Consider the following 111,663-nt stretch of genomic DNA (forward strand, 5'->3'; position numbering starts at 1 on the left):
CAAGTTCCTGAAGGACAGCGAGGCGCGGTACTGGTTCGGCTTCGAGGACCTTGGCCGCCGGTCGATGCACCGCCTTGTCGATCTGATCAAGGTCTTGCCGACATTCGTGAAGATGCGGGCGGACCGGTCGGTCTATGCCCATGCGGCGGGGCGTGTGAAGGACGAGCGGTTGCGCTTTGCGCTGTCGTTCCATCCGCTGTTCATCGGCGGCGATCCGTTCAACGTGACCTCGATGTATATCCTTGTCAGCCATCTCGAAAAGGCTTTCGGCGTGCATTACGCCATGGGTGGCGTGCAGGCGATTGCCGCCGCCATGGCGCGGGTGGTCGAGGCGCAGGGCGGCGAGGTGCTGCAAGGCGTCGAGGTGGACGAGATATTGACCGAGGGGGGCCGTGCGTCCGGCGTGCGGCTGGCATCGGGCGAGGTGCTGCGGGCGGCGGTCGTGGTCAGCAATGCCGATGCGGGCCATACCTATACGCGGCTTTTGCGGAACATGCCGAGGAAGCGCTGGACCGATGCCAAGGTGAAGCGGCAGCGCTGGTCGATGGGGCTTTACGTCTGGTATTTCGGCACGCAGGGCACAAAAGACATGTGGCGCGACGTGGGGCACCATTCCATCGTGGTGGGGCCGCGCTACCGCGACCATATCAAGGACATCTTCATCCGCGGCAAACTGGCCGACGACATGAGCCTTTATGTCCACCGCCCCAGCGTCACCGACCCTTCGGTGGCGCCAGAGGGCGGGGATACGTTCTATGCGCTGTCGCCCGTGCCGCATCTGGGCTTTGGCGGGGTGGACTGGGCCGAGGAAGAGCCGCGTTACCGCGAAAAAATGGCGCGGATGCTGGACGAGCGGCTGATCCCCGGCTTTCGCGACCACATCACCGAATCGCTGGTCTTCACGCCCGAGACGTTCCGCGACCGCTATCTCTCGCCCAACGGATCGGGCTTTTCGATCGAGCCGCGTATCCTCCAATCGGCCTATTTCCGGCCGCATAATGTGAGCGAGGAATTGCCGGGGCTTTATCTTTGCGGGGCTGGCACCCATCCGGGCGCTGGATTGCCGGGCGTGGTGGGCACGGCCGAGGTGCTGGGCACGCTGGTGCAGGATGCGCCGCTGCGCCGGGCAGAACCTTTGCCCGATCTGCCGATGGCTGCGGAATGACGATCTCGATGGATCATTTCACGCCCGATCTGCGGGGCGATGCCTTGGCCGTGCAGGACATGGCGGCTTGTCGCGAGGCGATCAGGACGGGGTCTTTGTCGTTTCATGCGGCATCAAGGCTGTTGCCCGCCAAGGTGCGCGATCCGTCGCTGGCGCTTTATGCCTTTTGCCGCTTGGCAGACGATGCGGTAGACGAAGGCGACGACAAGGTGGGGGCGGTCTTGCAGTTGCGCGACCGGCTGGACCTTGTCTATCGCGGACGGCCACGCGATGCGGCGGCCGACCGTGCCTTTGCGCGGGTGGTCGAGACCTTCGAGATGCCGCGCGCGCTGCCCGAGGCCTTGCTTGAAGGCTTTGCATGGGATGCTGTCGGGCGGCGTTACGACACGCTGTCGGGGGTCTTGGATTATTCCGCGCGGGTCGCTGCGGCAGTCGGTGCCATGATGTGCGTGCTGATGCGCGTGCGCGAGGCCGATGCGCTGGCGCGGGCCTGCGATCTGGGGCTGGCGATGCAACTGACCAACATCGCCCGCGATGTGGGCGAGGATGCGCTCGCGGGGCGGATTTACCTGCCCTTGGACTGGCTGGCCGAGGAGGGTGTGGATGTGGCGGCGTTTCTTGCTGCGCCCGCGCCTTGTGACGGGGTCAGGCGGGTGACGCGGCGGTTGCTGGACCATGCCGACCGGCTGTATCGGCGGTCCGAAGCGGGGGTGCCGAAGCTGCCGCTGGCCTGCCGTCCGGCGATTCTGGCGGCGCGGCATGTCTATGCGGGCATTGGTGGGCGGGTCAGGGCGGCGGGCTACGATTCGGTCACGCAGCGGGCGCGCACGGGGCGGGGGGCCAAGCTGGGCTGGCTGGCGCTGTCGGTGCTGCGGGCGGGGACCATGTCGGTCGGGCCGGTGCCATCGGTGCTGCATGCGGGCCCTGCGACCGAGGTGGAATTTCTGGTTCAGGCGGCGCGGGGCGCGGCCCGAAAGGGGCGGTCCGAGGCGCTTTTGTCGGTTCTGGCGCAGCTTGAGGCGCGGGATCGCGGGCTGGCCTGACCCTTGCGGGCGGCAAATTGCGCGCTTGGACGGAACCCTGATCGGGGCTATGTCGCTGGGTCTGACCAGAACGGAGCGGCCCGATGGACTATGTGCTTTTCTTCACCTTTCTTGCCGCCTGCGGGGCTGCCGCCACGACGGGGGCGCTGTTTTCGCCGGGGCCGTGGTATCGCGCGCTTCGCAAACCGGTCTGGACGCCGCCCGACTGGCTGTTTCCAGTGGCATGGACCACGCTTTACCTGTGCATGAGTGCGGCAGGCGCGCGGGTCGCCAATCTGCCGGACTCGGGGCAGGCGCTGGCGCTGTGGTCGGTGCAGATCGGCTTCAACGCGCTTTGGACGCCGGTGTTCTTTGGGCTGAAGCGCATGGGGGCGGGGCTGGCCGTGGTGCTTTTGCTCTGGGTCTCGGTCGCGCTGACGATGCTGGCGCTGTGGCAGCTCGACACGGTCGCGGGGCTTTTGTTCGCGCCCTATCTGGTTTGGGTCACGGTGGCTTCGGCCTTGAACTTTACCGTTTGGCGGATGAACCCCGAGGCACGGGTGGCATCGCCGGCGGAGTGAAGGTTTGACTGGCGGAGCGGGGGCCAGCCCCCGCACCCCCGGGATATTTGAGGGCAGAAAATGCGGGTCAGGCGTTGGTCTTGAAGGACCATGCGCTGCGGCGCGGGACGCGGACGGCCAGCATCGATTTAACGATGGGCGAGCGGAAGCGGCCAAGGTCGAGGGCTTCGTGGACGCCTGTCGTGGGTTCGCCGTTCAACCGTGTGGTGACGAGGCTGCGCGAATAGAAGGGGGCGTCGAGCAGGTTCATCGCCTGTTTCGGCGTGGTCCCCGCATCGGCGCGGGTGTCGCGGGCCACCTGCCAGAGCGAGCGTTTGAAGCGGGTCAGCGGCGGCGGGGTGATTTCGCGCACTGCCCCCCTGCGGTCGATTTCCAGACCCAAGGCGAGGGTCGTGCCGTCGCGGCGGGTGGCATCGTAAAAGCACTGCGCGCCGGTGGCGGTGGGGTAGCGGCCCCATGTCCAGAAGTCGAAATCGGCCTCGAGCGCCGCCGTTCCGAAATTGGCGTCGAAATAGCCATGGCCTTGCCAGCGGTGGCCTTGGGTCAGGTTCACCTCAATACGGGCGATGGGCGCGAAGGGGCGCCAGACGTGATTGGGGTGGAGTGCGACCTCGACTGCGGTGACGGCCTGGGGCGTCAGGATGATCTGGCCCTTGACCGGCGTGACGAGGGGGAGGGAGCCGATTTCATCGATGTCGATGATAAGCTGGCTTCCGGTCCAGTGCATGCGGCTGGGGCCGATGGTCAGCGTGTCGGATGATTGGCGAAGCGCGCTGCGGCCACGGTCGGTCATGGTGAAGCGCCCGCCGGGGCCGTAGGTGGCGACGTTGAGGCAGACGTGGTTCTGCGGGTCGCGGCGGCCGGATGCGGCATACCACGGCGAGAAGACCGAGCCGATGAACCCTATGACCGAGACCGCGCGCGTCCCGTCGTCGGAGACGCCGTCGACATACCACCACGCGTAGCCGTCGGGGGCGACGTGGAGGCTGAAATCCGGTCCTGCATGATCGCCGCGACCGCGTGCCGGGCCGAGAGGGCTGCCATCGGCACCCCCGCCCCCGGATGGGTGCCGCCCCCCGCCAGATACAGCCCCGCCAGCGCCGTCCGCGCCGTGGGGCGGGTAAAGGTCGCCATCGTTCCCTCGGGTGTCGCGCCGTAAAGCGCCCCCTGCGACGCCGGAAAGGCCGTCGCGAAATCGCTCGGGGTGGTCAGGCTTGACAGCGGGGGAAGCGCATCGAAGGTCAGGCCCATCGCTTGCAACTGCTGAAAGGTGCGTGTCCGGCATAGGTCTTTGTCCTCGGTCGATTGGCGCAGGGCGGGGGATGTCAGCGCGGGGGCGTTCAGGATGATCTCGAACCGCTCGGGTCCGGTTCCCCGCGCGGGGGTCAGCCGGTCTTCGGCACAGATGTAGAGGGTTTGCGCCTTTGGCGTCTCGCCCCGCCCTATGGGGCCGAATTCGGTGGCGGGGTCGGCGGTGAAGAACAGGTTGTGGTGCAAAAGCGCATCGGCGGCAGGGCCGCCGGGCGTGGCGGCAAAGGCCCAGACCTGTGCGGAGAGGCTGGGTTTGGCGGGGGCCACGCGGGGCAGGGCGTCGCCCAGAAGGCCGGTGGTCAGTGCCGCGGGGTCGCCGTTGAAGATGCAGACCGCACAGGGCAGGCTGCGTCCGGTATCGGTTTGCACGGCGCTGACGCGGTCGTTCTGGCGCAGGATGCGCCGGGCGGCGGTGGCGTAATGGAAGGTCACGCCCATGCGTTCGCCAAGGGCCGCGAGGGCGGCGGCGAGGCTGTGCATGCCGCCCTGCACCCCCCAGACGCCCTGCGCTTCGGCCCGCCAGACCAGTGACAGGACGGCGGGGGAATGGGCGGGGCGACCGCCGACATAGGTGGCGTAGCGGCCGAAAAGCTGGATCAGGCGCGGGTCGCGGAAGTAAAAGCGGAGCAGGCGGTCGAGGCTAACCCCGGGCAAAAGCGCCGGCCAGAGGCGCGGTTGGCGCAGTGCGGCGCGGGCGATGGCGGCAAGGTCGGGGCGTGGCGACTGGATGACGGGGCCGCGGAACGCTTCGTAAAGCGATTGCGCGAGTGTGTCGAAGCGCAGGAAGGCGGCGGCTTCGCGCGGGCCTGAGAGGGCGCGGATCGCTTCGGTGTTCGTGTCGCGGTCGGGCGTCAGGTCAAGCGTGCTGCCGTCGGGCCAGAAATGGCGGGCGAGGACGGGTTGGGGAACGAGCGTCACGTGGTCATCGAGCCTTTCGCCGTTCAGGGCGAAGAGATCGTCGAATACGGCGCGCAGGGTCAGGACCGTGGGGCCAGCATCGACTGGGCCAGCATCGACTGGGCCAGCATCGACTGGGCCAGCATCGATTGGGCCTCCAGCCGTGGGAAAGGCGCGGGCCTTGCCGCCGGGGGCTGCGCCGCGTTCCAGCACGGTGACCCCGTAGCCTGCGGCGGCAAGGCGGATGGCCGAGGCAAGCCCGCCCATTCCTGCGCCGATCACGATGGCCTTGGTCTTGCCGCTGTCGCTGTCCATCCGGCGAGATTAGCCCGCCGCGAAGGATTGTCCAAGTTAGATTACAGTATGGTGTAAGATTTAGTTTACACCTTGGGCTGCCGGTGCGATGCTGGCCACAGGCTGGCGCGAAGGGAGCGATCATGGCTTTGGACGGGCGGATCGAACAGGCGGTGGTGGGGGCTTTGGCCCTGACGCGTTCGGGCGAAGGCCCGCCGCGGCTGACGGCGGCGCTGGACCATGCGGTCTTTCCGGGCGGGGCGCGGATCAGGCCGACGATTCTTCTGTCGGTCGCGATGGCTTGTGGCGATGACCGGCCGGGGCTTTCGGATGCGGCGGCGTCAGCGCTGGAGTTGATCCATTGCGCGTCGCTCGTGCATGACGACCTGCCCTGTTTCGATGATGCCGACATGCGGCGCGGCAAGGCTTCGGTGCATCGCGCTTACGGCGAGCCTTTGGCGGTTCTGGCGGGCGATTCGCTGATCGTGCTGGCCTTCGAGGTGCTGGCGCGGGCTGCGGCGGACCATCCGGCGCGGGCGGTGGAACTGATAAAGCTGCTGGCGCAGCGCACGGGGGCACCCGGCGGGATTTGCGCGGGGCAGGGCTGGGAAAGCGAGCCGGTGATCAACCTTGCGGCCTATCATCGGGCAAAGACCGGGGCCTTGTTCATGGCGGCAACGCAGATGGGCGCGGCGGCGGCGGGGCAGGATCCCGAGCCGTGGGAAGAACTGGGCGCACGGATCGGGGCAGCGTTCCAGGTTGCCGACGATCTGAAGGACGCGCTGCTGACGCCGGAACAGACCGGCAAGCCTGCGGGGCAGGATGCGGCGCACCAGCGCCCGTCGGCGGTGACCGAAATGGGCGTTGCGGGTGCTGCGCGCTATCTCAAGGACATTCTGGGCGGGGCGATCGCCTCGATCCCGTCTTGCCCGGGCGAGGCGAAATTGGCGGCACTGGTGCGTGCCTATGCTGAAAAGATGACGCCGGTTCATTTGTCGCCTTCGGCTGCAAGCGCCGTGCGCGGGTGATGCTGAAGGCTTCCGGACATATGCCGTCACGGCTGGGATTTGCGGCGCGGCTGGGACTGTCGCCGCGGTTTCATGCGTTTTGCGCGCGGGTGCTTGGGCTGAAGCATATCGCGCGGGCCGAGGGTCGGGCTCTGTTCGACGTGGTGTCGGGCTTTGTGCAATCGCAGGCGCTTTTGGCGCTGGTCGAATTTCGGGTGATGCACCGGCTGACGGACGGGCCTTTGTCATTGGGCGACATCGCGGCTTTCGCCCGCGTTCCGGCCGAGCGTATGGCCGTTCTGCTGCAGGCGGGCGCTGCGTTGCGGCTGATCAGGCGGCGGGGCGGGTTGTGGCATCTGACGACGCGGGGGGCCGCGTTCCTGACCGTGCCGGGACTCGAGGCGATGGTGCGGCACCATCCGGTGCTGTACCGCGACCTGTCGGACCCCGTGGCCTTTTTCCGGGGCGAGACGCAGCCGGAGTTGGCGGGGTTCTGGCCCTATGTATTCGGTGCGGGGGGGGCTGCCGATCCGGCGCTTGCGGCGCGCTATTCGGAGTTGATGGCGGACAGTCAGGGTCTGGTGGCCGCCGATACGCTGGGGCTTGCCGATCTGTCCAAGGCGCGGCGCTTGATGGATGTGGGCGGCGGGACTGGCGCCTTTCTGGCGGCGGTCGGCGCGGCGCATCCGGCGGCAGAGCTGGTGTTGTTCGACCTGCCGGCGGTGGTTCCGGCGGCCAATGCGCGATTCGCGGCGGCGGGGCTGGCCGGGCGGGTAAAGATCGTTCCGGGATCGTTCCGGGACGGGGCGCTGCCTGCGGGGGCGGATACGATCACCCTTGTGCGCGTGCTTTACGACCATGCCGACAGCACCGTCGCGGCCTTGCTGCGTTCGGTATTCGAGGCCTTGCCCATAGGCGGGCGGGTGGTGGTTTCCGAGCCTATGTCGGGGGGCGACAGGCCTGATCCGGCCACGGACGTGTACTTTTCGGTTTACACCCTTGCCATGCAGACGGGGCGGACAAGGTCGGCTGCCGAGATCACGGCGATGCTGGCAGCTGCGGGCTTTGTAAACATGACGTTTTGCCACGGTTTCCGGCCCTATGTCACATCGGTCGTGACGGCTGAACGCCTGAAATAATGGCACGTGACGTAAATTACTGTCTATTTAGTTTGACAGTCTGGTGTGTAAGTTTAAACTGACACATATAGCCGAAAGCCCGATCGGGGCAAAGGCAACGCCGCCGTCCCTTCTGGGCGCGGCAGGGGGAGTGAAGAAGTGCAGACCACCGCAGTCATCTTGTCCGGACCGAGAGAGCTTTCGCTTTCGACGCTCGGCATCACGCCCCCGAGGGCGGATGATCTGGTGGTCGAAATCGCACATTCGGGCATTTCGACGGGCACGGAAAAGCTGTTCTGGTCAGGCACGATGCCGCCCTTTCCGGGCATGGGCTATCCGCTTGTGCCGGGCTACGAGGCTGCGGGTGAGGTGGTCGAGGCCGGTCCGGAAAGCGGATTTGCGGTCGGGGATCATGTCTTCGTGCCCGGTGCCAATTGCTTTGAGGGCGATGTGCGCGGGTTATTCGGCGGTGCATCACGGCACCTGACCACATCGGCGGCGCGTGTGGCGCGGATCGACCGTGGCATGGGGGCGACCGGTGCGCTTCTGGCGCTGGCGGCGACGGCGCGGCATGCGGTTGCGGGGTTCAACACCGCCCTTCCCGATCTGATCGTCGGTCACGGAACTTTGGGTCGTTTGCTGGCCCGCCTGACGGTGGCTGCGGGTGCACCCGCGCCGACGGTCTGGGAAACGAATCCCGCGCGGCGGGGCGGGGCGGTCGGCTATGACTGCATCGATCCCGAAACCGATGCGCGGCGCGATTATCGCGCGATCTATGATGCTTCCGGCGCTTCGGGCATGCTCGACAAGCTGGTGATGCGTCTGGCCAAGGGCGGCGAGATCGTGTTGGCGGGGTTCTATACCGAGCCCGTCGCCTTTGCCTTTCCGCCCGCTTTCATGAAGGAAGCGCGGTTCCGCATCGCGTCGGAATGGACGCCGGACGATCTGACCGCGACGCGGGCGCTGATCGAATCGGGCGCACTTTCACTTGACGGGCTGATCACGCATCGCCGTCCCGCGACCGATGCCACGGCGGCCTACGAGACTGCCTTTACCGACCCTGACTGCCTGAAAATGATCCTCGATTGGAGCGGAAACGCATGACGCTGGATATTCCGAACCTCAAGGATTTCGACACCCGCCTGCGCGACGAGGCGCATGAGGAGCCGACGCTCGAAGTGCCCTCGGCACCCCCAACGAAAAAGACGCAGATCATCGCGATCTATGGCAAGGGCGGGATCGGCAAGTCCTTCACGCTGGCCAACCTGAGCCACATGATGGCCGAAAACGGCAAGCGCGTGCTGCTTATCGGCTGCGATCCGAAATCGGATACCACAAGCTTGCTGTTCGGCGGCAAGGCCTGCCCCACGATCATCGAAACCTCGACCCGCAAGAAACTGGCGGGGGAAGAGGTCAAGATCGGTGACGTATGCTTCAAGCGCGGCGGCGTCTTTGCGATGGAGCTGGGCGGGCCAGAAGTCGGCCGTGGTTGCGGCGGGCGCGGGATCATCCACGGGTTCGAGTTGCTGGAGAAACTCGGGTTCCACGACTGGGACTTCGACTATGTGCTCCTGGATTTCCTTGGTGACGTGGTCTGCGGCGGCTTCGGTCTGCCGATTGCCCGCGACATGGCGCAAAAGGTCATCGTGGTTGCCAGCAACGACCTGCAATCGCTTTATGTGGCGAACAACGTCTGCTCGGCGGTGGAGTACTTCCGCAAGCTGGGCGGCAATGTCGGTGTGGCCGGCATGGTCATCAACAAGGATGACGGCACCGGCGAAGCTGCGGCTTTCGCCAAGGTGGTGGGGATTCCGGTTCTGGCAAGCATTCCTGCCGATGACGACCTGCGCCGCAAGTCGGCCAATTACCAGATCGTCGGCACCCATGCGACGCAATGGGGCGGGCTGTTCACCGAACTGGCCGAGAATGTCGCCGATGCGCCGCCGCTGCGGCCCAAGCCTTTGACGCAAGACGGTCTTTTGGGCCTGTTCGATGCCGAAACCACGGGGGCGGATTTCGTGCTGGTCCCCGCGACAGACACCGACATGCGCGGCAAGTTCGCCGGCGTCGTGAAATCGCTGGAAGTGGTCTATGACAATGTTTGACCTTGGCGCACTGGAAAAACTCGAAGCGGCGCTGCGCGCCCTTGCCGGCAAAGGGGCCAAGGCATGACCGGCGAAACCCGCTATGATCTGGCCGACCAGACCCCTGTCACCCAAGGGGTGACCGAGGCTGCGCCCGATCTGGCGGGGCAGACGGTTGAAGGCCAAACGGTCGACGGCATGGGTTGCCATTCCGGTGCGACGATGAAGGAAGCGGCGCGGGCTGCGGGCAATTCGGAAATGCTCGACCAGTTCGCCGCCGACTATCCGCAAGGGCCGCATGACAAGCCGCAATCGATGTGTCCGGCCTTCGGCTCGCTTCGGGTGGGCCTGCGGATGCGGCGGGTAGCGACGGTGCTTTCGGGTTCTGCCTGCTGCGTTTACGGGCTGACCTTCGTGTCGCATTTCTACGGCGCGCGGCGGTCGGTGGGTTACGTTCCGTTCAATTCGGAAACGCTGGTGACGGGCAAGCTGTTCGAGGATATCCGCGACGCGGTGCATGAATTGGCCGATCCTGAACGCTATGATGCGGTGGTGATCACCAACCTTTGCGTGCCGACGGCTTCGGGTGTGCCGCTCAAGCTGTTGCCCAAGGAAATCAACGGTGTGCGGATCGTGGGCATCGACGTGCCGGGGTTCGGTGTGCCGACCCATGCCGAGGCCAAGGACGTGCTGGCCGGTGCGATGCTGAATTATGCCCGCCGCGAGATCGAGGCTGGTCCCGTGCAGGCGCCCGAACGCGGGCGGTCCGACCGTCCGACCGTGGCGCTGCTGGGCGAGATGTTCCCCGCCGATCCTATGATGATCGGCGCAATGCTGGCACCGCTGGGTCTGGCGGCCGGTCCGGTCGTGCCCTGCCGCGAATGGCGCGAGCTTTATGCCGCCCTCGATTGCGGTGTGGTGGCGGCGATCCACCCGTTTTACACCGCCTCGATCCGCGAGTTTCAGGCGGCAGGTCGCAAGATCGTTGGCTCTGCCCCCGTCGGCCATGATGGCACGATGGATTGGCTTGCCGCGATTGGTGACGCATACGGCGTGGCCGCCGACCGCGTGGCCGCAGCGCAGAACGGCTTTGGCGAGGCGATCAAACAGGCCTTGGCCGACAATCCCGTCAAGGGGCGGATCACGCTGTCGGGCTATGAAGGGTCCGAACTGCTGGTCGCGCGTCTGCTGATCGAAAGCGGGGCGGATGTGGCCTATGTCGGCACCGCCTGCGCCAGGAACGAATGGTCCGAACCAGACCGCGCATGGCTGGAAGCCAAGGGCGTGGCGGTGAAATACCGCGCGTCGCTGGAAGACGATTGCGCCGCGATGGAGGCGTTCCGGCCTGATCTGGCGATCGGGACGACTCCGGTCGTGCAAAAGGCGAAAGAGCTCGCGATTCCGGGGCTTTACTTCACCAACCTCATCTCGGCGCGGCCCCTGATGGGTCCGGCGGGGGCGGGGTCTTTGGCACAGGTCGTCAATGCGGCGATTGCCAACAAGGCCCGTATGGACGGGATGAAGGATTTCTTCGAAGGTGTCGGCACCGGCGATACCAGCGGTATCTGGGAAGGCGCGCCGAACCTGCGGCCCGACTTCCGCGTGGCGCATCAGAAAAAGCTCGACAAGATGGCGAAAGCCGCCAAAGCCGAGGAGATGATCTGATGCTTGTGCAGGATCATGATCGCGCGGGCGGCTACTGGGGTGCGGTTTACGCCTTTTGTGCCGTCAAGGGTTTGCAGGTGGTGATCGACGGCCCCGTGGGCTGCGAGAACCTGCCGGTTACATCCGTGTTGCATTACACCGACGGCTTGCCTCCGCATGAATTGCCCATCGTGGTGACGGGCTTGGGCGAGGACGAGATGACCTCGGGCACCGAGGCTTCGATGGCGCGGGCGTGGAAAACGCTCGATCCGGCGCTGCCTGCCGTGGTGGTGACGGGGTCGATTTCCGAAATGATCGGCGGCGGGGTCACGCCGCAAGGGACGAATATCCAGCGGTTCCTGCCGCGCACAATCGATGAAGACCAATGGCAGGCCGCCGACCGTGCGATGACGTGGATCTTTACCGAGTTCGGCCAGACCAAGGGCCGCATGCCGGTGGAAAAGAAGCGCGAGCCGGGCGACAAGCCGCGGGTCAATATCCTTGGTCCGATGTATGGCGTGTTCAACATGGCCTCGGACCTGCACGAAATCCGCCGTCTGGTCGAAGGGATCGGGGCCGAGGTCAACATGGTGCTGCCTTTGGGCGCGCATCTGGCCGAGATGCGGAATCTGGTGAATTCCGATGTGAATATCGTGATGTATCGCGAATTCGGCCGCGGATTGGCGCAGGTGTTGGGCAAGCCCTATCTGCAAGCGCCCATGGGGCTGGATTCGACGACCAAGTTCCTGCGGAAACTGGGCGAGTTGCTGGGGTTGGACCCCGAGCCGTTCATCGCGCAGGAAAAGCATTCGACGCTGAAGCCGGTGTGGGATCTGTGGCGGTCGGTGACGCAGGATTTCTTTGGCACGGCCAGCTTTGCCGTGGTGGCCAACGAGACCTATGCGCGTGGCATCCGGCATTATCTGGAAACCGATCTGGGTCTGCCTTGCGCCTTTGCGGTCGCCCGCATGCCGGGGCAGAAGACCAACAACGAACAGGTGCGTTCGATGCTGCGCCAGCACCGCCCGCTGGTGGTGATGGGGTCGATCAACGAGAAGATGTATCTGGCCGAGATGAAGGCCGGGCACGGGCCTGCGCCGCATTTCATCGCGGCGTCTTTCCCCGGTGCCGCCATCCGCCGCCATACCGGCACGCCCTTCATGGGCTACGCCGGATGCGTCTGGATGCTGCAAGAGGTGTGCAACGGCCTGTTCGAGGCGCTGTTCCACATCCTGCCGCTTGGCACCGACATGGACAGTGCGGCGGCCACGCCCACTACCTTGCGGCGCGACTTCCCCTGGGATGTCGACGCGCAGGCAGAGCTTGACCGGATCGTTTCCGAACATCCGATCCTGACCCGGATTTCCGCCGCCCGCACCTTGCGCGACGCGGCAGAGAAGGCGGCACTGGACCAAGGCGCGGAACGCGTCGTCCGGGAGACCGTCGAGGCCCTTCGCGGGCCGAAAGCAACAACCAAGGGAGCACCAGCATGAGCGACTACACCTCCGGGAGCGGGCACCATGCCCACCGCGCTCCGCGTGCCGAGTTCTATGTGTATTTCGCCTTGATCTTCCTTGTGGCGATCCCCTTCGCCCTTGCAGCCTGGGTCGTCCAGGTCGCGGTCAACCGGGCCTTGCCCGTGCATGGTCCGCTGGCCCGCGCCTGGCGCGAGGCGGGGACGATCACGCCCAACATATTCCGGCCGTAACCGGCCCGAACGACTTTTCTGAGGGTTGCGCCCAACCCGTCAAACCATTCGCCGCCCCCCAGACCAACGGGGGACGGTGGAAACTCGGAACGGCACTCAGCCCGACCGTGAACCCCGCCGCAGGGAATGCGGCGTCAGTCTGTCCATCCGGAGGATAGTTATGGCTGATAAATCCGACCTGAGCTTCACAGGTCTTACCGACGAGCAGGCGCAGGAACTGCACTCGGTGTACATGAGCGGTCTCTGGCTCTTCACGGCTATTGCCGTTGTAGCCCACATCGCCACGTACATCTGGCGCCCTTGGTTCTGAGGAGGATCAAACATGTCGAAATTCTATAAAATCTGGCTGATCTTCGATCCCCGCCGCGTCTTCGTGGCACAGGGCGTGTTCCTGTTCCTGCTGGCCGCAATGATCCACCTCGTGGTTCTGAGCAACGGCATCAACTGGTTCCAGACCGCTGCTGCCGCTGGCGGCGCTGTCGTGGCGACCCAGTAACTACTGCCGCAAGGCACTTGCTGCGGGCGGGGGCTGGTCCCCCGGCCGTGGCGACCCCCACGGGCGCAACTCGACGGCTATCGGACAACCTGACCGCCGGTCGCAACAAGCGGAGAGGGAAGCATGGCACTGCTCAGCTTCGAACGAAAATACCGCGTGCCGGGTGGCACGCTGATCGGGGGAACCTGTTCGACTTCTGGGTCGGGCCGTTCTTCGTCGGTTTCTTTGGCGTCACGACATTCTTCTTTGCGGCGCTCGGCACCATCCTCATCTTTTACGGAACGGCGATGCAGGGGGTGTGGAACCCCTGGCTGATCTCGATCGATCCGCCGGCAATCGAAAACGGTCTTGCCTTTGCGCCGCTGATGCAGGGCGGGCTTTGGCAGCTTATCACCATCTGCGCCATCGGGGCCTTCGTGTCCTGGGCGCTGCGCGAGGTCGAGATCTGCCGCAAGCTGGGCATGGGGTATCACGTGCCCTTCGCCTTTGGCGTCGCGATCTTCGCCTATGTCACGCTGGTCGTGATCCGGCCGATCCTGATGGGAAGCTGGGGCTATGCCTTTCCTTACGGCATCTTCAGCCACCTCGATTGGGTGTCGAACACCGGCTACACCTATGGCAACTTTCACTACAATCCGGCGCATATGATCGCGGTGAGCTTCTTTTTCACCACCGCGCTTGCGCTGTCCCTGCACGGAGCCCTGATCCTGTCGGCAGCCAACCCTGAAAAGGGCAAGGAAATGCGGACGCCCGATCATGAAGACACCTATTTCCGCGACCTGATCGGCTATTCGGTCGGCACGCTTGGCATCCACCGCGTGGGCCTGTTGCTCGCGCTGAATGCCGGGTTCTGGAGTGCCGTCTGTATCGTCATCTCGGGCACCATCTGGTTCGACCAGTGGGTCGTCTGGTGGGATTGGTGGCTGCAACTTCCGTGGTGGGTCGATATCGCAGGAGGCGTAAATGGCTGAGTATCAGAACATCTTTACCCAGGTGCAGGTTCGCGCTGCACCCGAGATGGGAATGGTCGAAGGCGTCGAATTGTCCAACCGCGGAAGCGGCGCAGGCTTCTCGACGCTGGCGGGCTGGCTTGGCAACGCGCAACTCGGGCCGATCTACCTTGGCGCGATGGGTGTCTTGTCGCTGATGTCGGGCGCGGTCTGGTTCATGCTGTGCGGTGCATGGTTCTGGTATCAGGCCGGGTTCAACCCCGCGGTCTTCATGCGTGACCTGTTCTGGTTCTCGCTCGAGCCGCCCTCGTCGGAGTATGGCCTCGGCTTCGCGCCGATCGCCGAAGGGGGGCTGTGGCTGATCGCCTCGTTCTTCCTGTTGATCTCGGTCTGTGCGTGGTGGGTGCGAACCTACCTGCGGGCGCAGGCCCTGGGCATGGGCAAGCATGTGAGCTGGGCTTTCGCCTCTGCCATCTGGTTGTTCCTTGTGCTTGGCCTGATCCGGCCGGTGCTGATGGGGTCCTGGTCGGAAGCGGTGCCTTACGGTATCTTCAGCCACCTCGACTGGACCAACAACTTCTCGCTGTCCTACGGCAACCTGTTCTACAACCCGTTCCACGCGCTGAGCATCGCCTTCCTTTACGGATCGGCCCTGCTGTTTGCGATGCACGGGGCGACCATCCTTGCGGTTTCGCGCTTCGGCGGCGACCGCGAGCTGGAGCAGATCGCCGACCGTGGCACGGCTTCGGAACGGGCTGCCCTGTTCTGGCGCTGGACCATGGGGTTCAACGCCACGATGGAAGGTATCCACCGTTGGGCCTGGTGGTTTGCGGTGCTGGTGACGCTTACGGGCGGTATCGGTATCCTTCTGACCGGCACAGTGGTCGACAACTGGTTCGTCTGGGCACAAGACCACGGCTACGCGCCGCTTAACTGAGGGATGAAAGCCAATGTCTGACGGATATTTCAACGAAAAGCCGGGTCGCGCGCTGCGGTCCTGGGCACTCTACCAGATGCTTGCCGGAGCGGGTTGGGGGCTGGTCTTCACGGTCGCCATCGCAGCCTTCGGGCTGGCGCTGTGGGGGGTAAGCCTGCTTCTGCCGGAAGAAAGCAAGCAGGCACCGTCGCCCTACAACTCGTCCATCGAGATCGTGCAACACGTCGCTACGGTCTGACCTTCGGGCGGGGCGGCCTGTGTCGCCCCGCCTTTCATAATTCGGGCCAGGATGCCGGCCCGGATCCGGGGCGCAACCACAGCCCGGTTCCCTTCCTGTTGGCGACAGGGACCTGGTGCCGTGTGGTCCGTCCGCACGGCACTTTTTTATCTCGAAAGGCCAAGCCATGACTCCGATCCTTGACCGCGTATCCGGCCCTGCCGACCTCAAGGCCTTGACCGATGGCGAGTTGGGCCGATTGGCGGGCGAGGTCAGGAACGAGGTGATACAGGTCGTGTCCGAAACCGGCGGGCATCTTGGGTCGTCGCTGGGGGTGGTCGAGTTGACCGTGGCGATCCATGCGGTCTTCGACACGCCGCGCGACAAGCTGATCTGGGATGTGGGCCACCAGTGCTATCCGCACAAGATATTGACCGGACGGCGCGAACGGATGCGGTCCTTGCGCCAGTCGGGCGGGGTTTCGGGCTTTACCAAGCGGGCCGAGTCGGAGTTCGACCCGTTCGGCGCGGCGCATAGCTCGACCTCGATTTCCGCGGCCCTGGGCTTTGCGATGGGGCGCGAGATGGGGCAACCCGTGGGCGATACCATTGCGGTGATCGGCGACGGCGCGATCACGGCAGGCATGGCCTATGAGGCGATGAACCACGCAGGCCATCTGGGCAAGCGGCTGTTTGTTATCCTGAACGACAACGACATGTCGATTGCGCCGCCCGTGGGTGCCTTGTCGAAATACCTCAACGAGATTGCGGCCAAGGGGCCGTTGTCTCTGCTGAAAGCGGCGGCCGAGGAATTCGAGACGCGCCTGCCCGGACCCATGCGCGACGGTGCGCGGCGGGCGCGGGCGCTGGTGACCGGCATGCCCGGCGGCGGCACACTGTTCGAGGAGCTTGGGTTTTCATATATCGGGCCGATCGACGGGCATGATATGGGGCAGGTGCTGGCCACGCTGCGGGCGGCGCGGGCGCGGGCGACGGGGCCGGTCTTGATCCATGCCGTGACGGTCAAGGGCAAGGGCTTTGCGCCTGCCGAAAGCGCTGCGGACAAATACCACGGCGTGTCCAGGTTCAACCCGCTGACGGGCGAGCAGGCCAAGTCGAAGTCGAATGCGCCGGCCTATACCACGGTCTTCGGCAATGCGCTGAGGGATGAAGCCGCGCGCGATCCGCGCGTGGTGGCGATCACGGCGGCGATGCCTTCGGGAACAGGGCTGGACATCATGGCGCGGCGCTTTGCGGCGCGGGTGTTCGACGTGGGGATTGCGGAACAACATGGCGTTACATTCGCCGCCGGAATGGCTGCGGCGGGGCTGAAGCCGTTCTGCGCGATCTATTCGACCTTCCTGCAGCGTGGCTATGACCAGATCGTGCATGACGTGGCGCTGCAAGGTCTGCCTGTGCGCTTTGCCATCGACCGCGCGGGGCTGGTGGGCCAAGACGGGGCGACCCATGCGGGGGCTTTCGACATCGGCTTTCTGGCCAACCTGCCCGGCTTTACCGTGATGGCGGCAGGAGACGAGGCAGATCTTGTCCACATGGTTGCCACCGCCGTGGCGCATGACGGCGGGCCTATCGCATTCCGCTATCCGCGGGGCGAGGGGATGGGGCTTGACCTGCCCGAGCGCGGTGTTGCTTTGCCGCTGGGCAAGGGGCGTGTGCTGCGCGAGGGGACGGACGCGGCGATCCTGTCGTACGGGGCGCATCTATCCGAGGCGCTGGCCGCGGCCGAGGCGCTGGCGGGCGAGGGGATTTCGGTGACCGTGGCCGATGCGCGTTTCGCCAAGCCGCTGGATACCGCGCTGATCGACCAGTTGATCGCGCATCACGGGGCTTTGGTGACGTTGGAAACAGGGGCCACTGGGGGATTCGGGGCGCTGGTGCTGCACCACCTCGCCAACTCCGGCGGGCTGGAGCGGGGCCGCGCGATCCGCACGATGACGCTGCCCGACCGCTTCATCGACCAGGCGTCACCGGCGCAGATGTATGACTGGGCGGGGCTTTCGGCCAAGGATATTGTTCGGGTGGTGCGGCAGGCGCTGGGGCGTGAGGCGGCTAAATCGGGCTTGCGGGTCGTGTGAGCCGCCAACGATTTTTCTGCGAAAAATCAGTCGGTGGAGCGGTCCCTGAATTTTCGCGAGAAAATTCGTTGGGACCGCTGTGCCGTCAGGCGCGGCCGACAGTCTGGCGCTGCTCGCCCAGACCTTCGATACCCAGACGCATGACCTCGCCGCCCTTCAGGTAGATCGGGTCTGGCTTTTGGCCCATGCCCACGCCGGGGGGCGTGCCGGTCGAGATCACGTCGCCGGGGTTGAGCGACATGAACTGGCTGACGTAATGCACCAGATGCCGGACGCCGAAGACCATCGTTTTCGTGCTGCCGTTCTGGTAGCGCTTGCCGTCGACTTCCAGCCACATCGACAGGGCCTGCGGATCGGGCACTTCATCCGCCGTGACCAGCCAGGGGCCGATCGGGCCAAAGGTGTCGCAGCCCTTGCCCTTGTCCCAGGTGCCGCCGCGTTCGATCTGGAATTCGCGTTCGGACACATCGTTGATCACGCAATAGCCGGCCACATGTTCCATCGCCTCGGCTTCCGACACGTAAGAGGCGCGTTTGCCGATGACCACGCCAAGCTCGACCTCCCAGTCGGTCTTGACCGAGTTGCGCGGTATCAGCACGTCGTCATTCGGGCCGACGATGGCCGAATTGGCCTTCAGGAAGATCACCGGTTCTTTCGGCACCGGCAGGTTCGATTCCGCGGCGTGGTCGGCATAGTTCAGGCCGATGCAGATGAATTTGCCGACCGACCCGACACAGGGCCCGATGCGTGAAGGGGCAAGTTCGGGCAAGCTCGACGGATCGATGCCGCGCAGTTTGGCAAGGCCCTCGGGGGCCAGCACAGAACCAGCGATATCGGGGACGATGCCGGCAAGGCTGCGGATCTTGCCCGAGGCGTCCATCATCGCCGGCACTTCGGCCCCGCCTCGCCCACACGCATGAGTTTCATCCGGTCGTCTCCCTTATTGCCGCATAAATCCGTGGCAGGGGAACAGCGAACGGCGGGCTTTGGCAAGGGCTAACATGTTAGTGGCGCCAAGTTTCGCCGCGAGCGTAGGCAAGCGACAGGAAAGCGCAGGCGCAGCGGGCCGTATGACCTTATCTTGCGTTGCCGAGGCGCGTCTTATGTGGCAAGACATTCTAAGGATATCTAAACTGATGAGTTCAGGCATGAGCGACTTTTCGACCCGCCGCGTGATGATGGTCGACACGCAGGTTCGTCCGTCGGACGTCACCAAGTTTCCGATCATCGAGGCGATGCTGGCGATCCCGCGCGAGGTCTATGTTCCCGACGCGATGCGCGAGGCGGCCTATATGGGCGAGAACGTCGAAATCGCCCAAGGCCGTGTCGTGCTCGAAGCGCGCACCTTTGCCAAGATGCTCGACGCGCTCGACATCCAGCCGGGCGAGCTGGTGCTCGATCTGGGCTGCGGGCTTGGCTATTCGACCGCCGTCATCGCGCGTCTGGCCGATGCGGTGGTCGCGGTCGAGGAGAACGAGGCGCTGGCGTCCGAGGCGCAGCGCACGCTGTCTGCCGAAGGGGTGGACAATGCCGCCGTCGTCGTGGGCACCTTGTGCGAGGGCGATGCCAAGCACGCGCCCTATGACGTGATCACCATCCAGGGCGGGGTCGAAGCCGTGCCAGCCGGGTTGCTGGCCCAACTGCGCGAAGGCGGGCGGATCGGTGCGATCTTCATCGAGGGTGCCTTGGGCATTGCCCGCGTCGGCTACAAGATCGACGGCGCCGTGACATGGCGTTACGCCTTTAACGCCGCTGCCCCTTTGCTGTCCGGCTTTGCGGCCAAGCGCGCCTTCACGTTGTGATATTGCCGGCCCGTCGACCGGGGGGCTTCGGGATGCTTTTTGATTGGCACAGGGCGGACAGGCCGGTGCGAAATGGACAGGGGCGATGATGCGGGCTTTTTTCAAAGCGGCGGCTGTTTCGGTATTCGCGCTTGCGGCGGCGCTTCCTGCGGGGGCCGAAAGCCTCGCCGATGCGTTGGTTGCTGCTTACAAGACGTCCAAGGTTCTTGACCAGAACGAGGCGCTATTGCGCGCCGCCGACGAGGATGTTGCCGGATCGGTCGCGGCGCTGCGGCCTGTGATTTCCTTTGTTGCACGCTCGCAATACAACGACCCGCAGGTATCCACCGCAGGCAACCTGCAGCGCAGCTATTCGCTGGTGGCGCAATGGACGCTGCTCGATTTCGGACGGCGCAAGCTGGGCGTCGAGATCGCCAAGGAAACCGTGCTTGCCACGCGTGAGGCGTTGCGCGGGCTGGAAAGCCGCGTGTTGCTGCAAGCGGTCGATGCCTATGTCAACGTGCGGCTCCAGTCCGAGATCGTGGCGCTGCGGCAGTCGAACGTGCGGCTGATCGGCGAAGAGTTGAAAGCCGCCAAGGACCGTTTCGATGTGGGCGAGGTGACGCGGACCGATGTGGCGCTGGCCGAGGCGCGGCTGGCTTCGGCCCAATCGGGGCTGGTTGCGGCGCAGGGTGACCTGACCACCGCGCGCGAACGCTACAAGGCGATGACCGGGGCCTATCCGGGCCGTTTGTCGACCCTGCCAAAGCTGCCGGCCACCGCCAGAACGCTGGATGCGGCACGCACGCAGGCCTTGGCCAGCCATCCGCAGATCGCACAGGCGCAGCGGCAGGTGACGGTGGCCGACCTTGGGCTGCAGATCGCCCGTGCCAGCCGTATGCCCACCCTGACCGCCGAAGCCGGCCTGTCGCGGACCGCTAACGCCGACGATACCGGCAAGTCGCTGTCGCTGACGCTGAACCAGCCGCTTTACACCGGCGGGGCGATTGCATCGGGCGAGCGGGCGGCGCTGGCCAACAAGGAAGCGGCGCAGGCGGCGCTGGCGCAAGTCGGGATCGATGTGGCCGAGAATGTCGGCAATGCGTGGTCTGCCGTCGATGTCGCCTCGGCGTCGATCACGGCGGGGTCGCAGCAGGTGGCAGCCGCACAGGCCGCTTTCGACGGGGTGCGGGAAGAGGCCGATCTTGGCGCGCGCACCACGCTCGATGTGCTCGATGCCGAGCAGGAATTGCTCGACGCCCGCGCGCAGAAGCTGACCGCCGAGGCGCAACGCTATGTGGGCGTCTATAACCTGCTGTCGGCGATGGGTCTTTTGTCGGTCGAGCATCTGGGGCTGGATGTGCCGGTTTATGACCCGGCGGCCTATTACAACGCGGTCAAATCGGCCCCGATCAGCGCGCAGGGCAAGGCTCTGGACCGGATCATGGGACGGACCGGCAACTGACACCAAGATTGACCGCGATGGTCACGCCATTTTCTTGAAGTGGCCGCGGTTGTGCGGCTATCATGCTGCACAACGTCTGTCAAACAAGGACCGTGGCGCATGTCCGAACCCATGAGCAATGTCGAGATCGAGGATGTGCTTTCGTCCATCCGCCGTCTCGTTTCGGATGACCTGCGCCCGCAGGCGCGGGCGACGCGGGTCGAACCGGCATCATGGCCTGTGTCTGACAAGCTGGTGCTGACGCCTGCGCTGCGGATCGTGCCCGAGCCGGCACCGGAGCCTGAGCCTGCGCCCGAGGCCAAGGTTGAACCTGATGCCGGACCGGATGCCGGGCCTGTGTTCCATACCGTACGGGGCAGCGTTGCCGAAGAAGCCGGTTTCATCGCCATCGATGACGAGGAGCCGGAAGCCGTGCTGGCGCGCGACATGCCCGCCGTCGAGGCCTATGATGACGATGGCGCCGCCGCACCTGTCGATATGCCGGTGTCGATCCCCGAGGCGGTTTTCGCTGCGCAAGAAGCCGAAGTGGCCCCTTCTGCTGCGGCGGACCAATGGGCGCATCCGGCGTCCGGGACCGCCGATGATGGCTGGGCGGAAGCCGCCGAAGCCGCCGTCCGAGCCGAACTGGAGCAAGATGTCGGGCAATCGGCCTTTGCCCGTTTCGTGGACGAGGACGAAGACCCTGCCTTTGACGAGGCCGCGATGCGCGATCTGGTGCGCGATATCATCCGCGAGGAATTGCAGGGCACCTTGGGCGAGCGCATCACGCGCAACGTCCGCAAACTGGTGCGGGCCGAAGTCGCGCGCGCGCTGGCTGTGCGGGATTTCGAATAAACCGATCCTGATCGCCAAAATGGAAAACGCGCCCCTGCGGGCGCGTTTTTCAGTGCAGGCCGAGAGCGTTCAGGCGGCTTCTGCCTGATCGGCTTCGAGTGCATGGCGGCGTTCGGATTCTTCGCGCGACAGCGCGACCGAGGTGCGGATGCCCTTGGCCACGAAATCCATCAGACCCTTTACGACACGCTCGTTCGGGTCGATCCCCGCGCAGGACAGCACTTCGCGTCCATCGCGAGACCGCGCCCAGCGGGCGATCTGTTCGGGGCCATTGCCATATTTTTTGTCGTCGGCAATTGCATCGTCAAGTGCCGCCAATACGACGGCCGCGAAGAGCTTGCGGGCGCGTTGCCCCTGCTCGTAGTTGAAGGCGGTACCGTCAACGAAATCGACCATCTCGTCGTTCCTTATTCTTGCTCTTGTCTTTTCTGGCGTCGGGCGAATATGACGATTTAGTCACGATTCGGTATTGCGTTCTTGGAATGATAGCTATGCAATTGGCGCATGGCTATCACAGTTGCGCTACCGTATCTAGTCGTCTTGTCCGCCGGGGATGGACGAGATATAGGCAGCGCCACTTCGTCTTCAACCTCTCGACAAGGTTTTGTCATCATGGCCAAGATCAACGGCAACGAAATCAAGCCCGGCATGGTGCTGGAACATGACGGCGGGCTTTGGGCCGCGGTCAAGGTCAACCATGTCAAACCCGGCAAGGGCGGGGCTTTCGCTCAGGCCGAGCTGAAAAACCTGCGCGACGGGCGCAAGCTGAACGAACGTTTCCGGTCGGAAGACAAGGTCGACGAGGTCCGGCTGGAGAACAAGGACCAGCAGTTCCTGTATGAAACCGACGGGCGTCTGGTGTTCATGGATTCGGAAACCTACGAGCAGATCGAACTTGATGCCGAATTGCTGGGCGACCGCCGCCCCTTCCTGCAAGACGGCATGACCGCCACGATCCGCTATTACGGCGATGAGGCGCTGGCGGTGACGCTGCCGCAAAAGGTCAAGTGCCGCATCGTCGAGACCGAGCCGGTGCAAAAGGGCCAGACGGCGGCCAACAGCTTCAAGCCCGCGATCCTCGACAATGGCGTTCGGATCATGATCCCGCCGTTCATCGGACCGGATGAAGATATCATCGTGCATACCGAACTGATGGAATATTCCGAACGCGCCTGAGGCTTGCCAAGTGGCCCCGGCCTGCCGCAAGCTGGCGGCAGGCGCGGGGGTGCGATTTGGATGTGGATGTTTGCCTGACGACGATTTCGGGACGCATCGGGCAGGTGCATCTGGTGATCGGGTCGATACTGGCCCAGAACCCGCCGCCTGCGCGGGTTTTTCTTTATCTGTCGCATGCGCCGTGGCTGCTTGATCGTGGCGTGCGAGACATGCCCGAGGCGCTGCGCGATCTGGCGGCGGCGGATGGCAGGCTGCACATCGGCTTTGTCGAAAACACCGGACCTTACCGCAAGATACTGCCCTGGCTTGCCGAACACGGGCAGAGCGGGCGGATGGTGGTGACGGCGGATGACGATACGGTCTATCCGCAGGGCTGGCTGGAGGGGCTGCTGGCGGCGTGGAAGCCGGGTCTGGCAGTGGCCCATAGCGCGCATCCGGTGGTCGTGCGGAACGGGCGGGTGGCGCCCTACCGTCAATGGCTGAAGGCCTCGTTTGTGTCGCCCGCGCTGCTGGCTTTGCCCATCGGCAAGGATGGGGTGCTGTATCGGGCTGCCGATTTCCCGCCCGAGGTGCTGGAGGTTGCCGAGGCGCTGCGGATCGCGCCCACGGGGGATGATCTGTGGCTGCGCTGGCATCTTGCGCGGGTCGGCATCACGGTGGCGGTTTCCGGACAAGCCAAGCTGCGCGACGCGGGACAAAGCGACAGCCTGTGGCAAAGCTATAACCGTGGCGGCGGCAATGATGCGATGGTCGCGGCGCTGGAAACGTGGTCGAGCGGGCGTTTCGGCTTTACGATGGCGGCGCTTGGGGCTGGTCCGGATCAAGCGTGACACGGGCCGCCCCAGCGGCCAGTGGCCCATCGGCGCGGTCAAGCCTCAGGTAAGCGATGGCGCGGTCGCCCGAACGGGTGAACAGCGTGCCGGCTGGCTTGCCCTCGGCGGTGGTGATCTCGGGCGATGTGGCCTCGCCCTCGACCCGAACGCGGACCAGACCCTTTTTCAGCTCGGTCTTGTGCTTCATGCGGGCGGTGACTTCCTGCCCGACATAGCAGCCCTTGCGGAAATCGACGCCGTGCAGGCGTTCGAACCCGTGTTCGAGCAGATAGCTGTCATCGGGGATCAGCTCGATCCCGCTTTCGGGAATGGCATGGGCGACGCGGATCGCGGCCCAGTCGATTGCGGGGGCGCTGCCTGCCGTGGCGGTATAGGCGCGCCAGCCAAGCGCGGGGTGGCGCGGGTCGGGCAGGGCGTTTGCCGGAGTGTCGCCAAGCCCGCGCTGAACATGAAGCGGCGAGGGGGCGATCTGAACGTCGGCCCGCAAGCGATACATCGTCAGCCGCCGCAGTGTGGCGGGGGCGAGCGGTTCGGCAATGTCGATCAGCAACGGGCCATCGGGGAGCTTGACCACGAAGAAATCGGCCAGATATTTGCCCTGCGGTGTGAGCAGCGCCGCCCAGACGATGCCCGGCGCCTTGGCCAGCGGCAACAGGTCGTTCGATACCATGCCTTGCAGAAAGGTCAGCGCATCTGCCCCCGTTACCGTCCAGACCACGCGCCCTTGTGTTGCTTCGCCTTGCATCAGTCTTCCTTGAATTGCAGCCGGTAAAGGCTGGCGTAAAGCCCGCCCTGTGCCAGAAGATCGTCATGCTTGCCCTGTTCGACAACCCTGCCGCGGTTCATCACCACGATCTTGTCGGCATCGCGCACGGTCGACAGGCGGTGCGCGATCACCAGCGTGGTGCGCCCCGTGGCAAGCGTGGCGAGTGCTTCCGCCACCACCGCTTCGGATTGGGCATCGAGCGCACTCGTCGCCTCATCCAGCAGCAGGACAGGCGCATCGGCCACAAGGGCGCGGGCGATGGCGACGCGCTGGCGCTGCCCTCCCGACAGGCCCGATCCGCGCGGCCCTGCCGGCGTGTCGAGTCCGAGCGGCAGGCCGGCGACGAAATCGGCCAGATGGGCAGCGCCGAGGATGCTGCCAAGGCGGTTGGACGTGACATCGTCGCGCCCCATCAGGATATTCTCGCGCAGGGTCTCGTCGAACAGGGCGGTGTCCTGGCTGACCGAGGCGAAAAGCCCGCGCTGGTCGGGCAGGCTGAAGCCGCCGATCTCTTGCCCGCCGATCCGGATGCTGCCGCTGTCGGGTTCGGCAAGGGCAGTCAGCATGTGAAAGACCGTGGTCTTGCCCGCGCCCGAAGGGCCGACGATCGCGGTCATCTTGCCCGCTTCGGCGGCGAAGGTCAGCCCGTCCAGAACCGGCACTCCGGGGTAGGAAAAGCGCACGTCGCGGAATTCGACGCCGGGGATGCCCACCGGCAAAGGGGCGGTGCTGGTGACGGGGCGGGTCATCGCAGGTTCGACATCGAACAGCCGGAAGATCCGCTCGAGGCTGGCAGCCGCGACTTGCCATGATCCGAACAATTCGCCCAGGCGGCGGATCGGCTGGAAGGTCAGCGCCATTGCGGTGAAGAACGACATGAATTCGCCCACGGTGCGGGTGCCTTGCGCGACCTCGCGCCCGCCAAGCAGCAGGACGGCAAAGAACCCGATGCCGGTCACCACGTCGATCATCGCGGGCATGACCGACTGTGCCACGGTCGCCTTGGTCTGGGCGCGGTTCAGCTTGGCGATGATCGCCCCGAACCGGCCGGTCTGGTAGCTTTCCTGACGGTTCAGCTTGATCGCCTGGATGCCGTGGAAAATCTCGTCCAGACGGGTCGAGCGTTGGCCTGCCTCGGCGCGCAATTGCTTGGACTTGCGGCGCAGGTAGCGTTGCAAAATCGCGGTCGGCAGGATCAGGAGCGGCGCGCCGATCAGTGCGGCCAGCGTCCAGCGCAGATCGATGCCCACGGCCACGACCATAAGCCCCGTCAGCGCCACGGTATCGCGGCCAGCCGCTACGATCACCGTCATCCAGATCGACTGCACGGCGGCGGTGTCGCCCTGCACCCTCTCCATCAGCGTGCCGGGCGGGTTGGTCTGGAAAAAGGTGCCGTCCTGCCGCAGGATATGGCCCAGAAGGTCAAGCTGCATCGCCGCCGCCGTCCGCAGCGACACGGTGGTGAGAAGCACACGCGACAGGATCGAGGTCACCGCGCGGATCAGGAACAGCGACAGGATGCCGGTTCCGACCAGCAAAAGCGATGTGGTACCGCCGCTTGTGAAGACCTGGTCGAACAACGGCTTGAGCGAATAGCTGAGCAGGCCGAGCGTGCTGCCCTCGACCGTCATGACCACGAAGGCCAGCGCCATCAGCCAGCGGTGCGGGCGCAGATAGCCGTGCCAGAGCCGTCCGAACAACGCTCCCGACGCATAGCGCGGGTCTTTGTCGTCGATGTGGTCAGGGTCTGGATGCGACACGAGATGCCTTTGGCTTGGCAATGGGCCCAGGGGGGTTGCGGGAGGCCTGTCGCACGGCTCTAGCCCGAAAGCCGCATCAGGGCAAGGCGGGGGCCAAGGCGGAGGATGCCCGCGGTTGACCATTCCCCCGCGCTCCCCTAGCCATGTCGCACGAGCATTGGAGAGCCAGATGAGCCTTGCCCACGGACGCCCCTATCTTGCCATTCCCGGCCCTTCGGTCATGCCCGACAGGGTGCTGGCGGCGATGCATCGTGCGGCGCCGAACATCTATGAAGGCAAGCTGCCCGACATGGTCGAGACGCTGTGGCCCGACTTGCGGCGCGTGGCAGGCACGACCCAGAACGTGGCGCTTTACATCGCCAACGGGCATGGCGTCTGGGAAGCGGCCAACATGAACCTTTTCTCGCGCGGCGACCGTGCGCTGGTGCTGGCGACGGGGCGTTTCGGTCTGTCATGGGCCGAAAGCGTGCGCGCCTTGGGCGTGACGGTCGATGTGCTCGATTTCGGCAAATCCTCGCCGGTCGATTTCGACAGGGTGGAAACGGCGCTGCGGGCCGATGGCGGGGCCTACAAGGCGGTCTTGTGCACCCATGTCGATACGGCAAGCACGGTGCGGACCGATGTTCCGCGCCTGCGGGAGGTGATGGATGCCGTGGGGCATCCGGCGCTGCTGGCGGTGGATTGCATCGCGTCGATGGCCTGCGACGAATTCCACATGGATGCATGGGGCGTCGATGTGGTGGTCGCCGCCAGCCAGAAGGGGCTGATGGTGCCGCCGGGCATCGGCTTCGTGTGGTTTTCGCAAAAAGCGCGCGAGCGGTGCCGCACGTCTGACCTTCGCACGCCCTATTGGGACTGGGCGCCCCGCGCCGATGCGACCGAGTTCTGGCAATACTGGAACGGCACCGCCCCCACGCATCACCTGTTCGGCCTGCGCGAAAGCCTCGACATGCTGGCCGAAGAGGGGATGCCCGCAGTCTGGAAGCGGCACGAGGTGCTGGCACGCACAGTCTGGGCGGCCTTTGACGCATGGGGTGCGGGCAGTCCCGACATCGCGCTGAACGTGGCCGATCCGGCGCATCGCGGGCGGTCGGTCACGGCGGCCCGCATGGGTGCCCCGCACGCCACCCGCCTGCGCGAATGGACCGAGCACAAGGGCGGCGTGACGCTGGGCATCGGGCTTGGCATGGCCGCCCCGTCCGAGCCCGCCTATCACGGGTTCCTGCGGGTGGCGCATATGGGCCATGTGAACGCCCATATGACGCTGGGCGCGCTGGCGGTGATGGAGGCGGGGATGGTCAGCCTGAACATCCCGCACGGGCAGGGGGCACTTGCCGCCGCTGCCCGCGTGGTCGGTTCGGCTGTCTGAGCCTTACTGACCGTTCTTTGCCAGCCAGTCGCGCATGAAGGCGATCTCGCTTTCCTGCGCGGCGACGATTCCTTCGGCGAGTTTCCTGATCTCGGGGTCGGACCCGTGTTCCAGTACGATCCTGGCCATGTCGATGGCGCCTTGGTGATGGGCGATCATGCCGGTGACGAAATCGATATCCGCATCGCCGGTGTATTCGATGTCCATGCCCTGATGCATGGCCATATTGGCATCGCGGTAGGCCTGCGTGGCCGCATCTCCCGCCATCATGTGGCCGGAATGGTCGGTCGAATGGGTCATCGTCTCGGCCCGGGCGGCAGGTGCGGCGAGCATCAGCGTGGCGACAAGAAGAGCGGTCTTTTTCATGGGTCAGCCTGTTCGTGGGTGAGTCTCCCTTTCTTTTGCGCCCTTCCAGTGGCTGGAACGCAAGTCGCAACTGCGTGACCATGCAGCGCACTTCTCCGCCTCCTTCGGGGCTGCTGCATAAAGAGCGGGCAGGTCGTGCGGTGCTGCACAGCGAAGTGAAGGGTTTTCCCTTCACGACAGCGCAGGTTCTGCCTATTCTTTGCGTAACAGGTGGATGAACGCGCCATGACCAGCCCAAGCCCTTGCCGCAGCCATGACCGCAGACCGGTCGTCGGCATCATTGGCAACATGAGCCTTCTGAATTCGGAATATGCCGTGCATGCAGGCGGCGTGATGAATTCCGAAGCGGTCGCGCAGGTCTCGGGCTGCCTGCCGCTGATCATCCCGTCTGACCCGCGCTTCGTGTCGGTCGCCGAACTCCTCGACCTTTGCGACGGCTTTTTGCTGACGGGGGGGCGCCCGAACGTGCACCCCAGCGAATACGGCGAGGAAGAGACCCCCGCGCATGGCTGCTTTGACCGCTGCCGCGATGCGGTCACCCTGCCGCTGATCCGCGCCTGCGTCGAACGGGGCCAGCCCTTTCTCGGCATTTGCCGCGGCTTTCAAGAGGTGAACGTGGCCCTTGGCGGCACGCTGCACCCCGAAATCCGCGATCTGCCGGGACGGATGAACCACCGCATGCCACCCGATGGCACGATCGAGGAAAAGTTCGCCCTGCGTCACCCCGTGCGCTTCGTCGAAGGCGGGGTCTTCCACCGCCTGATGGGCGCGCCCGAGGTGATGACCAACACACTGCACGGCCAAGGCATAGCCCGTCCGGGGGGGCGCATCGTGATCGATGGCCACGCGCCCGACGGCACGCCCGAAGCGATCTATGTCAAGGATGCGCCGGGGTTCACGCTTTCGGTGCAGTGGCACCCCGAATGGAACGCGATCGGAGATCCGGTGTCACGCCCGCTCTTCACGGCCTTCGGCGCGGCTGTCGCGGCTTGGGCGCAGGGCGTCCGGCCCGTGGTGCCTGCCATTCCGGTCTCTGCCTGACTGCCCCTTTCACGCTGGTGCAAATATCCTCGGGATGGGTCCGGGAAGGGCAGACGGCCCTTTCCGGGGTCACGGCACAGAGCGCCTTGTCGAGGCTTGCGAAAACGTTTTACCATACGCCAAAGACCGGCTTGGGAGGCCCTGAATGAAACGCTCGCGCATCAATGACATCATGGCGGCGGCGGACGAGATGATCCGCCACTACGGCTTCGTGCTGCCGCCCTTTGCCTATTGGACGCCGGACGAGTTCAAGGCCAAGGCAGCACAGGCGGGGCGGATCATCGATGCCCGCATGGGCTGGGACATCACCGATTTCGGGGCCGAGAAGTTCGACGAGATGGGGCTGTTCCTCTTCACCCTGCGCAATGGCCAATTGGCTGATCTCAAGCGCGGCGGGGGCATGTGCTATGCCGAAAAGCTGCTGATCTCGCGGCAGGACCAATTGTCGCCCACGCACACGCACTTTCTAAAGGCCGAAGATATCATCAACCGGGGCGGGGCCACGCTGGTGATCGAGCTTTACGGATCGGACGACAAAGGCAATTTCGCGCCGGATCGTGGCGGCATGGTGCGCTGTGACGGGCTCGATGTGCCCTATACGCCGGGGATGAAGCTGAAACTCGCGCCGGGCGAAAGCGTCACGCTGATGCCCGGCGACTGGCACGCCTTTTGGGGCGAGGGCGGCGATGTGCTGATCGGCGAGGTCTCGACCGTGAACGACGACCTGATCGACAATATCTATGTCCAGCCCATCGGCCGCTTCGCCGAGATCGAGGAAGACGTGGCGCCGACGCATCTGCTCGTCAGCGATTACGACAGCTGGCTGCCCCGCTGACCGGTTTTTCTGCGAAAAATCGTGGGGAGCTTTCCGCCCCCCCCCACGGCGTTGCGCGCCTTCCCCCCGAGGATATTTGAGAGGGGGCGATGTCCATTGTCCGATCAGTTGGTGGTTGCGGGCGGCGGCACGATCAGGGCCGGTGGCACGCCGGTCAGACCCGGTTTAAAGGCGGGCATGGCGGCGGGGACAGGGGCCGGTGTCGCGGCAGGCTTGGGCTTTTTCGGCGCTGGCGGCGGCAGGGTCAGCTTGGTCGGGATCGAGCCGTCGCGGTTGAGCACGATCACCTTGGCGCCGTCCTGCACGCGGGCGTAAAGGTCGATCACGTCCTGGTTGATCATGCGGATGCAGCCGGACGAGGCATTGCGCCCGATCGAGAACCATTCCGGCGTGCCGTGGATGCGGTAGCCATAGTCGATCCCGTTCGTCGTCAGGTACAGTGCCCGCGCGCCCAGCGGGTTTTCCAGACCGCCGGGTTGGCCGTCCTTCCACTTTTCAAGCTCGGGCTTGCGGTCGATCATTTCCGGCGGCGGCGTCCAGGTCGGCCATTCCTTGCGGTTGGTGATCAGCGCCTCGCCGGACCATTCGAAACCGGCCTTGCCGACCGATATGCCATAGCGCAACGCCATGTTCTTGCCGGTCACCAGATAGAGGTGCCGCGCAGCGGTGTCGATGATGATCGTGCCGGGGGCCTGATCGGTCGGGTAATAGACGGTCTGGCGCTGGAATTCGGGCGGAACCTTCTCGACCGGAACGGCGGGCAGGGTAAAGCGGCCATCCATCGACGAGACATAGACGCCCTGTTCGATCTTTGGCTCGGGCGGTTTGGCAAGCCCTGCATCGATCATCGCCTGATCGGGCACGCAGCCGCTCAGGAACAGGGCGGCGAGGGCCGCCGTCGCAAGACGAAAGGAAGGGCGCATGGGTCTTATCCTGCCATTTCCGGTTTTGCGCCGCGCAAAATGGCACGACGTTCTCTTTGTGCGAATCCTAGCCTTCCTCCCCGGCGCCGTCAAAGCCCTAAAGGCGGGTTCTGACCTCCCAAAGTTCGGGGAAAAGCCGCACCTCGAGCATCCGGCGCAGATATGCCACCCCCGAGGTGCCACCGGTGCCGCGTTTGAACCCAATCACCCGCTCGACCGTGGTGACGTGGTTGAAACGCCAGCGGCGGAAGTAATCCTCCAGATCGACCAACTTTTCGGCCAATTCATAGGCTTCCCAATGCGCGGCCGGATCACGGTAGACGGTTTCCCAGATTTCGCGCAGGCCTTCGTGCATCTGCCACGGGGCCGAAAGGTCACGGCTTAGCAGGTCTTGCGGCACGGGCAGGCCCGCGCGGGCAAGATGGCGCAGCGCCTCGTCGTAAAGCGAGGGGCGGGCGAGTTCTGCTTGCAGCTTTGCCATCAGGTCGGGGCGGTGGGCGTGGGGGCCAGCATCGCCGTGTTGCGGTTTCCCAGCGCATATTCGATCAGCCGGTATTGCCACGACTGGAAGCCCGACGACTGGCCGAGATCGTCGCGAAAGCGCGTGTAATCGGCGGGGGTCATGGTGCGAAGCACGTCCCATGCGTTGTTGAGCTGCTCGAAGATGCGACTGACGCGCGCCAGCATCTTGAACGCCTCGCGCACGCGGTCGGCGGCGATCATCGCGCGTGCGGCGTCAAGTTCGTGCAGTGCAAGGCGCATCCAAAGCTCCGAGGTCTGGTGCTGGATGATGAACAGCATCTCGTCATGCGCGGGCGTCAGGCAATGTTGCGCGGTCAGGATGCGGTCGATCTGCAGATAGTCGCCATAGGACATCCGGGCGTCGAAATCGGTTTGCGCCCCGTCATCGGCGGGGTTGAACGGGCAGCCTGTGGCAGTATCGGTCGGTTCGGTGGTCATTCGCGTTTTCTCCTGAAAGGGATGGGGTCAGAGAAAAGCAACTCCCTTGCAGTCGAGCACGCAGAGCGCGCCGATGCGCCGCCACTGGGCGATCCAGCCCGCGGGGCGGCACAGCGGCGGCAAGGGGCGCCGCGGCGGGGGGGTGGGCGTGATTTTTCGCAGAAAAATCGTGCGCCTGCGGGTCATCAGGTCACCTTGGCTCGTGCCTTGAATTCGGGCCGGTCCCAAAGGCGGTTCTGCATGATGTCGGACAGGATGGTTACCGCTGCCTGAACCTCGGCCTCGCCGATGTAAAGCGGGGTGAAGCCGAAGCGCAAAATGTCGGGGGCGCGGAAGTCGCCGATCACGCCGCGCGAGATCAGGGCCTGCATGATGGCGTAGCCTTCGGCGTGGCGGAAGCTGACCTGTGATCCGCGCATGTCATGGGCGCGGGGCGTGGCAAGCGTCAGGTCGGGGCATGCGGCCTCGACCCCTGCGATGAACAGATCGCCGAGTTCCAGCGAGCGGGCGCGCAAGTCGCTCATGTCGACATGGTCCCAGACATCGAGCGCAGCCTCCAATGCGGCCAGTTGGAGCACCGGTGGAGTACCCACGCGCATCCGTTCCGACCCGCGACCGGGGCGGTAGCCAAGGTCGAAGGCGAAAGGAGATTCGTGGCCCAACCAGCCCGAAAGCGCAGGGCGGGCGGTTTCGGCGTGGCGCGGGGCGACGTAGATGAAGGCCGGGCCGCCGGGGCCCGAGTTGAGGTATTTGTAGCTGCATCCGACCGCGAAATCGGCACCGACCCGCGCCAGATGCACGGGCAGCGCGCCTGCGGAATGTGCAAGGTCCCAGATCGTCAGCGCGCCCATGGCATGGGCCTTGGCGGTGATCGCCGCCATGTCATGCTTGCGGCCGGTGCGGTAATCGACCTCGGTTATCAGGGTGACTGCGACGGTTTCGTCGATCGCGTCCATCACCTCGTCGGGCGTGACGGTCTTGAGCGCATAGCCATTGCCCAAGGTCCGCACGAGGCCATCGGCCATGTAAAGATCGGAGGGGAAGTTGCCGGTATCAGACAGGATCACGCGGCGGGTGGGGTTCATTTCAAGCGCCGAGGCGAGGGCTTGGTAGACCTTGATCGACAGCGTGTCGCCCATCACCACCGTGCCGGATTCCGCCCCGATCAGTTTCGCGATCCTGTCACCGACCCGCGCGGGTTGGTCCATCCATCCGGCCTTGTTCCAGCCGGTGATCAGCATCTGGCCCCATTCCGCCTGCACCGTCTGCGCGACCCGTGCCGCCGCCGCGACCGGCAGCGGCCCGAGCGAATTGCCGTCGAGGTAAATGATCCCCTGCGGCAGGTCGAACATGGCACGGGTGGCGGTAAAGTCGGTGGTCATTGCAGGCTCCAGATCGTCACAGATCGTTATTTGCCGCGCAGGGTGCCCGTTCGCGGCAGCGGGCACAACGGGCAGATTGCGGCGCAAATGGCGAAAATGTCGTGCGATATGTCGGATTCTCGCGGGAAGGTCTTGCCAATCGCCGCGTTGGGCTGAACAAGAAACACCCGCGCGAAGCGGGACGCAGCACAGAGATGCCATGCAAGGGGGACGCAAAGCTATGATGACGCTCGACTTGCCGCCGGTTTGGCTCGGGCTGTTTCTGGGCGTCGTCTGGCTGATGGCGCAGGCGCTGTCGGTCACGGTGTTCGGTGCGCTGGGCGATGCGCTGGCGGCGGGCTTGCTGGTCTTTGGTCTTGGTCTTATGGGCCTTGCACTGCGCGAGATGGCGCGGGCGCGGACCACGGTTCTTCCACATCGGGCAGCATCGGCGCTGGTGGTCACGGGTGTCTTCCGCCTGTCGCGCAATCCGATCTATCTGGGCGATGTGGCGGTTTTGCTTGCGGCGATCCTGTGGTGGGATGTTCCGCTGGCGTTGCCGCTTGTGCCGGTGTTCATGGTGGTGATCCGCGAGCGGTTCATCCGGGCCGAAGAGGCCGGTCTGCGGCTTGCGTTCAATGGTGCGTTCGACGAATGGTCTACTCGGGTGCGGCGGTGGTTGTGAGCTGTGACTGAAAGTCTTTGAAATATTGTTGCGCGATGCTAAGTCGCGTCTGGCAGAATCTTACGGGGGAGACAGCGTGAAGATCGGGGCACCGAAAGAGATATTCGAGGGCGAGAACCGCGTCGCGATGACGCCGGATTCAGCCGTTGCGCTGGCCAAGCTGGGGCACACTTGCGTCATTGAAAGCGGCGCGGGGCTGAAGGCGGGCTTTTCCGACGCAACCTATGAGGCGGCAGGGGTCGAGGTGGTGAAAACCGCTGCGGCGCTGTTCAAGGCTGCCGATGTGGTGGTCAAGGTGCGCGGACCCGAGCCCAAGGAAGCCAAGATGCTTCGTCAGGGCCAGACGCTTATCAGCTTTTTCTGGCCTGCCCAGAATGCCGAACTGCTGGAAACCTGCAAGGCGCAGGGGGCCACCGTCATCGCCATGGACATGGTGCCGCGCATTTCCCGCGCCCAGAAGATGGACGCGCTGTCCTCGATGGCCAATATCGCCGGCTACCGCGCCGTGATCGAGGCGGGGTCCAACTTTGGCCGCTTCTTTACCGGTCAGGTGACGGCGGCGGGCAAGGTGCCGCCTGCCAAGGTGCTGATCGTCGGTGCCGGCGTGGCCGGTCTGGCTGCTATCGGCACGTCGGTGTCCTTGGGTGCGATCGTGCACGCCTTCGACGTGCGGCCCGAAGTGGCCGAGCAGATCGAATCGATGGGCGCTTCCTTCGTCTATCTCGAATTCGACGCCAGCGAATTGCCCGATGGCGCGGCGACGGGTGGCTATGCCGCCCCGTCCAGCCCCGCTTTCGCGGCAAAGCAATTGGCCAAGTTCCGCGAGCTTGCGCCCGATATGGACATCGTGATCACCACCGCTCTGATCCCCGGCCGGCCCGCGCCGAAGCTGTGGACTGCCGACATGGTGGCGATGATGAAGCCCGGCTCGGTCGTGGTCGATTTGGCCGCCGAGCGGGGCGGCAACTGCGACCTGACGGTGGCAGACCAGAAGATCGTCAGCGACAATGGCGTGACCATCGTCGGCTACACCGATTTCCCCAGCCGGATGGCAGCACAGGCCAGCACGCTCTATTCCACCAACATCCGCCACATGCTGACCGACCTTACGCCCAAGAAGGACGGCGTGATCTTCCATAACATGGAGGATGACGTGATCCGCGGCGCCACCGTCACCCATGACGGCGCGGTCACCTTCCCGCCACCGCCGCCGAAGATCGCGGCGATTGCGGCTGCCAAGCCCAAGGAAAAGGTCAAGGAACTGACGCCCGAGGAAAAGCGGGCCAAGGAAACCGCCGCCTTCAAGGCACAGACCCGCAATCAGGTGGGGATGCTGCTGGGCGGCGGCGCGCTGATCCTGCTGGCGGGGCTTTACGCTCCGGCATCGTTCATGAGCCACTTCATCGTCTTCGTCCTGTCTGTCTATGTCGGCGTTCAGGTGATCTGGAACGTGTCGCACAGCCTGCACACGCCGCTGATGGCGGTGACCAACGCGATCTCGTCGATCATCATCCTTGGTGCGCTGATGCAGATCGGGTCGGGCAACTGGCTTGTGGTGATCCTTGCCGCCTTGTCGGTCTTCATGGCCGGCATCAACATTTTCGGTGGCTTCATGGTGACGCGTCGCATGCTCGCCATGTTCCAGAAGTCTTAAGGGGCGCGGAATGGAATACGGATTTACAACCGCTGCCTATGTCGTTGCGGCAGTTCTTTTCATCCAGTCGCTGGGCGGCCTTTCGGGGCAGGAAAGCGCCAAGCGGGCCGTCTGGTACGGCATCGTGGGCATGGCGCTGGCCGTTGCCGCCACGGTTTACGGACCCGGTGCGGGCAACTGGCTGATCTCTCTCGTCATGATCGCCGCGGGCGGTGTGATCGGCTGGTATGTGGCGCAAAAGGTCCAGATGACCGAGATGCCGCAACTTGTGGCGGCGATGCACAGCCTTGTGGGCCTTGCAGCTGTGTTCATCGGCTACAATACGCATATCGAACTCGCTGTCGTCCAAGGCATGGACGCGGCGGCGCAAGCGGCGGCGACGGGCTTTGCCGCGACGCTGGTGCACAAGCTGCATGACCCGATGGCGGGCGCACTGGTCTCGATCCTGCGTGTGGAAACCTTCCTTGGCGTGTTCATCGGGGCTGTCACCTTTACCGGATCGGTCATTGCCTTCGGCAAGCTGGCGGGCAAGGTCGACGGCAAAGCGAAAAAGCTGCCGGGCGGGCATGTGCTGAACGCGGGTGCTGCGATCGTTTCGCTGGTGCTGCTGTTCGTCTATCTCTCGACCGGCTCGACACTGGCGCTTGTGGTCATGACGCTGGCCGCTCTGTTCATCGGCTATCATCTGATCATGGGCATCGGTGGTGCCGACATGCCCGTGGTCGTGTCGATGCTGAACAGCTATTCCGGCTGGGCAGCGGCGGCGATCGGCTTTTCGCTGTCGAACGATTTGCTGATCGTGGTGGGCGCGCTGGTCGGGTCTTCCGGTGCGATCCTGTCTTACATCATGTGCAAGGCGATGAACCGGTCCTTCGTTTCGGTCATCCTTGGCGGTTTCGGTGGCACCACCGGCCCTGCGATGGAAGTGACCGGCGAACAGATCGCCATCGACGCCGAAGGTGTAGCGGCCGCGCTGAACGATGCGGATTCGATCATCATCATTCCGGGCTACGGCATGGCGGTGGCACAGGCGCAGCAATCGGTGTCGGAACTGACGCGCAAGCTGCGCGCCAAGGGCAAGACCGTGCGTTTCGCCATCCACCCCGTTGCAGGGCGCTTGCCGGGGCACATGAACGTGCTGCTGGCCGAGGCGAAGGTGCCCTACGACATCGTGCTGGAAATGGACGAGATCAACGACGATTTCCCCACGACCGATGTGGCGATCGTCATCGGCTCGAACGACATCGTGAACCCCGCCGCACAGGAAGACCCCAACAGCCCCATTGCCGGCATGCCGGTTCTGGAATGCTGGAAGGCCAAGCAGGTCTTCGTGTCGAAGCGCGGGCAGGGCACCGGCTATTCGGGCATCGAGAACCCGCTGTTCTTCAAGGAGAACACGCGCATGTTCTACGGCGACGCGAAAAAGTCGCTCGACGCGCTGTTGCCGATGATCGACTGAGAAATGACGGGCGGCCCCTAGGGCCGCCCCGAACTGTTCCGTTTCCTTGGTGCCCGATGTTTAAATGGTTTGTCCGGATCGCGGTGGCTTGCGCAGCGTTGGTGGCAGCCTTGCTGGGTCTTGTCGCGCTGATCGACACCCGCGTGGGTGATATCCCGTCCGAAGCGCCCGCTTACCGCGTAACCCACATCGCTGCCGCGCATCGACCAGACGGTTTGGACCTGCACCTGTGGTATCCGGCCTCCGCAGGGCAGATTACTCTGATCGGACAGAACGCCCTGTTCTATGGCTTCCACGCAAGACGTGACGCAGTCGGCGATGGCATTTCCCATCCACTCGTCCTTTTGTCCCATGGTTCCGGTGGCAACGCCGAGCGTCTTGGCTGGATCGGTTCCGCCCTCGCGTCAAAGGGCATCATCGTCGCCGCAGTCAATCATCCCGGAACGACATCGGGGGATAGCCAGCCAAGCAGGACGGTCATGCCTTGGGAGCGGACCGAGGACTTGTCGACCATTCTTGATTATCTTCAAGCGGATGCACCCCAAGGCATGGTGCCCGATATGAACCGTGTCGGAGCATTGGGCTTTTCTTTGGGTGGCGCATCGGTCCTTTTGTCCGCGGGCGCGCGACTGTCAAAGGATGATTTCATCCAGTATTGCGCTGCGAATGCCGGCCAAGACGATTGCGGATGGTTGGCCGAAGGCGGTGTCGATTTCAGCCAGATAGACGCGCCGAAGTATGAAAGAGACAATCGCGATCAAAGGATCAAAGCTGTCGTGGCGATCGATCCCGCGTTGACCCGTGCCATGCGCAAACACAGCCTGACCCGCCTTCCGCCGTCCCTCGTCATCAACCTGGGTTCGGATGGGGAAATACCGCTCGCGATGCAAGCCGACGGACTCGCTGCCGTAAATCCGGCTATCGAATACCGGACGGTTCCGGGGGCGCGCCACTTCAGTTTTCTCGCGCGGTGCAGTCTGCTTGGTGTCGTGATGATTGCCCTGGCAGGCGATGATAACATCTGCTCGGACCGTGGGCTCCGCGACCGGGGCGAGATACAGGCCGAACTTGTGCAGATGATCGGAACGTTTCTGACGGACAGGTTGTAGGCGCGGGCAAACCGGAAAACTGCAAAAGCAATGTGCATCGGGCCTTTCCGTACGGCGGGGCCTTTGCTTTTCTGCAACAACCCCATTGCATACCCGCGTATTCCTGCAATTTCATGGAGATGAAGCGCAGCCCGCCCTATCTGACAGGAAACGCCACAGGACCTCCATGCCAAGCATTTCAGATCACCCGCTGCGCTACGCCCTTGTGAACGAGTTGCACGCGCGGCCTTTCCCGTCGCTCGAAGCGCCGTGCCATGCGGTCTATGTTGCGATCAAGGAACCGGTTGCTGCCGCGAACCGTGACCGTGGTCTAGACCGCGCCCATCTTCTGGCGCTTCTGGACCGCAACGGATCGGCCCATCCGCAGCCCGATGCCACGCATTTTTCGGGCAGCATCGGGCGGGCCGAACTGAAGTGGGAAAGCCACACCGAATTCGTGACCTATTCCGCCTTTGTCAAAGGCGTCTCCGACCGCCCCTTTGCCCCCGCGGAAGCCGAGGTGTTCCCCGAAGACTGGCTTGCCGCAGCGCCCGGAAAGCGCGTCTGTTCGGTGCTGATCCGGGTCGAGAACCTGCCCGATGACGAAGCGGGCATCATGAACAAGCTCGAGGACTGGTTCGTTCCCGAAAGCCTTGCGGTCAGCCGCGTGGTCGATGGCGCGGCAATCGTCGCGGGTGATTTCCGCATCGATCCGGCGGGGCACATGCGTTTCGCGGTCTTTGTGCGCCCGGGCACGGGTGAGCGCCGCATCGGGCGCATCGTGCAGCGCCTGTGCGAGATCGAGACTTACCGTTCGGTGTCGATGCTGGGGCTGATGCGGGCGCGGCAGCTGACCACGCGGCTCAATGCGCTTGATCCGCAGCTTTCGGGGCTGGTCTCGGCGCTCGATACGACCGAGCGGTCACCCGAAGCGGCGCTGCACGAGTTGTTGACCATCTCGTCGGAACTCGAAAGCCTTGCGGTCAACTACACCTTCCGCTTTGGCGCGACCGCCGCCTATGAAGCCATCGTGACCCAACGCATCAGCGCCCTGCGCGAAGAGCGGATTCAAGGCCGCCAGACCTTTGGCGAATTCATGATGCGCCGCTATGATCCTGCCATGCGGACCGTGAAATCGGCCGAGGCGCGGCTTCGCAGCATGGCGGAACGGGCGCAGCGCGCTGCCGAATTGCTTCGGACGCGGGTCGATGTCGAACGCTCGGCGCAGAACCAGAAACTGCTGGAAAGCATGGATCGCCGCGCCGACCTGCAACTGCGCCTGCAGCGCACGGTCGAGGGGTTGTCCACCGTGGCGATCAGCTATTATGCGGTGAACCTTGCCGCCTATGCGCTGGAACCCTTGGCGCACCCGTTCCACATCAGCCACGGCGTGCTGATGGCGATGCTGACGCCGCTCGTGCTTTTGGGCGTCTGGCTGATGGTGCGTCGCATCCGCAACCACTTCGACTGATGTCACGCTGGAAAAATATCCTCGGGGGGTGAGCCCCGCAGGGGCGAGGGGGCGGAAAGCCCCCCTCGATTTTTCGCAGAAAAATCGTTACCGCCCGCGGATGCGGGGGTCCAAAGCGTCGCGCAGGCCGTCGCCGATGTAGTTCACCGACAGCACCGTCAGCGAGATGGCAAGTCCCGGCCAGACCACCCGCTCGGGCGAGGTGCGGATATCGGCGATGCCGTCGAACAGCAGCCTGCCCCATGTCGGAAAATCCGGCGGAAAGCCGAGGCCTAGAAACGACAGCACGCTTTCGGTGATGATCGCGGCGGCAATGCCCAAGGTTGCCGCGACCAGCACGGGCGAGAGCACATTGGGCAGGATATGGCGCGTGATGATGCGGCGGTCGGGTGTGCCGATGGACCGCGCAGCGAGCACGAATTCGCGCTCTTTCAGCGCCAGCACCTCGCCCCGCACCACGCGGGCGGCCTGCATCCAGCTTGTCACCCCGATGGCGACCACGATCAGCAGGAACGTCCCCAGCCGCGGCCCGAGGATGCCCGCGATCGAGTCGCGGAACAGGAAGATCATCACCAAGAGCAGGGGCAGCAGCGGAAGCGCCAGAAACAGGTCGGTCAGGCGCATCAGCCAGCCGTCCAGCTTGCGGAAGTAGCCCGCCAGAACCCCGACGGTCGTGCCGATGAATATGGCGACCAGCATGGCCACCAGCCCTACCGCAAGCGAGATGCGCCCGCCGAACATCAGCCGCGCCAGCATGTCGCGGCCAAGTTGGTCAGTTCCGAGCGGGTGGCCAAGGCTGGGGGCAAGGTTGCGGAGTTTCAGCATCTTGACCGCGTCCTTCTCGATGAAGTTCGGGTCGATCCGCCACAAGAACGGTCCGATGAAGACAAAGCCCGCAAGCAGGCCCATCAGCACCAGTGCCGCCATCGCACCCCGATGCCTGCGGAACTGTGACCAGACGGCGGCCCATGGCCCGCGCGCGCGTTGCACCATGGTGGCCTCAGTCATAGCGGATCCTCGGATCGAGAATACCATACAGGATGTCCGCAATCAGGTTGAAGGCGACGATCAGCACGGCGAAGATAAAGGTGATGGTCTGCACGGTCGGCAGATCACTGACATGGATGGCCCCGATCAGCGCGGCGCCTATGCCGTTGATCTTGAAGATCTGCTCGGTGACGATTGCCCCGCCAAAGACCGTGGGCAGGCCGAGGGCGATGACGGTAACGACCGGGATCAGCGAATTCCGCAGTACGTGGCGCAGCAGCACCGGCGCTTCGCGCACCCCCTTGGCCCGCGCCGTGCGCACATAATCCTGCCCGAGGTTTTCCAGCACCGATGACCGGGTGTAGCGGCTGATCTCGGCGGCATTGAACAGGGCCAGAACCGTGACGGGCAGCGCCATTTGCATGACCATCTTGTAAAAGCTTTCCCAGTCGGTCACGGCAAGGTTGGTGTCGAAGATGGTGGGAAACCAGCCCAGCTTGACCGAGAAGATCAGGATCAGCACGTTGCCGGTAAAGAAGGTCGGCACCGAAAAACCGACCATGGCAAAGAAGGTGCCCGCCTGATCGAACCACGAATACTGCCGGTAGGCCGAATAGATGCCGATGGGCAGGGCAATCAGCACGCCGATCACATAGGCCGACCCCACGACCGTCAGGGTCTGGGGCAGGCGCTCGCCGATGATCTGGAACACCGGGACCTTCGACTGCCACGAGATGATGCGCTGCGCCCCCCCCGCGAAATCGGTGCCGAAAATCCCGTCGAGCAGATACATCGGCTCGATCCAGAAGAACTGTTTCAGCCACAGGACATAGCGCACAAAGACCGGTTGGTCGGCCCCCATCGCCTTGATCATCTTGGCGCGCACCTCTGGCGGGACAGTCAGCGGGATTTCCGACAAGGGGCTGCCGGGGGCCAGATCGACCAAAAGGAAGATCACGAGGCTGATCATCAGAAGCGTCGGGATCGCGGTCAGCAATCGCCTGAGCGTATAGGCAAACATGCGCGGGTTTCCGATCCACTGAACCTGTCGGGCCGCTGCCCGATGACTGGAAGAAAGGCGCGGCGGTGCTTGCTTCACCGCCGCGCCCCATCGAGATTACTTCACGCGGAACCAGTCTTGCGCGTTCCACAGTTCGGCGTCCCACGCGTTCATGACGAAACCGCCAAGCGTGTTGGACTGTGCCGAAAAGCGCCCGCGGTCGACGAGCGGGATGATCGCGTTGCTTTCCTTGGTCAGCATGTCGTTCATCTTCTTGACCAGATCGCCGCGCTTGGTCGGATCGCCGGTCGTGGACAGTTCCTTGAGCATGGCGTCATAGGCCGGATCGCAGAAACGGTTGATGTTTTCGCCCTGCCATTGGGTGTCCGGTCCGGGTATCTTGTCGCAGAGATATTGCGCCATGTAGGGCTCGGGGTCGGTGCCGTCGAAGTTGTTGGCGTACATCTCGACGTCGGCGTAGAACTTCTGGAACGTGTCGGGGGATGCCGCGTCACCGCCGAAGAAGACGCCCGGGTCGATGGATTTCAGCTCGACTTCGATGCCGGCCTCGTTCCACCAGCCCTTGATCAGCGCCTGGAAATCCTGACGCACGGGGTTTACGGTCGATTGGTAGACGATGGACAGTTTCTTGCCGTCCTTTTCACGGACGCCGTCACCGTCGGTGTCGACCCAGCCCGCCGCTTCGAGCAGGGCCTTTGCGCCTTCCATGTCCTGCGTCAGACAGCCGGTGTTGTCCGAGGCATAGGCGGCAGGGGCGGGAACGAGGTTGCAGGTCGGGCGACCCGCGCCGCCGTAGCCGACATCGACCAGAGTCTGGCGGTCGATGGCCATCGACAGGGCCTTGCGAACATTGGCGTCCGAGAAGATCGGGTGCGGGTGCTTGACGGTCGAACGCTCGCCTTCTGGCAGGTCGGCCGAGGGATCGGTCAGGTTGACTTCGATGCGTTCGACGAGGGTGCCGAAGGCGTTGACGAATTTACCCTTGCCGCCGGCCTCCATCTGGGCCTGCTGGTCGGGGTTGATCTGGGTGTTCCAGGCGTAGTCGAATTCGCCGGTTTCCATGACTGCCGAGGCTGCAGCCAGCGCGTCGCCGCCGCCTTTCAGGGTGACCTTGGCGAAGGCGGGTTTCGCCGGATCGCGGTAGTTCGGGTTCGCTTCCAGCGTCACCACGTCATTGACCTTGAAGTCGGTGACAATGAAGGGGCCGGTGCCGATGGGTTTCGAATTCTGCTCGGTGCAGCTGGCCGCAGCCGCGCCAAGGCAGGCTTCGAACTGCGCCTTTTGCAGGATCGGCGCCGTACCGCCGGTAAAGGGCTGATAGGGATAGGGTTTGGGTGCTTCGAAGGTGATCACGACCGTCTTCGCGTCGGGCGTGTCGATCGCCTTGACGCCTTCGTATTTGGCAGCCTGAGCGCAGCCGCCATCGGGGTTGGTGCAGTATTCCCACGTGAATTTGACGTCGGCCGAGGTAAGCGGCGTTCCGTCTGACCACAGGATTCCGTCTTTCAGTTTCCATGTGATCTGGGTCTGGTCGGCCGAAATACCGCCGTTTTCGGCGGTCGGGATGTCATCGACCAGACGGGGGTAAAGGTTGCCGTCCTGATCGAAGCCGGCAAGCGGTTCGAGAACCAGCGAACCGGCTTCCACGTCCTTGGTGCCCGCCGAGAGATAGGCGTTCAGGACCGAAACGGCCTGATAGTAAAAGATTTTCACTTCGCCGTCGCTTCCGCGTTCGGCATGTGCAGCCGGTGCCAGCGCAAACGCGGCCACCGCGCCCAGAAGGGCGGTCTTGAGTTTCATGTTACCTCTCCTTGTTGTTCGTGCTCGGCTCTCTCTTGCCTTGCCGCCTCGGCGCCTGCGGGTCGTTGCCCGCCGGTCATTCTGTCGGTCACAAGATGGCAGGCGACAAAGCGCCCCGGTTCCACCTCGGTCAGGACGGGTTCGTCCACGCGGCACCGGTCAAAGACCTTGGGGCAGCGGGTGCAAAAGTTACATCCCTGCGGCGGATTGGCGGGCGAGGGCACATCGCCTTGCAGGATGATGCGCCGCCGCGTCGCCTCGCGCGCGGGGTCGGCCTCGGGGACGGCGGACAGCAGGGCCTGGGCATAGGGGTGCAGGGGGCGGGCATAAAGCGCATCACGCGGCGAAAGCTCGGCGATCTGGCCCAGATACATCACCGCAACACGGTCGGCGATATGGCGCACCATCGACAGGTCGTGGCTGATGAACAGGTAGGTCAGGCCAAGCCGCTCTTGCAAATCCTCGAGCAGATTGACCACCTGCGCTTGGATCGACACGTCGAGTGCGGCGATGGGTTCGTCGCAGACGATGAATTTGGGGTTCAGTGCCAAAGCCCGCGCGATCCCTATGCGCTGGCGCTGCCCGCCGGAAAATTCGTGCGGGTAGCGGTTGGCAAAGGCGCGGTTCAGCCCGACCTGATCCATCAATTCATGCACGCGCGCCAGTTTTTCGGCGCTGGACAGGCTGGTGTGTTCTTCAAGCGGCTCGCCGATGATGGCGGCCAGCGTCATGCGCGGGTTCAGGCTGGCTTGGGGGTCCTGAAACACCATTTGCATGCTCGGGCGCTTCTTTCGCAGCGCCTCGGGCGTAAGCGTTGCGACATCCTCGCCGTCGATCACCACCGACCCTGCCGTGGGCGCGTAAAGCCGCAAGAGAGCGCGGCCCACGGTAGACTTTCCGCAGCCGGATTCGCCGACCAATCCGAGGGTCTCGCCCGGCATGATGTCGAAGCTGATGCCGTCAACTGCCTTTACCTCGCCGGAACGGCGGCGCAGCAGGCCCGCGTAGATCGGGAAATGCATCTTCAGATCACGCACCTGCACAAGGGGCTGGGGGCCTTCGTCACGCATCCGCAGTCTCCGGCGTCCAGTGACAGGCCACGTCATGGCCATGGCCCACCGCGCGGCCATCGACAGCGCGGCGGGCCGGGTTTTCGGCGTCGCAGCGGTCGAAGCGGTGCGCGCAACGGGCACGGAACGGGCAGGCCACAGGGTCGGCAGTCATGATCGGGGGCTGGCCTTCGATCACCTGCAACCGTGCGCCCCGTTCGCCTGAAAGCGAAGGGATCGTCTTTAGAAGCGCACGCGTATAGGGGTGGCGCGGGTTGGCGAACAGCTCGGCCACCGGGGCCTGTTCCACCACCTGGCCGCCATACATCACCATCACACGGTCGGCTATCCCCGCGATCACGCCAAGGTCATGCGTGATCCAGATGATGGCCATGCCGAGCTTCTGGCGCAGGTCTTTCACCAGTTCGATGATCTGCGCCTGAATCGTCACGTCCAAAGCGGTCGTGGGTTCGTCGGCAATCAGCACATCGGGGTCGCAGGCCAGCGCGATCGCAATCATCACGCGCTGTCGCATCCCGCCGGAAAACTGGTGCGGATAGGCCCTGAGCCGCTTTTTCGCATCGGGGATGCCGACAAGCGCCAGAAGTTCGGCCGCCCGCACCTCGGCTTGCGCGCGGGTCATGCCCATGTGCCGCATCAAGGGCTCCATGATCTGGCTGCCCACGTTGAACACGGGGTTCAGGCTGGTCATCGGGTCCTGGAACACGAAGCCCACCTTGGCCCCCCGCACATCCTGCAATTCGCGCGGCGCGATCTTGAGAAGGTCACGATCGCCAAGCAAAACCTGACCCGCCCGCACTTCGGCCGGAGGCGAGGGCAAAAGCCCGATCAGCGACATCATGGTCACAGATTTTCCAGACCCGCTTTCGCCCACCACGCCCAAAAGCTCGCCCGGTTTCAGCGTGAAGCTGACCGAGTTTACGGCATGGATCTCTCCGCTACGGGTGCGGAAAACGGTCTTCAGCCCCCGTACATCAAGTACGGGCATGGCCCCATCGGGCATGGATCGGACCCCCCAGGTCTTTATTCTTATTCATTAATGGCGCAGTCCCTTTGCAGTCCGGGCTGGCCTTGCTGCAGACTGTCACGAAAAAACCGTTGCCGCAACAGTCTTGTCACGCATGACCTAACGTCACTCTGGCCGGACTTGACGCTGCCCGATGCTGCGGCGAACCTGCCCGCAGACTGCACAGGACAAGAACATGACCCCGCCCGAGACTTTGTCACCGCGCCAGATACTTGACCATCTCGTCACCTTTCCTACCGTCAGCCAAGACACCAACCTGCCGCTTGTCGATTGGGTCGAGGGCTATCTGCACAGCCACGGGATCACGGCGCACAGGCAGTACCATCCCGACGGCACAAAGGCTGCGATCTTTGCCCATGTCGGGCCATGGCAAGAGGGGGCGGTGGTGCTGTCGGGCCATACCGATGTCGTGCCGGTTGCAGGGCAGGCCTGGACATCGGACCCGTGGAGGGTGACAGAGCGCGACGGCCGGCTTTACGGGCGCGGCACCTGCGACATGAAGGGGTTTGATGCGCTGGCGATCTGGGCCTTGGTCGAGGCGCACAGACGCGGCGTCAAGCGCCCCCTGCAACTGGCGCTGTCATACGACGAGGAGGTCGGCTGTACCGGCGCGCCGCCGATGATAGAGGCGATGCGCGCGGTCTTGCCCAAGGGCGCTGTTGCCGTGATCGGCGAGCCGTCGCGCATGAAGCTGATCGAAGGGCACAAGGGGGGCACCGGATTTCACGTGCATGTGCGGGGCCATGAAGTGCATTCCTCGCTTCTGCCCTACGGTGTGTCGGCCATCATGGAAGGCGCGCGGCTGATCGCTTGGGTCAATGACCGCAATGCCGAGACGATGGCGCGCGAACGCAGCGCCTTGGCAGCCGTTTTCGATCCTCCCTTCACCACGCTCCATGTCGGCATGATCTCGGGCGGCACCGCGCATAACATCACGGCAGGCGACTGCCGCTTTGCGGTCGAGATGCGTGTCGTGCCAGGCGAGGCGATGGAAGACTGGGCCGATGCTTTCGAGTCCGAGGCGTTGCGGCTGGATGCGGCGATCAAGGCCGTGCATCCTGACGCGGGCGTTCACGTCGAACGCTTTTTCGGTGTTCCCCCTTTGCAGCCGGAAGCGCAGGGCGAGGCTGCGGCGCTGGTGCGGCGGCTGACCGGAGACAACGCTTCTGGCGTGGTGTCCTATGGCACCGAGGCGGGGCAGTTCAAGGAGGCGGGCTATTCCGCCGTGGTTTGCGGCCCCGGTGACATCGCGCAGGCGCATCAGGCCGACGAATATATCGAACTGTCCGAATTCGCGGCAGGACAGGCCTTTATGGAGCGGCTTCTGGCCGAGGTGGCGTGATGCGGTTCCCGATCAACGAAACAGCACCCGTGCGGTTTTCCGGTCCGATGCCTGCGGCTTGCGATGTGGTAATCATCGGCGGCGGTGTCATGGGGGTGATGACCGCATGGTTTCTGGCCGAACAGGGTCTGCGGGTTACCCTGTGCGAAAAGGGGCGCGTGGCGGGCGAACAGTCCAGCCGCAACTGGGGCTGGATCCGGCAGCAGGGTCGCGACTTTGCCGAATTGCCGATCATGATGGAAAGCCTTCGCCTCTGGAAATCGCTGGCGCAGGAATTCGGCGACGGCTTGGGGTTCCGGCAGGAAGGGGTGCTCTACCTTGCCAAGACCGAAGCCGAGGTGGCGGGCTTCGAGGCATGGCGCAAGACCGCGACCGCGATGGGGCTGGAGTTGGACATGCTGGGTGCCGATGCGGTGGCGGGCAAACTGCAAGGGTCGGTCAAGCCGTGGCGGGCGGGGCTGTTCACCCCGTCCGATGCGCGGGCCGAGCCTTGGGTCGCGGTGCCGATGCTGGCCGAAGGGGCCGTCCGGCGCGGGGCGGTGATCATCGAGAATTGTGCGGTCAGGACGCTCGATCTGGCGGCGGGTCGTGTGGCGGGGGTGGTGACCGAACAGGGCCGCATCGCCTGTGACCGCGTGGTCGTGGCGGCGGGGGCGTGGTCTTCGGTGTTTTTGCGTGCATCGGGTGTGCATATCCCGCAACTCGCCGTGCTGGCCTCGGTCGCGGCGACAGAACCGATGGCCGAGGTCTTTGCGGGCAATGCCTGCGACGACGATTTCGCCTTTCGGCGCCGCGCCGATGGCGGCTATTCGATTGCTCCGGGCAGCGGGCATGACTTCTTCATCGGCCCCGATGCGTTCCGTAACCTGTTGGATTACCTGCCTGTCTCGCGAAAGGATTTTCGGTCGACCCGCTTTCGCCCCGCCGCGCCGCGCGGATTTCCGGACGCATGGACAACCCGCCGGCGCTGGTCCGCCGATGAAGTCACACCCTTCGAGCAGACCCGCATCCTAAACCCCGCCCCGAACATGGAAACGATCGGCGCCGTCCAACGTCATTTCGCCCAAGCCTTCCCCACCCTCGGCAGGCCATTGTTACGCAAGGCATGGGCAGGAATGATCGACACCATGCCAGATGTTGTGCCGGTGATCGACCATGCCGCAACCATTCCGGGCCTGACCATCGCCACAGGGCTGTCTGGCCACGGCTTCGGCATAGGCCCCGGCATGGGCCGCGTGGTCGCCGATCTGGTCGCGGGGCGCGATCCCGGCCATGACCTTTCGCGGCTCCGTCTGTCGCGCTTTTCCGACGGAACGAAACTTGCGCCCGGTCCGTCGCTGTAACTTGCATATGGGGGGCTATCCGCTCCTCCTCGGACGTGCGGCCTTGGTTTCTTTCCCGGGTTTACAGCAGGCGTGGCGCAGGTTAGGTCGCGCCCTTTGCTAGCAGGGGTGCCGCATGGCTGGGGTGTTCGCCGGACTGGATTTTGGCACGTCGAATTCGACCGTGGGTCTGGCCGATGCGAACGGCGCACGGCTGGTCGCACTTGAGGATCAGCATGTAACCCTGCCGTCCGCCGTGTTTTTCGAAGCTGACGGGGCGCCTGCGTCCTTTGGTCGGGCCGCGATGGCGGCCTATCTGGGCGGGGATGAGGGACGGTTGATGCGGGGGCTGAAAAGCACGCTCGGGTCTGCGCTTTTGGGTGAGCGGACGGTGGTGGGGAACCGTGCGGTGACATTCCGCGATGTGCTGCAACGGTTTATCGGCCATTTGCGGTTGCGGCTGGATCAGGCGCATCCGGGTCTGCGGCAAGCGGTATTCGGGCGGCCGGTGCATTTCGTCGACGACGATCCGGCAGGGGATATGGCGGCACAGGAGTCGCTTGCGCTGATCGCCAAGGCTTGCGGGTTCGACGAGGTAGAGTTCCAGTATGAACCTGTCGCCGCCGCGCTGCATTACGAGCAGGGGTTGACGGCCGAGGAGGTGGTGCTGGTCTTCGACATCGGGGGTGGCACGTCGGACATCTCGATTTTGCGCCTGTCGCCCCAGCGGGCGCGGGCCGCCCACCGGATGGGCGATATCCTTGCCAATGGGGGCATCAGGGTGGGCGGGACGGATTTCGACCGCCTGCTATCTCTGGCCGAGGCGATGCCGCATCTGGGGTATCTGTCGCCCACCAAAGGCGGTTCGGGGACCATGCCGCGGCACTACTACCTCGATCTTGCCACGTGGCACCGCATCAACGCGCTTTACACGGCGCGCACGGAAAGCGACCTCAAGGCGCTGCGGCATGAGGCCGACCGGCCCGAGTTGATCGACCGGATGATGCGGGTGATCGCGGGGCGGCATGGCCATGCGGTCGCGATGGAGGTCGAGCGGGTCAAGATCGAGTTGTCAGAGGCTGACGCCTCGCGCCTGATGCTGGCGCCGATGTCGGGCGGGCCGAACCCTGTGGCGCGGCGCGACCGTTTCGAGGCGGCGGTCGAGGCTCCGGTCGCGCGGATCGCAGGGCTGATCCACGAGACGGTGGCCGATGCGGGGCTGACGGCGGACCAGATCGCCACAGTGTTCCTGACCGGCGGGTCATCGCAACTGCCCATTCTGCGGGCAACCGTTGCCGCTGCCTTGCCGCAGGCGCGGATGGCGACGGGTGATATGCTGGGGTCGGTCGGGACGGGCCTTGCGCTCGATGCCCGCCGGCGGTTTGGCTGAGGGCTTGAAGGCAGGGCGACTTTGACGCAGCATCGGGCGGTCAAGGAGAGCGACCATGCCCGTCAAGAACCGTTTCGCCGAACTGCTGCCCGAAATCACCGCATGGCGGCGCGATTTCCACGAGCATCCCGAACTGCTGTTCGACGTGCATCGCACCGCGGGGCGGGTGGCCGAACTGCTGCGCTCGTTCGGCTGCGACGAGGTGGTGACGGGCATCGGGCGCACCGGTGTGGTGGGAGTGATCAAAGGGCGGACCGACAGTGCAGGGCGCGTGGTGGGTTTGCGGGCCGATATGGACGCCTTGCCGATCCGCGAACAGACGGGGGTGCCCTATGCCAGCAAGGTCGAGGGCAAAATGCACGCCTGCGGGCATGACGGGCATACGGCGATGCTGCTGGGGGCTGCGAAGTATCTGGCCGAGACGCGGAATTTCGACGGGACCACGGTGGTGATCTTCCAGCCCGCCGAGGAGGGCGGCGGGGGAGGGCGCGAGATGGTGGCCGACGGCATGATGGAGCGTTGGCGCATCCACGAGGTTTACGGGATGCATAACATGCCCGGCATCCCGGTGGGCCATTTCGCGATCCGCCCCGGGGCGCTGATGGCAGCGGCCGACCAGATCGAGATCACGGTCACAGGCAAGGGCGGGCATGCCGCCAAGCCGCATGACTGCATCGACACGACGCTGGTCGCGGCGCAGATCATCGTGGCGCTGCAGTCGATAGCCAGCCGGAATGTCGACCCCTTGAAGCAGGTGGTGGTATCGGTTTGCACGGTGGCTACGGATTCCACCGCGCATAACGTGATCCCGCAGGTGGTGAAGATGAAGGGCACGGTCCGCACCATGGACCACAGCGTGCAGGATTTCGTCGAACGGCGTATTTCGGAACTGGTGGCGGGGGTTGCGATGGCATTCGGCGCAACCGCGCATGTCGATTATGCGCGGGGCTACCCGGTCACGCTGAACGCGCCCGAGAACACCGGTTATGCGGTCGAGGTGGCGCGGGCGGTTTCGGGGAATGTGGACCCCGATACGGCCCCGCTGATGGGGGCCGAGGATTTCAGCTTCATGCTGAACGAACGGCCCGGCGCCTATATCTTTGTCGGCAATGGCGACACCGCGATGGTGCATCATCCGGCTTATGATTTCGACGACGACGTGATCCCGTTCGGTGCGAGCTGGTATGCGGGGATGGTCGAGGCACGCATGCCGACCGCCTAGTCGTAAGACAGCCGGGTCGCCTTGCCGCGGAAGATGAAGTAGGACAGCACGGTATAGCCAAGGATCACCGGCAACACGAAAAGCGTGCCGACAAGGATGATCGACAGGCTTTCGGTGCTGGACGCCGCTTCCCAGATCGTCAGCTTTTCCGGCACGATATAGGGGTAGAAGCTATAGGCCATGCCGAAGAAGCCGAGGACCATCAGCACCACGGCACCGGCAAAGGGAAACCATGCAAAGCTGTCGTCGCGGGTCGGCAGGCGGCGCAGCGACAGCCAGAGCAACACGACCAGCAGGCCCGACATCAGCGGCAAAGGGGCAAGGGTGACGATTTCGGGAAACCGGAACCATTTGTCGAAGATGCGCGGCGACACGAGCGGGGTGGCCATCGATACCGCCCCCATGCCCAGCACCACGCCCCAGATGCCGCCCCGCGCCCAAGACACGGCCTTGCGTTGCAAATCTCCGTCTGTCTTGAGGATGGTCCAGGCCGCGCCGATGAAGCTATAGGCGACCGCGAGGGCGCCTGCCGTGAGGGTGGCGAAGGCGACCTCGGCCCAGCCCCAGCGCAGGCCCATGACATACATGCCCAGCATGAAACCCTGTGACAGGGCGGTCATAAGGCTTCCGGCCCAGAAAGCCACATCCCACGGGCGCTTGTGGGCGACCGGCGCCTTGGCGCGGAATTCGAAGGCGACGCCGCGCAGGATCAGCCCGATCAGCATGACGGCGACGGGCAGGTAAAGCGCGGTCAGGATCGTGCCATGCGCGGCGGGAAAGGCCACGAGCAGGATGCCGATGGCCAGCACCAGCCATGTTTCGTTGGCATCCCAGAAGGGGCCGATCGAGGCGACCATGCGGTCGCGTTCATCGACATCGGCAAAGGGAAAAAGCAATCCGACGCCAAGGTCGAACCCGTCGAGCACGACATAGAGCAGGATAGACAGGCCCATCAGCGCGGCAAAGATCAGGGGCAGGGCTTCGGCGGTGAACATTGGCCTACTCCGCCGGTTGCAGCGCGGGGGTGACTGCGGGCTGGAAGCCCGACCCTTTGCGCGCCAAGTGGAAGATCGCGCCGATATAGGCGGCCAGAAGCGCCACGTAGATCGCCATATAGGCAAGGAGCGACGACAGCACCATGCCGCTTGCGATGTCGCCCACCGCGGCCTTGGTGGTCAGCACGCCCTGCACCAGCCACGGCTGGCGGCCGATTTCGGTCGTATACCAGCCCGCGAGAGTGGCGAGCCATCCGGCGAAGGTCATCGCGGTGAGCAGCATCAGATAGGGCCGGGGCAGCGCATCCGCACCGCGCCGCCAGATCAGCGCGACGCCAAGCCACGACGCGGCGAGCATGGCAACACCAGTGCCGATCATCACGCGGAAGGACCAGAAGACGGGGGCGACCGGCGGATGCAGCGCCGTGCCGTCGGCGGCGACGAAATCGTTCAGGCCGGGGACGACACCTGCCGGATCGTGCTTGAGGATTACGGATGCCATCGAGGGGATCGAGATTTCATACCGGTTCTCGCGCAGGGTCTGATCCGGCAGGGCGAAGAGGACGAGCGGCACGTTACCGCGGGTTTCCCAGTTGGCCTCCATCGCTGCGACCTTTTGCGGCTGGTGTTCCAGCGTGTTCAGCCCGTGCATGTCGCCTGCGATGATCTGCACGGGCATCAGCAGCGCGCCGAGGATCAGACCAAAGCGCAGGCCGCTGGCGACCGATGCATCACGCTCGCCCTTGAGGTGACGATAGGCCGAGACGCCCGCGATCAGGAAGGCCACCGTCAGGCCGCTGGCGAGCAGCATATGGACAAGGCGATAGGGCATCGACGGGTTGAAGATGATGGCCCACCAGTCGGTTGCAAAGACGATGCCATCGCGCAGTTCATAGCCTGCGGGGGTGTGCATCCATGAATTCAGCACGATGATCCAGAACGCGCTCATCGTGGTGCCGAAGGCGACGAGGAAAGTGGCGAGCGTATGCACCCAGACCGGTACGCGGCTGGCCCCGAAGAGCATGATGCCAAGGAATACGGCTTCGAGGAAGAAGGCGGTCAGCACCTCGTAGGCCAGAAGCGGGCCTGCGACATTGCCCACGGTTTCCATGAAACCGGGCCAGTTGGTGCCGAACTGGAAGGACATGGTGATGCCCGAGACGACGCCGAGTGCAAAGGACAGGGCGAAGACCTTTACCCAGAACATGTAAAGGTCCATCCACTTGCGATCACGCGTGATCTGGAAGCGGAGTTTGAAGAAGAGCAGCACCCAGCCGAGGGCGATGGTTATGGTCGGGAACAGGATGTGGAACGAGATGTTCGCGCCGAACTGGATGCGCGAGAGCAAAAGAGTATCCATGGTGCACCTTTCCTGACCGTTGAAGCGCATATAGGCCGGTGCGCTTGGGTTGAAAGGTGCCTGCGACAGGCTGCCCTAGGGGCGCAAGCTAGGGGCGCAAGCCAGCCCGCGTAGCTGTGGTTCGGCGTTCCGCGGGGCAGGTTGGGGGAGCGGTAGGATAAGGTCTTGTCCCTATACCGTGCCGTAGCCCCCTCCCCCTGGAGGGGGAGGAGCAGCCTATAAAGGCGTGGTTGCTCAGCCGCCCGTATGGCTCATGTGGCGGGTCATCTGGCCGGTGACGGATTGGCGCGAATAGTCGAAGTCGTGGCCTTTGGGCTTGCGGCTGATCGCGTTGCGTATGGCCTGTTCGATCACGGCATCGTCGGGGCTGACGCGAAGCGGCGCGCGCAGGTCAGCCATGTCTTCCTGACCGAGGCACATGTAAAGTTCGCCCGTGCAGGTCAGGCGGACGCGATTGCAGGATTCGCAGAAGTTGTGGGTCAGCGGCGTGATGAAACCGACCTTTTGCCCGGTTTCGTCGATGCGGACATAGCGCGCGGGGCCGCCGGTACGGTCGTCAAGGTCGGTGAGGGCGAAGCGGTCGGCGATGCGGGCACGCAGGTCTTTGAGCGACCAGTATTGGTCGAGCCGGTCTTCGTTGCCGAGATCGCCCATCGGCATGACCTCGATGAAGGTCAGGTCGTGGCCTTCGCGGGCGCACCAGTCGAGCAGGGGGAAAAGCTCGTCCTCGTTGAAGCCTTTGAGCGCCACGGTGTTGATCTTGACACGCAGGCCTGCGGCCTTGGCGGCCTCGATCCCGTCGAGTACCTGACCAAGCCGCCCCCAGCGCGTGATGTCGGCGAATTTCTGCGCGTCGAGCGTGTCGAGCGAGACGTTGATGCGTTTGACCCCGCAGTCGGCCAGTTCGGCGGCATATTTGCGAAGCTGCGAGCCATTGGTGGTGACGGTCAGTTCGCGCAAGGCCCCGCTTTCCAGATGTCGCGACATGGCGCGGAAGAAGGTCATGATGCCCTTGCGGACAAGGGGTTCGCCACCCGTGATCCGCAGTTTTTCGACGCCGAGGTTGACAAATGCCGAACAGAGCCGGTCGAGTTCCTCCAAGGTCAGCAGGTCGGCCTTGGGCAGGAAGGTCATGTTCTCGGACATGCAATAGACGCAGCGGAAATCGCAGCGGTCGGTGACCGAGACCCGCAGATAGGAAATCGGGCGGGCGAAAGGGTCGATCAGCGGTGCAGGGGTATGGGCCATGCATCATAGTTAGGAACTTGCCGATGGAACGGCAAGCGCGGAAGCGGCAGTTGAAGGCAAGGGGGCGTCAGACTATGGTCGGGGTATGAAAAACCTTATCCTTTTCCCGCTGCTGTTTGCCCTTTCCGCCTGCGCGGTCGTTGACCGTGTCAGGGGGCGTCCTGCAGAAATTGCACCTGCCGTCACGGGTCGCCCTGGTCCAGCGCTTGCACAAAGTGCCGAGGCGATGGACCGGACCAGCGCGGCAGACAAGGCTGCTGCACTGGCTGCGGGGGACGAGGGCGGGGCGAAGCTGGGCAGTTTCGTCGTATCGCTTGGCGATCCGACGGAGCAAGGTTTCTGGCTGCGGTCGTCATTGGTGACCGCCCCGGCAAGGGGGCGGGTGGTCACCGACGAGGGCGCGTCGATTGCGGTTGATCTTTTGCCCGGATCGGGGGCGGCGCAGCTTTCGCTTCCCGCCTTCCGCGCGCTGGGCCTGCCCTTGACGGGCCTGCCCGAGGTGACGGTCTATTCCGGCTAACGCGCCATCAGGCCAGAAACCGCGACGCTTCCTTGCGGGCGAAGGATTTGAGGCCTTCGCCATGCGCGTCGAGGAAGGCGCGGGCGCGTGGGGCATTGTGTTTGGACAGGTCGCGCACCCACCATGCGATGGCTTTCTGGATGAACCAGTCACGGTCGGTCACGTAAGCCGCCGCCCAGCCGAGCGCGGTTTCGCGGATCGCGAGGTCGGCGTCCTTGGGGAAGTTCATCTTGGCATAGGGCAGGGTGATGACCAATGCTGCGCGGCGGGTCCACATGTTCGGGCTTTGCGTCCATGTGGCGACCGTGTCGATGCGGGACGGAACGGCCACGAGGCGTTTCTGGCCTGACGTGGTGGCTTGGTCGGCGGTGGCCCAGCCGTTGAAGCCAAGGGTCCAGTCGCAGATCAGCGCCCATGCGGCATCGTCAGGGCGCATGCGGGCCTGGGCCAGCAGTTTGGCGGCAGCGACCATGGCTTCGTGCACGTCCGATTGCCACAGGCCCGCGGCCAGCGATATGCGGTCATCAAGCGTCAGGTCCGCGCGCCACTCGGCCACCAGGTCCTCGATCTGCGGGACGGGAACGCCGAGGTAGCGGCGTTTGACCTTGTGGTATTCGGCGGCCTCTTGCGCTTTGGCGGAGTCTGCGAAGGCTTCGATCCGGTCAAGCGCGGCTTGCGCTTCGGGGGTCAGGATTACCGGTGCGGGCAGGGGTTCGGATACGGTTTCGCCCGCTTCGGTTTGCGCGAGTTCGGGCGTATCGCCGTTTTCGAGTGCGTCCCTGTCGTCGGGTTCGTCCATCGGTTCGTCGATCCAGGTTCCGTTCATTCTACAGTCACCGATTTTGCAAGGTTGCGGGGTTGGTCGACATCGGTGCCTTTGGCGATGGCGGTATGATAGGCGAGGAGTTGTGCGGGCAGCGCATAGAGGATCGGCGCAAAGACTGGCGGCATGTCGGGCAGGGTCAGGGTGCGCCACGCGCCCGCCCCCGCCTCGGCCACGCCTTGCGCGTCGGAGATGAGAAGAACCTTGCCATGACGGGCCATGACTTCTTGCATGTTCGACACGGTCTTTTCGAAAAGCGCGTCACGCGGGGCCATGACGATCACGGGAACGGCGGCGTCGATCAGGGCGATGGGCCCGTGTTTCAACTCGCCCGACGCGTAACCTTCGGCGTGGATATAGCTGATTTCTTTCAGCTTCAGCGCGCCTTCCAGTGCCAGCGGAAACATCGCGCCGCGCCCGAGGAAAAGGATGTCTTGCGCTTTTGCAAGGTCGTCGGCGATGGCGGCGATGGGGGTCGAAAGCGACAGGGCGTGATTCATAAGCCCCGGCAGGTTGCGTAGGGATTGGAGGTGTCCGGCAAGCGTGGCTGCATCGATGCGGCCGCGGTCGAGGGCGGCTTTCAGCGCGAGAAGGGCTAGCACGGTGAGCTGGCAGGTGAAGGCCTTGGTCGAGGCCACGCCGATTTCGACGCCCGCAAGGATGGGCAGCGACAGGTCGCTTTCGCGGGCAATCGAGGAGGTGGGCACGTTCACGACCGACACGACCCGCGCGACCTTGCCGCTGGCATAGCGCAGGGCTGCGAGCGTGTCGGCGGTTTCGCCCGACTGGCTGACGAAAAGTGCCCATGATTGCGGCGAGAGCGGCGGTTCGCGGTAGCGGAATTCGGAGGCCACGTCGATTTCGGCAGGCAGGCCCGCGATCTGTTCGAACCAGTATTTCGCGACATGGCAGGCGTAGGATGCCGTGCCGCAGGCGACCATGGTGATGCGGTCGACGTTTGCGAAATCGACGCCTTCGGGCAGGCGCAGCGTGCCTTCGGCAGTGGTATAATGCTTCAGCGCATCTGCGATCACCACGGGCTGTTCGGCGATTTCCTTGGCCATGAAATGCTTGTAACCGGCCTTTTCGACGCGGTTCGCCGCAATCTGGATGCGGGTTTCGGGGCGGGGGGCGGGGCGGTCGGCTTGGTCGAAGATTTCCGCGCCCTTGCGGGTAATGACGGCCCAGTCGCCCTCTTCCAGATAGGTGATGCGGTCGGTCATGGGGGCGAGTGCTATGGCATCGGAGCCGACGAACATCTCGCCCGCGCCGTGGCCTATGGCAAGCGGGCTGCCCTTGCGGGCGGCGATCATCAGGTCGTCGTAACCGTCGAACAGGAAGCAAAGCGCAAAGGCGCCGTGCAGGCGGTGCAGGGTGGCACGGGCGGCCTCGATTGGCGTCATGCCGCTGTCGATAAAGCGTTGGGCGAGGAGGGCGATGGTTTCGGTGTCGGTCTGGGATTCCTGCGCGTAGCCACTGGCGGCGAGGTCTGCGCGCAAATCGCGGAAATTCTCGATGATGCCGTTATGGACCACTGCCACAGGGCCTGCCTTGTGCGGATGGGCGTTGGTGACGGTGGCTGCACCATGGGTGGCCCAGCGGGTATGGCCGATGCCCGATTTGCCTGCCAGCGGGTTGTGGACCAGAAGGTCGGACAGGTTCACCAGCTTGCCCACCGCGCGGCGACGGTCGAGTTTGCCTGCGTTGACGGTGGCGATGCCTGCGCTGTCATAGCCTCGGTATTCAAGCCGCTTGAGCGCCTCGACCAGCAGGGGGGCGGCTTCGTGATTGCCCAGAACGCCAACGATTCCACACATTTACTTTACGTCCTTCTTGGCGGCTTTGAGGGCGCGCAGGCGGTCGAAGAGCTTGGTCGCAAGGCCCGGTTTGTTGACCTGCCTGGCGCGGCCGAGAGCTATGGCTTCGGCGGGCACGTCTTCGGTGATGACCGAACCGCTGCCCGTCATCGCGCCATCGCCGATGCTGACGGGGGCCACAAGCATGGTGTCCGACCCGATGAAGGCGCGCTTGCCGATGCGGGTGCGGTGTTTCAGCACCCCGTCATAGTTGCAGGTCACGGTGCCTGCGCCGATGTTGGTGAACTCGCCGACGTCGGCATCGCCGATGTAGGACAGGTGGCCGACCTTGACGCCTTCGTCGAGGATGGCGTTCTTGATCTCGACGAAATTGCCGACATGGACGCCTTCGGCCAATTCGGCACCGGGGCGCAGGCGGGCAAAGGGGCCGACATCGGCGCCACGGCTGATGTGGCAGCCTTCGAGGTGGCAGAAGGCCTTGATTTCGGCGTCGGATTCGATGGTGACGCGGGGGCCGAAGACCACGTTGGGGCCGATGATCGTGTCGCGGCCGATTGTGGTGTCGAGCGCGAAGAACACGGTTTCGGGGGCGGTCAGGGTGACGCCGTTTTCCATCGCCTCGGCGCGGGCGCGGGTCTGGAACAGCCTTTCAGCGGCAGCGAGTTCGGTGCGGGTGTTGACGCCAAGCGTTTCGGCTTCGTCGCAGAGCACGAGGCCTGCGGAAAGCCCCTGCGCCCGAGCGAGGGCTATGATGTCGGTCAGGTAGTATTCGCCTGCCGCGTTGGCATTGCCGACCGCGTGGCACAGCTTGAACAGGGTTTCAGACTCGGCGCAGATTACGCCGGAATTGCAAAGCGTTATGGCGCGTTCTTCGGGCGAGGCGTCCTTGAATTCGACAATTCGTTCGAGCGCTTCGCCTTGGGCGATCAGGCGGCCATAACGGCCCGGATCGGCGGCGTGGAAGCCGAGCACGACAACCGCGTGCCGCTCGCGGGCGTCGAGCATGGCTTGCAGGGTTTCGGGGCGGATGAAGGGGGTGTCGCCGTATAGCACGATGGCATGGCCGCTGGCCCCCGCCATCGCCGCTTCGGCCTGCAAGACCGCGTGTGCGGTGCCGAGTTGTTCGGCCTGATGCACGGTGAGGGCGGAGTCGTCGAATGCGCGGGCGGCTTTTGCAACTGCCTCGCCGCCGTGGCCGGTGACGACGACGATGCGTTCGGGGTCGAGCGATTGGCCCGCCGACATCGCGTGATGCAACAGCGGTGCTGCGCCCAAACGGTGCAGCACCTTGGGCAGGTCGGAATTCATCCGTGTTCCTTGCCCTGCGGCGAGAATGATCAGCGAAACCTGCATGCTGCCCCTTTCTTTCTTGTTGCGCCCGTTTTACGCCCAAAGGACGGGTCCGCAAGGGGCGGCCTTTCACACGAGGTTACGGGGTGTTGCAAGCGAAACGGACGGTTGTTTTCGATCTCGACGGCACTTTGGCAGATACTTCGGCGGATCTGCTGGCTGCCGCCAATGCGTGTTTTCGCGGGATGGGGCATGGTGACATGCTGACCGCTGCCGATACGCTGACCGCGTTTCATGGCGGGCGGGCCATGCTGAAGCTTGGCTTTTCGCGGCTGGACGGTTGGGACGAGGCGATGATCGACGCGCAGTATCCGGTGCTGCTGGAGGCCTATGCAGGGGCGATCGACACCCACACGCGGCTTTATCCGGGGGCGCTGGCGGCGTTGGAGGTTTTGCGAGGGCAGGGTTACGTGCTGTCGGTCTGCACGAACAAGCCTGCGGGGCTGGCGGAAACATTGCTGCGCAAGCTTGGTATCCGAGACATGTTCGGGGCCATGATCGGGGCTGATACATTGCCGACGCGCAAACCGGATGCCGCACCCTACGTGGCTGCGGTCACGCAAGCGGGGGGCGTGGTGGCGCGTTCCATTTTGATCGGTGATACGGAGACCGACCGGAAAACAGGCCTTTCGGCGGGGGTTCCTGTGGCGCTTGTGACATTCGGTCCCGAGGGGCATGCCATCGCGCGGCTTGAACCCGAGGCGTTGTTGCATCATTTCGATGATCTGCCTGACCTTGCCGAAAGGATGCTTCAGTGATCGACGGCCCAGAGCGGTTTAACGGCAGTTTCACCCAGCAGGAACCTATCCCCGAGGAAGGGATCGAGGCGGCAGTTGCCGTGCTGCGGCACGGGCGGTTGCACCGCTATAACACCGCGCCGGGCGAGGTGGCCGAGACGGCGCTGCTCGAGGAGGAATTCGCGGGTTTGGTGGGGGCAAAGTATTGTCTGGCGGTGGCGTCCGGGGGTTATGCGCTGGGCTGTGCGTTGCGGGCGGTGGGAGTGGCCGCGGGCGATGCGGTGCTGACCAATGCCTTTACGCTGGCCCCCGTGCCCGGATCGATTGCGGCTGTGGGTGCGTGGCCGGTCTTTGTAGAGGTGACAGAAGAGCTTACGATCGATCTGGCGCATCTCGAGGTGATGGCGCGCGAAAGCGGGGCGCGGGTCTTGATGCTGTCGCATATGCGGGGGCATCTGTGTGATATGGATGCGCTGATGGCGCTGTGCGGGCGGCTTGGGGTGACGGTGATCGAGGATTGCGCCCATACGATGGGGGCAAGCTGGCGCGGGGTGCCTTCGGGTCGGCACGGGCTGGTGGGGTGCTATTCGATGCAGACCTACAAGCATGTCAATTCGGGCGAGGGCGGGTTGCTGGTTTCGGACGATCCGCAGGTGATGGCGCGGGCGGTTCTGCTGTCGGGGTCTTACATGCTTTACGGACGCCACCGTGCGGCGCCGCCGGTCGAGGCCTTCGAGGCGATCCGGCTGGATGTGCCTAACGTGTCGGGGCGTATGGACAATTTGCGCGCGGCAATCCTGCGGCCGCAGCTGCGGATGCTTGACGAGCGGCGGGAACGCTGGGGTGTTTTGTACCGGACGATGGAGGCCGGACTGCGCGACACCGCCGGGTTGCGGCTGGTCGAACGGCCGGAGGAAGAGGTCTATGTGGCCTCGTCTTTCCAGTTCCTGTTGCCCGATTGGGCCGAGGGGCGGGTCAGGGCGCTTCTGGCGAGGTGTGCGGCGCGGGGGGTCGAGTTGAAGTGGTTCGGCGCGGCGGAGCCTGTGGCCTTTACATCGCGCTATGAACATTGGGCCTATGCGAGGCCGGTGCCATTGCCGAAGACCGACAAGGTGTTGGCCGGACTGATGGATATGCGGTTGCCGCTGACCTTTTCGCCCGCCGATGTGGCAATGATCGCGCGGATCATCCGGGCCGAGGTGCTGGCGGTGCAGCAGTCCGGAGAAGAGGCCGTGGTGGCGCCTGTTGTGGGAGATTAGCGTTTTCTGACGCAGAAAACGCTGCGGAATTTGACGCAAATTCCGCACGGCCCCCACGGTCGGGCCCCGTTTCCTGCGTCAGGAAACGGCGCGAAATCTGCGTCAGATTTCGCCTAAGGCGCGGGTGTGCCTGCCTGCCAGAGCGGGACGGTCGAGATCGACATCTTGGCCGACCCTTCGGTGATCTGGGCTGCGTGGGCGAGATAGACCAAGCTGTTGTTCGCCTTGTCATAAATCCGCGTGACGCGCAGGGATTTGAAGATCAGCGAGCGGCTGGCGGAAAAGATCTCCTCGCCTTCCGGACCGGTCGGGATGTCGCCCAGAATGATCGGGCCGGTCTGGCGGCAGGCGATGGAACTGTTGGACGGATCTTCGAACCAGTTGCCCTGAACCAGACGGTCGAGGGTGGAGCGTTCGAAGTAGGCGACGTGGCAGGTGACGCCCTGAACCTTGGGGTCGGCCAAGGCCTCGACGATGATGTCGTTGCCGATCATGTCGACGCCGACCTTGCCGATTTCCTCGGCTTGGGCGGGCAGTGTGGACAGGGCAAGGGCAAGGAAAGCGCGTTTCATCGGGCGACTCGGGGTTCGGGGTGCCGGACCAGAAGACCGCATAAGCGCTGCGCTTGAAAGCGGTTTGCGGGATGCACAAGCGATGCACAGCCGATGCACGCTTTTCTGCGCGCCGCTTACTTTTCCTAAAGAAGTCGAGAAGGCGGTGTGCGGCTGCATACAATTGGCGGAATCCCTTGTCGCAGCCATGTCTTTTCGGATGGCCTTTGGTTGACCCCGCGCGGGGGGCAGAGTAAACGGTGCGGCAAGAGAACAAGTGGCCCGTCAGTGGTTGCATCTCGCCAGTCGCCAGCCGAAGGAGCACCCCGTGGACACTCTTCTCCGCGAGTATCTTCCGATCATCATCCTGCTTGCTTTGGCCATCGGGCTTGGTCTTGTCCTGATGCTTTCGGCGGCGGTTCTCGCCGTCCGAAACCCCGACCCTGAAAAGGTGTCGGCCTATGAATGCGGGTTCAACGCTTTTGACGACGCGCGGATGAAGTTCGATGTGCGGTTCTACCTTGTGTCGATCCTGTTCATCATCTTCGACCTCGAAGTCGCCTTCCTGTTTCCCTGGGCCGTGGCGTTCGGCGATCTGTCGATGACGGGGTTCTGGTCGATGATGGTGTTTCTGGCCGTGCTGACCATCGGCTTTGCCTATGAATGGAAAAAAGGAGCGCTGGAATGGGAGTGAGTACTTCCGTCAACACTGCGGGAGGCGACCCCGAGGTCGCCACGCAGGCGCTGAACCGCGAGTTGCAGGACAAGGGTTTCATCCTGACCTCGACCGAGGATATCATCAACTGGGCGCGCATCGGGTCGTTGCACTGGATGACATTCGGTCTGGCCTGTTGTGCCGTCGAGATGATGCACACCAGCATGCCGCGCTATGACCTTGAACGCTTTGGCGTGGCGCCGCGCGCATCGCCGCGCCAATCGGACCTGATGATCGTGGCAGGGACGCTGACGAACAAGATGGCCCCGGCGCTGCGCAAGGTTTACGACCAGATGCCGGAACCGCGCTATGTGATCAGCATGGGGTCCTGCGCCAATGGCGGCGGCTATTACCACTACAGCTATTCGGTGGTGCGGGGCTGCGACCGGATCGTTCCGGTGGATATCTACGTGCCCGGCTGCCCGCCGACAGCCGAGGCGCTGCTTTACGGCATCTTGCAGTTGCAGCGGAAAATCCGCCGCACCGGCACCATCACCCGCTGAGGAAAGAACATGTCCGAAGCCTTGCAAGAACTCGCCGCGCATCTGACGCAGAAGCACCCCGATGCGGTGCTGGCAAGCGTCGTGGCCTTTGGCGAATTGACGGTCGACGTGCTGCCTTCGCGGCTTGTCGCCTTTGTCGAATTCCTTCGCAGCGACAGCGCGTGCCGGTTTTCGTCTTTGGTCGATATCACGGCGGTGGATTACCCCGAGCGCGAGAAGCGGTTCGATGTGGTTTACCATTTCCTGTCGATGTACCAGAACCACCGCATCCGTCTGCGGCTGGCCATCGGCGAGGCTGATATGGTGCCGTCGCTGATCGAGGTGCATCCCAGCGCCAACTGGTTCGAGCGCGAAGTGTTCGACATGTTCGGCATCCTGTTTTCGGGCCATCCCGACCTGCGCCGCATTCTGACCGATTACGGTTTCCGCGGTTTTCCGCTGCGGAAGGATTTCCCGACCACCGGCTATACCGAAGTGCGCTACGACGAGGCGCAGAAGCGTGTGGTCTACGAGCCGGTCAAGCTGGTGCAGGAATACCGTCAGTTCGATTTCATGAGCCCGTGGGAAGGGGCCGAATACATCCTTCCCGGCGACGAGAAGAAGGCCTGAGCGGTGACTGCGGAACCGACATTCCTGTTTTGCGTAGGGGCGACGAAGGCGGGCACGTCCTGGCTTTACCGTTACCTTGCGCGGCATCCGGAGTGTCATTTGCGGAGCATCAAGGAATTGCATTACTTCGACATGCTCGAAAGCGGCAATTACGCGCGGCATCGTGACCGCGAGGCGCGGCGTCTGGCCGCGTTGCGCGACGAGGCGGCATCTGGCGCGCCGATGGGGCCGTTTCGGGCGCGGATGCTGCGCGACACCGAAGAGTGGTGTTCGGTGATCGGGCATGAGGGCGAGAACCTGGACGCCTACCGCACCTATCTGGCCGGGGAGCGCGGGGTGCGGCATCTGGTGGGCGACATTACGCCGGCCTATGCGCTGTTGCCTGTTGCGCGGCTGGCGCAGATGGCGCGGATGGCGGGCGATGTGCGCTTTGTCTATCTGCTGCGCGATCCGGTGTCGCGGCTTTGGTCGCAGGCGCGGATGGTGGCTTACCGCAAGGCGCGGTCGCTGGCCGAGTTTCCGGCCCGTGCCGCCGAGGTGATGGGTGCGATGATCGACGGGGTGCGCGAAGGGCGTAACGACCGCGAGGATTATATCGGAGCGATTGGCCGCCTGCGCGAGTCGGTGGCCGCGTCGCGGTTGTTCGTGCAGTTGCAGGACGAGATGATGGGCGTGCCCGGTCTGGCGCGGCTGTGCGGGTTTCTGGGCATCGCGGCGGTGCCTGCCGATTTCGACAAGCGGGTGCATGAAGGTACGCCGCTTGCTTTGGACGAAGGGTTGCGGGCCCGCGCGCAGGCAGCACTTCGTCCGCAATACGACTTTGTCGCCACGCTGTTTCCGGAGCTTCCGGACAGCTGGCGCAGGAACATGATCGGGGTTCACGGATGATGGATGGTAGCTTCGACGACGCGTTGACGGGCGAGCAGAAGATCCGCAACTTCAACATCAACTTCGGCCCGCAGCACCCTGCGGCGCACGGGGTTTTGCGTCTGGTGCTGGAGCTGGACGGCGAGATCGTGGAACGCTGCGATCCGCATATCGGCCTGCTGCATCGCGGGACCGAAAAGCTGATGGAAAGCCGGACCTACCTGCAGAACCTGCCCTATTTCGACCGGCTGGATTATGTCGCGCCGATGAATCAGGAACATGCCTGGTGTCTGGCGATCGAAAAGCTGACCAACACCGCCGTGCCCCGTCGGGCGAGCCTGATCCGTGTGCTTTATTCGGAAATCAGCCGCATCCTGAACCATTTGCTTAACGTGACGACGCAGGCGATGGACGTGGGCGCCTTGACGCCTCCGCTTTGGGGGTTCGAGGAACGCGAGAAGCTGATGGTGTTTTATGAGCGGGCTTCCGGGTCGCGGCTGCATGCAGCCTATTTCCGGCCCGGTGGCGTGCATCAGGACCTGACCGCATCGCTGATCGACGATATCGACGCATGGGCGGACCATTTCCCCAAGGTGTTGGACGATATCGACACGCTGTTGACCGAAAACCGCATCTTCAAGCAGCGCAATGCCGATATCGGTGTGGTGACGGAAGATGACATCCAGAAATGGGGGTTTTCGGGCGTGATGGTGCGCGGGTCGGGCTTTGCCTGGGATCTGCGGCGCAGCCAGCCTTATGAATGTTACGACGAGTTCGATTTCAAGATTCCGGTCGGCAAGAACGGCGATTGCTATGATCGCTACCTGTGCCGCATGGCCGAAATGCGCGAGTCGACGCGGATCGTGCAGCAGGCGATTGCCAAGCTGCGCGTGGAAAAGGGCGACGTACTGGCGCGCGGCAAGATCACGCCGCCCAAGCGCGGCGAGATGAAGACATCGATGGAAGCGCTGATCCATCACTTCAAGCTTTATACCGAGGGCTTCCACGTTCCGGCAGGCGAGGTTTACGCCTCGGTCGAAGCGCCCAAGGGCGAGTTCGGCGTGTATCTGGTGGCGGACGGGTCGAACAAACCCTACCGCGCCAAGATCCGCGCGCCGGGTTTCCTGCATCTGCAAGCCATGGATTACATCTGCAAGGGGCATCAGCTTGCTGACGTCTCTGCCATCATCGGCACGATGGATGTCGTGTTCGGGGAGATCGACCGCTAATGCTACGCCGCCTTCATCCCGTCCAGCCGGACAGCTTTGCCTTTACCGCTGCCAACCTTGCGTGGGCGCAGGGCCAGATTTCGAAATACCCCGAGGGGCGTCAGGCATCGGCCATCATTCCGCTTTTGTGGCGGGCGCAAGAGCAAGAGGGCTGGCTGTCGCGCAAGGCGATTGAAACCGTGGCCGATATGCTTGGCATGGCCTATATCCGGGCGCTGGAAGTGGCGACCTTCTACTTCATGTTCCAGCTGCAACCCGTGGGTTCGGTGGCGCATGTCCAGATTTGCGGGACCACGTCTTGCATGATCTGCGGCGCGGAAGAGCTGATCGCTGTGTGTAAGGAGATGATTGCCAAGACGCCGCATACGCTGTCGCTTGACGGCAAGTTTTCGTGGGAAGAGGTCGAATGTCTGGGGGCCTGCGCCAATGCGCCGATGGCCCAGATCGGCAAGGATTATTACGAGGACCTGACCGCCGAGAAGCTGCGCGACATGATCGCGCGGTTTTCCAAGGGCGAGGTGCCGACCCCCGGCCCGCAAAACGGGCGCTATGCGGCGGAACCTTTGTCGGGGCTGACGACGCTGAAGGATTTCGAGAGCGGGCGGCAGCAGTATAACGCTTCGGCCCAGCGGGCGGTTGACCTGCGCGATACGGTCAAGCGCATCGACGGGACGGAAGTGCCGATCCTGACGCCGTGGCTGGGCAAGGCGGCCAAGACGGCGGCGAAGGTTGCGGTTGGCGCGGCGGTGGCGGCGGTTGCCGTGGCGGCGGTGGATGCCGTGACCAAGCCCAAGCGCACGGCGAAGAAGGCCGATGCGGCGGACGGAACAGAGGCCGTGGCCAAGGCGCCGCGGGCGACGAAGAAGAAGACGGAAGGCGACGCTTGAGTAACTGAGTGAACGGGCCAAGGCCCCCGATTTGAGGGACATCGCATGAAACGAGCTGAAAATCTGAACGCACCTTCGCTGAACGGCTGGCTTCTGGCCGCCGGTTTCGGCATCGCCGCGTTCCTTGTGGCGAAAGTGGTCGGAGGGTTCGATTACACGCCTTCGGCATTCTTCGGCATTGTGGTGATGTTCGGCGCGGGCATGTTTACGGGCATGTCCTGGGGCGGTTCGGTCGATGCGCCCGCTGCGGATGCGGGCCATGGCGCGGTTTCGGCGGTTGCGGCTCCGGCTCCGGTTGCGGCTGCGGCGGTGGTTGCTCCGGCTGCTGCTCCGGCGGCGGCAGTTTCCAAGGCCGATGCTTCGGCCCCTGTGGCTGCGGTTGCGCCGGTCGCCGCGGTGGCGGGCGAGGGGACGAAACCTGCGGCGCTTGCTGCGGCGCGGGGCGGGGTTGCGGACGATCTGAAAAAGATCGAAGGCATCGGGCCTGCGCTCGAGAAGCTGTGCAACGAGATGGGCATCTTCCATTTCGACCAGATCGCAAGCTGGGGCGCGAATGAAATCGCGTGGATGGATGGCAACCTGAAAGGGTTCAAGGGCCGCGTGACCCGTGACAAGTGGGTGGCGCAGGCGAAACTGATCGGCTCGGTCGGCATGGAGGAATTCCAGCGCCGCGCCAAGACGAACGACTACTGAGGCGGGGTGATGGCGTCCCCGCAGGATATGACACTGGCACGGCAGGCGCGGATGATCGCGCTTGTTCTGGTCGGGACCGTGGTTCTGTGGATGGGGGCGCAATTCCTTGGCGGGAAGATGGGATGGGACGTGCGTTACGTCTTTCTCTTCGACCTTGCTGCGATGGCCGCGTTCTTCTGGACGCTGGTTGTGACGTACAGGCTCTGGCGCAAGCGCCGGAACAATTGAGGGGCTAGGGATGCTCAAGGATCAGGACCGTATCTTCACCAACCTGTACGGGATGCACGACCGCTCTCTTGCGGGCGCGAAGAAGCGCGGGCATTGGAACGGCACGGCCGAAATCATCCAGCGCGGGCGCGATACGATCATCGAGCAGGTCAAGGCGAGTGGCTTGCGCGGGCGCGGCGGGGCGGGCTTTCCGACCGGTCTGAAGTGGTCGTTCATGCCCAAGCAGTCGGATGGCCGTCCGTCTTATCTGGTGATCAACGCCGACGAGTCCGAACCGGGCACGTGCAAGGACCGCGAGATCATGCGGCACGATCCGCATACGCTGATCGAGGGGGCGCTGATTGCGTCTTTCGCGATGAATGCGAATGCCTGCTACATATACATCCGCGGCGAATATATCCGCGAGCGCGAGGCTTTGCAGGCCGCGATCGACGAATGTTATGATGCTGGCCTGTTGGGCAAGAACGCTGCCAAGTCGGGTTGGGATTTCGATCTGTACCTGCATCACGGCGCGGGGGCCTACATCTGCGGCGAGGAAACGGCGCTTCTGGAAAGCCTTGAGGGCAAGAAGGGGATGCCGCGGATGAAGCCGCCGTTCCCGGCGGGGTCGGGGCTTTATGGCTGCCCGACGACGGTGAACAATGTGGAATCGATTGCGGTTGTGCCGACGATTTTGCGGCGCGGGTCGGATTGGTTCGCGTCGTTCGGGCGTCCGAACAATGCGGGCACCAAGCTGTTCGGGATTTCGGGGCATGTGGTGCATCCTTGTGTCGTCGAAGAGGCGATGTCGATTTCGCTGAAGGAATTGCTCGACCGGCATTGCGGTGGTGTGCGCGGCGGCTGGAAGAACCTGAAGGCGGTCATTCCGGGCGGGTCTTCGGTGCCGATGCTGAACGCAAGCCAGTGCGAGGATGCGATCATGGATTTCGACTGGCTGCGCGAGCAGCGGTCGGGTCTGGGCACGGCGGCGGTGATCGTGATGGATCAGTCTACGGACGTGATCAAGGCGATCTGGCGCTTGTCGAAGTTCTACAAGCACGAAAGCTGTGGCCAGTGCACGCCTTGCCGCGAAGGTACGGGCTGGATGATGCGGGTGATGGACCGTCTGGTTCGGGGCGAGGCGGAGGTCGAGGAGATCGACATGCTGCTGAGTGTGACCAAGCAGGTGGAAGGCCACACGATCTGCGCGCTTGGCGATGCGGCGGCCTGGCCGATCCAGGGCTTGATCCGGCAGTTCCGCGACGAGATCGAGGACCGGATCAAGGCCAAGAAGACCGGCCGCATTTCGGCGGTGGCTGCGGAATGACGACGCGGGTCTTCCTTGGGCTGGTGGCGGGGATGGTCGGGCTGTGCCTGACCGCGCCCGTCATGGCGCAGGACAAGGTGCCTTTGGCCGAGAACGCGCATATCCGCGACAGTCTGGTTGCGGGGCGGGTGGCCGATGTGTTGCGGACCGAATGCGGGTCGCTTCATGCGCGGATGCTGCTGGCGCTGAGCAAGCTGGACGATCTGAAGGATTATGCCATCGCCGAGGGATACACCGAGGCCGAGGTGAAGGCTTTCCTGAAGGACAAGGCGCAGAAAGACGCGATGAAGGCGGTTGCCGCCGATTATCTGGCCAAGGCCGGAGCGGTTGCCGGCGACGAGGAAAGCTATTGCCGCGTCGGCAAGGACGAGATCGCCAAGGGCACCTTGGCGGGCAGTTTGTTGTGGTCATGGTAGGGACGGGCGATGTGCTACGGTAACCTTGATCCGAAATACGCGATGCGCGACACCGAGGCGCGCGTGAAACACCTGTCTTTTGCACAGGACGAGACGAAACAGGCCGCCCCTGCGGCGTTTGGCGGGCTGATGGCCCGCTTGCGCGATGCGGTGACGGGGTGGCTGCGGAAGGACCGGGCTCATGTCTAACCTGAAAAAGATCAATATCGACGGTATCGAGGTCGAGGTTGATGGCGCGATGACGATCATACAGGCGGCCGAGGTCGCCGGGGTCGAGATTCCGCGCTTTTGCTACCACGAACGGCTGACGATTGCCGGGAACTGCCGGATGTGTCTGGTCGAGGTCGTTGGTGGCCCGCCGAAGCCTGCGGCGTCTTGCGCGATGCAGGTCAAGGATTTGCGGCCCGGCCCGAATGGCGAGGCGCCGGTGGTCAAGACCAAGTCGCCGATGGTCAAGAAGGCCCGCGAGGGGGTCATGGAATTCCTGCTGATCAACCACCCGCTGGATTGCCCGATCTGCGATCAGGGTGGCGAGTGTGACTTGCAGGATCAGGCCATGGCGTATGGCGTAGATTTCAGCCGCTACCGTGAACCGAAGCGGGCGTCGGATGACCTGAACCTTGGCCCCTTGGTTGCGACCAAGATGACGCGCTGCATTTCCTGCACGCGCTGTGTGCGCTTTACGTCGGAAGTGGCTGGCATCAACCAGATGGGCCAGACCGGGCGGGGCGAGGATAGCGAGATCACGTCCTATCTGGGCATGACGCTGGATAGCAATTTGCAGGGCAATATCATCGACTTGTGCCCCGTGGGGGCGCTGACGAGCAAGCCCTATGCCTTTACCGCGCGGCCTTGGGAATTGACCAAGACCGAGAGCATCGACGTGATGGATGCGCTGGGATCGAACATCCGGATCGACGCCAAGGGGCGCGAGGTGATGCGGATCCTGCCGCGGAACCATGACGGCGTGAACGAGGAATGGATTTCCGACAAGACGCGTTTCGTCTGGGACGGGTTGCGCCGTCAGCGGCTGGACACGCCTTATATCCGTGAAAATGGCAAGCTGCGCCGTGCCGGATGGGGCGAGGCGCTGGCTGCGGCTGCGGCTGCGATGAAGGGCAAGCGGGTTGCGGGCATCATCGGCGATCTGGTGCCGGTCGAGGCGGCTTACAGCTTGAAGACGCTGATCGAAGGGCTGGGCGGCAAGGTCGAGGCGCGGGTTGACGGGGCAAAGCTGCCTGCGGGGAACCGGTCGGCCTATGTCGGCAACGCGCTGATCGAGGATATCGACGGGGCCAAGGGCATCTGGATCGTGGGATCGAACCCGCGTCTGGAAGCGCCTGTGCTGAATGCGCGTATCCGCAAGGCGTGGCAGTTGGGAGCGCAGGTTTCGGTGATCGGGGTCGGGGCAGACCTGACCTATGATTACAAGCATCTGGGCACGGATCGTGCGGCGCTGGTCAAGGCGGTCGATGGTGCGGAAGCTTACGGTAAGCCTACCGTGGTGATCGTGGGGCAAGGTGCGCTGAACGAGGCGGATGGCGAGGCGGTTCTGGGTCAGGCCATGGCGCTGGCCGAAAAGCTGGGTGCCAAGTTGCTGGTTCTGCACACCGCTGCGGCCCGTGTGGGTGCGCTGGATGTGGGCGCTGTTACCGAAGGCGGGCTTTCGGCTGCGCTGGACGGGGCCGAGGTGGTCTATAACCTTGGCGCGGACGAGGTGGAAATCGCCGCCGGTGCTTTCGTGATCTATCAGGGCAGCCATGGCGACCGTGGCGCGCATCGGGCGGATATCGTTCTGCCGGGGGCGGCTTATACGGAAGAGAACGGGCTGTTCGTGAACACCGAAGGTCGGCCGCAACTGGCGATGCGGGCAGGGTTTGCGCCCGGCGAGGCCAAGGAGAACTGGGCGATCCTGCGGGCTTTGTCGGCGGAACTGGGCGTGACGCTGCCGTGGGATTCGCTGGCGGTGTTGCGGTCGCGACTGGTCGCGGCGCATCCGCATCTGGGGCGTATCGACGAGGTGGCCGACAATGCTTGGACTGCCCTGCCGGTGAAGGCGCCGGGCAAGGCGGATTTCCGCAATGCGGTGAAGGATTTCTACCTGACCAACCCGATTGCGCGGGCATCCGCGCTGATGGGCGAATTGTCGGCTTTGGCTGTTGCCCGTGCGCGGGTTGCGGTCGCGGCGGAATAAGGGGATATGCGCGTGGCAACGGCAGTAGCAGCGGGATGGATGGCGGCGACAGCCGGTCTGTCGGCCTGCGCGCCTGTGCCGGTTGACGAAAGCGCGCCCTTCGCGCCGACCTACAAGGGGATCGAGACGATCCTCCTGGACGGCGATCTGGTGAATTTCCGTGTGGCCATGACGGGCGCGCGGGGGGATGGGGATGTTGATGCCTATGCACGCTGTGCGGCGGCGCAATATGCCCTGATCCGGGGTTTCGGTTTTGCCCGCCATGTGCGGACGACCGTGGCCAAGACAGGCGAAATCTGGCGCGGGGATGCGGTTTACACCATATCCGCCGCGCTTCCTCGCGGGTTGAAGACGATCGACGCCGAAGTGACGGTGCGTGATTGCGGCGCGCAGGGCATACCGACGGTTTAGGGAAACAGGCAGATGGACTTCTTTTCGACTACCTTGGGGATCGGTGTGCTGGTGGCGGCACAGTGCCTGCTTGTCGTCGGCTTCGTGATGATCTCGATGCTGTTTCTGGTCTACGGCGACCGCAAGATCTGGGCGGCGGTGCAGATGCGGCGCGGGCCGAACGTGGTGGGGCCCTGGGGCCTTTTGCAGACGGTGGCCGACGCGCTGAAATATGTGCTGAAAGAAATCGTCATTCCGGCGGGGGCGGACCGTCCGGTCTATTTCCTTGCGCCGATGTTGTCCTTTGTTTTGGCGATGATGGCCTGGGCGGTCATTCCGTTCAATTCGGGCTGGGTGTTGGCCAATATCAACGTGGCGATCCTGTTCGTCTTTGCGATGTCTTCGCTTGAGGTTTACGGGGTCATCATGGGGGGATGGGCGTCGAACTCGAAATACCCGTTCCTCGGGTCGCTGCGGTCGGCGGCACAGATGATTTCCTATGAGGTGTCGCTGGGGCTGATCATCATCGGGATCATCATCTCGACGGGATCGATGAACTTTACCGCGATCGTGGAAGCGCAGCGGGGCGATTTCGGGCTGTTCAACTGGTATTGGCTGCCGCATCTGCCGATGGTGGCGCTGTTCTTCATCTCGGCCCTTGCGGAAACCAACCGCCCGCCGTTCGACCTGCCGGAAGCGGAATCGGAACTGGTGGCCGGGTTCATGGTGGAATACTCGTCCACGCCGTTCCTTTTGTTCATGGCCGGTGAGTATATCGCCATCTTCCTGATGTGCGCGCTGATGAGCCTGTTGTTCTTCGGCGGTTGGCTGTCGCCGATTCCGGGCCTGCCGGACGGGGCGCTTTGGATGATTGCCAAGATGGCGTTCTTCTTCTTCCTGTTCGCGATGGTGAAGGCCATCGTGCCGCGCTACCGCTATGACCAGTTGATGCGGATCGGCTGGAAGGTGTTCCTGCCGCTGTCCTTGGGCTGGGTTGTCGTGGTGGCGTTTCTTGCGAAATTCGAGGTGCTTGGCGGCTTTTGGGCCCGCTGGGCGATTGGGGGCTGAGCGGTGTCAGGCGAACTTGCCTCTCGGTTTTTTCTGACGACCCTTGGTCGCGATCTGGAGTTGTATCCGGTCGACGCCGAGCGGTTTCGGGTGTTTATCGACGGCGAGATCGTGGGCGTCTTTACGGGGTATGGCGCAGCGCACCGGACTGCGGTGAAGGCGGCAAACGAGGACAATACGTTTTCGGAAGAACAGCGTCGGCAGATCGCAAACCTGTCTGACTGGACGGTTGAGACGGTCGATACGTTCGATCCGGAGGAGAAGTGAGACATGGCGAACATCGACTGGAACCGCGCGACCAAGTATTTCTTCCTGCAGGACTTTTTCAAAGGGTTCGCGCTGGGGATGAAGTATTTCTTCGCGCCCAAGACCACGCTGAACTATCCGCATGAAAAGGGGCCGCTTAGCCCCCGTTTCCGTGGGGAACATGCGTTGCGCCGTTACCCGAACGGCGAGGAGCGGTGCATCGCCTGCAAGCTGTGCGAGGCGGTTTGCCCCGCGCAGGCGATCACCATCGATGCCGAACCTCGCGAGGACGGCAGCCGCCGCACCACGCGCTACGACATCGACATGACGAAGTGTATCTATTGTGGGTTCTGTCAGGAGGCCTGCCCGGTCGACGCCATCGTCGAGGGGCCGAACTTCGAGTTTTCAACCGAAACCCGCGAAGAGCTTTACTACAACAAGGAAAAGCTGCTCGAGAACGGTGCCCGTTGGGAAGCCGAGATCGCGCGCAACCTTGAGCTTGACGCGCCCTACCGGTGAACCAGCAATGACCGACGCCTTTACCAAGATGATGAGCCAGATGATGGAGCAGGGGCAGGAAATGGTCCGCGCCTTCAATCCGGCGCTGGAAAATATGCAGGTGAAGGGGTTCGACCAGATGTTTCCGACCATGTCGAAGGACATGATGGAGATGTGGTTCGGCAAGACCTTCAACCGCGAGGGGCTGGACGCCAAGACGCGGCTGCTGGTGACGCTGGCCGCGCTGACGGTGCTGGGCGCGCAGGCCGAGCCGCAGTTGAAAATGACGGTGCGCCATGCCTTGCAGGCGGGGGCCACGGAACGCGAGATCGCGGAAGTGATCTGGCAGATGAGTATGTTCGGCGGCTTGCCCGCCATGCAAAGGGCGCTCGAGACCGCGCAAGCCGTCTTTGCCGAAGTTAAGGAGAAAGACGCATGAGCGTTGCAGATTACGCCTTTTACGCATTCGCCAGCGTCATGGTGGTGGCGGCGGTGCTGGTGACGGTAAGCCGCAACCCCGTGCATTCGGTGCTGTGGCTGATCCTTGCCTTCCTGTCGGCATCGGGGCTGTTCGTGCTGTTGGGGGCCGAGTTTGTGGCGATGCTGCTGATCATCGTCTATGTCGGCGCGGTGGCTGTGCTGTTCCTGTTCGTCGTGATGATGCTCGACATCGACTTTGCCGAGCTGAAGGGCGAGATGGCGAAATACATGCCGCTGGGCCTGCTGGTCGGGGTGGTGATCCTGATGCAGATCGCGCTGGGGATCGGCGCCTGGGTGCAGGCCGACGGGGCGATGGGGCTGCGGCAGGCGGTGGCGCCGGACATGACGCAGATCGAAAACACCAAGGCGTTGGGGCTGCTGGTCTATGACCGCTACGGGTTCTTGTTCCAGCTTTCGGGGCTGATCCTGCTGGTGGCGATGATCGGGGCGATTTTGCTGACGCTGCGGCACCGCAAGGACGTAAAGCGGCAGAACGTGCTGCAACAGATGTGGCGCGATCCGGCGGTGGCGATGGAGTTGAAGGACGTGAAACCGGGGCAGGGCTTGTAAAGGGGCGGTGCGCGAGGTCGCGCATCGGGCAAGGGGTTTGGTGATGACGGGACAGTTTCTGCTCGGAACGGACAGGACGGCGCTTTATGCGGCGTTCTTGGCTTTGGCCGCTTTGCTGTCGCTGTCGGGTTGCGTGTCGGATGAACAGGCGGTCGATATGGGGCTGGCCACGCAATGCGATGCGTCGGGGACGGTCGAACGCTTGGGTGATCCGGCGGGGCGGTTCGTGACCGAGACGCAGCGCGAGGTGTGCCGTGGGCCGAAGCGGGACGCCTATACCGAAGAGACGTTGCTGCTGAACGATTGCCAGAACGGCACACAATACGCCATCGCGATGCTGCGCCAAAGCGCCGATCCGGCGCGGCGCGGACCGGATTACAACGCGATCGACACGGTGAACACCCAGAAGCTGCGGCTGAAGGTGGGGCTGACCGATATTTCTACCCTGACAAGCGGCTTGCAAGCCGCCGGTGTCACGTTCAAGACGCTGGGCCAAGCGGGTGCGGCGCAATGCGATAAACTGGCTGCTCAGGCAGCGAACTGACACGGGCCGTGTAGACGGCGAACTGACACGGGCGCTTAGACCCGGAGGGAACGGACGATGGTTGGACTTGAACATTACCTGACAGTGGCGGCGGCGCTGTTCGTGATCGGGATCTTCGGGATATTCCTGAACCGCAAGAACGTGATCGTCATCCTGATGTCGATCGAGTTGATCCTGCTGGCGGTGAATATCAACTTCGTCGCCTTCTCGTCCTACCTCGGCGATCTGGTCGGGCAGGTGTTCACCCTGTTCATCCTGACCGTCGCCGCCGCCGAGGCCGCCATCGGCCTTGCCATCCTTGTCGTGTTCTTCCGCAACCGCGGGACGATCGACGTGGAAGACGTCAACGTGATGAAGGGCTAACGGGCATGGCAACGATCATTCTTTTCGCGCCGCTGATCGGCGCGCTGATCTGCGGCTTTGGCTGGCGCTTCATCGGAGAGCGGGCGGGGCAGGTTCTGACCACCGGTCTGGTGATGCTGGCGGCGCTTCTGTCGTGGATCGTTTTCCTGAGCCATGACGGGGTTACGCAACACATCACCCTGATGCGCTGGATCGAGAGCGGGTCGCTTGCGACGGAATGGGCGATCCGCGTCGACCGCTTGACCGCGATCATGCTGGTGGTGGTGAACTCGGTTTCCGCATTGGTTCACCTGTACAGCTTTGGCTATATGGCGCATGACGACAACTGGTCGGAGGACGAGCCTTATCGGGCAAGGTTCTTTGCCTATCTGTCGTTCTTTACCTTTGCCATGCTGATGCTGGTGACCTCTGACAACCTTGTGCAGATGTTCTTTGGCTGGGAAGGCGTGGGGGTCGCATCGTACCTGCTGATCGGGTTCTATTACAAGAAGCCGAGCGCCAATGCCGCCGCGATCAAGGCTTTCGTCGTCAACCGCGTGGGGGATTTCGGCTTTGCGCTGGGGATTTTCGCGCTGTTCTTCCTGACGGATTCGGTGAGCTTCGACACGGTGTTTGCGGCTGCTCCGGCGCTGGCCCAGACCAACCTTACGTTTCTGTGGGGCGAGTGGAATGCCGCGAACCTGATCGGGGTGCTGCTGTTCATCGGCGCGATGGGCAAATCGGCGCAGCTGTTCCTGCACACGTGGTTGCCTGACGCGATGGAGGGGCCGACGCCCGTTTCGGCGCTGATCCATGCGGCGACGATGGTGACGGCGGGGGTGTTCCTTGTCTGCCGCATGTCGCCGCTTTACGAATTCGCGCCTGATGCGAAGACGATGATCGTGGTTCTGGGGGCGACGACGGCGTTCTTTGCCGCGACCGTGGGTCTGGTGCAGAACGACATCAAGCGGGTGATCGCCTATTCGACCTGTTCGCAGCTGGGCTATATGTTCGTGGCGGCGGGTGTGGGCGTCTATTCGGTCGCCATGTTCCACCTGTTCACGCATGCCTTCTTCAAGGCCATGCTGTTCCTTGGGGCGGGGTCGGTGATCCATGCCACGCATCACGAACAGGACATGCGGAATTACGGCGGTTTGCGAAAGAAGATCCCGTTCACCTTTGCCGCGATGATGATCGGGACGCTGGCGATTACCGGCGTGGGGATTCCGCTGACGCATATCGGCTTTGCGGGGTTCCTGTCGAAGGACGCGGTGATCGAAAGCGCGTGGGTCGGGTCGGGTTATGCCTATGTGCTGCTGGTTGCGGCGGCTGCGATGACGAGTTTCTATTCGTGGCGGCTGATGTTCATGACGTTTTACGGCGAAAGCCGGGCGCATGGGCACGCGGCGCACGGGCACGCGGCGCATGGGCATGACGATCATGGGCACGGGCATGACGACCACGGGCACGGGCACCACGAGCCGCATGAAAGCCCCAAGGTCATGCTGATCCCGCTGGGGGTGCTGGCGCTTGGCGCGGTGTTCTCGGGGATGATCTGGTACAACAGTTTCTTCGGCGACGAGGCCAAGATGCGGGCGTGGTTCGGGATGCTTCCCGCAGCCGAGCACCATGCCGAGGCCGAGGCCCCCGAAGCGACTGCTGCCGAGACAACCGCTGTCGAGACGGCAGCAACCGAAGAGACCGCAACCGAGGGCGAGGCCGCTGGCCATGCCGATGCGGGCGCGGGCTGGACGCAAGGCGGCATCTTCATGGGGCCGGAGAACGAGGTGATCCACAAGGCGCATGAGGCACCGGTGCTGGTGAAGGTATCGCCCTTCATCGCGATGGTGCTTGGCTTTTTGCTGGCTTTCCAGATGTACATCCGCCGCCCCGATCTGCCTGCCAAACTGGCGGCGAACCAGCGGCCGCTATACCTGTTCTTGTTGAACAAGTGGTATTTCGACGAGATCTACGACTTTCTATTCGTGCGCTCGGCCAAGGCGCTGGGGCGGTTCCTGTGGAAGCGCGGGGATGGCGACGTGATCGACGGGTCGATCAACGGGGTCGCTTTGGGTGTCGTGCCCTTCTTCACGCGCCTCGCGGCGCGGGCCCAGTCGGGCTATCTGTTCCACTATGCTTTTGCCATGGTTCTGGGCATTGCCGCCTTGATTACCTGGATGACGCTCTGGGGGGGCGCGAACTGATATGGATAACCTCCTGTCGATCATCACTTTCGTTCCGGCGGTCGCGGCGGCGATCCTTGCCTTGTTCCTGCGGGGCGAGGATGCGGCGGCGCAGCGCAATGCCAAATGGCTGGCGCTGTTGGCCACCAGTGCCACGTTCCTGATCTCGCTTTTCGTGCTTGCGGGGTTCGATCCGGCAAACACGGGCTTTCAGTTCGTCGAGGAATATGACTGGATTCTGGGTCTGAAGTACAAGATGGGCGTGGACGGGATTTCGGTCCTGTTCGTGATGCTGACCACGTTCCTGATGCCGATCACCATCGCGGCCTGCTGGTCGGTCGAGGTGCGGGTCAAGGAATACATGATCGCGTTTCTGATGCTCGAGACGCTGATGCTGGGGGTGTTCTGCGCGCTGGACATGGTGCTGTTCTACCTGTTCTTCGAGGCCGGGCTTATCCCGATGTTCCTGATCATCGGCATCTGGGGGGGCAAGGAGCGCATCTATGCGGCGTTCAAGTTCTTCCTTTATACCTTCCTCGGGTCGGTGTTGATGCTGGTCGCGATGATCGCGATGTATTTCGACGCAGGCACGACCGATATACCGACGCTTCTGGCGCATAACTTTGCGTCTGATGACATGGTGGTTCTGGGCTTCCATATCGTCGGCGGGTTGCAGACGCTGCTGTTCCTGGCCTTTTTCGCGTCATTCGCGGTGAAGATGCCGATGTGGCCGGTGCATACGTGGCTGCCCGATGCCCACGTGCAGGCGCCGACCGCGGGGTCGGTGGTGCTGGCGGCGATCTTGCTGAAGATGGGCGGCTATGGCTTTTTGCGCTTCAGCCTGCCGATGTTCCCGATTGCGTCTGACCTGTTGGCGCCCTTGGTGTTCTGGATGTCGGCGATTGCCATTGTTTACACGTCGCTCGTCGCCTTGGCGCAGTCGGACATGAAGAAGCTGATCGCCTATTCTTCGGTGGCCCATATGGGTTACGTGACGATGGGGATTTTCACCGCGAACCAGCAGGGGATCGACGGCGCGATTTTCCAGATGATCAGCCACGGGTTCATTTCCGGCGCGTTGTTCCTGTGCGTGGGGGTGATCTATGACCGGATGCACACGCGCGAGATCGACGCCTATGGTGGCCTGGTGAACCGGATGCCCGCCTATGCGCTTGTGTTCATGTTCTTTACCATGGCCAACGTGGGCCTGCCGGGGACGAGCGGGTTCATCGGGGAATTCCTGACGCTGATGGGGATTTTCCAGGTGAATACGTGGGTTGCGGCTTTTGCGACCACGGGGGTTATCCTGTCGGCGGCCTATGCGCTGTGGCTTTACCGCCGTGTGGTGATGGGCGAGCTGGTGAAAGAGGGCTTGCGGTCAATCACCGATATGACCCGCCGCGAGAAGGCGATCTTTGCGCCGCTGATCGCCATGACCCTGCTTTTGGGCGTCTATCCGAGCCTTGTGACCGATATCATCGGGCCGAGCGTCGGGGCGCTGATTTCCGAACATCAAGCCGCGCTGCCGCCTGTGGGCGACGTGGCTTTGGCACAGAACTGAGGGCGACGAGATGACTTCCGCAGATATTTCGACCGTCCTGCCGGAACTGGTGCTGGCGTTGTTTGCCATGGGGGCGCTGATGTTCGGCGTCTATACCGGCAAGGACAAGGTGGCCCCGCTGATCGCCTGGGCGACGGCGGGGGTGTTTCTGGCGCTGGCCCTGTGGATCGGGTTGGGGGGCGAGGGGGAACGGACGGCCTTTGGCGGGCTGTTCGTGGATGACCCGTTCGCGCGCTTTGCCAAGGTGACGATGCTGGTGTCGGCATCTGCCGTGCTGATCATCGGGCAGGATTACATGGTGCGGCGGGATTTGCTGCGCTTTGAATATCCGGTGCTGATGGTGCTTTCTGTCATCGGCATGATGGTGATGGTTTCGGCGGGCGATCTGATGAGCCTTTACATGGGGCTCGAGTTGCAATCGCTGGCCTTGTATGTGCTGGCTTCGGTGCGGCGTGACAGCGTGAAATCGACCGAAGCGGGCCTGAAGTATTTCGTGTTGGGCGCGTTGTCGTCGGGCCTGCTGCTATACGGCGCTTCGCTGGTTTACGGCTTTGCAGGGACCACGCAGTTTGCGGGCATCCTGTCGACGCTGAACGATGGCGTGCCGCTGGGGCTGCTGTTCGGGCTGGTGTTCATGCTGGCGGGGCTGGCGTTCAAGGTTTCGGCGGCACCCTTCCACATGTGGACGCCGGACGTTTACGAAGGCTCGCCCACGCCGGTGACGGCCTTTTTTGCGACCGCGCCCAAGGTGGCGGCGATCTGTCTGCTCGCGCGGCTGGTGCATGATGCCTTTGGCGGAATTCCGGCCGATTGGAGCCAAGTGCTGGCGGCGCTGTCGATTGCGTCGATGTTCCTTGGCGCGGTGGCGGCCATCGGGCAGAAGGACATCAAGCGGCTGATGGCCTATTCGTCGATTGCCCATATGGGTTTTGCGCTGATGGGTCTGGCAAGCGGCACGGCCGAGGGCGTGACGGCGATGCTGGTCTATATGGCGATCTATGTGACCATGAACGTGGGCACATTCGCCTTTATCCTGTCGATGGAGCGGGACGGACGTCCGGTCACGGACATTGCCAGCCTCAACATGTTTTCGAAGACCGAGCCGTTGAAGGCGCTGGCCGTGCTGGTGATGATGTTCAGCCTTGCCGGTGTGCCGCCGATGGTGGGCTTTTTCGGCAAGTTCTATGTGCTTAAGGCGGCGGTCGATGCGGGGATGACATGGCTTGCGCTGGCAGGGGCAGTGGCCTCGGTCATCGGGGCGTTCTACTACCTTCGGATCGTGTTCTTCATGTATTTCGGCAAGGAAGGCGAGGGCGTGGAAAGCCGCATGGCGCCCGCGCAATGGGCGATCATGGTCGCGGTGGCGGTCATCATGGTGGCGGGGATCGTCAACCTGTTCGGCATCCAGCCGATGGCGGCGATCGCGGCGGAAGCCCTTGTCCGTTAAGGCCGAATGGCCGGCCGGTGTGGGCCGGCTGGTCCTGCCCACCGTCGACAGCACCAATGCCGAAGCGCAAAGGCTGGCCCCGCATGTTGCGGGGCCTGTCTGGATTTTGGCAGGCGAACAGACGGCGGGGCGGGGGCGGAGGGCGCGGCCCTGGGCGAGTCCGCGCGGGAATTTTTACGCCACGCTGCTGATGCAGCCGAAGGAAGGGGCCGATGTGGTCGCCTTGCGGTCCTTTGCCGCCGCGCTGGCGCTGCGCGAGGCCTTTGTGGCGGTTACGGGCCTGCCTGATGCCTTTGCGCTGAAATGGCCCAATGACGTGTTGCTGAATGGCGGCAAGGTTGCGGGGATCTTGCTGGAAAGTGGCGGGGCGGGGCAGGGCGTGGGGTATCTGGCCATCGGGATCGGGGTCAATCTGATCGGCGCGCCAGAAGTGTCGGCGGTCGAGGCGGGGGCGGTTCCGCCGGTTTCCTTGCTGGCTGAAACGGGGGTGCGGGTCGCGCCAGAAGCGTTTCGGGACGTGCTGGCGCCTGCATTCGCGCGGTGGGAGGCTGTGCTGGTGACGCAAGGTTTCGCGCCGCTGCGGGCCGAGTGGCTGGCCCATGCCGCGCGTCTGGGCGAGGTGATCCGTGCGCGCACCGGCACGCTGGAACGGCAGGGCGTGTTCGAGACCATCGACGTCACGGGGGCATTGATGCTGCGCCAGCCACAGGGCACCATCGCCATACCGGCGGCGGATGTGTTTTTCTGACGGAGGGGCGCGATGCTTCTGGCAATCGATTGCGGTAACACCAATACGGTGTTTTCGATCTGGGACGGGGCGCGTTTCATCGCCACATGGCGGATTGCGACCGACCACACGCGGACGGCGGATGAATACCACGTTTGGTTGTCGTCGCTGATGATGCTGACCAAGACCGAAGCCACGGTGACCGAGGCGATCATTTCCAGCACGGTGCCGCGCGTGGTGTTCAACCTGCGTGTGCTGTGCAACCGTTACTTTGATTGCCGCCCGCTGGTGGTGGGCAAGCCTGAATGCCGTTTGCCGGTTGCGCCTCGGGTCGATCAGGGCACGACCGTGGGGCCGGACCGGCTGGTGAACACGGTTGCCGCACATGACCGGCATGGCGGCGATCTGATCGTGGTGGATTTCGGCACGGCGACGACATTTGATGTGGTTGACAGCGACGGGGCCTATATCGGGGGCGTGATTGCGCCCGGTGTGAACCTGTCGCTCGAGGCGCTGCACATGGCTGCGGCGGCCTTGCCGCACGTGGATGTGTCCAAACCCGCCCGCGCGATCGGAACGAATACGGTGGCCTGTATGCAATCGGGTGTGTACTGGGGGTATATCGGGCTGGTCGAGGGCATCGTGCGCGAAGTGCGTAAAGAACGCGACCGTCCTATGAAAGTTATTGCGACGGGGGGCCTTGCTTCCCTGTTCGCCCAAGATACCGCGCTATTTGACAGCGTCGAGGATGACCTGACCATGCATGGTCTGGTTCTCGTCAGTCGCTACAACAAGGAACTGGAAACGGCATGAGTGCGAACCGGCTGATCTATCTCCCCCTCGGCGGTGCCGGCGAGATCGGCATGAATTGTTATGTCTACGGCTACGGGCCTGCGGGCAAAGAGCGGCTGATCGTCGTCGATCTGGGCGTGACCTTTCCCGATATGGACACCACCCCCGGCGTCGATCTGATCCTGCCAGATACGAGCTGGCTGGAAGCGCGGCTCGACCGGATCGAGGCGATTTTCATCACCCACGCGCATGAGGACCATATCGGCGCGCTTGGCCATCTGTGGCCCAAGCTGCGTGTCCCGGTCTATGCGCGGCGGTTCACGGCGGCACTGGGCAAGCTGAAACTGGAAGAACACGGGCATCCGGCATCGGCGATCAACGTGGTCGCAACGCGGCCCGAGACGGTGGAAGCGGGGCCGTTCCGCGTGCAATTCGTGCCGGTCAGCCATTCGATCCCGGAAAGTGCGGCGCTGGTCATCGACACGCCTGCGGGTCGGGTGGTGCATTCGGGCGACTTCAAGCTGGATGCGACGCCGATGGTGGGCGAGGGTTGGGATGACGCGCGGTTCCTCGAGATCGCGGCAGAGCGGCCGGTGAAGGCGCTGATGTGCGATTCGACCAACGTGTTCTCGCTGCATGCGGGGCGGTCGGAAGCGACGATCCGCGAGCCGATTCGCGACCTGATCAAGGGGCATAGCGGGCTGGTGGTGGCGACGACATTCGCGTCGAACGTGGCGCGTTTGAAGACATTGGCCGAGGCCGCGCGGGCGGCTGACCGGACCGTTTGCCTGATGGGGCGGGCGATGAAGCGGATGGTGTCGGTGGCGCAGGAGACGGGGGTGCTGACCGACTTTCCGCGCACTGTTTCCCCCGAGGATGCGGTGGAAGTGCCGCGTGGCAACCTGATGCTGATCGTGACCGGATCGCAGGGTGAGCGGCGGGCGGCGACGGCGCAGCTTTCGCGCGGGAAATATCTGGGGATGGAGTTGAAGAAGGGGGACCTGTTCCTGTTCTCGTCCAAGACCATTCCGGGCAACGAGCGGGAAGTGTTGAAGATCGTCAACAATTTCTCGGAAATGGGCGTCGATGTCATGGATGACAACGGCGGCAAGTATCACGTTTCCGGTCATGCCAACCGGCCCGATCTGGAACATGTGCACCGGCTGCTGCTGCCCGACATGCTGATCCCGATGCATGGCGAGCACCGGCATTTGCGCGAACATGCGCGGATCGCGACCGAGGGCGGGATCGTGTCGAGTGTGGTGACCAACGGGATGATGATCGACATCACCGGCGATGCGCCCAAGGTGGTCGACCATATCGAGACGGGCCGGATGTATCTGGACGGGTCGGTTCTGATCGGCGCGATGGACGGCGTGGTGCGTGACCGTATCCGCATGGCGCTGAACGGGCATGTGATGGTGACGGTGATCCTCGACGACGAGAATGCGACGCTGGGGGATGCCTGGGTCGAAGTGCGCGGCGTGCCGGAACGGGGCCGCGGCGGGCCGCTGGTCGACACGCTTGAGGAGGAGCTTAACCAGTTCCTCGACGGTGCGGGCAAGAAACTTCTGCGCGACGACGACAAGCTGGATGAGGCGCTGCGCCGGATCGTGCGGCAGGTCGGCATGGAAGAGGTCGGCAAGAAGCCGGAAGTGACGGTTGTGGTGTCGCGGCTGATGGCCGAGTGAGGCGCTGCGCCTGAATGAGAAAAGGCCCCGCGGTTGCGGGGCCTTTTGCTTTCGGGGCGGTGCCTCAGCCTTCGGCGGGGGCGTGGTCTTCTTCGGTTTCGTCATGCGCCGATTCGACGATCTTGAAGCTGCGCATGATGAAGTCGGGGACGTGGTCACCCATGCCGACGACCGGCGGGCCACCACGGTCGTCGCGGCGGTAATCGTCGCGGCGGCGATCATCGCGGCGGGGTTCGTTGCGGTCTTCGCGCGGGCGATCCTCACGCGGACGATCCTCACGGGGGCGGTCGTTGCGGTTGCGGTCGTCAGAGCGGCCTTCGCCACGGTTCTCGCTGCGACCTTCGCTGCGGCGGTCGTCACGCGGGCGATCCTCGCGACGGTCGTCGCGGCGGGGGTCTTCGCGGCGGGGTGCGGGTGCGGCTTCCGCCACAACCTCGACGGGTTCGATTACGGCGATGGGGTCCATCGACGCCTGTTGCCCGTGGTCGGCTACGGGGCGCGGGGCGCGGTCACGGTTGCGGTCGCCGCCACGGCTGCGGCCGCGGCCTTCGCCACGGTCGCCCCTGCTGTCACCGCGTCCTTCGCCGCGTTCGCCACGGCCACCGTCACGGCCACCGTCACGGCGGCTGTCGTCGCGGGCGGGGCGGTCGCTGCCGGCTGCGGCAAGGTCGAGCCCTTCGGGCAGTTCGCCGCGCGGGATGGGTTGTTTCACGAGGCTTTCGATGGCGGCGATGTACTTGTCATCGTTCGGGACCGCGATGGTCACGGCCTTGCCCAAGCGTCCGGCGCGGCCGGTGCGGCCGATGCGGTGGACGTAATCTTCGGGGTGCGAGGGCACGTCGAAGTTGAAGACGTGGCTGACCGCCGGAATATCGAGGCCACGGGCCGCGACGTCGGAGGCGACGAGGAGGTGCAAGGAGCCGTCGCGGAAGCCATCGAGCGTTTTCATGCGCTGCGACTGTTCAAGGTCGCCGTGGATGGGGGCCGCATTGAAACCGTGCGATTTCAGCGACTTGGCGACCACGTCCACATCCATCTTGCGGTTGCAGAAGATGATCGCGTTGGTGCAGGCTTCGCCTTCGTCGGCGATCAGCTTGCGAAGGACGGCGCGCTTTTCGGTGAAGCTGCGGTCTTTGCGCGAGGGCGCGAACTGGATCAGCTTTTGCTCGATGGTCTGCGAGGCGGAGCTTTGGCGTTCCACCTCGATCTTGGCGGGGTTGGTCAGGAAGGTCGAGGTGATACGCTCGATTTCCGGTGCCATGGTGGCCGAGAAGAACAGGGTCTGACGGGTAAAGGGCGTCAGCTGGAAGATGCGTTCGATATCGGGGATGAAGCCCATGTCGAGCATGCGGTCGGCTTCGTCCACGACCATGATCTGCACGCCGGTGAGCAGCAGTTTGCCACGCTCGAAATGGTCGAGCAGGCGGCCGGGGGTGGCGATGAGCACATCGACGCCACGGTCGATCAGCTTGTCCTGTTCGCCGAAGGAGACGCCGCCGATCAGCAGGGCCTTGGTCAGCTTGGTGTGCTTGGCGTAGGTTTCGAAGTTTTCGGCCACCTGTGCCGCGAGTTCGCGGGTCGGGGCGAGGACGAGGCTGCGCGGCATGCGGGCGCGGGCGCGGCCTTGGCCCAGAAGCGTGATCATCGGCAGCGTGAAGCTTGCGGTCTTGCCCGTGCCGGTCTGGGCGATGCCGAGCACGTCGCGGCCTTGCAGCGCGTGCGGGATGGCTTGGGCCTGAATCGGGGTCGGGGTTTCGTAACCGGCTTCGGAAACGGCCTGAAGTACGCGCGGATCGAGCGCGAGATCGGAGAATTTGGTCATAAGCGTCCTATGGGATGCGGTATCGGACCGCATTTGGGTAAGGGAGGGACGCAATGTTCCGGGCGTCCCGGCGTCTGGGCCGAATTCGGCCTGAGGTGCGGTTAGCTGAAAATGGCGGGAAGGTCAAGGATGACAGGAAAAGCCCGCCTTTCGACGTGTCAATCAGGTCTTGCTTTCCGGTTGCGGCTTTGGCGCTATCTGATGGACTGGATTTGGAAACGGAGTGGATGCCATGATCGAGAAACACGCGACCGCCGTCTGGAAGGGCAGCCTCAAGGAAGGCGGCGGCACGTTGAACAGCCAGAGCGGGGCGTTGAGCAATCTGGGCTATACCTTTGCCACGCGGTTTGAAGGCGGCAAGGGGACCAACCCCGAGGAGCTGATCGGCGCGGCCCATGCCGGCTGCTACGCCATGTTCCTGTCGGCACTGATGTCGGGCGAGGGGATCGTGCCGGAAAGCATCGAGGCGACCTCGACCATCGCGCTGGACCCGACGACCGAAGGCGGGCCGACCGTCAAGACCGCTCATCTGGTGGTGAAGGTGAAAGCGCCGACGGATGAGGGCAAGATCAGGGAGTTGGCGGACAAGGCCAAGGCGGGTTGCCCGATTTCCAAGCTGCTGAATGCGACCGTGACGATGGAACTGGCGGTTCTTTGAGCCGTGGTTAGCAAAAGGTGAAAGGCGCCTTTCGGGGCGCCTTTTGCCGTTCAGGGATTGTTTACCACGATGGGCGGGTGCCCGACGCTCACACCATCATCTGCTTGGTCGCGGTCAGGGTGATCTTGGGGTAATCGCGTTCGATGCGGTCGATGTCCCATTTCAGGCGGGTCAGGTAGACGGTGTCGCCATCGCTGTCTTGGCCGATATGGCCCTTGTTGACGTTGACGAATTTCTCGACCTCGTCTTTCGGTCCCGAAACCCAGCGGGCCGAGGTGAAGTGCGACGGCTCGAAGCGGACGGGCAGGCCGTATTCCTGTTCGATGCGGGAGGCCAGAACCTCGAACTGCAACTGGCCGACGACGCCGACGATATAGCCCGAGCCGATCATGGGTTTGAAGACCTTGGCGGCACCTTCTTCCGCGAATTGGGTCAGCGCCTTTTCGAGGTGCTTGGCCTTCATCGGGTCGAGCGCGCGCACGCCTTGCAGGAGTTCGGGGGCGAAGGAGGGGATGCCGGTGAAGCGCAGTGCTTCGCCTTCGGTCAGGGCGTCGCCGATGCGAAGTTGGCCGTGGTTCGGGATGCCGATGATGTCACCGGCCCAAGCCTCTTCGGCCAGTTCGCGGTCGGCGGCGAGGAAGAGGACGGGGTTGGTGACGGCCATCTGTTTTTTCGACCGCACGTGCAGCAGTTTCATGCCGCGTTCGAAATGTCCCGAGGCGAGGCGGACGAAGGCGACGCGGTCGCGGTGTTTGGGGTCCATGTTGGCCTGCACCTTGAAGACGAAGCCGGTGACGGGCGTTTCTTCGGGGGCGATCTTGCGTTCGGCGGCGGTCTGGATTTGCGGTTCTGGGCCGTAATCGCCCATGCCGTCCATCAGTTCGCGCACCCCGAAGGAATTGATGGCGGAACCGAACCAGATGGGGGTCATCGATCCGTTGAGGAAGGATTCGCGGTCGAAGACGGGCAGAAGCTGGCGGGCCATGTCGACTTCCTCGCGCAGTTTCGCCAGCAGGTCGGCGGGGACGTATTGGGCGAGTTTGGGGTCGTCGAGGCCGGAAATCTGCACGGTTTCGGCCACGCGGTTGCGGTCGGCGCGGTCCATGATTTCGAGGCGGTCGCGGAGGAGGTCGTAGGCACCGACGAAATCGCGGCCCATGCCGATGGGCCATGAGGCGGGGGTTACGTCGATGGCGAGGTTTTCCTGAATCTCGTCGATGATCTCGAAGGTGTCGCGGGATTCGCGGTCCATCTTGTTGCAGAAGGTCAGGATCGGCAGGTCGCGCAGGCGGCAGACCTCGAACAGCTTTTGCGTTTGGGATTCAACGCCTTTTGCCCCGTCGATCACCATGATCGCGGCGTCTACGGCGGTCAGGGTGCGGTAAGTGTCTTCGGAAAAGTCGCTGTGACCGGGGGTGTCGACGAGGTTGAAGCGGTATTTGCCATAGTCGAAGGACATGGCGGATGCGGAAACTGAAATGCCGCGTTCCTGTTCCATCTTCATGAAGTCGGACCGCGTGCGCCGCGCTTCGCCCTTGGCGCGGACCTGACCGGCCATCTGGATGGCACCCCCGAAAAGCAGGAACTTTTCGGTGAGCGTGGTTTTTCCGGCGTCGGGGTGCGAGATGATCGCAAAGGTCCGGCGGCGGGCGATTTCGGTCGGGAGTTGGGGGCGGTTGTCCAGCATGGCGGGGATTTAGCCGATCTGGCGCCCCGCGTCCACATGTTGCGCCCTGCGCCTTGGCAGCGTGCAGTGGGCGGTGCTAGGTCTGGTGGAAAGCAGAGGGAGAGCGGCATGGATCTGGGCATCAGGGGCAAGCGGGCGCTGGTTTGCGCTTCGTCAAAGGGGTTGGGGCGCGGTTGCGCCGAGGCGCTGGCGGAAGCGGGGGTCGACCTTGTGCTGAACGCGCGGGGGAGTGAGGCGCTGGAGGCTGCGGCGGCTGATATACGGGCGAAATGGCAGGTCGGGGTGGTGACGGTTGCGGCCGATATCACCACGGACGAGGGGCGGGCACGGGTGCTGGATGCGGCGCAAGGGGTTGATATCCTTGTGACAAATGCGGGCGGGCCGCCGCCGGGGATGTGGCATGACTGGAGCCGGGATGATTTCATCAAGGCGCTGGATGCCAATATGCTGACACCGATTGCGCTGATGCAGGCGCTGATGCCTGCGATGATGGAGCGCGGTTGGGGGCGGGTGGTCAACATCACCAGCCAATCGGTGAAGGCGCCGATCGGGCAGCTTGGCTTGTCGAACACGGCGCGGACGGGGTTGACCGGCTTTGTCGCCGGAACCGCGCGGCAGGTGGCTGAAAAGGGTATCACGATCAACAACTTGCTGCCCGGCATCCATGACACGGATCGCGCCGTTTCGCTTGATTCCGGCGTGGTGAAGGCCGAAGGGATCAGCATGGAGGAGGCCCGAAAGCGCCGCGCGGCGGGAATTCCGGCGCGGCGTTACGGGACGGCGGCCGAGTTCGGGGCGGCTTGCGCGTTTCTGTGTTCGATGCATGCGGGCTTCATCGTGGGGCAGAACATCCTGCTCGACGGGGGGGCGACGAACGCGACCATCTGAGGCACAGGCGATGCACAGCGGGTGCAGACGCAAAGGGAAAAAGCGTTAAGGCCGGTTCATCTGTTGCCGATGGCCGAAGGGGCGCTTTCTCGGCTTTCATGCTGGCTCAAATATCCTCGGGGGGAGGGGCGCGGAACGCGGCCCTTGGGGGCCGAGGCCCCCCACCGGGTTGCGGTGGGGCTTTGGCGCTGCTAGGGCTATTCCCGATTGTTTCGCTTGGGAACGCTTATGCCAGATGCGGTGAGGCTTGAGGTCACGGGGGTGACCCGTTCGTTCGGCGGGCGGCCCGTGGTGGATCATGTGTCGCTTTCGGTGGCGGCGGGGCGGGTGACCTGTCTGCTCGGTCCTTCGGGATGCGGCAAGTCGACGACGCTGCGGATGATCGCAGGCGTCGAGCGGCCCGATGCGGGCGAGGTCAGGATCGACGGGCGCGCGGTTTTCGGGCCGGGGGTCAACCTGCCGCCCGAGGCGCGGTCGGTCGGGCTGATGTTTCAGGATTTCGCGCTGTTCCCGCATCTGACGGTGGCGCAGAACGTGGCGTTCGGGTTGAACGGCGACCGTGCGGCCAAGGCGGCGCGGGTGGGCGAGTTGCTTGAACGGGTGAACCTGTCGGGTTACGGGTCCAAGCATCCGCATGAGCTTTCGGGCGGCGAGCAGCAGCGCGTGGCGCTGGCGCGGGCCTTGGCGCCGCGACCGCGGGTCATGCTGATGGACGAGCCGTTTTCGGGGCTGGACAACCGGCTGCGCGACGGGATTCGCGATGCGACGCTGGAGGTGCTGAAGGAAGAGGGGGCGGCGGTTCTGCTGGTCACGCACGAACCCGACGAGGCGATGCGGATGGCCGACGAGATCGCGCTGATGCGGGGCGGCCGGATCGTGCAGCAGGGCGCGCCCTACAACGTTTACAATGCGCCGGTCGACAAGGCGGCGGCGGCGTTCTTTTCCGACATCAACGTGATCCGTGCCACGTCGAGGGGGGCGCTGACCGAGACGCCGTTCGGGGCCTTTCTGACCCCCGGCCATGCCGATGGCGGCGAGGTCGAGATCGTGATCCGTCCGCAGCACCTGAAGATCGACTTTGACCGTGGCGGGCGCGGGCCGAACCCGACGGCGCAGGACGGCACGCCTGCGCGTGGCACGGTGCAGCGGGCGCGCTATCTGGGGCGCGAATCGCTGGTCGATTTCAAGATGGATTTCGACGGGTCGATCCTGACGGCCAGCGTGCCGGGGGTGTTCCTGCCCAAGACAGGCACCGCGCTGTGGCTGATGATCCGGCGCGACAGGTGTTTTGTGTTCGGGGTGGGGCGGTAGCGGGGGGCCTTTGCCCCTCGTTCGGCTTTTCAGCCCACCCGTTCGTCAATCCCCGCTTGCGGCATCAGGGTTGCGACCTTGGCCAGCAGGGTGCGGGCGGCGCGGGCGCGGGGGCCTTCGGCGCTGGACACGGCGGTCAGGCCCTCGACCAGCGCGTCAAGCTCGTCCTGCGTCATCAGCGTGGGGGGCAGCAGGAGCGGTGAGCGCAGGATGTAGCCCAAGCCCCGTTCGCCCTCGACCGGCAGGCCCGAGCCTGACATCACGGCCATGTCGCGCCAGATCGTGCGGGTCGAAACGCGCATTTTCGCGGCCAGTTCGGCTGCGGTATGCAAACGCCCGTCGCGCAGGATCTGGATGAGGTCGAACATGCGGTCGTCGCGGGTCATTGCGGGGTTCCTTCGGCTCGGCATCGGGCGGGTAGCGGCCAGCGGTGCCGCCTACTGACATATAACTGTCAGTTGCGCGGGGAAAGCGGGGAATAGGTGCTTTCCGGCGGCGGCGGCTTGGTCATAAATGCAGGCAGAACTACAGAGTCGCGGCGCGGTTGGCGCGGGCGGCAACAGTCAAGGAGAACAACATGGGACGATTTGGACCTATGGAAATCATCATCATCGCAGCCGTCGTGCTGATCCTGTTCGGTCGTGGCAAGGTATCGAGCCTGATGGGCGAAGTCGGCAAGGGCATCACCGCCTTCAAGCGCGGCGTCAAGGACGAGGGTGCAGAGGCCGCAGCTGCTGCCGCAGCGGCAGTCGAGGCCGCCCGCGACGTGACGCCCGCAGCGACGACGACCGAGCAGGACAAGGTCTGAGTGCGGCCTTGCGCCTGAACACGGGCAAGGAAGGGCTGAGAGATGCTTGATATCGGCTGGAGCGAACTGGTCCTGATCGGGGTCGTCGCGCTGATTTTCGTAGGGCCGAAAGACCTGCCGCGGATGTTCCACGCGCTGGGGCGGTTCACCGCCAAGGCGCGGGGCATGGCGCGGGAATTTCAACGCGCGATGGACGATGCGGCGAAATCGTCGGGGCTTGACGATGTCCGCAAGGACCTGAGCGGGGTCAAGGCGGGGATCAATGCCGCGACCAATCCGGCGGGGTTCGGGATCAACGCGCTGGAGGATGCGGCGCGGAAGTTCGAGAACTGGGATCCGAAATCGGTTTTGAAACCGGCTGTGGCTGCGGCTCCTGCGGCGGCTGCCGCGACGGATGCGGCGGCGACCGGCTCAACGGCGGATGCGTCCGAACCCGGACCGGAAACGAAGGCACTGGCCGAAAAGCGGGCAGCCGATGCTGCCGCAGCGCGGGCCAAGGCACATGAATTGCAGGCCAAGGCTGCGGCTTCGGCAAGTGCAACCTTTGCCGCGCGGGCCAAGGCCGACGCCGAGGCTGCGGCAGTCAGAATGGCCGACGAAAGTGCTGCTGCACCTGCGCCGCAGCCGCGCAGCCGTGCGAAGAAGGCCGAGTCGGCCGGAATTGCCGAGCCTGCAGCAGAAGCTGCCAAACCGGCGCGAAAGCCGCCGGTCAGACGCAAGAAGAGTGACGAATGACCAAGACCGATCAAATCGAAGACAGTTCGGCCCCGCTGATCGAGCATCTTGCCGAGCTGCGAAATCGGCTGATGTGGTCGGCTGCCGCCTTTTGCCTTGCGTTGTTCGCGGTCTATCCCTTTGCCATGCAGGTGTTCAACTTCCTGTCGCGGCCGATCTGCAAAGTGCTGGAAAGCATGGGGCAGAATTGCCAGCTTGTGCTGATCTCGCCGCAGGAAGGCTTTTTCGTCGCCATCAACATCTCGCTGTTCGGGGGGCTGGTGCTGGCCTTTCCGGTGATCGCCTATCATCTGTGGCGCTTCGTGGCGCCGGGGCTTTACAGGTCGGAGCAGAGCGCGCTCTTTCCGTTTCTGATCGCCTCGCCGATCATGTTCTTCTTCGGCGCGGCATTCGCCTATTTCGTCGTCTTGCCGATGGCGTTCAACTTCTTTCTCGGGTTCCAGCAGTTCAGCGCTTCGGCGCCCGCGACGGAACCGGTGAAGGACGCGGTTGGCGCCTTGAAGGAAGTGGCGAGCGTTCCGGGGATCGTGTTTCAGGGGTCGGCGCAGGAATATCTGGGCGTGACGATGAAATTCATCCTGTCCTTCGGGCTGTGCTTCCAGTTGCCTGTCTTGCTGACGCTGCTTGGCAAGGCCGGGCTGGTGGGATCGAAGGGCCTGTCGGCGATGCGGAAATACGCCGTGGTCGCGATCTTGATCCTAGCCGCCGTGGCGACGCCTCCAGACGTGATCAGCCAGATCATCCTGTTTGCGGCGATCTATCCGCTTTACGAAGTGTCGGTGTTCCTGATCCGCCGGATCGAAAGAGCGCGCGAAAAGCAGATGCGCGCCGATGGAACCTGGGTCGACGAGGACGAGGAAGACGCGGTTTGAAGGCTTTGCTCGAACGCATTGCGGGGGCGCTGGAGCGGATGGCTCCGGCGCCTTTGGCCGCTCCGGATTTCGGTGCCGAGGCTTTTGTCTGGCATACCGGCCCTGACCGGCTGGAGCCTGTGGCGCGGGTCGCTCGCGTGGACCTGTCGCTGCTGGTGGGGGTGAACCGGTCGCGTGATACGCTTTTGGAGAACACGCGGCATTTCGCGGCGGGGTTGCCTGCGAACAACGCGCTCTTGTGGGGCGCGCGCGGGATGGGGAAATCCTCGCTCGTCAAATCGGTGCATGCCGCCGTGCGGGCCGAGGGGCATGATCTGAAGATCGTCGAGTTGAGCCGCGAGGATCTGCCGAGCGTGGGGCGGCTGTTGGCCGTGCTGCGCGGGGCGGGGGCGAAGTCGGGCGCGCGGTTCATCCTGTTTTGCGACGACCTGTCGTTCAGCCATGACGACCAGCATTACAAAAGCCTGAAGGCGGTGCTGGACGGCGGGATCGAGGGGCGGCCCGATAACGTGCTGTTCTACGCCACGTCGAACCGGCGGCACCTGATGCCGCGCGACATGATCGAGAACGAGACGCAGGCGGCGATCCATTCGACGGAAGCGGTCGAGGAAAAGGTATCGCTGTCTGACCGCTTCGGGTTGTGGCTGGGCTTCCATCCCTGTTCGCAGGACGAATATCTGGCGATGATCGACGGCTATTGCGCGGCGCATGGGGTGGCGGTCGAGGCGGCGCGGTTGCGGGCCGAGGCGATCGAATGGCAGGCGACGCGGGGCGGGCGGTCGGGCCGTGTGGCCTGGCAGTTCTTTTGCGACCTCGCCGCGCGCGAAGGGGTGCGGGTGTCCGGCTGACGGATTTTCAGACCTGTGGCCCAACGATTTTTCTGCGAAAAATCAGGGCCGGCGCGCCCCTGATTTGACGACGGGCCGGAGACTGCGGGCGTTCGAGGCGTTTCCTATCGGTTGTCGGGTGAATCAGGGTCACCAAATGGGCGAGGCCTTGATTCCGCACGACCGGGACGCAATGGGCTGTCAGCGCCCGGCACTGCCTTGTCCCGAGCCTTTGCCGAAGCTGCCGATTTCGAATAGACCATCGCCTGCGGCAGTATCGCCAAGGTCCACTGGCATGGACAGGGCGCAAACGGGGCATCCGCTGCCATGCCATCGGACGCTCTTGCGATGGGTGACGACGAGGATCATGGCGCTGAAAGATGTGCCCGGCCCCCCGATCGACTTTCGCCCGCTGCTTGGGCAAGCCCGTGACCTTCGTGGCACAGCGGTGCTGCCCGAAGGGTTAACCTCTGGCCAAATTCCTCGACAATCGGGCGTTCGATGCCAAGTGGTGTTCGAAAGGCACTGTCGGGAGCGGGCCTGTTGACGTTCTCCGGCGGCGACTGACTATCTTGCAGCAACGTGTTGCGATTGCTTGAAATTCTTCGAATGTTCCGAAGAAATTCTCGATCAGGCGCCACCGTTTTAGGTGTTCGGAGTCGCAATCTGTCGGGAAGCGGCGTTTGGATCCCCCGGATCGCCATTGTCTCTGACTTTCTTTTCACGCTGGCTCAAATATCCCGGGGGGATGAGGCCGCAGGCCGATGGGGGGCTGGCCCCCCGCTCGCGGGCGGTGCAGGGCGCAGGCCATGCAGCAGGGGCGGGATTTTTCGCAGAAAAATCGGGGTGGGGCAGGCTGGGCCTTGCGAGCGGGGGCTTGGGTGATTAGCCTTGGCGCTTCCTCTGGCCCTTGGACCCCATGTTTACCGAAATCCTTATTGTCGTTGCCCTGATCATCGTGAACGGGGTGTTGTCCATGTCGGAAATGGCCATCGTTTCGGCGCGTCCTGCGCGGTTGCGGTCGCTCGAGGGGAAATCGCTGGGGGCGGGTGCCGCCTTGCGGCTGGCCGAGCAGCCGGGGCGGTTCCTGTCGACGGTGCAGATCGGGATCACGGCGGTTGGCGTGCTGTCGGGGGCGTTTTCGGGCGCGACGCTGGGGGCGAGGCTGTCGGACTGGCTGGCGGTGCAGGGGATGGCACGCGAGACGGCAAACACCTTTGGCGTGGGCGGGGTGGTGCTGATCCTGACCTATCTGTCGCTGATCGTTGGCGAGCTGGTGCCGAAGCAACTGGCGTTGAAGAATGCCGAGGGCATCGCCATCCGCATGGCGCCTGCGATGCTGGTGCTGTCGAAGCTGGCGGCGCCTGTCGTCTGGGTGCTGGAGCATTCGGGGCGGCTGATCCTTTGGGCCATGGGGCAGGCGGGGGCAAGCCAGGCCAAGGTGACCGAGGAGGAGGTGCATACGCTCTTGTCCGAGGCGCATGAGGAAGGGCTGATCGAGCCGGAAGAGCGCGAGATGATGGCGGGGGTGATGCGGCTGGCCGACCGGTCGGCCCGCGCCCTGATGACGCCGCGCCACGAGGTCGAGATGCTGGACCTCGAGGCGACGCCTGCCGAGACGGTGGCGGCGATCCGGCGGGTGGCGCGGCCGCGGATGCCGGTGCAAAGCCGCGAGAGCGGCGAGGTGGTCGGGATCATCACGCTTGCCGATGCGTTCAACGCGCTGTCGCGGCGCGAGGCGGTGGATCCGAAGAAGCTGCTGCGCGATGTGCCTGTGGTGTCGGACATGGCCGATGCGCTGGATGTGATGGAAATCCTGCAGGGGTCGGACCATCACCTTGCGCTGGTCTACGACGAATACGGGCATTTCGAGGGGATCATCACCTCGGGCGATATTCTGGAGGCCATCACAGGAACCGTGGCGGCGCAGACCGCCGAGGAGCCGGCGCTGGTCGAGCGCGCGGACGGGTCGCTGCTGGTATCGGGCTGGATGCCTGCGGACGAGTTCTGCGACCGTCTGGGCCTGCCGCGCGAGATGGTCGGGGGCTACGAGACGGTGGCGGGGCTGGTGTTGAACATATTCGGCCGGTTGCCAAGCTTGGGCGAGGCGGTCGAGGCCGAAGGGCTGCGCTTTGAAGTGATCGATCTGGACGACCGGCGCATCGACAAGGTGCTGGTGAGCAAGCTGGGCTGATGTGACGGGGGAGGGGGGCTCGCCCCCCTCTTGGCCGTGCCGGCCAATTCACCCCGAGGATATTTTCGCCAGCGTGAAAGCCACAGGGTGCGGGCTGACAAGGGGGCGGGCTGAGGGGGCGGGCTGAGGGGGCCTGCGCCTATTGCAGGTAGGGCATCGGGTCGGTGCTGTTGACGCCTTGGCGCACCTCGAAATGCAGGAAGGCGGGGTTGCCGGATCGGACGGTTGCGATTGCTTGCCCGCGCGCGACTTTGTCGCCCTTTTTCACGGTGATGCCCGCGACGCCTGCGTAGACGGTCAGAAGGCCGCCTTCGTGGCGGATGACGACGATGGGGGTTTGTTCGGTGTCTTGGGTGATCGCGGCGACGGTGCCTGCGGCGGCCGCCTTGACGGGCGTGCCTGCGGGGGCGGCGATGTCGATGCCTTCGTTCTTTTTCGGGGCATAGGGGCGGATGATGTTGCCCGAAACCGGCATGACGAATTGGGCCGAGGACGACGCTGTGCGTTCTGTGCCCAAGTCGGGCGAAGGCGGGGCTTCGGCGGCGATTTCGGCAGCGGTTTTCGGGGTTTCGGCGGGGAGCGGTTTCTTGGCCGAGGGCGGGGTGGGGGTGGGCGTGCCTGCGCCGGGGGCAGAGGTGGCCACGGGTTTGGGAGCGGCGGATTGGGCGGGTGCCTCGTCCGGCAGGGGGGCGCCGGTCGGGGTGGGGATCATCAGGTACTGGCCTTCGCGCACATCGAGGTCGGCGCCGAGGCCGTTCCAATCGGCCAAGGCGCGGGCCGAGACGCCGTAAGTGCGGGCGATGGAGAAGGCGGTTTCGCCGCGTTTGACCTGATGGCGGGTCGGGGATTCGCCGCTGGGCGTGGTGGCGGCGGGGGCGGTTGCAGGGGCCGCTGCTGCGGGGGCGGCGGCGGGGCTTGTGCCCACGCGGTCGAGTGCGGTCGTGGCGATGGAGGAGACATCGACCGCGCCGGGGCGGGCCATGCCGGGCGAGGCGATGGGGGCGCTGGCCACGGTGCCGCCGCCGATCGCGGTGCCCGCAGCGAAGCCGCCGCCTTCGACGCGGCGCGGCAGGGCGAGCACTTCGCCGTCGCGCAGGGGCGCGCCCGCGTCTATCGCGTTGTAGCTGGCGAGTTCTTGCGGCGACAGGCCGATGCGGGCTGCGACCGAGGCGGCGGTATCACCCCTGCGGGCGACCGCGACCTGATAGCCGGGGTAGGAGATGACGCCGCGCGCATCCGGCGCGGGGCGGGCTGCGGTGACGCCGCGGGCGGCATCGGCGGTGGTCATGGCCTGACCGCCGCGCAAATCCCAGTCGAGGTTGTCGAGCGGGTTCGTTCCCCCGCCCGAACAGGCTGCCAGCGTGGCGCAGGTGCCAAGCATCAGGGTGGTGGTGCGGAAACTGCGCAGCGTCTGCGTGGTCATTGCTCTGCCCTTTGCTTTCGGTCCGGGTTGGTCCCGGCCTGATCTGGTTATCGTCTATTCCGTCCCGAGCCCTTCGACCAGAGGGACGAAGCGGACGGGGCGAAGTTCGTCATAATGATAGCCGGTTTCGAGCCGCGTCACCTTGATCAGGCTTTGCACCGTATCCGACTGCCCGACGGGCAACACCATGATACCGCCAACCTTGAGTTGCGCCAAGAGGGGGCCGGGCGGGTCTTCGGCGGCGGCGGTCACGATGATGCGGTCAAACGGGGCCTGGTCGGGCAGGCCGAAGCTGCCGTCCGAGGTGATGGCGGTGATGTTGGTCAGATCGAGGCGGGCGAAGACTTCGGAGGCTTCGCGCACGAGGCGTCGGTGGCGGTCGACGGTGTAGACGCGGCGGGCGAGGTGCGACAGAATCGCGGCCTGATAGCCCGAGCCTGTGCCGACTTCGAGCACCTTGTCGCGGGGCTGGACGTTGAGCGCCTGTGTCATCAGCCCGACGATGGAGGGTTGGCTGATGGTCTGGCCGCAGGCGATGGGAAGGGGCATGTCTTCATAGGCGCGGTCGGAAAAGACGCCGCGCACGAAAAGGCCGCGGTCGGTCTGTTCCATGGCGGTCAGGACGCGGGTATCGGTGACACCACGCGAGCGGAGGGCGTAAAGAAAGCGCATCTTGCGTGTCGCAGCGGAGCCTTCGTCGTCGAAGTCCCGCGGCCCGTTTGTCATGCGAGCCGCGCCGAGAGGTCGGCCAGAAGGTCATGTGCGGTCAGGTCGGCGCGCATGGGGGTGACAGAGATGTAACCTTCGAGGTTTACCGCAGCGTCGGTGCCCGGAAGCGTGGGGGTTTGCTGCGGGCCACCCTTGATCCAGAGGAATTTCTTGCCCGACGGTGACTGGTGCGGTTCCACGCCAAAGCCGGTGTCGCGGCGGAAACCTTGCGCGGCGACGCGGGTGCCTTTGACGCGGGCGGCGGGCAGGGGCGGGAAGTTGACGTTGTAGAAGGTGCGGTAGTCGTCGTTGGTCCAGATGCCGTGATCGAGCAGGTCGCGCACGAGTTTGGGGCCGTGGGTACGGGCGGCTTCGAACGGGTCGGACAGGCCGTCCATTTCGGGGCCGAAGAATTGCGAGAGCGCGATGGCGGGGATGCCTTGGAGGGCTGCTTCCATCGCGCCGCCGATTGTGCCGGAGTAAAGCACGTTCTCGGCCGAGTTGTTGCCGCGGTTGACGCCCGAAAGCACCAGATCGGGGCGGGCGCCGTCGAGCACGTCAAACAGGCCCGCGAGCACGCAATCGGCGGGGCTGCCCTCGGTGGCAAAGCGGCGGGGGCCGAGTTTCATGATCATCATCGGGTGGGTGTAGCTGATGCAATGGCCGACGCCCGATTGCTCGAACGCGGGGGCGACGACCCAGACCTCGCCCTGTGGTCCCGCGATGGCATGCGCGATTTCCTCGAGGACCTGAAGCCCCGGAGCGTTGATGCCGTCGTCATTGGTCACAAGGATGCGCATGGTCTGCCTGCTTTGGTTGGCCCCCTGATTAGACGAGGGCGCGGGGTGCGGCAAGCGGGGCTTGCGGTGGGATGACACAGCAATAGTGTGGTGTGGCAAATGCGGGAGGGTGCGATGCGGATGAAGCGGTTGGGGGCGTCGGGGTTGCAGGTGTCGGAGCTGTGTCTGGGCTGCATGACCTATGGCGAGCCTGCGCGGGGCGGGCATCCGTGGACGCTGGGGGTCGAGGAGAGCCGCCCGCTGATACGGGCGGCGGTCGAGGCGGGGATCACCTTCCTCGATACGGCGAATGTCTATTCGGACGGATCGTCGGAGGAGATATTGGGCGATTACCTTTGGACCATCGCGCGGCGCGACGAGATCGTATTGGCGACCAAGGTGCACGGGGTGATGGAGGCCGAGCCGCATATGGCGGGCCTGTCACGGCGGGCAATCCTGCACAACATCGACGCGAGCCTGCGGCGGCTGAAGACGGATCATGTGGACCTGTACCAGATCCACCGCTGGGACCCGGATACGCCGATTGCCGAGACGATGGAGGCGTTGCACGATGTGGTGCGGGCGGGCAAGGCGCGGTATCTGGGGGCGTCGAGCATGTATGCGTGGCAGTTTGCCAAGGCGCAGGAGGTGGCGCGGGCGAATGGCTGGTCGCCCTTTGTGAGCATGCAGAACCAGATCAACCTGATTTACCGCGAGGAAGAGCGCGAAATGGTGCCGCTGTGTCTGGATCAGGGGGTGGGGATGATTCCGTGGTCGCCCATCGCGCGGGGGCGGCTGGCGCGGCCCTGGGGCGCGGTGACGGTGCGAAGCGGGACGGATGCCTATATGCGGGTGCTTTACGACCGCACCACCGATGCCGACCGCCGTGTGGTGGATACGGTCGAAGCGGTGGCGGCGGAAGTCGGGCGGTCCATGGCGCAGGTGGCGCTGGCTTGGGTGCGGCAAAAGGCGGGTGTGACCGCGCCGATCATCGGGGTCAGCCGGATGGCGCAGTTGACCGATGCGCTGGGCGGGCTGTCCTTGGTGCTGACGCCCGAACAGGTGGCGCTGCTGGAGGCGCCTTATGTGCCCCACGCGGTGGCGGGGCATGACTGAGGATCAGTCGGCGGCGAGGGTCGCCGGTTCTTCGCCGTTGAAGTAGCCTTCGGGCGCGAAAAGCACGCCGAGGATGGCGACATAGGCGAGCGCGAAAAGGGTGATCGGTGCCCAGTTTGCGGTCGAGAATACCGGACGGCTGGAAGCCCCCTGTTGCGAGGGGCCGAGGAGTTGGGTCTTTCGCATGGCAGTGCGCTCCGACATTTCAGTGTGGATACCATAGCGCAAAGCCGCGGGCAGAGGGTTCTGAAGTTTACGAATGTTGCAGAACAATGTTCCGGACCGGCGGATTTTCGCGGATGGTGTTTCGCGCGGAAGGCGGGGCCGGGCGATCGGATGAATTTCGTTCCGAATCCTGCGCTGCGCTGCGGCGCGGGGGGTGGGCTTTGGCGGGGCTGTTGCGGGGCTGTGGCAGCTTTAGGCCAGTGGCAGGCAGGCTTCGAGTTCGCGGTGCAGTCTGGCCGGGTCGAGCGGTTTGCGGATGAGCCGGCCCGTCTTGAGCGCACCGGTCATGTCGCGGGCGCGGAATGCGGTGAGGACCACGAAACCTGTGCCGGTCTTCAGCAAGGCTCCGGCCACGGGTTCGGATGTTCCGTCGCGGATATGGACATCGAGCACGGCGGTATCGGGCAGGCCGGTCGCCATGGCCAACAGGGTCGCCTTGGCGCTGGCGAAGGGACCGAGAACGATGCAGCCCCAGGATTCGAGCGTGGATTGCAGGTCCATCGCAATCAGGCTTTCGTCTTCGACGACAAGCACGCAGCGGCCTGCGAGGGTATCAACTGTCAACGGAGATCTCCCCCTGATCGCAACAGGGGAAGGTCAGGGAATAGTGCACTCCGCCGGGGTTGAAGGCGAGTGTCGCCTCGCCTTGCAGTTCGTTTGCGACGACCTCTTGCAAGAGCCTGCTGCCGAAGCCTTGGCGGTCTGGCGGCGCGACCTGCGGGCCGCCGGTTTCGTGCCAGACCACGCGGATGTCGCATCGGGTTGCGCTGCGATGCGTTGACCAGTCGACGCGCACCTGTCCGGTGGGCTGGCCGAGGGCGCCGTATTTGACGGCGTTGGTGGCGAGTTCGTGCAAGGCGAGGCCGAACATGCGGGCCTGTCGGGCGGCGAGGGGCACAGGCGCGCCCTCGAGACTGATGCGGTCGCCACCTTGCACGTCGAAGGGGGCGAGGATGTCGCGCACCATCGTGCCGAGGTCGACATGTTCGCCGCTGGTTTCGAAGACCGCGCTTTCGGCGACGGAGAGGGCGCGCAGGCGGCCGATGAAGGCATCGCGGAATTCGGTGGCGCTGCGTCCGGTCACCGAGGTCTGCGAGGCAAGCGCGCGGATCAGCCCCAGAAGATTGCGCGCCCTGTGGCCGAGTTCGCGTGCCAGCACCGTCTGCTCTTGTGCGGATTGGCGCAGTTGTGCGTGGATTTTCAGGCGTTCGATGGCGGCGGCCAGCAGGTTTGCGTAGCTTTGCAGGAAGGCCACGTCGTCCGGGCTGAAATTCCGGGGTTCGGTGGCGTCCACCTCGAGCACGCCGAAGGGGCGGTCGGGGCCGACGATGATGACATTGACCATGCTGCGGACGCCGTGGCGGACCAGGATTTCGGGCATTTCGAACCGGTGTTCGGTCCTGATGTCGGGCGAGACGACGGGGCGGTCCGAGCGCAGCGCAAAACCGCCGGGCGAGCGTTCTGCATCCGGGATGGTCGCGACGCCGACTGTGCCGGGCTGCCAGTTCACACCGCTGCGAAACAGCATCGCGCCACGGTCGGGCAGGTGTTCGAGCACCTTGACGAGGGGAACTCCCATCGCCACCGAGACCCGTTCGCTTGCGAGGCGAAGGGTTTTGTCGAGGTCTTCGCTGCGGAAGGCATAGAGGCCGAAATCGGCGAGGGCCTGCCGTTGGAGTTCGAGGTTCCGCAAGCGGTGTTGGGGGGTTTCCATACAACCAAACCAGTTGGCGGACAGGTGGTTCCGGCAAAGGTGCAGCGACGAGAGGGACGGTCGCGCCGGTTCAGGGTTGGTCAGCGGGCGCAGGTTCGGATTTTGGCAGCGTTGCGGGGGCGATTTCGGTCTGCGCCGGTTCGCCGGTGGCAGGGGATGGGGCGGACATTGTGGGTTCGGGGGGCTGAGTGCCAGTTTGGCCAGCGGTCTGGCCAGCGATCTGGTCCGTGCCTTGTTGCCCCTGCGCGGGGGCGGATGCGGCTTGGTCGGTGCCCATCGGTTCGGGCGAGATCGTTCCGTCGGCGGCGGCGATGCGCCAGACGGTATTGCCTGCGTCATCGGCCACGAGGAGTGCGCCCGTACCGTCGATGCCCAGCCCTACGGGGCGGCCACGGGCCTTGTCATCGGCCACGAATCCGCCGACGACCTCTTGCGCGATGCCGTCGGGCTTGCCGTTCTTGAAGGGGATATAGACCACGCGGTAGCCGTTGTAGACATCGCGGTTCCAACTGCCGTGTTCGCCTACGAAAGCGCCGCTGCGCCATTGCTCGGGCAGGGCGGAGGCGTAGGAGAACACCATGCCCAAGGGTGCGACGTGGCTGGACAGGGCATAGTCGGGCGGGATGGCGGCTTTTACCATGTCGGGGCGTTCGGGGTAGACGCGGGGGTCGACGTGCTGGCCGTAATAGCTCCACGGCCAGCCGTAGAAGGCGCCTTCTTTCACCGAGGTCATGTAGTCGGGCACGAGGTTGGGGCCGAGTTCGTCGCGTTCGTTCACCACGGTCCAGAGTTCGCCGGTTTCGGGGTTGATGGTCAGCCCGTTCGGATTGCGCAGCCCCGAGGCGAAGACGCGGGCGGCGCCGGTCTGGCGGTCGACGATCCAGATCGCGGCACGGCCCTTTTCGGCCTCGAGCCCGTTTTCGAGGATGTTCGAGTTCGACCCGACCGAAGCGAAGAGGTATTTCCGGTCGGGGCTGAGGGTGAGATCTTTGGTCCAGTGGTGGTTGATCGGGCCGCCGGGGAGGGGGGTAAGGATGGTCGGCGGGGCGGTGATCGTGGTCTGGCCCAGTTGGTAGGGATAGGCGAGGATCGCATCGGTTGCCGCGACATAGAGCGTGTCATCGGCGAAGACCACGCCGAAGGGTGAATTCAGCCCTGTCAGCAGGTCGGAGCGTTCGTCGACGGTGCCATCGCGGTCGGTGTCGCGCAGCAGGGTGATGAGGTTGCTTTCCCCGGTCGGCCCGCCGCCCGAGCCGTGGGCGATGGACATGATCCAGCCGCGGATGATGTCTTTTGGGCGCGAGACGGGTTCGCCCTGCGGGCCGCGCGCCTGAACCACCAGAACGTCGCCGTTGGGCAGGGTGTAGACGCGGCGCGGGTTTACCAGATCGGTCGCATAGGCGGTGATCGAAAGGCCCTCGGGGACGGTGGGGGTTTCGTCCTTGGCCCAGCCAGTCACCTCGGCCACGCGGAGGTCGGGCATCAGGGCCATTTGCGGGTCGGGCAGGCGCGGATCGGGGCCGATCTGGCTGGCGGGGTCGAAATCCTGCGCGGTGGCGCAAAGGGCCGAGAGCGCCAGAAGGGCGGTGGCAAGCGAGATGCGGTCAATCATGGTCGGACACTCCTGCGCCGTGGCGGAACACCATGCCAAGGCCTATCCAGCCCGTGACAAGAAGGACGAGGACGGTTGCGGCCGATAGGCCAAGGCCCCAGGGGACGACCCCCGTCCAGCCGTCGCGGGCGTGCACGAGGCTGTTGAAGAAGGCGAGGAGAAGCACGATCACGTTGCCGATGCCATGGACCCAGGTGTGGTGCGACTGGCGCAGGGGGCGGCGGGCTATCGCGTCGATCAGCCCCGCAAGCGCGGCGAGCCCGCCGGTGACGAGCCCCGCGAAGAGCAGCCATTCGGCGAAGCGCTGCCACATCAGGGTTCCGGTCTGCCAATAGGCGATGTCGACGGCCAGCGTCAGGACGAAACAGGCTATCGGAAAGGGCACCAGAATGGCGTGGATGGGTCGGCCACCGATCGCGGCGGCTGACGGGACGGATCTTGTGGGCATGTCGGCTTCTCCGGTGTCGGCTTATTGACTAGACGCGCGGTGACGGGATGGGTTCCGGTTTTCGGTCGGATTTCCCTGAAAAAGCAATCACAAGCGCGGGACCGCGTAGGGTGCGGGACCTCGGGGGCGTGGTCCGGGTTCGGGGCGGAAGACGCCGTCGACCGGACTATTCGCGCTTGGCTTTGCGCTGATCCATGTGACCATCGGGCGCTTGCGGTTTCCGGGCAGCGTGCCGCGCAGCATCTGCCTTTCGGGGGTGGGCGGGGTCGCGGTTGCTTGTGTGGTTTTGCACATCCTGCCCGATCTGGCGGCGCATCGGCGCATAGCGGCCATACCTTACGGGGGCCGAAGGTCACGTTACGCAGCGACTTGCGTTGTCCCCAAGGCTCTTGCAGCGGGGAACGCGCCGAAGCGCGATAGCGCCGCTTCGGCGCGTTTGCGTCGGTCGCTACAGGCTAGGGGGTGGTTATGGTCGCGGTCGGTCCGGTCCTTTTGGCCGGTCCGGTGGTCGAGGGTTGCAACCCTGCGAACCATGCGGCGAGGGCTTCGATCTGGTCATCGGTCAGGCTGCGGGCGGCTTTGGCCATGAGGTTCGACTTTGGTCCGCCGCCGCGGTTGCCATCGCGCCAGAGGCGGAGCTGGGCTTCGAGATAGGCGGGGTATTGTCCGGCGAGGTCGGGGCCGATGAGGCGGCGGTTGGCGTCGGTTTGGCGGGGGCCGTGGCAGGCGACGCAGGCGGGAACGTCGGGGCTGGCGGTCTGGCCTTGGGCGAGGGCGGCCCCCTTGGCAGCGAGGCCGGGATCGACGCTTTGGCCGGTATCGGCCGTAGGCAGGCTGGCGAAATACGCGGCAAGATCGGCGAGCGAGGTGGCAGGGATAGAGGTTGCGGCCTCGGCCATGAAGCCGCTTTGGCGCTGGCCATCGGCATAGGCTTGCAGCGAGCGGGTCAGGTAGGCGGCATCTTGCAGGTCGAGGCGGGGGATCAGCGGGTTTTCGGACCGGCCGTTCGCGCCGTGGCATCCGGCGCAATAGGCAAAGCCCCGTGGCGCGTCGGGCGGAGTTTCTGGCGGGGCGGTGAGGGCGGTGTATTCCTGCGGGGTCATGCCGTCGCGCAGGCGGGTCAGGAAGGCTGCGATGCTCCACGCCTCGTCCTTGCGCGGGGCGGGCCAAGGGGGCATTGCGGTCATCTTGATGCCTTCGTGGACGATCCAGTAAAGCTGGTTCGGGGGGTGGTCTGCTACCGCTTGCAGGATGGGCGGCGGGGGCGGGACCATGGCGCGGATCGTGGCGCTTGCGGCGGTGCCGGGCGTGCCGTGGCAGGTGCGGCAGGCGCGGTCGTAGTGGCGCGCGCCGAGGGCGGCCATGTCGTCGGTAAGGGGCGGGACTGCGGATTGCGGCGGGGCGCGGAGTTTCGCGCTGTGGCGGAAGGTGGTGTGCAAGGCCCATGCGACGGGGGCGAGATGGCCCTGCCGCGCCGAGACGTTGTAAAGCCCGAAACCGATGGTCGCAGCTGCGGCGGCGGTGCCGAGGGCTGCGAGGACGGCAAGGGTTGCAAGGACGCGGTTCATGGTGCGGGCCGTGGCGCGCTGTCTTGCAGGGCGCGGGACAAGAGCCAGACCCCGCCTGCCAGATAGGCGGGCATGCCGATAGCCAGCATCGTCAGGCCGCCCAGCGATTGCGCGGTGATGTCGGGAGGCATGCCGCACCAACCGGCGTAAAGATCGCGGGGCGACAGGATGAACAGCGCGCCAAGCAGCGTCATGTGCATCGAGGTGACGGACAGGCCCGCCGCGCCTGCGACCGCTTGACCGGGGCGGAGTGCGGCGGCCCAGACGGCGATGCCTGCGGCGAGGAAGGAGGCTTGCTCGGCCAAGGCGAGGGCGGGTGTTCCGCTTCGTGCGGCGGCGTGGAGGGCGGGGAGATGCCAGCCCCAGACGGTTGCGAACTCGATCAGGCAGCCGATTGCCACAGGTGGGGCAAGGCGGATCAGCGGATCGGGGAAGGCCAGCACCAGAAGCGGGGCCGAAACCGCGACGAGCAGCATGTGGCGCAGCATATGGGCAGGAAAGGCGGGCAGCAGCGGGGGAAGCGTGGCCGCGAGGGCGAGCGTGCAGGCGGCGGCAAGGACGAGGCGGGGCTTCACCGGCAGGTTCCCGCAAAGACGGCGGGCAGGGTGTCATAGACCACGCCGATTGCCGAGACGAGGGTGAGCAGGAGCGCGACATGGCCGAGGAAGCGGTAGCGGCTGCGGTCGGTCGGCCGGTCTTCGTTTGCGTCGTTGCGGTATTGCCGCCAGAAGGTCCAGCCAAGCGCCGCAAGCAGCGCGAGGGCTGTCGCGCTGATGGTCAGGAGTGCGGTGAGAAGCGGGTCGATCACGCTGGTGCCAGACTCGGCGCACCAGATCTCGGCGCACCAGATCTCGGCGCACCAGATCTCGGCGCACCAGATCTTGGCGCACCAGATCGCGGCGGCGGCGTAGCTGACCATCAGGTGCAGCGCCCAGACGAGCGGGCCGAGGGTGATCCGCAACAGTCGCCACAGGGTTGGGTCGCCTGTGGGGTTACCCGTGCGGTATTCGTGGCGGGGCAGGGTCATGCGGGCGGTCCTTACGGGGAGGTCGCGTAGGGTGGCGGTCCCGAGCGGCCGGTCGGGGTTGAAAGGGGTTTGGCGGGGACGGGGTTCCCGCAGTGGGGGGCGGGATCGGGCGATGAGGGCTTTCCGGGCGGCGGGCTTGGGCCAGGTCTGGGCCGGGCTTTGCCGAGGCGAGAATTTCGGGTTGATACTTTACGAATTTATGAAAAGCTGTGATGTAAGGAGAATCACATGCTTGGATCGCGCTTTGCCACCCGTATCAATTCCTTCGCTTCGGCGGCGCATGGCTATTGGCCGGGGCAGGTGGAAAAGCCTTCGCTGGCGCAGATGATTGCGCGGGCCGCGACGGTTCCGGGCTTGACCGAGCTTGATCTGAACTATCCCGACCATGTGGGGGCGAAGCCTGCCGAAGTGGCGGCGATGGTGGCCGGTTGCGGGCTGGCGATCAGCGGGCTGGCGATGCGCTACTATACCAATCCGGCCTTCAAGCGGGGGGCGTTCACCAACCCCGACCGCGCGGTTCGGCGCGAGGCGATCGATCTGACCAAGCGCGGGATCGATGCGGCACGGGCGATGGGCGCGCCGATGATGACGCTGTGGCTGGGGCAGGACGGGTTCGATTACGCCTTTCAATGCGACTATCAAAGGTTGTGGGCCGACGAGGTGGAGGGCATCGCCGAGGTGGCGGCACATGATCCGGACTGTCTGGTGTCGATCGAGTACAAGCCCAACGAGCCGAGGAGTTACAGCCTGTTGCGCGATGCGGCGACGACGCTTCTGGCCATCGACGAGGCGGGGGCGGACAACCTGGGCGTGACCATCGATTTCGCCCATGCGCTTTATGCCGACGAGCAGCCTGCCAATGCGGCGGCGATGGTGATGCGGCGGTCGCGCCTGTTGGGGCTGCACCTGAACGACGGCTATGCCAAGCGGGATGACGGCTTGATGGTGGGGGCCGTGCACGGGCAGGCCACGCTGGAACTGCTGGCCGAGGTCAAGCGCGGCGGGTTCGACGGGGCGATCTATTTCGACACGTTTCCAGATGCATCGGGGTTAGACCCCGTGGCCGAATGTGCGGCCAACATCCGCACCGTGCGGCGGATGCTGGCGGCGGTCGGGCGGATGGAGGGGGATAACCGGCTGGCCGACGCCAAGGCGCGCCATGATCCGGTGACGGCGCAAGAGATCGCGCAACTGGCCTTGTCGGGGGATATATCGACGGGGTGAACTTTACGGAACCAACTGAAATCGTGTTGAAAGGGAGGAAACCATGCAACATTTTCTGAAGGGCGGCCTTGCCGTCGCGGCGCTGGCGCTGACGGTCGGAATGGGTCTGGCGCAAGACCTTGCGCCGCTGAATTCGGACGCCGAACCTGACCGGATGGATTGGTCGGAGCTTGAGGCCAAGTTCGGCGCGATGCCGGCGGTTCCGGCGGGGACCAAGGTGGGCGGCGTGTCGAAGACGCTGACGAACGAATACTGGCGGTCGCTCGGGCAGGGGTACCAGAACGTGGCCGACAAGCTGGGGATCGAGTTCGTCTATCAGGCGGCGCAATCCGAAGGCGACCAGTTGGGGCAGCTTGCCATTGCCGAGACGCTGATCAGCCAAGGGTTCAACGCGCTGCTGTTTTCGCCCCAGACCGATGCCAACCTGATTCCGGCGATGGAAAAGGCCACGGCGGCGGGGATTCCGGTGCTGAACGTGAATGACGCAGTGATCCCTTCGGCCACGCATTACGTGGGCAACGTGCAAAAGGGCAACGGCGTGAACGTGGCCAACTGGTTCATCGCCAACCGTCCCGATGGCGGCAAGGTCGCAGTGATCGAGGGGCAGCCGGGGGTTTATGCGGCGGGCCAGCGCACGGCGGGCTTTACTGAAACCATCACGGAGGCGGGCAAGTTCGAGGTCGTGGCCTCGGTTCCTGCGAACTGGAGCCGCGAGGAGGCGTTCAACGCGGCGGCGACGATATTGCAGCAATATCCCGATCTGATCGGGTTCTATGCCAACAATGACGGCATGGCGTTGGGCGTGGTCGAGGCGGTCAAGGCCGCGGGCAAGGCCGAACAGGTTGCCGTGTTCGGGACGGACGGTATTTCGGACGCCTATGCTGCGGTGCGGGCGGGCGATCTGACCGGAACGGTGGACAGCTTTCCGGTGCTGACCGGCGAGGTGGCGATGGAAGTGGCGCTGCGGCTGATGGCGGGGCAGGCTTTGCCGCGTGTGGTCGCAACCCCGCAGGCGCTGGTGACCAAGGACAACGTCGAGACCTTTGCCACGTCTGACATCGCGGCACTTCGTGCTGCCTTGCTGGCCCAATAAGGGCTGACCGGTCGTCCCGCCTGATGCTCCCTCGGGCGGGACGGCCCTTTCTTTTCAGGGTTTTCCCATGACGCCGCGCCTTGTACTTGCCGATATCGACAAATCCTTTGGCCCTTTGCAGGTGCTGCATGGTGTCACGCTGACGGTGCGGGCGGGCGAGGTGCACGGGTTGCTGGGCGAGAATGGCGCGGGGAAATCGACGCTTCTCAACATTCTGTCGGGGGTGTTTCGTGCCGATGCGGGGCGGGTCGAGATCGATGGTGCTGTGCGGGTGATCGCGTCGCCGCGCGAGGCGCAGGCGGCGGGGATCGCGATGATCCATCAGGAATTGCAGCAGGTGCCGGAGTTGAGCGTGGCGCAGAACATGTTTCTGGGGGCGTCGCTACGGCAGGGGGGCGGGCTGTTCGTGGACCGCAAGGCGCAAGAGCGCGAGGCGCGGCGGTTGCTGGCGCCGCTCGACGCCGGGATCGACGTGACGGCGCCGGTGCGGACGCTGCGGGTGGCGCAGCGCCAGATCGTCGAGATCGCCAAGGCGCTGCGGGCCAAGGCGCGGATCATCGCGATGGACGAGCCGACATCGAGCCTGACGCCGAAAGAATTCGACCGGCTGGTCGTGATCATCGACGGGCTGCGGCGGCAGGGGGTTTCGGTGATCTATGTCTCGCACAAGATGGACGAGGTGTATCGCGTCTGCCAGAGCGCCACGATCCTGCGGGACGGGCGGCTGGTGGGGCGGGTCGATCTGCCCGAGGTGCCGGTGGCATCGGTGATCGAGCGGATGGTGGGGCGCGAATTGGCGCATGGCGCGCATGTTTCGCATGTGCGCGAGCGGGTGGTGCTGGAAGCGCGGGGCCTGACGCGGGGGGTGGCGGTGCGGGATGCGTCGCTGGTGTTGCGCGAGGGCGAGGTGTTGTGCATCGCGGGGCTGGTCGGGTCGGGGCGGACGGAGTTGCTGCGGCTGATCGCGGGGGTGGACGCTGCCGATGCGGGCGAGGTTCTGGTCGAGGGCGTAACGGTTGCGGGGGGCGATCCGCGCCGCCGCATCCGCGCGGGGCTGGGGCTGCTGCCGGAAGAGCGCAAGCGTGACGGGATCATCCGGCACCGGCCTGTGACGACGAATATCGCGCTGCCCGCCATGCGGCGCTTTTCGCGCTGGGGGATCATCAGGCGCAAGGTGCTGGCCGAGCGGGCCGAGGCACTGATGCGCGATGTGCAGTTGCGCCCGCTGGATGTGTCGCGGCCCATCGGCAGTTTTTCGGGCGGGAACCAGCAAAAGGCGATCATCGGGCGCTGGCTGGCCGCCGATACGCGGATATTCCTGTTCGACGAACCCACGCGCGGCATCGACGTGGGGGCCAAGGCCGAAATTTACGGGCTGATCGAGAGGCTGGCCCGCGAGGGGCGGGCGATTCTTGTCGTGTCGTCCGAACTGCCCGAGGTGATCCGCCTTGCCGACCGCGTGCTGGTGATGCGCGAGGGGCGGATCGCTGCCGAACTGGGGGCGGGCGAGATCACCGAAGAGGCCATCGCCCGCGCCGCCATTCCCGCCGCCTGACCCGAGGATACCGATCATGACCGCCACCGCGCGCCCCGCCTTTCTTGCCCGCATCCGCTTTCGCGATGCCGGAACGCTGCTTGGCCTTGTGCTGATCGGGGTCGTGTTTTCGGCGCTGACGCCGGTGTTCCTGACCGTGCCGAACCTGATGAACATTCTTCAGCAATCTTCGATCAATGCCTGCATCGCGCTGGGCATGACGCTGGTGATCATCTCGGGCGGGATAGACCTGTCGGTGGGGCCGGTGGCGGCGCTGTCGGCGGTGCTGGGGGCTGCGATGATGGTGGCAGGCGTGCCGGTGCCGCTGGCCGTGGCGGGGGCGCTGGCGGTGGGGGTGGGGTGCGGGCTGTTCAACGGGGTGCTGATCACATGGGGGGGCTTGCAGCCGTTCATCGTGACGCTGGGGGGGCTGTCGCTGTTTCGGGCCTGCGCGCTGATCTTTACCGGAGGCACGCCGATCTTCGGCATTCCCGACGGGTTTCGCGCCTTTACCAATGGCACGGTGCTGGGGCTGCCCAACCCCGTGCTGATCGTGGCGGTGCTGGCGGGGGCGGGCTGGGTGATCCTGAACCGCACGCCGCTAGGCGAGTATTTCATGGCCGTGGGTGGCAACGAGGAGGCGGCGCGGATTTCGGGCGTTCCGGTGCGGATGACGAAACTGGCGGCCTATATGATCTCGGGGCTGATGGCCTCGGTTGCGGCGATGATATTGATCGGGCGGCTGGGGGCGGCGGAACCCACGCTGGGGACGCTGTGGGAGCTGGACGCAATCGCGGCGGCGGCGATTGGCGGGGCGTCACTGATGGGCGGGCGCGGGTCGATCATGGGGACGCTGATCGGCTGCGTCATCCTTGGCGCGCTGCGTAACGGATTGACGCTGATGAACGTTCAGGCCTTCTACCAGCTGCTTGCCACCGGTATCATCATCATCGTCGCGATGCTGATTGACCGGGCGACGAGTGGCAAGCAGGGGTAACGATGAACGATCCGAGGGCCGTCGGGCCACAAATCAGGATGCGGCTGCCAAGCCTGACGCCGCTGGAAGGCAAGGTGGCGGCCGACATTCTGGACCGGCGCGACATCACCGAGGCGACATCGCTGCGCGAGGTGGCCGAAGGATCGGGCGTTTCGGAGGCGATGGTGGTCAAGGTCGCCAAAAAGCTGGGTTTCGCGGGGTTTCGTGAATTCAGAAGCGGGTTGATCGACTATTACGGGTCGGATTCGGCGAGCCTTCACTCCGAGATTTCAGCCGGGGATACGGCGGGCGAGGTGGTGCAAAAGGTGTTTCGCACCGCGATGCAGGCGCTGGAGGAGACCTTTGCCATCCTCGACCTTGACGGGTTCGAGCGGGCGGCAGAGTTTTTGCACCGGGCAAGGCAGCGCGATTTCTACGGGCTTGGCGGATCGGCGCAGATCGCGCGGGATGTGAGCCACAAGTTCCTGCGGATCGGGATTCGCACGTCGGTCTTCGACGACGCGCATATGATGATGATGTCGGCGGCGCTGTTGACGCCCGATGATGTGGCGGTGGCCTATTCGCATTCGGGCACCACCAGTGCGGTGATCGAGGCGTTGGAGCTGGCGCGCAGGAACGGGGCGCGGACGATTGCGGTGACGAATTACGCCGACAGCCCGCTGGCGCGGCTGGCCGATGTGGTGCTGTGTTCGACGGCGCAGAACTCGCCCCTGCTGGGCGAGAACGCGACCGCGCGGATCGCGCAGTTGAACTTGCTCGATGCGCTGTTCGTGGCGGTGGCGCAGCGCGACCGCAAGGCGGCGGATGCCAACCTGTCCCGCACCATGCGGGCTGTCCAGTCGAAGCGAAGGGGATAGTCGTGTCGCACCCGCCCGTGGTTCTTGTCGTCGGATCGCTGCACCATGACATCATGGTCGAGGCTGATCATCTGCCACGGGCCGACGAGACGGCGGTGGGGTCGCGCTGGTATCCGAAATTCGGCGGCAAGGGCGGCAATCAGGCGGTCGCGGCGC

At 64.4% G+C, this 111,663-nt stretch carries 110 protein-coding genes and 4 pseudogenes (2 of these 114 running past the window's edge); 77 read left to right on the plus strand and 37 right to left on the minus strand.

The genetic code is table 11. From position 1 onward, the window contains the following. The 3 genes from HYN69_RS05485 to tspO form a co-directional block, all read left to right on the plus strand. Positions 1–1,165, plus strand: partial view of a phytoene desaturase gene (locus HYN69_RS05485; protein ID WP_108434864.1) — the 3' portion only. The gene continues 401 nt to the left of window position 1, outside the view; 1,165 of the gene's 1,566 nt are visible here — the last part of the coding sequence; its start codon lies beyond the left edge, outside the window; it ends in the stop codon at positions 1,163–1,165. Continuing rightward, the gene (gene crtB, locus HYN69_RS05490) at positions 1,162–2,208 is read left to right on the plus strand and encodes a 15-cis-phytoene synthase (RefSeq protein WP_108434865.1); all 1,047 of its coding nucleotides are present in this window, start codon (positions 1,162–1,164) and stop codon (positions 2,206–2,208) included. Before HYN69_RS05485 ends, crtB begins: the two co-directional genes overlap by 4 nt. An 83-nt stretch (positions 2,209–2,291) precedes the next feature. Next, a complete protein-coding gene (gene tspO / locus HYN69_RS05495) occupies positions 2,292–2,768 on the plus strand; it encodes a tryptophan-rich sensory protein TspO (RefSeq protein WP_108434866.1) in 477 nt (158 codons plus the stop codon). A 67-nt stretch (positions 2,769–2,835) separates the two neighbouring features. On the opposite strand, the gene crtC is transcribed toward tspO, so the two are convergent. Both crtC and crtD read right to left on the minus strand, forming a co-directional pair. Continuing rightward, positions 2,836–3,675, minus strand: a complete 840-nt coding sequence (gene crtC, locus HYN69_RS05500) for a carotenoid 1,2-hydratase (protein ID WP_108437049.1) — start codon at positions 3,673–3,675, stop codon at positions 2,836–2,838. Continuing rightward, a complete protein-coding gene (gene crtD / locus HYN69_RS05505; RefSeq protein ID WP_108434867.1) occupies positions 3,672–5,291 on the minus strand; it encodes a 1-hydroxycarotenoid 3,4-desaturase CrtD in 1,620 nt (539 codons plus the stop codon). The genes crtC and crtD overlap by 4 nt, the downstream gene beginning before the upstream one ends. Positions 5,292–5,413: 122 nt before the next feature. Between crtD and HYN69_RS05510 the strand changes: the two genes are divergently transcribed. The 13 genes and pseudogenes from HYN69_RS05510 (at position 5,414) to dxs (ending at position 17,526) form a co-directional block, all read left to right on the plus strand. Continuing rightward, positions 5,414–6,298 carry a polyprenyl synthetase family protein gene (locus HYN69_RS05510; protein WP_108434868.1) on the plus strand — a complete coding sequence of 295 codons (885 nt, stop codon included), beginning with the start codon at positions 5,414–5,416 and terminating at the stop codon, positions 6,296–6,298. Continuing rightward, entirely contained in the window at positions 6,298–7,416 is a 1,119-nt protein-coding gene (locus HYN69_RS05515; RefSeq protein ID WP_108434869.1) for a methyltransferase, read from the plus strand. Before HYN69_RS05510 ends, HYN69_RS05515 begins: the two co-directional genes overlap by 1 nt. 138 nt (positions 7,417–7,554) lie before the next feature. Continuing rightward, complete coding sequence (gene bchC / locus HYN69_RS05520; protein ID WP_108434870.1) at positions 7,555–8,499, plus strand: chlorophyll synthesis pathway protein BchC; 945 nt, start codon at positions 7,555–7,557, stop codon at positions 8,497–8,499. After that, a complete protein-coding gene (locus tag HYN69_RS05525) occupies positions 8,496–9,500 on the plus strand; it encodes a chlorophyllide a reductase iron protein subunit X (RefSeq protein ID WP_108434871.1) in 1,005 nt (334 codons plus the stop codon). The genes bchC and HYN69_RS05525 overlap by 4 nt, the downstream gene beginning before the upstream one ends. Before the next feature lie 63 nt (positions 9,501–9,563). Then, the gene (gene bchY / locus HYN69_RS05530; protein ID WP_108434872.1) at positions 9,564–11,144 is read left to right on the plus strand and encodes a chlorophyllide a reductase subunit Y; all 1,581 of its coding nucleotides are present in this window, start codon (positions 9,564–9,566) and stop codon (positions 11,142–11,144) included. Then, positions 11,144–12,616 (plus strand): chlorophyllide a reductase subunit Z, encoded by a 1,473-nt coding sequence (bchZ, locus tag HYN69_RS05535; protein WP_108434873.1) that lies wholly within the window; start codon positions 11,144–11,146, stop codon positions 12,614–12,616. The genes bchY and bchZ overlap by 1 nt, the downstream gene beginning before the upstream one ends. Beyond that, complete coding sequence (pufQ, locus tag HYN69_RS05540) at positions 12,613–12,831, plus strand: cytochrome PufQ (RefSeq protein WP_108434874.1); 219 nt, start codon at positions 12,613–12,615, stop codon at positions 12,829–12,831. Before bchZ ends, pufQ begins: the two co-directional genes overlap by 4 nt. Positions 12,832–12,991: 160 nt before the next feature. Next, entirely contained in the window at positions 12,992–13,141 is a 150-nt protein-coding gene (gene pufB / locus HYN69_RS05545) for a light-harvesting antenna LH1, beta subunit (RefSeq protein ID WP_101920918.1), read from the plus strand. Between the two features lie 12 nt (positions 13,142–13,153). Next, positions 13,154–13,327, plus strand: a complete 174-nt coding sequence (gene pufA, locus HYN69_RS05550; protein WP_108434875.1) for a light-harvesting antenna LH1, alpha subunit — start codon at positions 13,154–13,156, stop codon at positions 13,325–13,327. A gap of 123 nt (positions 13,328–13,450) precedes the next feature. Then, positions 13,451–14,298 (plus strand): annotated as a pseudogene (pufL, locus tag HYN69_RS05555) (photosynthetic reaction center subunit L). Then, positions 14,291–15,214, plus strand: a complete 924-nt coding sequence (gene pufM / locus HYN69_RS05560; RefSeq protein ID WP_108434876.1) for a photosynthetic reaction center subunit M — start codon at positions 14,291–14,293, stop codon at positions 15,212–15,214. The pseudogene pufL and the gene pufM overlap by 8 nt, the downstream one beginning before the upstream one ends. Positions 15,215–15,227: 13 nt before the next feature. After that, positions 15,228–15,452, plus strand: coding sequence for an RC-LH1 core complex protein PufX (gene pufX, locus HYN69_RS05565; RefSeq protein WP_108434877.1), 225 nt, complete (start codon positions 15,228–15,230; stop codon positions 15,450–15,452). Between the two features lie 166 nt (positions 15,453–15,618). Continuing rightward, positions 15,619–17,526, plus strand: coding sequence for a 1-deoxy-D-xylulose-5-phosphate synthase (gene dxs / locus HYN69_RS05570; protein WP_108434878.1), 1,908 nt, complete (start codon positions 15,619–15,621; stop codon positions 17,524–17,526). 85 nt (positions 17,527–17,611) lie between these two features. Here dxs and HYN69_RS05575 read toward each other — a convergent pair. Beyond that, positions 17,612–18,453, minus strand: a pseudogene (locus tag HYN69_RS05575) (fumarylacetoacetate hydrolase family protein). Positions 18,454–18,674: 221 nt separating this feature from the next. Here HYN69_RS05575 and HYN69_RS05580 point away from each other — a divergent pair. The 3 genes from HYN69_RS05580 (at position 18,675) to HYN69_RS05590 (ending at position 21,606) form a co-directional block, all read left to right on the plus strand. Then, on the plus strand, positions 18,675–19,328 hold the full coding sequence (locus HYN69_RS05580; protein ID WP_108434879.1) for a protein-L-isoaspartate O-methyltransferase family protein: 654 nt from the start codon (positions 18,675–18,677) through the stop codon (positions 19,326–19,328). 88 nt (positions 19,329–19,416) lie between these two features. Next, positions 19,417–20,772 (plus strand): TolC family outer membrane protein, encoded by a 1,356-nt coding sequence (locus tag HYN69_RS05585; protein WP_108437050.1) that lies wholly within the window; start codon positions 19,417–19,419, stop codon positions 20,770–20,772. Between the two features lie 99 nt (positions 20,773–20,871). Continuing rightward, on the plus strand, positions 20,872–21,606 hold the full coding sequence (locus tag HYN69_RS05590; RefSeq protein WP_108434880.1) for a hypothetical protein: 735 nt from the start codon (positions 20,872–20,874) through the stop codon (positions 21,604–21,606). A gap of 69 nt (positions 21,607–21,675) precedes the next feature. Here HYN69_RS05590 and HYN69_RS05595 read toward each other — a convergent pair whose 3' ends face one another. Next, complete coding sequence (locus tag HYN69_RS05595) at positions 21,676–22,002, minus strand: DUF6280 family protein (RefSeq protein ID WP_108434881.1); 327 nt, start codon at positions 22,000–22,002, stop codon at positions 21,676–21,678. 216 nt (positions 22,003–22,218) lie between these two features. On the opposite strand from HYN69_RS05595, the gene efp reads away from it, so the two are divergent. Next, positions 22,219–22,782, plus strand: coding sequence for an elongation factor P (gene efp / locus HYN69_RS05600; RefSeq protein WP_108434882.1), 564 nt, complete (start codon positions 22,219–22,221; stop codon positions 22,780–22,782). A gap of 56 nt (positions 22,783–22,838) precedes the next feature. After that, on the plus strand, positions 22,839–23,612 hold the full coding sequence (locus HYN69_RS05605; RefSeq protein ID WP_108434883.1) for a hypothetical protein: 774 nt from the start codon (positions 22,839–22,841) through the stop codon (positions 23,610–23,612). On the opposite strand, the gene ygfZ is transcribed toward HYN69_RS05605, so the two are convergent. Together ygfZ and HYN69_RS05615 are read right to left on the minus strand one after the other, a co-directional pair. Continuing rightward, entirely contained in the window at positions 23,572–24,360 is a 789-nt protein-coding gene (ygfZ, locus tag HYN69_RS05610) for a CAF17-like 4Fe-4S cluster assembly/insertion protein YgfZ (protein WP_108434884.1), read from the minus strand. The genes HYN69_RS05605 and ygfZ overlap by 41 nt on opposite strands. Beyond that, a complete protein-coding gene (locus tag HYN69_RS05615; RefSeq protein ID WP_230426547.1) occupies positions 24,360–26,033 on the minus strand; it encodes an ABC transporter ATP-binding protein in 1,674 nt (557 codons plus the stop codon). The genes ygfZ and HYN69_RS05615 overlap by 1 nt, the downstream gene beginning before the upstream one ends. A gap of 277 nt (positions 26,034–26,310) precedes the next feature. Here HYN69_RS05615 and HYN69_RS05620 point away from each other — a divergent pair, with 277 nt between their 5' ends. Then, positions 26,311–27,510, plus strand: coding sequence for a pyridoxal-phosphate-dependent aminotransferase family protein (locus HYN69_RS05620; protein WP_108434886.1), 1,200 nt, complete (start codon positions 26,311–26,313; stop codon positions 27,508–27,510). Positions 27,511–27,513: 3 nt separating this feature from the next. On the opposite strand, the gene copM is transcribed toward HYN69_RS05620, so the two are convergent. After that, positions 27,514–27,876, minus strand: coding sequence for a CopM family metallochaperone (copM, locus tag HYN69_RS05625; RefSeq protein WP_108434887.1), 363 nt, complete (start codon positions 27,874–27,876; stop codon positions 27,514–27,516). A gap of 225 nt (positions 27,877–28,101) precedes the next feature. Here copM and HYN69_RS05630 point away from each other — a divergent pair, with 225 nt between their 5' ends. Next, a complete protein-coding gene (locus tag HYN69_RS05630; protein ID WP_108437051.1) occupies positions 28,102–28,917 on the plus strand; it encodes a gamma-glutamyl-gamma-aminobutyrate hydrolase family protein in 816 nt (271 codons plus the stop codon). A gap of 145 nt (positions 28,918–29,062) precedes the next feature. Beyond that, complete coding sequence (locus tag HYN69_RS05635) at positions 29,063–29,752, plus strand: D-lyxose/D-mannose family sugar isomerase (protein ID WP_108434888.1); 690 nt, start codon at positions 29,063–29,065, stop codon at positions 29,750–29,752. Positions 29,753–29,856: 104 nt separating this feature from the next. Here HYN69_RS05635 and HYN69_RS05640 read toward each other — a convergent pair whose 3' ends face one another. The 4 genes and pseudogenes from HYN69_RS05640 to kynU all read right to left on the minus strand — a co-directional run bounded on the left by HYN69_RS05640 (position 29,857) and on the right by kynU (position 33,017). Then, positions 29,857–30,675 (minus strand): L,D-transpeptidase, encoded by an 819-nt coding sequence (locus HYN69_RS05640; protein WP_108434889.1) that lies wholly within the window; start codon positions 30,673–30,675, stop codon positions 29,857–29,859. Between the two features lie 97 nt (positions 30,676–30,772). Then, a pseudogene (kynA, locus tag HYN69_RS05645) lies at positions 30,773–31,635 on the minus strand (tryptophan 2,3-dioxygenase). Between the two features lie 27 nt (positions 31,636–31,662). Beyond that, positions 31,663–31,821 (minus strand): hypothetical protein, encoded by a 159-nt coding sequence (locus HYN69_RS21155; protein ID WP_216824658.1) that lies wholly within the window; start codon positions 31,819–31,821, stop codon positions 31,663–31,665. After that, complete coding sequence (kynU, locus tag HYN69_RS05650) at positions 31,821–33,017, minus strand: kynureninase (RefSeq protein WP_108434890.1); 1,197 nt, start codon at positions 33,015–33,017, stop codon at positions 31,821–31,823. Before kynU ends, HYN69_RS21155 begins: the two co-directional genes overlap by 1 nt. 220 nt (positions 33,018–33,237) lie before the next feature. Between kynU and HYN69_RS05655 the strand changes: the two genes are divergently transcribed. The 5 genes from HYN69_RS05655 to HYN69_RS05675 all read left to right on the plus strand — a co-directional run bounded on the left by HYN69_RS05655 (position 33,238) and on the right by HYN69_RS05675 (position 39,353). Next, a complete protein-coding gene (locus tag HYN69_RS05655) occupies positions 33,238–33,681 on the plus strand; it encodes a methyltransferase family protein (RefSeq protein WP_108434891.1) in 444 nt (147 codons plus the stop codon). A 76-nt stretch (positions 33,682–33,757) separates the two neighbouring features. Continuing rightward, complete coding sequence (locus HYN69_RS05660; RefSeq protein ID WP_108437052.1) at positions 33,758–35,335, plus strand: Re/Si-specific NAD(P)(+) transhydrogenase subunit alpha; 1,578 nt, start codon at positions 33,758–33,760, stop codon at positions 35,333–35,335. Positions 35,336–35,345: 10 nt separating this feature from the next. Beyond that, positions 35,346–36,794 carry an NAD(P)(+) transhydrogenase (Re/Si-specific) subunit beta gene (locus tag HYN69_RS05665; protein WP_108434892.1) on the plus strand — a complete coding sequence of 483 codons (1,449 nt, stop codon included), beginning with the start codon at positions 35,346–35,348 and terminating at the stop codon, positions 36,792–36,794. A gap of 101 nt (positions 36,795–36,895) precedes the next feature. Beyond that, a complete protein-coding gene (locus HYN69_RS05670; protein WP_216824659.1) occupies positions 36,896–37,903 on the plus strand; it encodes an alpha/beta hydrolase family protein in 1,008 nt (335 codons plus the stop codon). 166 nt (positions 37,904–38,069) lie between these two features. Beyond that, positions 38,070–39,353, plus strand: coding sequence for a DUF3422 family protein (locus HYN69_RS05675; RefSeq protein WP_108434894.1), 1,284 nt, complete (start codon positions 38,070–38,072; stop codon positions 39,351–39,353). Positions 39,354–39,440: 87 nt separating this feature from the next. On the opposite strand, the gene HYN69_RS05680 is transcribed toward HYN69_RS05675, so the two are convergent. The 5 genes from HYN69_RS05680 to HYN69_RS05700 form a co-directional block, all read right to left on the minus strand. After that, complete coding sequence (locus tag HYN69_RS05680) at positions 39,441–40,361, minus strand: ABC transporter permease (protein ID WP_108434895.1); 921 nt, start codon at positions 40,359–40,361, stop codon at positions 39,441–39,443. After that, a complete protein-coding gene (locus tag HYN69_RS05685; protein ID WP_108434896.1) occupies positions 40,354–41,361 on the minus strand; it encodes an ABC transporter permease in 1,008 nt (335 codons plus the stop codon). Before HYN69_RS05685 ends, HYN69_RS05680 begins: the two co-directional genes overlap by 8 nt. A gap of 96 nt (positions 41,362–41,457) precedes the next feature. After that, positions 41,458–43,161, minus strand: a complete 1,704-nt coding sequence (locus HYN69_RS05690; protein WP_108434897.1) for a peptide ABC transporter substrate-binding protein — start codon at positions 43,159–43,161, stop codon at positions 41,458–41,460. Next, positions 43,158–44,231, minus strand: coding sequence for an ABC transporter ATP-binding protein (locus HYN69_RS05695; RefSeq protein ID WP_108434898.1), 1,074 nt, complete (start codon positions 44,229–44,231; stop codon positions 43,158–43,160). The genes HYN69_RS05690 and HYN69_RS05695 overlap by 4 nt, the downstream gene beginning before the upstream one ends. Next, positions 44,224–45,234 (minus strand): ABC transporter ATP-binding protein, encoded by a 1,011-nt coding sequence (locus HYN69_RS05700; RefSeq protein WP_108434899.1) that lies wholly within the window; start codon positions 45,232–45,234, stop codon positions 44,224–44,226. Before HYN69_RS05700 ends, HYN69_RS05695 begins: the two co-directional genes overlap by 8 nt. Positions 45,235–45,391: 157 nt before the next feature. On the opposite strand from HYN69_RS05700, the gene argE reads away from it, so the two are divergent. The 4 genes from argE (at position 45,392) to HYN69_RS05720 (ending at position 50,534) form a co-directional block, all read left to right on the plus strand. Beyond that, on the plus strand, positions 45,392–46,600 hold the full coding sequence (argE, locus tag HYN69_RS05705; RefSeq protein ID WP_230426499.1) for an acetylornithine deacetylase: 1,209 nt from the start codon (positions 45,392–45,394) through the stop codon (positions 46,598–46,600). Next, entirely contained in the window at positions 46,600–47,943 is a 1,344-nt protein-coding gene (locus HYN69_RS05710) for an NAD(P)/FAD-dependent oxidoreductase (protein WP_108434901.1), read from the plus strand. Before argE ends, HYN69_RS05710 begins: the two co-directional genes overlap by 1 nt. Positions 47,944–48,058: 115 nt before the next feature. After that, positions 48,059–49,312, plus strand: coding sequence for an Hsp70 family protein (locus tag HYN69_RS05715; RefSeq protein ID WP_108434902.1), 1,254 nt, complete (start codon positions 48,059–48,061; stop codon positions 49,310–49,312). A 55-nt stretch (positions 49,313–49,367) separates the two neighbouring features. Further along, positions 49,368–50,534: a M20 aminoacylase family protein gene (locus tag HYN69_RS05720; RefSeq protein ID WP_108434903.1), complete on the plus strand. Its 1,167-nt coding sequence runs from the start codon at positions 49,368–49,370 to the stop codon at positions 50,532–50,534. On the opposite strand, the gene HYN69_RS05725 is transcribed toward HYN69_RS05720, so the two are convergent. The 3 genes from HYN69_RS05725 to moaA all read right to left on the minus strand — a co-directional run bounded on the left by HYN69_RS05725 (position 50,531) and on the right by moaA (position 54,137). Beyond that, positions 50,531–51,529 (minus strand): cytochrome d ubiquinol oxidase subunit II, encoded by a 999-nt coding sequence (locus HYN69_RS05725; protein WP_108434904.1) that lies wholly within the window; start codon positions 51,527–51,529, stop codon positions 50,531–50,533. The genes HYN69_RS05720 and HYN69_RS05725 overlap by 4 nt on opposite strands. A gap of 4 nt (positions 51,530–51,533) precedes the next feature. Then, positions 51,534–52,889, minus strand: a complete 1,356-nt coding sequence (locus tag HYN69_RS05730) for a cytochrome ubiquinol oxidase subunit I (protein ID WP_108434905.1) — start codon at positions 52,887–52,889, stop codon at positions 51,534–51,536. 234 nt (positions 52,890–53,123) lie between these two features. After that, entirely contained in the window at positions 53,124–54,137 is a 1,014-nt protein-coding gene (gene moaA, locus HYN69_RS05735; RefSeq protein ID WP_108434906.1) for a GTP 3',8-cyclase MoaA, read from the minus strand. A 226-nt stretch (positions 54,138–54,363) separates the two neighbouring features. On the opposite strand from moaA, the gene HYN69_RS05740 reads away from it, so the two are divergent. Then, on the plus strand, positions 54,364–54,657 hold the full coding sequence (locus HYN69_RS05740; RefSeq protein ID WP_159082367.1) for a hypothetical protein: 294 nt from the start codon (positions 54,364–54,366) through the stop codon (positions 54,655–54,657). Between the two features lie 7 nt (positions 54,658–54,664). On the opposite strand, the gene HYN69_RS05745 is transcribed toward HYN69_RS05740, so the two are convergent. From HYN69_RS05745 to glmU, 3 genes are read right to left on the minus strand one after another with little or no spacing between them, the layout of a single operon-like run. Continuing rightward, a complete protein-coding gene (locus HYN69_RS05745) occupies positions 54,665–55,483 on the minus strand; it encodes a DNA alkylation repair protein (protein WP_230426500.1) in 819 nt (272 codons plus the stop codon). Next, positions 55,480–57,297, minus strand: coding sequence for a glutamine--fructose-6-phosphate transaminase (isomerizing) (gene glmS / locus HYN69_RS05750; protein WP_108434908.1), 1,818 nt, complete (start codon positions 57,295–57,297; stop codon positions 55,480–55,482). Before glmS ends, HYN69_RS05745 begins: the two co-directional genes overlap by 4 nt. Next, the gene (glmU, locus tag HYN69_RS05755; protein WP_108434909.1) at positions 57,298–58,650 is read right to left on the minus strand and encodes a bifunctional UDP-N-acetylglucosamine diphosphorylase/glucosamine-1-phosphate N-acetyltransferase GlmU; all 1,353 of its coding nucleotides are present in this window, start codon (positions 58,648–58,650) and stop codon (positions 57,298–57,300) included. Positions 58,651–58,736: 86 nt separating this feature from the next. Here glmU and HYN69_RS05760 point away from each other — a divergent pair, with 86 nt between their 5' ends. Then, a complete protein-coding gene (locus HYN69_RS05760) occupies positions 58,737–59,405 on the plus strand; it encodes an HAD hydrolase-like protein (RefSeq protein ID WP_230426501.1) in 669 nt (222 codons plus the stop codon). Further along, positions 59,402–60,643, plus strand: coding sequence for a DegT/DnrJ/EryC1/StrS family aminotransferase (locus HYN69_RS05765; RefSeq protein WP_230426502.1), 1,242 nt, complete (start codon positions 59,402–59,404; stop codon positions 60,641–60,643). The genes HYN69_RS05760 and HYN69_RS05765 overlap by 4 nt, the downstream gene beginning before the upstream one ends. 113 nt (positions 60,644–60,756) lie before the next feature. Here the strand turns inward: HYN69_RS05765 and HYN69_RS05770 are convergent, their stop codons facing one another. Then, positions 60,757–61,215: a CreA family protein gene (locus HYN69_RS05770; RefSeq protein ID WP_108434911.1), complete on the minus strand. Its 459-nt coding sequence runs from the start codon at positions 61,213–61,215 to the stop codon at positions 60,757–60,759. 307 nt (positions 61,216–61,522) lie between these two features. Between HYN69_RS05770 and HYN69_RS05775 the strand changes: the two genes are divergently transcribed. From HYN69_RS05775 to HYN69_RS05895, 26 genes and pseudogenes are all read left to right on the plus strand, one after another. Further along, entirely contained in the window at positions 61,523–61,888 is a 366-nt protein-coding gene (locus HYN69_RS05775; protein WP_108434912.1) for an NADH-quinone oxidoreductase subunit A, read from the plus strand. Further along, a complete protein-coding gene (locus HYN69_RS05780) occupies positions 61,879–62,412 on the plus strand; it encodes a NuoB/complex I 20 kDa subunit family protein (protein ID WP_108434913.1) in 534 nt (177 codons plus the stop codon). Before HYN69_RS05775 ends, HYN69_RS05780 begins: the two co-directional genes overlap by 10 nt. Positions 62,413–62,421: 9 nt before the next feature. Beyond that, the gene (locus tag HYN69_RS05785) at positions 62,422–63,021 is read left to right on the plus strand and encodes an NADH-quinone oxidoreductase subunit C (RefSeq protein ID WP_108434914.1); all 600 of its coding nucleotides are present in this window, start codon (positions 62,422–62,424) and stop codon (positions 63,019–63,021) included. Between the two features lie 3 nt (positions 63,022–63,024). Next, positions 63,025–63,909 (plus strand): sulfotransferase, encoded by an 885-nt coding sequence (locus HYN69_RS05790; protein ID WP_108434915.1) that lies wholly within the window; start codon positions 63,025–63,027, stop codon positions 63,907–63,909. After that, positions 63,909–65,117 (plus strand): NADH-quinone oxidoreductase subunit D, encoded by a 1,209-nt coding sequence (locus HYN69_RS05795; RefSeq protein WP_174213649.1) that lies wholly within the window; start codon positions 63,909–63,911, stop codon positions 65,115–65,117. Before HYN69_RS05790 ends, HYN69_RS05795 begins: the two co-directional genes overlap by 1 nt. Continuing rightward, positions 65,117–65,992: pseudogene (gene nuoE, locus HYN69_RS05800) on the plus strand (NADH-quinone oxidoreductase subunit NuoE); the annotation flags it as partial. The gene HYN69_RS05795 and the pseudogene nuoE, both read left to right, overlap by 1 nt. A 57-nt stretch (positions 65,993–66,049) precedes the next feature. Then, on the plus strand, positions 66,050–66,697 hold the full coding sequence (locus tag HYN69_RS05805) for an NADH:ubiquinone oxidoreductase (RefSeq protein ID WP_108434918.1): 648 nt from the start codon (positions 66,050–66,052) through the stop codon (positions 66,695–66,697). Between the two features lie 9 nt (positions 66,698–66,706). Continuing rightward, on the plus strand, positions 66,707–66,925 hold the full coding sequence (locus HYN69_RS05810) for a DUF5337 domain-containing protein (protein ID WP_108434919.1): 219 nt from the start codon (positions 66,707–66,709) through the stop codon (positions 66,923–66,925). Between the two features lie 10 nt (positions 66,926–66,935). Beyond that, positions 66,936–68,231, plus strand: a complete 1,296-nt coding sequence (gene nuoF / locus HYN69_RS05815; RefSeq protein WP_108434920.1) for an NADH-quinone oxidoreductase subunit NuoF — start codon at positions 66,936–66,938, stop codon at positions 68,229–68,231. Continuing rightward, the gene (locus HYN69_RS05820) at positions 68,228–68,647 is read left to right on the plus strand and encodes a DUF5333 domain-containing protein (protein WP_108434921.1); all 420 of its coding nucleotides are present in this window, start codon (positions 68,228–68,230) and stop codon (positions 68,645–68,647) included. Before nuoF ends, HYN69_RS05820 begins: the two co-directional genes overlap by 4 nt. Before the next feature lie 9 nt (positions 68,648–68,656). Next, positions 68,657–68,836 (plus strand): hypothetical protein, encoded by a 180-nt coding sequence (locus HYN69_RS20490; protein ID WP_159082368.1) that lies wholly within the window; start codon positions 68,657–68,659, stop codon positions 68,834–68,836. Next, positions 68,829–70,841: an NADH-quinone oxidoreductase subunit NuoG gene (gene nuoG / locus HYN69_RS05825; protein WP_108434922.1), complete on the plus strand. Its 2,013-nt coding sequence runs from the start codon at positions 68,829–68,831 to the stop codon at positions 70,839–70,841. The genes HYN69_RS20490 and nuoG overlap by 8 nt, the downstream gene beginning before the upstream one ends. 6 nt (positions 70,842–70,847) lie before the next feature. Then, entirely contained in the window at positions 70,848–71,252 is a 405-nt protein-coding gene (locus tag HYN69_RS05830) for a hypothetical protein (protein ID WP_108434923.1), read from the plus strand. A gap of 12 nt (positions 71,253–71,264) precedes the next feature. Then, positions 71,265–72,299: an NADH-quinone oxidoreductase subunit NuoH gene (nuoH, locus tag HYN69_RS05835; RefSeq protein WP_108434924.1), complete on the plus strand. Its 1,035-nt coding sequence runs from the start codon at positions 71,265–71,267 to the stop codon at positions 72,297–72,299. Positions 72,300–72,302: 3 nt separating this feature from the next. Next, on the plus strand, positions 72,303–72,566 hold the full coding sequence (locus tag HYN69_RS05840) for a hypothetical protein (RefSeq protein WP_108434925.1): 264 nt from the start codon (positions 72,303–72,305) through the stop codon (positions 72,564–72,566). A 3-nt stretch (positions 72,567–72,569) separates the two neighbouring features. Next, positions 72,570–73,064 (plus strand): NADH-quinone oxidoreductase subunit NuoI, encoded by a 495-nt coding sequence (gene nuoI, locus HYN69_RS05845; RefSeq protein ID WP_108434926.1) that lies wholly within the window; start codon positions 72,570–72,572, stop codon positions 73,062–73,064. 7 nt (positions 73,065–73,071) lie between these two features. Then, complete coding sequence (locus HYN69_RS05850; RefSeq protein WP_108434927.1) at positions 73,072–73,482, plus strand: carboxymuconolactone decarboxylase family protein; 411 nt, start codon at positions 73,072–73,074, stop codon at positions 73,480–73,482. Then, positions 73,479–74,093, plus strand: a complete 615-nt coding sequence (locus tag HYN69_RS05855; protein ID WP_108434928.1) for an NADH-quinone oxidoreductase subunit J — start codon at positions 73,479–73,481, stop codon at positions 74,091–74,093. The genes HYN69_RS05850 and HYN69_RS05855 overlap by 4 nt, the downstream gene beginning before the upstream one ends. A 43-nt stretch (positions 74,094–74,136) precedes the next feature. Beyond that, a complete protein-coding gene (locus tag HYN69_RS05860; RefSeq protein ID WP_108434929.1) occupies positions 74,137–74,637 on the plus strand; it encodes a hypothetical protein in 501 nt (166 codons plus the stop codon). Positions 74,638–74,694: 57 nt separating this feature from the next. Next, positions 74,695–75,000 carry an NADH-quinone oxidoreductase subunit NuoK gene (gene nuoK, locus HYN69_RS05865; protein WP_108434930.1) on the plus strand — a complete coding sequence of 102 codons (306 nt, stop codon included), beginning with the start codon at positions 74,695–74,697 and terminating at the stop codon, positions 74,998–75,000. A gap of 5 nt (positions 75,001–75,005) precedes the next feature. After that, positions 75,006–77,183 (plus strand): NADH-quinone oxidoreductase subunit L, encoded by a 2,178-nt coding sequence (gene nuoL, locus HYN69_RS05870; protein ID WP_108434931.1) that lies wholly within the window; start codon positions 75,006–75,008, stop codon positions 77,181–77,183. Position 77,184: 1 nt separating this feature from the next. Continuing rightward, positions 77,185–78,723 (plus strand): NADH-quinone oxidoreductase subunit M, encoded by a 1,539-nt coding sequence (locus tag HYN69_RS05875; RefSeq protein WP_108434932.1) that lies wholly within the window; start codon positions 77,185–77,187, stop codon positions 78,721–78,723. 10 nt (positions 78,724–78,733) lie between these two features. Beyond that, on the plus strand, positions 78,734–80,170 hold the full coding sequence (gene nuoN, locus HYN69_RS05880; RefSeq protein ID WP_108434933.1) for an NADH-quinone oxidoreductase subunit NuoN: 1,437 nt from the start codon (positions 78,734–78,736) through the stop codon (positions 80,168–80,170). Continuing rightward, the gene (locus HYN69_RS05885; protein WP_108434934.1) at positions 80,160–80,918 is read left to right on the plus strand and encodes a biotin--[acetyl-CoA-carboxylase] ligase; all 759 of its coding nucleotides are present in this window, start codon (positions 80,160–80,162) and stop codon (positions 80,916–80,918) included. Before nuoN ends, HYN69_RS05885 begins: the two co-directional genes overlap by 11 nt. 12 nt (positions 80,919–80,930) lie before the next feature. Continuing rightward, positions 80,931–81,710 carry a type III pantothenate kinase gene (locus tag HYN69_RS05890; protein ID WP_108434935.1) on the plus strand — a complete coding sequence of 260 codons (780 nt, stop codon included), beginning with the start codon at positions 80,931–80,933 and terminating at the stop codon, positions 81,708–81,710. Continuing rightward, a complete protein-coding gene (locus tag HYN69_RS05895) occupies positions 81,707–83,380 on the plus strand; it encodes a ribonuclease J (protein WP_108434936.1) in 1,674 nt (557 codons plus the stop codon). The genes HYN69_RS05890 and HYN69_RS05895 overlap by 4 nt, the downstream gene beginning before the upstream one ends. A gap of 64 nt (positions 83,381–83,444) precedes the next feature. On the opposite strand, the gene HYN69_RS05900 is transcribed toward HYN69_RS05895, so the two are convergent. After that, on the minus strand, positions 83,445–85,202 hold the full coding sequence (locus HYN69_RS05900) for a DEAD/DEAH box helicase (protein WP_108434937.1): 1,758 nt from the start codon (positions 85,200–85,202) through the stop codon (positions 83,445–83,447). Between the two features lie 232 nt (positions 85,203–85,434). Here HYN69_RS05900 and HYN69_RS05905 point away from each other — a divergent pair, with 232 nt between their 5' ends. Next, positions 85,435–85,860 carry an OsmC family peroxiredoxin gene (locus HYN69_RS05905; RefSeq protein WP_329608631.1) on the plus strand — a complete coding sequence of 142 codons (426 nt, stop codon included), beginning with the start codon at positions 85,435–85,437 and terminating at the stop codon, positions 85,858–85,860. A gap of 88 nt (positions 85,861–85,948) precedes the next feature. Here HYN69_RS05905 and HYN69_RS05910 read toward each other — a convergent pair whose 3' ends face one another. Next, the gene (locus HYN69_RS05910; RefSeq protein WP_108434938.1) at positions 85,949–87,547 is read right to left on the minus strand and encodes a peptide chain release factor 3; all 1,599 of its coding nucleotides are present in this window, start codon (positions 87,545–87,547) and stop codon (positions 85,949–85,951) included. Positions 87,548–87,655: 108 nt separating this feature from the next. Between HYN69_RS05910 and HYN69_RS05915 the strand changes: the two genes are divergently transcribed. Together HYN69_RS05915 and HYN69_RS05920 are read left to right on the plus strand one after the other, a co-directional pair. Beyond that, complete coding sequence (locus tag HYN69_RS05915) at positions 87,656–88,435, plus strand: SDR family oxidoreductase (RefSeq protein WP_108434939.1); 780 nt, start codon at positions 87,656–87,658, stop codon at positions 88,433–88,435. 228 nt (positions 88,436–88,663) lie between these two features. Continuing rightward, on the plus strand, positions 88,664–89,746 hold the full coding sequence (locus HYN69_RS05920; RefSeq protein WP_108434940.1) for an ABC transporter ATP-binding protein: 1,083 nt from the start codon (positions 88,664–88,666) through the stop codon (positions 89,744–89,746). A gap of 29 nt (positions 89,747–89,775) precedes the next feature. Here the strand turns inward: HYN69_RS05920 and HYN69_RS05925 are convergent, their stop codons facing one another. Next, on the minus strand, positions 89,776–90,132 hold the full coding sequence (locus HYN69_RS05925) for a helix-turn-helix transcriptional regulator (RefSeq protein ID WP_108434941.1): 357 nt from the start codon (positions 90,130–90,132) through the stop codon (positions 89,776–89,778). 191 nt (positions 90,133–90,323) lie between these two features. Between HYN69_RS05925 and tatA the strand changes: the two genes are divergently transcribed. From tatA to HYN69_RS05950, 5 genes are all read left to right on the plus strand, one after another. Then, complete coding sequence (gene tatA / locus HYN69_RS05930) at positions 90,324–90,554, plus strand: twin-arginine translocase TatA/TatE family subunit (RefSeq protein WP_108434942.1); 231 nt, start codon at positions 90,324–90,326, stop codon at positions 90,552–90,554. 42 nt (positions 90,555–90,596) lie between these two features. Continuing rightward, entirely contained in the window at positions 90,597–91,289 is a 693-nt protein-coding gene (gene tatB / locus HYN69_RS05935; protein ID WP_108434943.1) for a Sec-independent protein translocase protein TatB, read from the plus strand. Next, entirely contained in the window at positions 91,286–92,161 is an 876-nt protein-coding gene (tatC, locus tag HYN69_RS05940; RefSeq protein ID WP_108434944.1) for a twin-arginine translocase subunit TatC, read from the plus strand. Before tatB ends, tatC begins: the two co-directional genes overlap by 4 nt. A 38-nt stretch (positions 92,162–92,199) precedes the next feature. Beyond that, positions 92,200–93,009: an ATP-binding protein gene (locus HYN69_RS05945; RefSeq protein WP_108437056.1), complete on the plus strand. Its 810-nt coding sequence runs from the start codon at positions 92,200–92,202 to the stop codon at positions 93,007–93,009. A gap of 898 nt (positions 93,010–93,907) precedes the next feature. Next, entirely contained in the window at positions 93,908–95,182 is a 1,275-nt protein-coding gene (locus tag HYN69_RS05950) for a hemolysin family protein (RefSeq protein ID WP_108434945.1), read from the plus strand. A gap of 139 nt (positions 95,183–95,321) precedes the next feature. Here the strand turns inward: HYN69_RS05950 and HYN69_RS05955 are convergent, their stop codons facing one another. Genes HYN69_RS05955 through surE form a run of 3 tightly spaced genes read right to left on the minus strand, consistent with a single transcriptional unit; the run spans position 95,322 to position 98,113 of the window. Next, positions 95,322–96,605, minus strand: coding sequence for a peptidoglycan DD-metalloendopeptidase family protein (locus tag HYN69_RS05955; protein ID WP_407925249.1), 1,284 nt, complete (start codon positions 96,603–96,605; stop codon positions 95,322–95,324). 54 nt (positions 96,606–96,659) lie between these two features. Beyond that, on the minus strand, positions 96,660–97,331 hold the full coding sequence (locus HYN69_RS05960) for a protein-L-isoaspartate(D-aspartate) O-methyltransferase (protein WP_108434946.1): 672 nt from the start codon (positions 97,329–97,331) through the stop codon (positions 96,660–96,662). Beyond that, on the minus strand, positions 97,328–98,113 hold the full coding sequence (gene surE, locus HYN69_RS05965; protein ID WP_108434947.1) for a 5'/3'-nucleotidase SurE: 786 nt from the start codon (positions 98,111–98,113) through the stop codon (positions 97,328–97,330). Before surE ends, HYN69_RS05960 begins: the two co-directional genes overlap by 4 nt. 99 nt (positions 98,114–98,212) lie before the next feature. Between surE and HYN69_RS05970 the strand changes: the two genes are divergently transcribed. Next, a complete protein-coding gene (locus HYN69_RS05970) occupies positions 98,213–99,208 on the plus strand; it encodes an aldo/keto reductase (protein WP_230426504.1) in 996 nt (331 codons plus the stop codon). Positions 99,209–99,211: 3 nt separating this feature from the next. Here the strand turns inward: HYN69_RS05970 and HYN69_RS05975 are convergent, their stop codons facing one another. From HYN69_RS05975 to HYN69_RS20495, 8 genes are all read right to left on the minus strand, one after another. Continuing rightward, positions 99,212–99,412 (minus strand): hypothetical protein, encoded by a 201-nt coding sequence (locus HYN69_RS05975; protein WP_216824660.1) that lies wholly within the window; start codon positions 99,410–99,412, stop codon positions 99,212–99,214. Positions 99,413–99,625: 213 nt separating this feature from the next. Next, entirely contained in the window at positions 99,626–99,997 is a 372-nt protein-coding gene (locus tag HYN69_RS05980; protein ID WP_159082369.1) for a response regulator, read from the minus strand. Continuing rightward, positions 99,987–101,147 (minus strand): sensor histidine kinase, encoded by a 1,161-nt coding sequence (locus HYN69_RS05985; protein ID WP_108434950.1) that lies wholly within the window; start codon positions 101,145–101,147, stop codon positions 99,987–99,989. The genes HYN69_RS05980 and HYN69_RS05985 overlap by 11 nt, the downstream gene beginning before the upstream one ends. Positions 101,148–101,217: 70 nt before the next feature. Then, a complete protein-coding gene (locus HYN69_RS05990; protein ID WP_108434951.1) occupies positions 101,218–102,759 on the minus strand; it encodes a PQQ-dependent sugar dehydrogenase in 1,542 nt (513 codons plus the stop codon). After that, on the minus strand, positions 102,752–103,207 hold the full coding sequence (locus tag HYN69_RS05995) for a DUF2231 domain-containing protein (protein WP_108434952.1): 456 nt from the start codon (positions 103,205–103,207) through the stop codon (positions 102,752–102,754). The genes HYN69_RS05990 and HYN69_RS05995 overlap by 8 nt, the downstream gene beginning before the upstream one ends. A gap of 455 nt (positions 103,208–103,662) precedes the next feature. Next, positions 103,663–104,775, minus strand: coding sequence for a c-type cytochrome (locus HYN69_RS06000; protein ID WP_108434953.1), 1,113 nt, complete (start codon positions 104,773–104,775; stop codon positions 103,663–103,665). After that, entirely contained in the window at positions 104,772–105,350 is a 579-nt protein-coding gene (locus HYN69_RS06005; RefSeq protein WP_230426505.1) for a cytochrome c oxidase assembly protein, read from the minus strand. Before HYN69_RS06005 ends, HYN69_RS06000 begins: the two co-directional genes overlap by 4 nt. After that, positions 105,347–105,802: a hypothetical protein gene (locus tag HYN69_RS20495; protein ID WP_159082370.1), complete on the minus strand. Its 456-nt coding sequence runs from the start codon at positions 105,800–105,802 to the stop codon at positions 105,347–105,349. The genes HYN69_RS06005 and HYN69_RS20495 overlap by 4 nt, the downstream gene beginning before the upstream one ends. A gap of 228 nt (positions 105,803–106,030) precedes the next feature. Between HYN69_RS20495 and HYN69_RS06015 the strand changes: the two genes are divergently transcribed. The 6 genes from HYN69_RS06015 to HYN69_RS06040 form a co-directional block, all read left to right on the plus strand. Further along, positions 106,031–107,026, plus strand: coding sequence for a sugar phosphate isomerase/epimerase family protein (locus tag HYN69_RS06015; RefSeq protein ID WP_108434955.1), 996 nt, complete (start codon positions 106,031–106,033; stop codon positions 107,024–107,026). Positions 107,027–107,069: 43 nt separating this feature from the next. Beyond that, positions 107,070–108,119, plus strand: coding sequence for a sugar ABC transporter substrate-binding protein (locus HYN69_RS06020; RefSeq protein WP_108434956.1), 1,050 nt, complete (start codon positions 107,070–107,072; stop codon positions 108,117–108,119). 67 nt (positions 108,120–108,186) lie between these two features. Then, the gene (locus HYN69_RS06025) at positions 108,187–109,674 is read left to right on the plus strand and encodes a sugar ABC transporter ATP-binding protein (protein WP_108434957.1); all 1,488 of its coding nucleotides are present in this window, start codon (positions 108,187–108,189) and stop codon (positions 109,672–109,674) included. Between the two features lie 16 nt (positions 109,675–109,690). Beyond that, on the plus strand, positions 109,691–110,650 hold the full coding sequence (locus HYN69_RS06030; RefSeq protein ID WP_108434958.1) for an ABC transporter permease: 960 nt from the start codon (positions 109,691–109,693) through the stop codon (positions 110,648–110,650). Between the two features lie 2 nt (positions 110,651–110,652). Further along, positions 110,653–111,507 (plus strand): MurR/RpiR family transcriptional regulator, encoded by an 855-nt coding sequence (locus HYN69_RS06035; protein WP_108434959.1) that lies wholly within the window; start codon positions 110,653–110,655, stop codon positions 111,505–111,507. A gap of 2 nt (positions 111,508–111,509) precedes the next feature. After that, positions 111,510–111,663 carry the 5' portion of a PfkB family carbohydrate kinase gene (locus HYN69_RS06040; RefSeq protein ID WP_108434960.1) on the plus strand. Its footprint extends 722 nt past the window's final position, so the window shows 154 of its 876 coding nt (coding positions 1–154); the start codon lies at positions 111,510–111,512; the stop codon falls past the right edge of the window.

The sequence above is a fragment of the Gemmobacter aquarius genome (assembly GCF_003060865.1).
GTDB classification, from domain to species: domain Bacteria; phylum Pseudomonadota; class Alphaproteobacteria; order Rhodobacterales; family Rhodobacteraceae; genus Paragemmobacter; species Paragemmobacter aquarius.

What these genes read in the sequence shown, in the direction of transcription:
- pufA (WP_108434875.1), top strand. Translation starts at nt 13,154, where the DNA reads ATGTCGAAATTCTATAAAATCTGGCTGATCTTCGATCCCCGCCGCGTC.
- pufQ (WP_108434874.1), top strand. Translation starts at nt 12,613, where the DNA reads ATGAGCGACTACACCTCCGGGAGCGGGCACCATGCCCACCGCGCTCCG.
- HYN69_RS05805 (WP_108434918.1), top strand. Translation starts at nt 66,050, where the DNA reads ATGAAACGAGCTGAAAATCTGAACGCACCTTCGCTGAACGGCTGGCTT.
- HYN69_RS05620 (WP_108434886.1), top strand. Translation starts at nt 26,311, where the DNA reads ATGAGCCTTGCCCACGGACGCCCCTATCTTGCCATTCCCGGCCCTTCG.
- HYN69_RS05685 (WP_108434896.1), bottom strand. Translation starts at nt 41,361, where the DNA reads ATGTTTGCCTATACGCTCAGGCGATTGCTGACCGCGATCCCGACGCTT.
- HYN69_RS05580 (WP_108434879.1), top strand. Translation starts at nt 18,675, where the DNA reads ATGAGCGACTTTTCGACCCGCCGCGTGATGATGGTCGACACGCAGGTT.
- tspO (WP_108434866.1), top strand. Translation starts at nt 2,292, where the DNA reads ATGGACTATGTGCTTTTCTTCACCTTTCTTGCCGCCTGCGGGGCTGCC.
- HYN69_RS05950 (WP_108434945.1), top strand. Translation starts at nt 93,908, where the DNA reads ATGTTTACCGAAATCCTTATTGTCGTTGCCCTGATCATCGTGAACGGG.
- crtD (WP_108434867.1), bottom strand. Translation starts at nt 5,291, where the DNA reads ATGGACAGCGACAGCGGCAAGACCAAGGCCATCGTGATCGGCGCAGGA.
- HYN69_RS05810 (WP_108434919.1), top strand. Translation starts at nt 66,707, where the DNA reads ATGGCGTCCCCGCAGGATATGACACTGGCACGGCAGGCGCGGATGATC.
- HYN69_RS05745 (WP_230426500.1), bottom strand. Translation starts at nt 55,483, where the DNA reads ATGAACGGAACCTGGATCGACGAACCGATGGACGAACCCGACGACAGG.
- pufM (WP_108434876.1), top strand. Translation starts at nt 14,291, where the DNA reads ATGGCTGAGTATCAGAACATCTTTACCCAGGTGCAGGTTCGCGCTGCA.
- HYN69_RS05510 (WP_108434868.1), top strand. Translation starts at nt 5,414, where the DNA reads ATGGCTTTGGACGGGCGGATCGAACAGGCGGTGGTGGGGGCTTTGGCC.
- HYN69_RS05590 (WP_108434880.1), top strand. Translation starts at nt 20,872, where the DNA reads ATGTCCGAACCCATGAGCAATGTCGAGATCGAGGATGTGCTTTCGTCC.
- HYN69_RS05985 (WP_108434950.1), bottom strand. Translation starts at nt 101,147, where the DNA reads ATGGAAACCCCCCAACACCGCTTGCGGAACCTCGAACTCCAACGGCAG.
- bchY (WP_108434872.1), top strand. Translation starts at nt 9,564, where the DNA reads ATGACCGGCGAAACCCGCTATGATCTGGCCGACCAGACCCCTGTCACC.
- HYN69_RS20490 (WP_159082368.1), top strand. Translation starts at nt 68,657, where the DNA reads ATGTGCTACGGTAACCTTGATCCGAAATACGCGATGCGCGACACCGAG.
- kynU (WP_108434890.1), bottom strand. Translation starts at nt 33,017, where the DNA reads ATGACCACCGACTTTACCGCCACCCGTGCCATGTTCGACCTGCCGCAG.
- HYN69_RS06000 (WP_108434953.1), bottom strand. Translation starts at nt 104,775, where the DNA reads ATGAACCGCGTCCTTGCAACCCTTGCCGTCCTCGCAGCCCTCGGCACC.
- HYN69_RS05585 (WP_108437050.1), top strand. Translation starts at nt 19,417, where the DNA reads ATGCGGGCTTTTTTCAAAGCGGCGGCTGTTTCGGTATTCGCGCTTGCG.
- tatA (WP_108434942.1), top strand. Translation starts at nt 90,324, where the DNA reads ATGGGACGATTTGGACCTATGGAAATCATCATCATCGCAGCCGTCGTG.
- HYN69_RS05970 (WP_230426504.1), top strand. Translation starts at nt 98,213, where the DNA reads ATGCGGGAGGGTGCGATGCGGATGAAGCGGTTGGGGGCGTCGGGGTTG.
- nuoL (WP_108434931.1), top strand. Translation starts at nt 75,006, where the DNA reads ATGGCAACGATCATTCTTTTCGCGCCGCTGATCGGCGCGCTGATCTGC.
- HYN69_RS05875 (WP_108434932.1), top strand. Translation starts at nt 77,185, where the DNA reads ATGGATAACCTCCTGTCGATCATCACTTTCGTTCCGGCGGTCGCGGCG.
- HYN69_RS05730 (WP_108434905.1), bottom strand. Translation starts at nt 52,889, where the DNA reads ATGGATACTCTTTTGCTCTCGCGCATCCAGTTCGGCGCGAACATCTCG.
- HYN69_RS05990 (WP_108434951.1), bottom strand. Translation starts at nt 102,759, where the DNA reads ATGATTGACCGCATCTCGCTTGCCACCGCCCTTCTGGCGCTCTCGGCC.
- nuoK (WP_108434930.1), top strand. Translation starts at nt 74,695, where the DNA reads ATGGTTGGACTTGAACATTACCTGACAGTGGCGGCGGCGCTGTTCGTG.
- HYN69_RS05695 (WP_108434898.1), bottom strand. Translation starts at nt 44,231, where the DNA reads ATGCGTGACGAAGGCCCCCAGCCCCTTGTGCAGGTGCGTGATCTGAAG.
- HYN69_RS05830 (WP_108434923.1), top strand. Translation starts at nt 70,848, where the DNA reads ATGCGCGTGGCAACGGCAGTAGCAGCGGGATGGATGGCGGCGACAGCC.
- HYN69_RS05785 (WP_108434914.1), top strand. Translation starts at nt 62,422, where the DNA reads ATGTCCGAAGCCTTGCAAGAACTCGCCGCGCATCTGACGCAGAAGCAC.
- HYN69_RS05855 (WP_108434928.1), top strand. Translation starts at nt 73,479, where the DNA reads ATGAGCGTTGCAGATTACGCCTTTTACGCATTCGCCAGCGTCATGGTG.
- HYN69_RS05895 (WP_108434936.1), top strand. Translation starts at nt 81,707, where the DNA reads ATGAGTGCGAACCGGCTGATCTATCTCCCCCTCGGCGGTGCCGGCGAG.
- HYN69_RS05595 (WP_108434881.1), bottom strand. Translation starts at nt 22,002, where the DNA reads ATGGTCGATTTCGTTGACGGTACCGCCTTCAACTACGAGCAGGGGCAA.
- HYN69_RS05770 (WP_108434911.1), bottom strand. Translation starts at nt 61,215, where the DNA reads ATGAAACGCGCTTTCCTTGCCCTTGCCCTGTCCACACTGCCCGCCCAA.
- HYN69_RS05890 (WP_108434935.1), top strand. Translation starts at nt 80,931, where the DNA reads ATGCTTCTGGCAATCGATTGCGGTAACACCAATACGGTGTTTTCGATC.
- HYN69_RS05680 (WP_108434895.1), bottom strand. Translation starts at nt 40,361, where the DNA reads ATGACTGAGGCCACCATGGTGCAACGCGCGCGCGGGCCATGGGCCGCC.
- HYN69_RS06035 (WP_108434959.1), top strand. Translation starts at nt 110,653, where the DNA reads ATGAACGATCCGAGGGCCGTCGGGCCACAAATCAGGATGCGGCTGCCA.
- HYN69_RS05910 (WP_108434938.1), bottom strand. Translation starts at nt 87,547, where the DNA reads ATGCTGGACAACCGCCCCCAACTCCCGACCGAAATCGCCCGCCGCCGG.
- HYN69_RS05665 (WP_108434892.1), top strand. Translation starts at nt 35,346, where the DNA reads ATGGAATACGGATTTACAACCGCTGCCTATGTCGTTGCGGCAGTTCTT.
- crtB (WP_108434865.1), top strand. Translation starts at nt 1,162, where the DNA reads ATGACGATCTCGATGGATCATTTCACGCCCGATCTGCGGGGCGATGCC.
- HYN69_RS06015 (WP_108434955.1), top strand. Translation starts at nt 106,031, where the DNA reads ATGCTTGGATCGCGCTTTGCCACCCGTATCAATTCCTTCGCTTCGGCG.
- HYN69_RS05715 (WP_108434902.1), top strand. Translation starts at nt 48,059, where the DNA reads ATGGCTGGGGTGTTCGCCGGACTGGATTTTGGCACGTCGAATTCGACC.
- HYN69_RS05920 (WP_108434940.1), top strand. Translation starts at nt 88,664, where the DNA reads ATGCCAGATGCGGTGAGGCTTGAGGTCACGGGGGTGACCCGTTCGTTC.
- nuoG (WP_108434922.1), top strand. Translation starts at nt 68,829, where the DNA reads ATGTCTAACCTGAAAAAGATCAATATCGACGGTATCGAGGTCGAGGTT.
- HYN69_RS05905 (WP_329608631.1), top strand. Translation starts at nt 85,435, where the DNA reads ATGATCGAGAAACACGCGACCGCCGTCTGGAAGGGCAGCCTCAAGGAA.
- HYN69_RS06025 (WP_108434957.1), top strand. Translation starts at nt 108,187, where the DNA reads ATGACGCCGCGCCTTGTACTTGCCGATATCGACAAATCCTTTGGCCCT.
- ygfZ (WP_108434884.1), bottom strand. Translation starts at nt 24,360, where the DNA reads ATGCAAGGCGAAGCAACACAAGGGCGCGTGGTCTGGACGGTAACGGGG.
- HYN69_RS05960 (WP_108434946.1), bottom strand. Translation starts at nt 97,331, where the DNA reads ATGACAAACGGGCCGCGGGACTTCGACGACGAAGGCTCCGCTGCGACA.
- HYN69_RS05700 (WP_108434899.1), bottom strand. Translation starts at nt 45,234, where the DNA reads ATGCCCGATGGGGCCATGCCCGTACTTGATGTACGGGGGCTGAAGACC.
- HYN69_RS05720 (WP_108434903.1), top strand. Translation starts at nt 49,368, where the DNA reads ATGCCCGTCAAGAACCGTTTCGCCGAACTGCTGCCCGAAATCACCGCA.
- nuoH (WP_108434924.1), top strand. Translation starts at nt 71,265, where the DNA reads ATGGACTTCTTTTCGACTACCTTGGGGATCGGTGTGCTGGTGGCGGCA.
- HYN69_RS06030 (WP_108434958.1), top strand. Translation starts at nt 109,691, where the DNA reads ATGACCGCCACCGCGCGCCCCGCCTTTCTTGCCCGCATCCGCTTTCGC.
- pufB (WP_101920918.1), top strand. Translation starts at nt 12,992, where the DNA reads ATGGCTGATAAATCCGACCTGAGCTTCACAGGTCTTACCGACGAGCAG.
- HYN69_RS05630 (WP_108437051.1), top strand. Translation starts at nt 28,102, where the DNA reads ATGACCAGCCCAAGCCCTTGCCGCAGCCATGACCGCAGACCGGTCGTC.
- moaA (WP_108434906.1), bottom strand. Translation starts at nt 54,137, where the DNA reads ATGGCCCATACCCCTGCACCGCTGATCGACCCTTTCGCCCGCCCGATT.
- HYN69_RS06020 (WP_108434956.1), top strand. Translation starts at nt 107,070, where the DNA reads ATGCAACATTTTCTGAAGGGCGGCCTTGCCGTCGCGGCGCTGGCGCTG.
- pufX (WP_108434877.1), top strand. Translation starts at nt 15,228, where the DNA reads ATGTCTGACGGATATTTCAACGAAAAGCCGGGTCGCGCGCTGCGGTCC.
- nuoN (WP_108434933.1), top strand. Translation starts at nt 78,734, where the DNA reads ATGACTTCCGCAGATATTTCGACCGTCCTGCCGGAACTGGTGCTGGCG.
- nuoI (WP_108434926.1), top strand. Translation starts at nt 72,570, where the DNA reads ATGGCGAACATCGACTGGAACCGCGCGACCAAGTATTTCTTCCTGCAG.
- HYN69_RS05925 (WP_108434941.1), bottom strand. Translation starts at nt 90,132, where the DNA reads ATGACCCGCGACGACCGCATGTTCGACCTCATCCAGATCCTGCGCGAC.
- HYN69_RS05850 (WP_108434927.1), top strand. Translation starts at nt 73,072, where the DNA reads ATGACCGACGCCTTTACCAAGATGATGAGCCAGATGATGGAGCAGGGG.
- HYN69_RS05945 (WP_108437056.1), top strand. Translation starts at nt 92,200, where the DNA reads ATGGCTCCGGCGCCTTTGGCCGCTCCGGATTTCGGTGCCGAGGCTTTT.
- tatB (WP_108434943.1), top strand. Translation starts at nt 90,597, where the DNA reads ATGCTTGATATCGGCTGGAGCGAACTGGTCCTGATCGGGGTCGTCGCG.
- HYN69_RS05640 (WP_108434889.1), bottom strand. Translation starts at nt 30,675, where the DNA reads ATGCGCCCTTCCTTTCGTCTTGCGACGGCGGCCCTCGCCGCCCTGTTC.
- HYN69_RS05740 (WP_159082367.1), top strand. Translation starts at nt 54,364, where the DNA reads ATGGACCGGACCAGCGCGGCAGACAAGGCTGCTGCACTGGCTGCGGGG.
- bchZ (WP_108434873.1), top strand. Translation starts at nt 11,144, where the DNA reads ATGCTTGTGCAGGATCATGATCGCGCGGGCGGCTACTGGGGTGCGGTT.
- HYN69_RS05615 (WP_230426547.1), bottom strand. Translation starts at nt 26,033, where the DNA reads ATGGCGCTGGCCTTCGTGGTCATGACGGTCGAGGGCAGCACGCTCGGC.
- HYN69_RS05795 (WP_174213649.1), top strand. Translation starts at nt 63,909, where the DNA reads ATGGATGGTAGCTTCGACGACGCGTTGACGGGCGAGCAGAAGATCCGC.
- HYN69_RS05690 (WP_108434897.1), bottom strand. Translation starts at nt 43,161, where the DNA reads ATGAAACTCAAGACCGCCCTTCTGGGCGCGGTGGCCGCGTTTGCGCTG.
- HYN69_RS05525 (WP_108434871.1), top strand. Translation starts at nt 8,496, where the DNA reads ATGACGCTGGATATTCCGAACCTCAAGGATTTCGACACCCGCCTGCGC.
- tatC (WP_108434944.1), top strand. Translation starts at nt 91,286, where the DNA reads ATGACCAAGACCGATCAAATCGAAGACAGTTCGGCCCCGCTGATCGAG.
- HYN69_RS05655 (WP_108434891.1), top strand. Translation starts at nt 33,238, where the DNA reads ATGATGACGCTCGACTTGCCGCCGGTTTGGCTCGGGCTGTTTCTGGGC.
- HYN69_RS05725 (WP_108434904.1), bottom strand. Translation starts at nt 51,529, where the DNA reads ATGTTCACCGCCGAAGCCCTGCCCCTGATCTTTGCCGCGCTGATGGGC.
- nuoF (WP_108434920.1), top strand. Translation starts at nt 66,936, where the DNA reads ATGCTCAAGGATCAGGACCGTATCTTCACCAACCTGTACGGGATGCAC.
- HYN69_RS05820 (WP_108434921.1), top strand. Translation starts at nt 68,228, where the DNA reads ATGACGACGCGGGTCTTCCTTGGGCTGGTGGCGGGGATGGTCGGGCTG.
- dxs (WP_108434878.1), top strand. Translation starts at nt 15,619, where the DNA reads ATGACTCCGATCCTTGACCGCGTATCCGGCCCTGCCGACCTCAAGGCC.
- surE (WP_108434947.1), bottom strand. Translation starts at nt 98,113, where the DNA reads ATGCGCATCCTTGTGACCAATGACGACGGCATCAACGCTCCGGGGCTT.
- HYN69_RS05975 (WP_216824660.1), bottom strand. Translation starts at nt 99,412, where the DNA reads ATGTCGGAGCGCACTGCCATGCGAAAGACCCAACTCCTCGGCCCCTCG.
- argE (WP_230426499.1), top strand. Translation starts at nt 45,392, where the DNA reads ATGCTGCGGCGAACCTGCCCGCAGACTGCACAGGACAAGAACATGACC.
- HYN69_RS05995 (WP_108434952.1), bottom strand. Translation starts at nt 103,207, where the DNA reads ATGCCCACAAGATCCGTCCCGTCAGCCGCCGCGATCGGTGGCCGACCC.
- copM (WP_108434887.1), bottom strand. Translation starts at nt 27,876, where the DNA reads ATGAAAAAGACCGCTCTTCTTGTCGCCACGCTGATGCTCGCCGCACCT.
- HYN69_RS05635 (WP_108434888.1), top strand. Translation starts at nt 29,063, where the DNA reads ATGAAACGCTCGCGCATCAATGACATCATGGCGGCGGCGGACGAGATG.
- HYN69_RS05675 (WP_108434894.1), top strand. Translation starts at nt 38,070, where the DNA reads ATGCCAAGCATTTCAGATCACCCGCTGCGCTACGCCCTTGTGAACGAG.
- HYN69_RS05915 (WP_108434939.1), top strand. Translation starts at nt 87,656, where the DNA reads ATGGATCTGGGCATCAGGGGCAAGCGGGCGCTGGTTTGCGCTTCGTCA.
- HYN69_RS05955 (WP_407925249.1), bottom strand. Translation starts at nt 96,605, where the DNA reads ATGACCACGCAGACGCTGCGCAGTTTCCGCACCACCACCCTGATGCTT.
- glmU (WP_108434909.1), bottom strand. Translation starts at nt 58,650, where the DNA reads ATGCAGGTTTCGCTGATCATTCTCGCCGCAGGGCAAGGAACACGGATG.
- HYN69_RS05780 (WP_108434913.1), top strand. Translation starts at nt 61,879, where the DNA reads ATGGGAGTGAGTACTTCCGTCAACACTGCGGGAGGCGACCCCGAGGTC.
- glmS (WP_108434908.1), bottom strand. Translation starts at nt 57,297, where the DNA reads ATGTGTGGAATCGTTGGCGTTCTGGGCAATCACGAAGCCGCCCCCCTG.
- HYN69_RS21155 (WP_216824658.1), bottom strand. Translation starts at nt 31,821, where the DNA reads ATGACCCGCAGGCGCACGATTTTTCTGCGAAAAATCACGCCCACCCCC.
- HYN69_RS05710 (WP_108434901.1), top strand. Translation starts at nt 46,600, where the DNA reads ATGCGGTTCCCGATCAACGAAACAGCACCCGTGCGGTTTTCCGGTCCG.
- HYN69_RS05515 (WP_108434869.1), top strand. Translation starts at nt 6,298, where the DNA reads ATGCTGAAGGCTTCCGGACATATGCCGTCACGGCTGGGATTTGCGGCG.
- HYN69_RS05900 (WP_108434937.1), bottom strand. Translation starts at nt 85,202, where the DNA reads ATGACCAAATTCTCCGATCTCGCGCTCGATCCGCGCGTACTTCAGGCC.
- HYN69_RS20495 (WP_159082370.1), bottom strand. Translation starts at nt 105,802, where the DNA reads ATGACCCTGCCCCGCCACGAATACCGCACGGGTAACCCCACAGGCGAC.
- efp (WP_108434882.1), top strand. Translation starts at nt 22,219, where the DNA reads ATGGCCAAGATCAACGGCAACGAAATCAAGCCCGGCATGGTGCTGGAA.
- HYN69_RS05860 (WP_108434929.1), top strand. Translation starts at nt 74,137, where the DNA reads ATGACGGGACAGTTTCTGCTCGGAACGGACAGGACGGCGCTTTATGCG.